At 70.7% G+C, this 113,827-nt stretch carries 110 protein-coding genes, 2 tRNA genes and 1 riboswitch (2 of these 113 only partly in view); of the genes, 47 read left to right on the top strand and 65 right to left on the bottom strand.

All coding sequences use genetic code 11. The annotated features are described in order from the left end of the window. The 3 genes from PVE36_RS01930 to PVE36_RS01920 all read left to right on the top strand — a co-directional run. Window positions 1-1,243 carry the 3' portion of an MFS transporter gene (locus PVE36_RS01930; RefSeq protein ID WP_277454237.1) on the top strand. The gene continues 86 nt to the left of window position 1, outside the view, so only the last 1,243 of its 1,329 coding nucleotides appear in the window; the start codon falls outside the window, past its left edge; it ends in the stop codon at window positions 1,241-1,243. A 49-nt stretch (window positions 1,244-1,292) separates the two neighbouring features. Beyond that, window positions 1,293-2,216, top strand: coding sequence for a hypothetical protein (locus PVE36_RS01925; protein WP_277454236.1), 924 nt, complete (start codon window positions 1,293-1,295; stop codon window positions 2,214-2,216). Window positions 2,217-2,482: 266 nt separating this feature from the next. Then, on the top strand, window positions 2,483-3,490 hold the full coding sequence (locus PVE36_RS01920; protein WP_277455732.1) for a helicase-associated domain-containing protein: 1,008 nt from the start codon (window positions 2,483-2,485) through the stop codon (window positions 3,488-3,490). A gap of 13 nt (window positions 3,491-3,503) precedes the next feature. Here PVE36_RS01920 and PVE36_RS01915 read toward each other — a convergent pair whose 3' ends face one another. Next, window positions 3,504-4,445, bottom strand: a complete 942-nt coding sequence (locus PVE36_RS01915; protein WP_277454235.1) for a hydroxymethylglutaryl-CoA lyase — start codon at window positions 4,443-4,445, stop codon at window positions 3,504-3,506. A 35-nt stretch (window positions 4,446-4,480) separates the two neighbouring features. Between PVE36_RS01915 and PVE36_RS01910 the strand changes: the two genes are divergently transcribed. Continuing rightward, window positions 4,481-4,837 (top strand): hypothetical protein, encoded by a 357-nt coding sequence (locus PVE36_RS01910; protein WP_277454234.1) that lies wholly within the window; start codon window positions 4,481-4,483, stop codon window positions 4,835-4,837. After that, window positions 4,837-6,477, top strand: coding sequence for a DNA repair helicase XPB (locus tag PVE36_RS01905; protein WP_277454232.1), 1,641 nt, complete (start codon window positions 4,837-4,839; stop codon window positions 6,475-6,477). The genes PVE36_RS01910 and PVE36_RS01905 overlap by 1 nt, the downstream gene beginning before the upstream one ends. Window positions 6,478-6,667: 190 nt before the next feature. Here PVE36_RS01905 and ehuA read toward each other — a convergent pair whose 3' ends face one another. The 4 genes from ehuA to PVE36_RS01885 are packed head-to-tail and all read right to left on the bottom strand — an operon-like array spanning window position 6,668 to window position 10,031. Then, entirely contained in the window at window positions 6,668-7,480 is an 813-nt protein-coding gene (gene ehuA / locus PVE36_RS01900) for an ectoine/hydroxyectoine ABC transporter ATP-binding protein EhuA (RefSeq protein ID WP_277454231.1), read from the bottom strand. Then, window positions 7,470-8,390 (bottom strand): ABC transporter permease subunit, encoded by a 921-nt coding sequence (locus PVE36_RS01895; RefSeq protein WP_346780610.1) that lies wholly within the window; start codon window positions 8,388-8,390, stop codon window positions 7,470-7,472. The genes ehuA and PVE36_RS01895 overlap by 11 nt, the downstream gene beginning before the upstream one ends. Further along, complete coding sequence (gene ehuC / locus PVE36_RS01890) at window positions 8,387-9,091, bottom strand: ectoine/hydroxyectoine ABC transporter permease subunit EhuC (RefSeq protein WP_277454229.1); 705 nt, start codon at window positions 9,089-9,091, stop codon at window positions 8,387-8,389. Before ehuC ends, PVE36_RS01895 begins: the two co-directional genes overlap by 4 nt. A gap of 4 nt (window positions 9,092-9,095) precedes the next feature. After that, the gene (locus PVE36_RS01885; protein WP_277454227.1) at window positions 9,096-10,031 is read right to left on the bottom strand and encodes a transporter substrate-binding domain-containing protein; all 936 of its coding nucleotides are present in this window, start codon (window positions 10,029-10,031) and stop codon (window positions 9,096-9,098) included. A 298-nt stretch (window positions 10,032-10,329) separates the two neighbouring features. Between PVE36_RS01885 and PVE36_RS01880 the strand changes: the two genes are divergently transcribed. From PVE36_RS01880 to PVE36_RS01860, 5 genes are all read left to right on the top strand, one after another. Beyond that, window positions 10,330-11,046: a response regulator transcription factor gene (locus PVE36_RS01880; protein ID WP_277454226.1), complete on the top strand. Its 717-nt coding sequence runs from the start codon at window positions 10,330-10,332 to the stop codon at window positions 11,044-11,046. 7 nt (window positions 11,047-11,053) lie between these two features. Further along, window positions 11,054-12,508, top strand: coding sequence for a HAMP domain-containing sensor histidine kinase (locus PVE36_RS01875; RefSeq protein ID WP_277454225.1), 1,455 nt, complete (start codon window positions 11,054-11,056; stop codon window positions 12,506-12,508). A 93-nt stretch (window positions 12,509-12,601) separates the two neighbouring features. After that, entirely contained in the window at window positions 12,602-13,813 is a 1,212-nt protein-coding gene (locus PVE36_RS01870; RefSeq protein WP_277454224.1) for a trypsin-like peptidase domain-containing protein, read from the top strand. Between the two features lie 243 nt (window positions 13,814-14,056). Continuing rightward, entirely contained in the window at window positions 14,057-15,967 is a 1,911-nt protein-coding gene (locus PVE36_RS01865) for a DUF2339 domain-containing protein (protein ID WP_277454223.1), read from the top strand. 43 nt (window positions 15,968-16,010) lie between these two features. After that, the gene (locus tag PVE36_RS01860) at window positions 16,011-16,301 is read left to right on the top strand and encodes a WXG100 family type VII secretion target (RefSeq protein ID WP_277454221.1); all 291 of its coding nucleotides are present in this window, start codon (window positions 16,011-16,013) and stop codon (window positions 16,299-16,301) included. 177 nt (window positions 16,302-16,478) lie between these two features. Here the strand turns inward: PVE36_RS01860 and PVE36_RS01855 are convergent, their stop codons facing one another. The 6 genes from PVE36_RS01855 to PVE36_RS01830 all read right to left on the bottom strand — a co-directional run bounded on the left by PVE36_RS01855 (window position 16,479) and on the right by PVE36_RS01830 (window position 24,325). Next, entirely contained in the window at window positions 16,479-19,010 is a 2,532-nt protein-coding gene (locus PVE36_RS01855; protein WP_277454220.1) for an FtsX-like permease family protein, read from the bottom strand. Then, window positions 19,010-19,750, bottom strand: a complete 741-nt coding sequence (locus tag PVE36_RS01850; RefSeq protein ID WP_277454219.1) for an ABC transporter ATP-binding protein — start codon at window positions 19,748-19,750, stop codon at window positions 19,010-19,012. Before PVE36_RS01850 ends, PVE36_RS01855 begins: the two co-directional genes overlap by 1 nt. A 73-nt stretch (window positions 19,751-19,823) precedes the next feature. Beyond that, entirely contained in the window at window positions 19,824-21,551 is a 1,728-nt protein-coding gene (locus PVE36_RS01845) for an alkaline phosphatase D family protein (protein ID WP_277454217.1), read from the bottom strand. Window positions 21,552-21,685: 134 nt separating this feature from the next. After that, window positions 21,686-23,317 carry a chaperonin GroEL gene (gene groL / locus PVE36_RS01840; protein ID WP_277454215.1) on the bottom strand — a complete coding sequence of 544 codons (1,632 nt, stop codon included), beginning with the start codon at window positions 23,315-23,317 and terminating at the stop codon, window positions 21,686-21,688. A gap of 213 nt (window positions 23,318-23,530) precedes the next feature. After that, complete coding sequence (locus PVE36_RS01835; RefSeq protein WP_277454214.1) at window positions 23,531-23,998, bottom strand: GNAT family N-acetyltransferase; 468 nt, start codon at window positions 23,996-23,998, stop codon at window positions 23,531-23,533. Between the two features lie 27 nt (window positions 23,999-24,025). After that, window positions 24,026-24,325: a DUF3263 domain-containing protein gene (locus PVE36_RS01830; protein ID WP_277454211.1), complete on the bottom strand. Its 300-nt coding sequence runs from the start codon at window positions 24,323-24,325 to the stop codon at window positions 24,026-24,028. A 239-nt stretch (window positions 24,326-24,564) separates the two neighbouring features. On the opposite strand from PVE36_RS01830, the gene PVE36_RS01825 reads away from it, so the two are divergent. After that, window positions 24,565-24,876 carry a hypothetical protein gene (locus PVE36_RS01825; RefSeq protein WP_277454210.1) on the top strand — a complete coding sequence of 104 codons (312 nt, stop codon included), beginning with the start codon at window positions 24,565-24,567 and terminating at the stop codon, window positions 24,874-24,876. A 214-nt stretch (window positions 24,877-25,090) separates the two neighbouring features. Here the strand turns inward: PVE36_RS01825 and PVE36_RS01820 are convergent, their stop codons facing one another. Continuing rightward, window positions 25,091-26,449 (bottom strand): pyridoxal-dependent decarboxylase, encoded by a 1,359-nt coding sequence (locus tag PVE36_RS01820; protein ID WP_277454209.1) that lies wholly within the window; start codon window positions 26,447-26,449, stop codon window positions 25,091-25,093. 40 nt (window positions 26,450-26,489) lie between these two features. Here PVE36_RS01820 and PVE36_RS01815 point away from each other — a divergent pair, with 40 nt between their 5' ends. The 6 genes from PVE36_RS01815 to PVE36_RS01790 all read left to right on the top strand — a co-directional run bounded on the left by PVE36_RS01815 (window position 26,490) and on the right by PVE36_RS01790 (window position 31,092). Then, window positions 26,490-27,167, top strand: a complete 678-nt coding sequence (locus PVE36_RS01815) for a uracil-DNA glycosylase (protein ID WP_277454208.1) — start codon at window positions 26,490-26,492, stop codon at window positions 27,165-27,167. Further along, window positions 27,164-27,976 (top strand): SGNH/GDSL hydrolase family protein, encoded by an 813-nt coding sequence (locus PVE36_RS01810; RefSeq protein ID WP_277454207.1) that lies wholly within the window; start codon window positions 27,164-27,166, stop codon window positions 27,974-27,976. Before PVE36_RS01815 ends, PVE36_RS01810 begins: the two co-directional genes overlap by 4 nt. A gap of 125 nt (window positions 27,977-28,101) precedes the next feature. Next, complete coding sequence (locus PVE36_RS01805) at window positions 28,102-28,503, top strand: TOBE domain-containing protein (RefSeq protein WP_277454205.1); 402 nt, start codon at window positions 28,102-28,104, stop codon at window positions 28,501-28,503. Further along, entirely contained in the window at window positions 28,500-29,240 is a 741-nt protein-coding gene (modA, locus tag PVE36_RS01800; RefSeq protein ID WP_277454203.1) for a molybdate ABC transporter substrate-binding protein, read from the top strand. The genes PVE36_RS01805 and modA overlap by 4 nt, the downstream gene beginning before the upstream one ends. After that, on the top strand, window positions 29,237-30,019 hold the full coding sequence (locus PVE36_RS01795) for an ABC transporter permease (RefSeq protein WP_277454201.1): 783 nt from the start codon (window positions 29,237-29,239) through the stop codon (window positions 30,017-30,019). Before modA ends, PVE36_RS01795 begins: the two co-directional genes overlap by 4 nt. Continuing rightward, window positions 30,016-31,092 (top strand): ABC transporter ATP-binding protein, encoded by a 1,077-nt coding sequence (locus tag PVE36_RS01790; protein WP_277454199.1) that lies wholly within the window; start codon window positions 30,016-30,018, stop codon window positions 31,090-31,092. Before PVE36_RS01795 ends, PVE36_RS01790 begins: the two co-directional genes overlap by 4 nt. Here PVE36_RS01790 and PVE36_RS01785 read toward each other — a convergent pair whose 3' ends face one another. Further along, entirely contained in the window at window positions 31,093-32,220 is a 1,128-nt protein-coding gene (locus tag PVE36_RS01785; RefSeq protein WP_277454197.1) for an LCP family protein, read from the bottom strand. Between the two features lie 22 nt (window positions 32,221-32,242). After that, window positions 32,243-32,833, bottom strand: coding sequence for a hypothetical protein (locus tag PVE36_RS01780; RefSeq protein WP_277454195.1), 591 nt, complete (start codon window positions 32,831-32,833; stop codon window positions 32,243-32,245). A 120-nt stretch (window positions 32,834-32,953) separates the two neighbouring features. Between PVE36_RS01780 and PVE36_RS01775 the strand changes: the two genes are divergently transcribed. Then, window positions 32,954-34,114, top strand: coding sequence for an acyl-CoA dehydrogenase family protein (locus PVE36_RS01775; RefSeq protein ID WP_277454194.1), 1,161 nt, complete (start codon window positions 32,954-32,956; stop codon window positions 34,112-34,114). A gap of 33 nt (window positions 34,115-34,147) precedes the next feature. Here the strand turns inward: PVE36_RS01775 and PVE36_RS01770 are convergent, their stop codons facing one another. The 5 genes from PVE36_RS01770 to PVE36_RS01750 all read right to left on the bottom strand — a co-directional run bounded on the left by PVE36_RS01770 (window position 34,148) and on the right by PVE36_RS01750 (window position 39,107). After that, window positions 34,148-35,491 (bottom strand): MFS transporter, encoded by a 1,344-nt coding sequence (locus tag PVE36_RS01770; RefSeq protein WP_277238897.1) that lies wholly within the window; start codon window positions 35,489-35,491, stop codon window positions 34,148-34,150. Between the two features lie 9 nt (window positions 35,492-35,500). After that, on the bottom strand, window positions 35,501-35,629 hold the full coding sequence (locus PVE36_RS01765) for a hypothetical protein (RefSeq protein WP_277454191.1): 129 nt from the start codon (window positions 35,627-35,629) through the stop codon (window positions 35,501-35,503). A gap of 526 nt (window positions 35,630-36,155) precedes the next feature. Next, window positions 36,156-37,016 carry a dihydropteroate synthase gene (folP, locus tag PVE36_RS01760; protein ID WP_277454190.1) on the bottom strand — a complete coding sequence of 287 codons (861 nt, stop codon included), beginning with the start codon at window positions 37,014-37,016 and terminating at the stop codon, window positions 36,156-36,158. Then, window positions 37,013-37,969 carry a glucosyl-3-phosphoglycerate synthase gene (locus tag PVE36_RS01755; RefSeq protein WP_277454189.1) on the bottom strand — a complete coding sequence of 319 codons (957 nt, stop codon included), beginning with the start codon at window positions 37,967-37,969 and terminating at the stop codon, window positions 37,013-37,015. The genes folP and PVE36_RS01755 overlap by 4 nt, the downstream gene beginning before the upstream one ends. 58 nt (window positions 37,970-38,027) lie before the next feature. Further along, window positions 38,028-39,107 (bottom strand): hypothetical protein, encoded by a 1,080-nt coding sequence (locus PVE36_RS01750; RefSeq protein WP_277454188.1) that lies wholly within the window; start codon window positions 39,105-39,107, stop codon window positions 38,028-38,030. 228 nt (window positions 39,108-39,335) lie between these two features. Between PVE36_RS01750 and PVE36_RS01745 the strand changes: the two genes are divergently transcribed. Then, the gene (locus PVE36_RS01745) at window positions 39,336-39,878 is read left to right on the top strand and encodes a DinB family protein (protein ID WP_277454187.1); all 543 of its coding nucleotides are present in this window, start codon (window positions 39,336-39,338) and stop codon (window positions 39,876-39,878) included. A gap of 502 nt (window positions 39,879-40,380) precedes the next feature. Here the strand turns inward: PVE36_RS01745 and PVE36_RS01740 are convergent. The 6 genes from PVE36_RS01740 to PVE36_RS01715 all read right to left on the bottom strand — a co-directional run bounded on the left by PVE36_RS01740 (window position 40,381) and on the right by PVE36_RS01715 (window position 46,427). Continuing rightward, window positions 40,381-40,456 (bottom strand) — tRNA-Thr (locus PVE36_RS01740). Window positions 40,457-40,527: 71 nt separating this feature from the next. Beyond that, window positions 40,528-41,247 (bottom strand): transglycosylase family protein, encoded by a 720-nt coding sequence (locus PVE36_RS01735; RefSeq protein WP_277454186.1) that lies wholly within the window; start codon window positions 41,245-41,247, stop codon window positions 40,528-40,530. A gap of 301 nt (window positions 41,248-41,548) precedes the next feature. Then, window positions 41,549-42,331: a transglycosylase family protein gene (locus tag PVE36_RS01730; protein ID WP_277454185.1), complete on the bottom strand. Its 783-nt coding sequence runs from the start codon at window positions 42,329-42,331 to the stop codon at window positions 41,549-41,551. A gap of 129 nt (window positions 42,332-42,460) precedes the next feature. Then, window positions 42,461-44,197, bottom strand: coding sequence for a threonine/serine exporter family protein (locus tag PVE36_RS01725; protein ID WP_277454183.1), 1,737 nt, complete (start codon window positions 44,195-44,197; stop codon window positions 42,461-42,463). A gap of 874 nt (window positions 44,198-45,071) precedes the next feature. Further along, on the bottom strand, window positions 45,072-45,929 hold the full coding sequence (locus tag PVE36_RS01720; protein WP_277454182.1) for a serine/threonine-protein kinase: 858 nt from the start codon (window positions 45,927-45,929) through the stop codon (window positions 45,072-45,074). Between the two features lie 69 nt (window positions 45,930-45,998). Further along, window positions 45,999-46,427 carry a CBS domain-containing protein gene (locus PVE36_RS01715; protein ID WP_277454181.1) on the bottom strand — a complete coding sequence of 143 codons (429 nt, stop codon included), beginning with the start codon at window positions 46,425-46,427 and terminating at the stop codon, window positions 45,999-46,001. An 82-nt stretch (window positions 46,428-46,509) separates the two neighbouring features. Between PVE36_RS01715 and PVE36_RS01710 the strand changes: the two genes are divergently transcribed. The 3 genes from PVE36_RS01710 to PVE36_RS01700 are packed head-to-tail and all read left to right on the top strand — an operon-like array spanning window position 46,510 to window position 49,969. Then, window positions 46,510-47,955, top strand: a complete 1,446-nt coding sequence (locus tag PVE36_RS01710; protein ID WP_277454179.1) for a trehalose-6-phosphate synthase — start codon at window positions 46,510-46,512, stop codon at window positions 47,953-47,955. Then, window positions 47,956-48,711: a trehalose-phosphatase gene (gene otsB, locus PVE36_RS01705; RefSeq protein ID WP_277454177.1), complete on the top strand. Its 756-nt coding sequence runs from the start codon at window positions 47,956-47,958 to the stop codon at window positions 48,709-48,711. It begins immediately after the preceding gene. A gap of 10 nt (window positions 48,712-48,721) precedes the next feature. Next, complete coding sequence (locus PVE36_RS01700; protein ID WP_277454176.1) at window positions 48,722-49,969, top strand: DUF4032 domain-containing protein; 1,248 nt, start codon at window positions 48,722-48,724, stop codon at window positions 49,967-49,969. Window positions 49,970-50,000: 31 nt separating this feature from the next. Here PVE36_RS01700 and PVE36_RS01695 read toward each other — a convergent pair whose 3' ends face one another. The 5 genes from PVE36_RS01695 to PVE36_RS01675 all read right to left on the bottom strand — a co-directional run bounded on the left by PVE36_RS01695 (window position 50,001) and on the right by PVE36_RS01675 (window position 54,844). After that, on the bottom strand, window positions 50,001-50,558 hold the full coding sequence (locus PVE36_RS01695; protein WP_277454174.1) for a hypothetical protein: 558 nt from the start codon (window positions 50,556-50,558) through the stop codon (window positions 50,001-50,003). 80 nt (window positions 50,559-50,638) lie between these two features. Further along, complete coding sequence (gene rlmB, locus PVE36_RS01690; protein ID WP_277454171.1) at window positions 50,639-51,583, bottom strand: 23S rRNA (guanosine(2251)-2'-O)-methyltransferase RlmB; 945 nt, start codon at window positions 51,581-51,583, stop codon at window positions 50,639-50,641. Next, complete coding sequence (gene cysS / locus PVE36_RS01685) at window positions 51,583-53,013, bottom strand: cysteine--tRNA ligase (protein ID WP_277454170.1); 1,431 nt, start codon at window positions 53,011-53,013, stop codon at window positions 51,583-51,585. The genes rlmB and cysS overlap by 1 nt, the downstream gene beginning before the upstream one ends. A gap of 113 nt (window positions 53,014-53,126) precedes the next feature. After that, window positions 53,127-53,762, bottom strand: a complete 636-nt coding sequence (locus PVE36_RS01680; protein WP_277454169.1) for an MBL fold metallo-hydrolase — start codon at window positions 53,760-53,762, stop codon at window positions 53,127-53,129. Beyond that, window positions 53,759-54,844 (bottom strand): S-(hydroxymethyl)mycothiol dehydrogenase, encoded by a 1,086-nt coding sequence (locus tag PVE36_RS01675; RefSeq protein WP_277454168.1) that lies wholly within the window; start codon window positions 54,842-54,844, stop codon window positions 53,759-53,761. Before PVE36_RS01675 ends, PVE36_RS01680 begins: the two co-directional genes overlap by 4 nt. Window positions 54,845-55,011: 167 nt before the next feature. On the opposite strand from PVE36_RS01675, the gene PVE36_RS01670 reads away from it, so the two are divergent. Next, window positions 55,012-55,350 carry a transcriptional regulator gene (locus PVE36_RS01670; protein WP_277454167.1) on the top strand — a complete coding sequence of 113 codons (339 nt, stop codon included), beginning with the start codon at window positions 55,012-55,014 and terminating at the stop codon, window positions 55,348-55,350. 10 nt (window positions 55,351-55,360) lie between these two features. After that, window positions 55,361-56,065, top strand: a complete 705-nt coding sequence (locus PVE36_RS01665) for a type 1 glutamine amidotransferase (RefSeq protein ID WP_277454166.1) — start codon at window positions 55,361-55,363, stop codon at window positions 56,063-56,065. Window positions 56,066-56,087: 22 nt separating this feature from the next. Here PVE36_RS01665 and PVE36_RS01660 read toward each other — a convergent pair whose 3' ends face one another. The 3 genes from PVE36_RS01660 to ispF form a co-directional block, all read right to left on the bottom strand. After that, a complete protein-coding gene (locus PVE36_RS01660; RefSeq protein ID WP_277454164.1) occupies window positions 56,088-57,200 on the bottom strand; it encodes a VWA domain-containing protein in 1,113 nt (370 codons plus the stop codon). 6 nt (window positions 57,201-57,206) lie between these two features. Next, the gene (locus PVE36_RS01655) at window positions 57,207-58,085 is read right to left on the bottom strand and encodes a MoxR family ATPase (RefSeq protein ID WP_277454163.1); all 879 of its coding nucleotides are present in this window, start codon (window positions 58,083-58,085) and stop codon (window positions 57,207-57,209) included. Between the two features lie 68 nt (window positions 58,086-58,153). Continuing rightward, window positions 58,154-58,648 carry a 2-C-methyl-D-erythritol 2,4-cyclodiphosphate synthase gene (ispF, locus tag PVE36_RS01650; RefSeq protein WP_277454161.1) on the bottom strand — a complete coding sequence of 165 codons (495 nt, stop codon included), beginning with the start codon at window positions 58,646-58,648 and terminating at the stop codon, window positions 58,154-58,156. A 54-nt stretch (window positions 58,649-58,702) separates the two neighbouring features. Here ispF and PVE36_RS01645 point away from each other — a divergent pair, with 54 nt between their 5' ends. Then, window positions 58,703-59,746, top strand: coding sequence for an FAD-dependent oxidoreductase (locus PVE36_RS01645; RefSeq protein WP_277455730.1), 1,044 nt, complete (start codon window positions 58,703-58,705; stop codon window positions 59,744-59,746). Window positions 59,747-59,842: 96 nt separating this feature from the next. Here PVE36_RS01645 and ispD read toward each other — a convergent pair whose 3' ends face one another. Together ispD and PVE36_RS01635 are read right to left on the bottom strand one after the other, a co-directional pair. Then, the gene (gene ispD / locus PVE36_RS01640; protein ID WP_277454159.1) at window positions 59,843-60,511 is read right to left on the bottom strand and encodes a 2-C-methyl-D-erythritol 4-phosphate cytidylyltransferase; all 669 of its coding nucleotides are present in this window, start codon (window positions 60,509-60,511) and stop codon (window positions 59,843-59,845) included. 53 nt (window positions 60,512-60,564) lie between these two features. After that, on the bottom strand, window positions 60,565-61,047 hold the full coding sequence (locus tag PVE36_RS01635; protein WP_277454157.1) for a CarD family transcriptional regulator: 483 nt from the start codon (window positions 61,045-61,047) through the stop codon (window positions 60,565-60,567). 185 nt (window positions 61,048-61,232) lie between these two features. Between PVE36_RS01635 and PVE36_RS01630 the strand changes: the two genes are divergently transcribed. After that, window positions 61,233-61,745: a hypothetical protein gene (locus PVE36_RS01630; RefSeq protein WP_277454156.1), complete on the top strand. Its 513-nt coding sequence runs from the start codon at window positions 61,233-61,235 to the stop codon at window positions 61,743-61,745. A 65-nt stretch (window positions 61,746-61,810) separates the two neighbouring features. Here the strand turns inward: PVE36_RS01630 and PVE36_RS01625 are convergent, their stop codons facing one another. After that, window positions 61,811-62,491, bottom strand: coding sequence for a response regulator transcription factor (locus PVE36_RS01625; protein WP_277454155.1), 681 nt, complete (start codon window positions 62,489-62,491; stop codon window positions 61,811-61,813). After that, complete coding sequence (locus tag PVE36_RS01620; RefSeq protein ID WP_277454154.1) at window positions 62,488-63,666, bottom strand: ATP-binding protein; 1,179 nt, start codon at window positions 63,664-63,666, stop codon at window positions 62,488-62,490. The genes PVE36_RS01625 and PVE36_RS01620 overlap by 4 nt, the downstream gene beginning before the upstream one ends. 152 nt (window positions 63,667-63,818) lie before the next feature. Here PVE36_RS01620 and phoU point away from each other — a divergent pair, with 152 nt between their 5' ends. Beyond that, complete coding sequence (gene phoU / locus PVE36_RS01615) at window positions 63,819-64,499, top strand: phosphate signaling complex protein PhoU (protein ID WP_277454153.1); 681 nt, start codon at window positions 63,819-63,821, stop codon at window positions 64,497-64,499. 12 nt (window positions 64,500-64,511) lie between these two features. Here the strand turns inward: phoU and PVE36_RS01610 are convergent, their stop codons facing one another. From PVE36_RS01610 to mshA, 3 genes are all read right to left on the bottom strand, one after another. Then, window positions 64,512-65,243, bottom strand: coding sequence for a phosphoglyceromutase (locus PVE36_RS01610; protein WP_277454152.1), 732 nt, complete (start codon window positions 65,241-65,243; stop codon window positions 64,512-64,514). A gap of 135 nt (window positions 65,244-65,378) precedes the next feature. Beyond that, window positions 65,379-65,873, bottom strand: a complete 495-nt coding sequence (locus PVE36_RS01605; protein WP_277454151.1) for a YbjN domain-containing protein — start codon at window positions 65,871-65,873, stop codon at window positions 65,379-65,381. Continuing rightward, complete coding sequence (gene mshA, locus PVE36_RS01600) at window positions 65,870-67,141, bottom strand: D-inositol-3-phosphate glycosyltransferase (protein ID WP_277455729.1); 1,272 nt, start codon at window positions 67,139-67,141, stop codon at window positions 65,870-65,872. The genes PVE36_RS01605 and mshA overlap by 4 nt, the downstream gene beginning before the upstream one ends. 70 nt (window positions 67,142-67,211) lie before the next feature. On the opposite strand from mshA, the gene PVE36_RS01595 reads away from it, so the two are divergent. Beyond that, complete coding sequence (locus PVE36_RS01595; protein ID WP_277454150.1) at window positions 67,212-68,042, top strand: class I SAM-dependent methyltransferase; 831 nt, start codon at window positions 67,212-67,214, stop codon at window positions 68,040-68,042. Here PVE36_RS01595 and PVE36_RS01590 read toward each other — a convergent pair. The 8 genes from PVE36_RS01590 to PVE36_RS01555 all read right to left on the bottom strand — a co-directional run bounded on the left by PVE36_RS01590 (window position 68,030) and on the right by PVE36_RS01555 (window position 72,990). Next, window positions 68,030-68,395 carry a phosphomannose isomerase type II C-terminal cupin domain gene (locus PVE36_RS01590; RefSeq protein ID WP_277454149.1) on the bottom strand — a complete coding sequence of 122 codons (366 nt, stop codon included), beginning with the start codon at window positions 68,393-68,395 and terminating at the stop codon, window positions 68,030-68,032. The genes PVE36_RS01595 and PVE36_RS01590 overlap by 13 nt on opposite strands. Window positions 68,396-68,439: 44 nt before the next feature. Continuing rightward, a complete protein-coding gene (locus PVE36_RS01585) occupies window positions 68,440-68,736 on the bottom strand; it encodes a DUF2516 family protein (protein ID WP_277454148.1) in 297 nt (98 codons plus the stop codon). Window positions 68,737-68,761: 25 nt separating this feature from the next. Next, complete coding sequence (gene dtd / locus PVE36_RS01580) at window positions 68,762-69,190, bottom strand: D-aminoacyl-tRNA deacylase (protein ID WP_277454147.1); 429 nt, start codon at window positions 69,188-69,190, stop codon at window positions 68,762-68,764. Beyond that, the gene (locus PVE36_RS01575; protein WP_277454146.1) at window positions 69,187-70,173 is read right to left on the bottom strand and encodes an asparaginase; all 987 of its coding nucleotides are present in this window, start codon (window positions 70,171-70,173) and stop codon (window positions 69,187-69,189) included. Before PVE36_RS01575 ends, dtd begins: the two co-directional genes overlap by 4 nt. An 84-nt stretch (window positions 70,174-70,257) precedes the next feature. After that, the gene (locus PVE36_RS01570; protein WP_277454145.1) at window positions 70,258-70,872 is read right to left on the bottom strand and encodes a hypothetical protein; all 615 of its coding nucleotides are present in this window, start codon (window positions 70,870-70,872) and stop codon (window positions 70,258-70,260) included. Further along, window positions 70,869-71,459 (bottom strand): helix-turn-helix transcriptional regulator, encoded by a 591-nt coding sequence (locus tag PVE36_RS01565; RefSeq protein ID WP_277454144.1) that lies wholly within the window; start codon window positions 71,457-71,459, stop codon window positions 70,869-70,871. The genes PVE36_RS01570 and PVE36_RS01565 overlap by 4 nt, the downstream gene beginning before the upstream one ends. A 77-nt stretch (window positions 71,460-71,536) precedes the next feature. Then, on the bottom strand, window positions 71,537-72,556 hold the full coding sequence (locus PVE36_RS01560; RefSeq protein ID WP_277454143.1) for a folate-binding protein: 1,020 nt from the start codon (window positions 72,554-72,556) through the stop codon (window positions 71,537-71,539). After that, window positions 72,553-72,990 (bottom strand): Fur family transcriptional regulator, encoded by a 438-nt coding sequence (locus PVE36_RS01555; protein ID WP_277454141.1) that lies wholly within the window; start codon window positions 72,988-72,990, stop codon window positions 72,553-72,555. Before PVE36_RS01555 ends, PVE36_RS01560 begins: the two co-directional genes overlap by 4 nt. Before the next feature lie 123 nt (window positions 72,991-73,113). Here PVE36_RS01555 and PVE36_RS01550 point away from each other — a divergent pair, with 123 nt between their 5' ends. Further along, the gene (locus PVE36_RS01550; RefSeq protein WP_277454139.1) at window positions 73,114-74,127 is read left to right on the top strand and encodes an LCP family protein; all 1,014 of its coding nucleotides are present in this window, start codon (window positions 73,114-73,116) and stop codon (window positions 74,125-74,127) included. A gap of 524 nt (window positions 74,128-74,651) precedes the next feature. On the opposite strand, the gene PVE36_RS01545 is transcribed toward PVE36_RS01550, so the two are convergent. Continuing rightward, complete coding sequence (locus PVE36_RS01545; RefSeq protein ID WP_277454137.1) at window positions 74,652-75,146, bottom strand: FABP family protein; 495 nt, start codon at window positions 75,144-75,146, stop codon at window positions 74,652-74,654. Between the two features lie 30 nt (window positions 75,147-75,176). Further along, complete coding sequence (locus tag PVE36_RS01540; RefSeq protein WP_277454136.1) at window positions 75,177-76,013, bottom strand: hypothetical protein; 837 nt, start codon at window positions 76,011-76,013, stop codon at window positions 75,177-75,179. A 43-nt stretch (window positions 76,014-76,056) separates the two neighbouring features. Here PVE36_RS01540 and PVE36_RS01535 point away from each other — a divergent pair, with 43 nt between their 5' ends. From PVE36_RS01535 to pstB, 8 genes are all read left to right on the top strand, one after another. Continuing rightward, entirely contained in the window at window positions 76,057-76,767 is a 711-nt protein-coding gene (locus PVE36_RS01535; RefSeq protein ID WP_277454134.1) for a response regulator transcription factor, read from the top strand. Continuing rightward, window positions 76,764-77,669: a mycothiol synthase gene (gene mshD / locus PVE36_RS01530; protein WP_277454133.1), complete on the top strand. Its 906-nt coding sequence runs from the start codon at window positions 76,764-76,766 to the stop codon at window positions 77,667-77,669. Before PVE36_RS01535 ends, mshD begins: the two co-directional genes overlap by 4 nt. An 8-nt stretch (window positions 77,670-77,677) precedes the next feature. Further along, window positions 77,678-79,951 (top strand): RNA degradosome polyphosphate kinase, encoded by a 2,274-nt coding sequence (locus PVE36_RS01525; protein WP_277454131.1) that lies wholly within the window; start codon window positions 77,678-77,680, stop codon window positions 79,949-79,951. A gap of 1 nt (window position 79,952) precedes the next feature. Further along, window positions 79,953-80,912 carry an NUDIX hydrolase gene (locus PVE36_RS01520; RefSeq protein ID WP_277454130.1) on the top strand — a complete coding sequence of 320 codons (960 nt, stop codon included), beginning with the start codon at window positions 79,953-79,955 and terminating at the stop codon, window positions 80,910-80,912. A gap of 211 nt (window positions 80,913-81,123) precedes the next feature. Then, window positions 81,124-82,242 (top strand): phosphate ABC transporter substrate-binding protein PstS, encoded by a 1,119-nt coding sequence (gene pstS / locus PVE36_RS01515; RefSeq protein WP_277454128.1) that lies wholly within the window; start codon window positions 81,124-81,126, stop codon window positions 82,240-82,242. A gap of 92 nt (window positions 82,243-82,334) precedes the next feature. Next, window positions 82,335-83,282, top strand: coding sequence for a phosphate ABC transporter permease subunit PstC (pstC, locus tag PVE36_RS01510; protein WP_277454127.1), 948 nt, complete (start codon window positions 82,335-82,337; stop codon window positions 83,280-83,282). Further along, window positions 83,282-84,376, top strand: coding sequence for a phosphate ABC transporter permease PstA (gene pstA / locus PVE36_RS01505; protein WP_277454125.1), 1,095 nt, complete (start codon window positions 83,282-83,284; stop codon window positions 84,374-84,376). Before pstC ends, pstA begins: the two co-directional genes overlap by 1 nt. Before the next feature lie 35 nt (window positions 84,377-84,411). Beyond that, a complete protein-coding gene (gene pstB / locus PVE36_RS01500; RefSeq protein WP_277454124.1) occupies window positions 84,412-85,191 on the top strand; it encodes a phosphate ABC transporter ATP-binding protein PstB in 780 nt (259 codons plus the stop codon). 88 nt (window positions 85,192-85,279) lie between these two features. Here pstB and PVE36_RS01495 read toward each other — a convergent pair whose 3' ends face one another. The 7 genes from PVE36_RS01495 to PVE36_RS01465 form a co-directional block, all read right to left on the bottom strand. Further along, window positions 85,280-86,284, bottom strand: a complete 1,005-nt coding sequence (locus PVE36_RS01495) for an inorganic phosphate transporter (RefSeq protein WP_277454122.1) — start codon at window positions 86,282-86,284, stop codon at window positions 85,280-85,282. Between the two features lie 5 nt (window positions 86,285-86,289). Continuing rightward, the gene (locus tag PVE36_RS01490; protein WP_277454121.1) at window positions 86,290-86,916 is read right to left on the bottom strand and encodes a DUF47 family protein; all 627 of its coding nucleotides are present in this window, start codon (window positions 86,914-86,916) and stop codon (window positions 86,290-86,292) included. Window positions 86,917-87,388: 472 nt separating this feature from the next. Beyond that, window positions 87,389-87,991, bottom strand: a complete 603-nt coding sequence (locus tag PVE36_RS01485) for a hypothetical protein (RefSeq protein WP_277454120.1) — start codon at window positions 87,989-87,991, stop codon at window positions 87,389-87,391. A gap of 3 nt (window positions 87,992-87,994) precedes the next feature. Then, on the bottom strand, window positions 87,995-88,720 hold the full coding sequence (locus PVE36_RS01480) for an enoyl-CoA hydratase/isomerase family protein (RefSeq protein ID WP_277454119.1): 726 nt from the start codon (window positions 88,718-88,720) through the stop codon (window positions 87,995-87,997). 48 nt (window positions 88,721-88,768) lie between these two features. Then, complete coding sequence (locus tag PVE36_RS01475) at window positions 88,769-89,836, bottom strand: ABC transporter substrate-binding protein (RefSeq protein WP_277454118.1); 1,068 nt, start codon at window positions 89,834-89,836, stop codon at window positions 88,769-88,771. After that, on the bottom strand, window positions 89,833-90,645 hold the full coding sequence (locus PVE36_RS01470) for an ABC transporter ATP-binding protein (protein ID WP_277454117.1): 813 nt from the start codon (window positions 90,643-90,645) through the stop codon (window positions 89,833-89,835). Before PVE36_RS01470 ends, PVE36_RS01475 begins: the two co-directional genes overlap by 4 nt. After that, window positions 90,642-91,700, bottom strand: coding sequence for an iron ABC transporter permease (locus tag PVE36_RS01465; RefSeq protein WP_277454116.1), 1,059 nt, complete (start codon window positions 91,698-91,700; stop codon window positions 90,642-90,644). The genes PVE36_RS01470 and PVE36_RS01465 overlap by 4 nt, the downstream gene beginning before the upstream one ends. A gap of 42 nt (window positions 91,701-91,742) precedes the next feature. Next, window positions 91,743-91,919: riboswitch (cobalamin riboswitch) on the bottom strand. A 75-nt stretch (window positions 91,920-91,994) separates the two neighbouring features. Here PVE36_RS01465 and PVE36_RS01460 point away from each other — a divergent pair. Beyond that, window positions 91,995-93,716 carry a S8 family serine peptidase gene (locus PVE36_RS01460; protein WP_277454114.1) on the top strand — a complete coding sequence of 574 codons (1,722 nt, stop codon included), beginning with the start codon at window positions 91,995-91,997 and terminating at the stop codon, window positions 93,714-93,716. Window positions 93,717-93,735: 19 nt separating this feature from the next. Here PVE36_RS01460 and PVE36_RS01455 read toward each other — a convergent pair whose 3' ends face one another. Beyond that, window positions 93,736-94,410 (bottom strand): histidine phosphatase family protein, encoded by a 675-nt coding sequence (locus PVE36_RS01455; protein ID WP_277454113.1) that lies wholly within the window; start codon window positions 94,408-94,410, stop codon window positions 93,736-93,738. Window positions 94,411-94,480: 70 nt separating this feature from the next. Here PVE36_RS01455 and PVE36_RS01450 point away from each other — a divergent pair, with 70 nt between their 5' ends. Continuing rightward, entirely contained in the window at window positions 94,481-95,776 is a 1,296-nt protein-coding gene (locus PVE36_RS01450; protein ID WP_277454112.1) for a hypothetical protein, read from the top strand. On the opposite strand, the gene PVE36_RS01445 is transcribed toward PVE36_RS01450, so the two are convergent. Next, window positions 95,773-96,975, bottom strand: a complete 1,203-nt coding sequence (locus tag PVE36_RS01445; RefSeq protein WP_277454111.1) for a MarP family serine protease — start codon at window positions 96,973-96,975, stop codon at window positions 95,773-95,775. The genes PVE36_RS01450 and PVE36_RS01445 overlap by 4 nt on opposite strands. A gap of 286 nt (window positions 96,976-97,261) precedes the next feature. On the opposite strand from PVE36_RS01445, the gene PVE36_RS01440 reads away from it, so the two are divergent. Further along, window positions 97,262-97,525, top strand: coding sequence for a hypothetical protein (locus tag PVE36_RS01440; RefSeq protein ID WP_277454110.1), 264 nt, complete (start codon window positions 97,262-97,264; stop codon window positions 97,523-97,525). After that, window positions 97,492-97,713 (top strand): hypothetical protein, encoded by a 222-nt coding sequence (locus tag PVE36_RS01435; RefSeq protein ID WP_277454109.1) that lies wholly within the window; start codon window positions 97,492-97,494, stop codon window positions 97,711-97,713. Before PVE36_RS01440 ends, PVE36_RS01435 begins: the two co-directional genes overlap by 34 nt. 153 nt (window positions 97,714-97,866) lie before the next feature. Here the strand turns inward: PVE36_RS01435 and PVE36_RS01430 are convergent. Next, window positions 97,867-97,939, bottom strand: a tRNA-Lys gene (locus PVE36_RS01430). Window positions 97,940-98,282: 343 nt separating this feature from the next. Between PVE36_RS01430 and PVE36_RS01425 the strand changes: the two genes are divergently transcribed. The 4 genes from PVE36_RS01425 to PVE36_RS01410 all read left to right on the top strand — a co-directional run bounded on the left by PVE36_RS01425 (window position 98,283) and on the right by PVE36_RS01410 (window position 105,858). Further along, on the top strand, window positions 98,283-100,256 hold the full coding sequence (locus tag PVE36_RS01425) for a class I SAM-dependent DNA methyltransferase (protein ID WP_277454107.1): 1,974 nt from the start codon (window positions 98,283-98,285) through the stop codon (window positions 100,254-100,256). After that, on the top strand, window positions 100,253-101,428 hold the full coding sequence (locus PVE36_RS01420) for a restriction endonuclease subunit S (protein ID WP_277454106.1): 1,176 nt from the start codon (window positions 100,253-100,255) through the stop codon (window positions 101,426-101,428). The genes PVE36_RS01425 and PVE36_RS01420 overlap by 4 nt, the downstream gene beginning before the upstream one ends. Window positions 101,429-101,433: 5 nt before the next feature. After that, on the top strand, window positions 101,434-104,430 hold the full coding sequence (locus tag PVE36_RS01415; protein WP_277454105.1) for a DEAD/DEAH box helicase family protein: 2,997 nt from the start codon (window positions 101,434-101,436) through the stop codon (window positions 104,428-104,430). Between the two features lie 291 nt (window positions 104,431-104,721). Beyond that, a complete protein-coding gene (locus PVE36_RS01410) occupies window positions 104,722-105,858 on the top strand; it encodes a hypothetical protein (RefSeq protein ID WP_277454104.1) in 1,137 nt (378 codons plus the stop codon). A gap of 993 nt (window positions 105,859-106,851) precedes the next feature. Here the strand turns inward: PVE36_RS01410 and PVE36_RS01405 are convergent. Beyond that, complete coding sequence (locus PVE36_RS01405; RefSeq protein WP_277454103.1) at window positions 106,852-108,348, bottom strand: hypothetical protein; 1,497 nt, start codon at window positions 108,346-108,348, stop codon at window positions 106,852-106,854. Further along, window positions 108,345-109,334, bottom strand: a complete 990-nt coding sequence (locus tag PVE36_RS01400; protein WP_277454102.1) for a hypothetical protein — start codon at window positions 109,332-109,334, stop codon at window positions 108,345-108,347. The genes PVE36_RS01405 and PVE36_RS01400 overlap by 4 nt, the downstream gene beginning before the upstream one ends. Window positions 109,335-109,574: 240 nt before the next feature. On the opposite strand from PVE36_RS01400, the gene PVE36_RS01395 reads away from it, so the two are divergent. After that, entirely contained in the window at window positions 109,575-109,931 is a 357-nt protein-coding gene (locus tag PVE36_RS01395) for a hypothetical protein (protein ID WP_277454101.1), read from the top strand. Window positions 109,932-110,126: 195 nt separating this feature from the next. Here the strand turns inward: PVE36_RS01395 and PVE36_RS01390 are convergent, their stop codons facing one another. The 3 genes from PVE36_RS01390 to PVE36_RS01380 form a co-directional block, all read right to left on the bottom strand. Next, window positions 110,127-110,282 carry a hypothetical protein gene (locus PVE36_RS01390; protein ID WP_277454100.1) on the bottom strand — a complete coding sequence of 52 codons (156 nt, stop codon included), beginning with the start codon at window positions 110,280-110,282 and terminating at the stop codon, window positions 110,127-110,129. 5 nt (window positions 110,283-110,287) lie between these two features. Further along, window positions 110,288-110,812, bottom strand: coding sequence for a hypothetical protein (locus PVE36_RS01385; protein ID WP_277454099.1), 525 nt, complete (start codon window positions 110,810-110,812; stop codon window positions 110,288-110,290). Between the two features lie 182 nt (window positions 110,813-110,994). After that, window positions 110,995-111,849: a hypothetical protein gene (locus PVE36_RS01380; RefSeq protein ID WP_277454097.1), complete on the bottom strand. Its 855-nt coding sequence runs from the start codon at window positions 111,847-111,849 to the stop codon at window positions 110,995-110,997. A gap of 387 nt (window positions 111,850-112,236) precedes the next feature. Between PVE36_RS01380 and PVE36_RS01375 the strand changes: the two genes are divergently transcribed. After that, window positions 112,237-113,827 carry the 5' portion of a hypothetical protein gene (locus tag PVE36_RS01375; protein WP_277454096.1) on the top strand. Its footprint extends 125 nt past the window's final position, so 1,591 of the gene's 1,716 nt are visible here — the first part of the coding sequence; the start codon lies at window positions 112,237-112,239; its stop codon lies off the right edge, out of view.

Below are 113,827 nucleotides of genomic sequence, written 5' to 3'. Positions count from 1 at the left end.
GGGGCGCTTCCTGCTGTCCACCGTCGCGGTGCAGCACCTGGGCCGGGGGATGACGCTGCCCTTCACGGTCATCTACCTCAACGAGGTCCGCCAGCTCTCGCTCGAGACCGCCGGCACGGTCATGGCCGTCCTCGCCCTGGCGGCCGCGGTCCTCGCCGGCCCGATGGGCAGCCTGACCGACCTCGTCGGCGCCCGGTGGATGCTCATCCTCGCGGGCGTGAGCCAGAGCATCGGCGCCGTCGTCATGGCCTTCGCCACCAGCGCCGCCCCGGCCTTCGTCGCGGCGGTGCTCATGGGCCTGTCGGCGGGCATCGGCTGGGCCGCGGGCAACACCTTCATCTCCGCGCTCGTGCGCGGTCCGTTGCGGCAGCGCTACTTCGGGGTGAACTTCGCCCTGCTCAACCTCGGCATCGGCGCCGGTGGCCTCGTCGCCGGCATGTTCGTCGACGTCTCCCGACCGGTGACCTTCGAGGTGATCTTCATCGTCGACGCCGTCCTCATCCTCATCCCGGCCGTGTGGCTGCTCGGGCCGCTGAGGCACGTCACCGCCCGCTCCGAGCGGCCGGCCGAGGACACGTCGCCCGCGAGCTACGCGACCGTGCTGCGTCTGCCCGGCATGGGGTGGGTGCTGCTCATCGGCCTCGTCACCAGCTTCGTCGGGTACGGGCAGCTCGAGGCCGGGATCCCCGCCTTCGCGCGCAGCGTCTCGCAGGTGAGCACCGAGGCGGTCGGAGTGGCCTTCGCGGCCAACACGGCGGTCATCGTGCTGCTCCAGTTCTGGGTCCTCCAGCGGATCGAGGGCCACCGGCGCACCCGGGTCGGCCTGGTCATGCTCGGCGTCTGGGTCGTCGCGTGGCTCGTCCTCGGGGCGAGCGGGCTGCTGCGGGGCACGCTCGCCGCGGCCGTGCTCGTCGTCGCCTTCCTCGCCCTCTTCGGGCTCGGCGAGACCCTGCTGCAGCCGACGTTGCCCGCGATCACCAACGACCTCGCGCCCGACCACCTGCGCGGCCGGGTCAACGCCATCCAGTCGGCGGCCTTCATGTCCGGTGGCGTGGTCGGGCCGGTCGTCGCCGGCGTGCTGCTCGGACGCGGGCTCGACGTCGCGTTCATCGGCGTGGTCCTCGGTGGGCTGGCCCTCGTCGCGTGGCTGCTGTTGCGCCTGGAGCGGATCATCTCCCCGGAGGTCAACGGCGTGGCTCCCCACGACGCGCCGCGCCCCCCGGCCGACGCGACCGCCCCCTGACCCGCGGGACCCAGCCGCGACGGGACGCCCGGTGATCTACCGTGGATCGGTGCGCTCCCTCGCCGAGGACATCCGCCACCGCACCGACGAGGAGCTGGTGGCCCTGCTGGAGCTGCGCCCGGACCTGGCCCGGCCGCAGCCGTCCGACCTGACCGCACTCGCCGCCCGCGCCAGCACCCGGGCGAGCACCGCCCGGGCCATCGACCACCTCGACCTGCCGCACCTGACGGCCCTGCAGGCCTGCGTCGTCGCCGGCGTCGACACCGCGGCGGTCGCCGACCTCCTCGGCACGGACGAGGCCCGCGCGACCGCCCTCGTCGACGACCTCTCCCGGGCGGCCCTGCTGTGGGAGTCGGCCACCGGGCGGCAGGTCACCGGCACCGTGGTCGAGGTCCTGGGCCCGCACCCCGCCGGCCTCGGCGCCACCGCCGCCTCCCTCGCGCACACCCTGCCGGACGACGTCCCCGCCGCCATCGAGTCCGTCGGGGCGGAGGCCGAGCACGTCCTGCACCGCATCGCCTGGCACGGCCCCACGGCGGCCCGCCCGTCCGACACCACCGGCCGTACCGGGCGGGCGGTCGAGAGCCTCGTCGACGCGGGCCTCGTCGTCGCCGTGGACGAGGAGCACGTCACCCTCCCCCGGGAGGTCGGCCTGGTGGTGCGCCGCGGACGGCTGCTGGACTCCCCGTCGACGACGAGGGGCCACCGCCTCCGACTCGTGCGATCGAGGACGTCGACCGGGCGGCCACCGCCGCCGCGACCGAGCTGGTCGCCCTCGTCGACGAGCTCCTCGACCGCATCGAGGAGATGCGCCCCCGGGTGCTGCGCAGCGGCGGCCTCGCCGTGCGCGACCTGCGCACCCTCGCCTCCCAGATCGACCTCGACGAGGCGAGCGCGACACTCCTGCTCGAGCTCCTGCTCGGCGCCGGACTCCTCGTCGACGACCGGGCCCTGGAGCCGACGTGGCGGCTGACCACCGAGGTGGAGGCCTGGCGGGCGCTCGACCCCGCCCACCGCTGGGTGGGGCTCGCGCAGCCGTGGCTGACCTCCCTTCGCTCCTCAGCCGTCCCTGCACCCAGGGACGGGAGCCGGGTCAACGCGCTGTCCGAGGGGTTCGTCTGGCCACCGATCCGACCGCTGCGGCGGGAGGTGCTGGCGATCCTCGCGGACCTGCCCGAGGGGTCCGCGCCCGAGCGCGACCAGGTCGTCGACCTGCTGCGCCGACGCCGCCCGCGCCGGATGCCCCGTGACGTCGAGGCGGTCGTCGCCGGCCTGCTGCGCGAGGGCGAGGTCCTCGGCGTCACCGGGCGGCACGCCCTGGGCACCGTGGGACGGGCCCTGCTCGAGGGGTCGGACCGGGCCGCCGGCACCCTCGCCGACCTCGTGCCCGATCCCGTCGACCGGCTCCTGCTCCAGGCCGACCTCACCGCGATCGTGCCCGGCGCACCGGTCCCCGAGCTGGCGGCCCTGCTGCGGCGCAGCGCCGTGCTCGAGTCCCGCGGCGGCGCGGGGGTCCACCGCTTCACCGAGCAGAGCCTGCGCGGGGCGCTGGACTCGGGCTGGACGGCCGACGACCTGCTGGAGTCACTGGCCCGGTTCAGCGCCACGGAGGTGCCCCAGCCGCTGGACTACCTCGTGCGCGACGTCGCCCGCCGGCACGGCCAGCTGCGGTCCGGGTCCGCCGGCAGCTACCTGCGCGGTGACGACCCGACACACTTGGAGGCGCTGCTGGCCCACCGGGACCTGGGTCACCTGCAGCTGCGCCAGATCGCCCCCACCGTGCTCATCTCCCCCGTCGGGCCGGCGGTGCTCGTCGAGGCCCTGCGCGAGGCCGGTCAGTCCCCCGCCCTGGAGAGCTCGGGCGGCGTCGTCTCCACCCTCCCCACGGCCTCGCGGGTCCCGCCTCGTCGGGACCGGCCGGTCACGGAGGTCCAGCCCGACCCGGCACCCATCGTCCTCTCGCGGCTGCGCGAGGGTGAGCACGTCGCCGAGCGCCAACGGGCCCGGCCGGGCGACGGGTCACCGGTGATCCCGGCGCTCGACCCGGCGAGCATCTCGGCCCTGCTGCGCGAGGCCGCTGCGGACGGCCTGCCCGCCTGGATCGGCATCACCGACTCCGTCGGCGCGACCAAGCGGGTCCTCTTCCACCCGGTCGCCGTCGACGGCGGCCGCGTCGTCGGCGAGGTCGACGCCCGACCGCAGGTCTACTCCCTGCACCGGATCACCGGGGTGGTCGTCGACGGCTGAGGCCGTCGCGGCCTCAGGCCCCCGAGAGCGCCTTGACCACGCGGGAGGGCGACGGCTTGCCGAGCTGCTCGGCCATCCACACGCTGGTGGCGACGAGCTTGTCGAGGTCGAGGCCGGTCTCCACGCCGGCGCCGTCGAGCATCCAGACGAGGTCCTCGGTCGCGAGGTTGCCGGTCGCGGACTTCGCGTACGGGCAGCCGCCGAGGCCGCCCGTAGAGGCGTCGACGACGCTGACCCCGGCACGCAGGGCGGTGAGCGTGTTGGACAGTGCCTGCCCGTAGGTGTCGTGGAAGTGCACGCCGATCCGGTCCACCCCGATGTCGCGCTGCTCCAGCGCGGCGAGCAGCGCCTCGACGTGGCCGGGGGTGCCCGTGCCGATGGTGTCGCCGACGGAGAGCTGGTCGCAGCCGAGGTCCATCAGCTCGGCGCACGCATCGGCGACCCGGTCGACGGGGACCGGGCCCTCCCACGGGTCACCGAAGCACATCGACACGTAGGCGCGGACCCACATCCCGGCGTCCTGCGCCCGCTTGACGACGGGCGCGAACATCGCGACCGACTCCTCGCGGGAGCGACCCAGGTTCTTCTGCGCGAAGGTCTCGGTCGCGCTGCCGAAGATCGCCACGGCCTCGACCTCGGCCTCCATCGCGCGGTCCAGCCCGCGCTCGTTGGGCACCAGCACGGGGCGAAGGGGGCCGCGGCCCAGGTCGTCGAGCTCGGCCAGCAGCTCGCTCGCGTCGGCGAGCTGCGGAACCCACTTCGGGTGGACGAAGGAGGTCGTCTCCACCGTCTCCAACCCGGCGTCGACGAGTCGGCGGATGAACTCCGCCTTGACCGCCGTCGGGACCGTGTCCTTCTCGTTCTGCAGACCGTCCCGGGGTCCGACCTCGTACACGGTGACCTTCGACGGCAGTCCCGTCATCGGCTCCGACTGCGGCAGTGCACTGGACGACATGGGTCCATTGTGGCGCATCCCGTACCGTGGGACGCATGACTCAGGATCCCAACCAGCTGCCGGACTACCGGCCCGCCGCAGCCGGTGGACCGGGTCAGATCCCGGGGACCGGGCAGTACGCCAACCCGACGCCGGCGAACACCTCGACCGTCGCGCTGACGATCGTCTCCGGGGTGCTGACCATCTCGGGGATCTGCTGCATCGTCGGCATCGTGCCGCTCGTCCTCGGCGTCATCGCCCTGACGCAGAACTCCAGCGACCCCGCCCAGGCCGCCAAGCTGACCCGGATCGGCTGGATCGTCCTCGTCCTGCTCAGCGTGCTTCTCGTCCTGGCCGTCATCGGCGCCGTCGTCGGGGTGATGTACGGCGCCTCGACCGGGGTCTCGCTGTGATGACCGACGGCGCGCTCATCGTCCAGAGCGACAAGACCCTCCTGCTCGAGGTGGACCACGACAAGGCCGCCGATGCACGGCGGGCGATCGCCCCCTTCGCCGAGCTGGAGCGGGCCCCGGAGCACATCCACACCTACCGGGTCACCCCGCTCGGCCTGTGGAACGCCCGCGCCGCCGGCCACGACGCCGAGCAGGTCGTCGACGCCCTGATCACCCACTCGCGCTACCCCGTCCCGCAGGCGCTGCTCGTCGACATCGCCGACACGATGGACCGTTACGGGCGCCTCGTGCTGGAGAAGGACGGCGACCAGCTGGTCCTGCGCACCACGGACCGCGCGGTGCTCACCGAGGTGTTGCGGCACAAGAAGATCAAGCCGCTCATCGGTGAGCAGCTCTCCCCCGACGAGGTCGTCGTCCACCCCTCCGAGCGCGGCACCCTCAAGCAGGAGCTGCTCAAGGTCGGCTGGCCCGCCGAGGACCGTGCCGGCTACGTCAACGGTGAGGCGCACCCGATCGCCCTCACCGAGGACGGCTGGAGCCTGCGGCCGTACCAGCAGCACGCGGTCGACGGGTTCTGGGACGGCGGGTCCGGTGTCGTCGTCCTCCCCTGCGGCGCCGGCAAGACCCTCGTGGGTGCGGGCGCGATGTCCGCGGCCAAGGCCACCACGCTCATCCTCGTGACCAACACCGTCAGCGCGCGGCAGTGGCGCGAGGAGCTGCTCGCCCGCACGACGCTGACCGAGGACGAGATCGGCGAGTACTCGGGCGCGCGCAAGGAGGTGCGCCCGGTGACGATCGCGACGTACCAGGTGCTCACCCTCAAGCGGAAGGGCGCCTACCCGCACATCGACCTGCTCGATGCCCGCGACTGGGGGCTCATCGTCTACGACGAGGTGCACCTGCTGCCGGCGCCGATCTTCCGGATGACCGCCGACCTGCAGGCGCGGCGGCGTCTCGGGCTGACCGCGACGCTCGTGCGCGAGGACGGCCGCGAGGCGGACGTCTTCTCGCTAATCGGCCCCAAGCGCTTCGACGCTCCGTGGAAGGACATCGAGTCGCAGGGCTACATCGCTCCCGCCGACTGCGTCGAGGTCCGGGTGACGCTCAGCGACGCCGAGCGGATGGCCTACGCGACCGCCGATGCCGAGGACCGGTACCGGCTGGCCTCGTGCTCACCGGCCAAGCCGCGGGTGGTCCGGCAGATCGTCGACCAGCACCAGGGGGAACCGACCCTGGTCATCGGGCAGTACCTCGACCAGCTGCACGAGCTGTCCGAGCAGCTCGACGCGGACCTGATCACCGGGGAGACCCCCGTGAAGGTGCGCCAGGAGCGCTTCGCGGACTTCCGCGAGGGACGCACCAGCCTGCTCGTGGTCTCCAAGGTCGCCAACTTCTCGGTCGACCTGCCCGAGGCGACCGTGGCCATCCAGGTCAGCGGGACCTTCGGCTCGCGCCAGGAGGAGGCGCAGCGCCTCGGTCGATTGTTGCGCCCCAAGGAGGACGGGCGCACCGCGCACTTCTACACCGTCGTCGCCCGCGACACCGTCGACGCGGAGTTCGCCGCCCACCGCCAACGCTTCCTCGCCGAGCAGGGCTACGCCTACCGGATCGTCGACGCCGACGACCTCGCAGGAGCCTAAGCAGTTGCAGCCGTCGCGCGCAGGAGCCTAAGCAGTTTGCGGCTGTCACGCGCAGGAGCCTAAGCAGTTGCGAAGGGGGCCGGTCCCGTGCGCGGACGGGCGACAGATGGGTGCGGCACGACTCAGGGAGCGAGGAACGAGCGACCAAGTGGCGTAGCCATTCGTCACTCGGGCGCGAGGAACGCGGGGGTCAGAGGATCGACTCGAGGAAGCGCTGGGTGCGCTTGTGCTGCGGGTTGCCCAGCAGGTCGTCGGGGGCGCCCTGCTCCACGATCTGGCCACCGTCGAACATCATCACCTTGTGCGAGACGTCGCGGGCGAACTGCATCTCGTGGGTGACGATGAGCATCGAGATGTCGGTCTCGTCGGCGACCTTGCGCAGGACGCCGAGGACCTCGCCGACGAGTTCCGGGTCGAGCGCCGAGGTGACCTCGTCGAGCAGCAGGATCTCGGGGTCCATCGCGAGCGCACGAGCGATCGCCACCCGCTGCTTCTGACCGCCGGAGAGCTGGCTCGGTCGGGCCCCGGACCGGTCACCCAGACCGACCTGCTCGAGCAGCTCGTGCGCCCGGTCCCTGGCCTGCTTCTTGTCCCTGCCCAGCACGTGGATCGGCGCCTCGGTGATGTTCTCCAGCACCGTCATGTTCGGGAAGAGGTTGAAGTGCTGGAAGACCATGCCGATCTTCTTCCGGGTGCGCGCGACCTCCTTGGGACGCAGCTCCACCCGCTGGTCGTTGCGCCGGTCGTGGGTCAGCGGCGCGCCGTTGATCCAGATGTAGCCACCGGTCAGGTGCTCGAGCGTCATGACCAGCCGGAGGATCGTCGTCTTGCCCGAGCCGCTCGGACCGATGAGCGTGACCCGCTCCCCCGGCGCGACGTCGAAGTTGAGGTTCGACAGCACGGTCGTGTCGCCGAACTTCTTCTCCACGTCCTCGAAGCGGATGACGGGGGTGCCACCCGCCGGCGGGGTGGGACGGTCAGTGGTCTCGGACTCAGTAGACAAGTGACTTCTCCAGCTTTCGGACGGCCACGGCCGTGATGAGGCTGGCGACGAGGAAGATCAGGCCAGCCAGGGTGAAGGCTTCGTTGTAGCGGAAGGTGTTCGCTCCGTACTGCTGCGCGCGGGTGACCAGCTCCACCACGCCGATGGCGAAGAGGTAGGGCGTGTCCTTGAACATCGAGATCGCCCAGTTGCCGAGCGACGGGAGCGTGGCCCGCAGCGCCTGCGGGAGCACGACCGCGCGCCACGTCCGCCCCGTGGAGAGGCTCAGCGCCTTGGCCGCCTCCCACTGGCCCGGGTCGACCGAGGCGATGCCGGCGATGTAGGACTCGGCCATGTACATCGCGTAGTGCACGCCGATGACGGCGGTGCCCACCCACAGCAGCGGCCACTCGACCGGCACGAGGTAGTAGACGAAGATCAGCTGGACGATCAGCGGCGTCATCCGGATGACGTCCATCACCCACCGCAACGGGACGGAGAGGAGCCGCGGGACGCTCTCGGTCGTCACCGCCAGCACCAGACCGAGGCTCGCGGCGATCGCCGTGCCCACCACGGTGATGAGCAGCGTCGTCTTGACGAAGGTCTCGAGCAGGATCGGGAAGACCTCGGCGGCCGCGTCCCAGCTCCAGAACTGCGCGAACGACGGCGTCATCGACCACAGCTGGAGCGCGATGAGCACCCCGATGACGGCGAAGGCACTGAATACGTACCAGCCGATGCGGGTCAGCCGCTTGGCTGCCGGGTGGTCCTCGGCGTTCTTGCGCCAGGCGAGGAGCGCCACGACGAGCGCCGGCAGGCCGAGCCCGGCCGCGAGCGTCAGCAGACCGGAGCAGACGAGCAGCGTGATGTGCGATCGGGTCAGCGGCACCGACTCCCGGGTGGTGCCGTCGGTGGTGGTCGCGGTACTCACAGGCTCGCCCCCGCTCCGGTGTGCGCACTGCCCACGGGCATCCCGAGCTTGCGACGTGCCCGCTTCTCGAGCACGCGCACGCCCTGGGAGCCCAGCAGGGCGATCAGGTAGTAGATGAGGAATCCGACGCCGTAGGCGAACAAGGTCGACCCCGTGTCCTTGCGCAGCTCGTCGACCTGGAAGGCCAGGTCCTGCAGGGAGATGAAGAGCGCGACCGCGGTGCCCTTGATGAGCATCACGAGCAGGTTGTTGTAACCGGAGAGCATGAGTGCCCAGGCCTGCGGCCAGATCACCCGGCGCATCCGTGTCAGCGGCGGCATGTTCAGGGCGGTCGCACCCTCCCACTGGCCCTTGTCCACGGAGTTGATCGAGCCGCGCACGATCTCCGCGCCGTAGGCGCCGTAGTTCAGGCCGAGGGCGATGATGCCGGTGAGTACGGCATCCATGCTGACGTCGAAGAGGATGGGGAGCACGTAGTAGAGCCAGAACAGCTGGACGACCAGCGAGGTGCCCCGGAAGAACTCGACGACGACCGTCGAGACCCACCGGACGAACCCGACGGGTGCGATGCTCAGCAGGCCGAGCGTGACGGAGATGATGAAGGCCAGGAGCGCCCCGCCCAGGCTGAGCTGCAGCGTCGTGATGACACCGTCGGTCAGCTCGGGCAGGGCACTCCTGAGAACATCCAGATTGTCAGTCACCGGGTCAGTCCGGGACGGCCTCGGACTGCTCGGCGTCGGGCAGCTCGCCGGCGCAGAGCTGCTCGGTGGTGATCTCGCCCTTGGGGCGCTCGGCGTCGGTGAAGCCGAACTCACCGACGACGTCGGTGAAGGCCTGCTCGTCGCCGACGATCTTGTCGATCTCCTTGTTGTAGGCCTCGCGCAGCGTGTCGTCGTCCTTGCGGAAGACGGTCGCGCCCGCACCGACCTGCTTCTTGCCGTCGACGATGGCGGTGAACGGCTCGGTCACCTCGACGGGTGCGTCCGGGTTGTTCTCCGCCATGGTGCGCAGGGAGATACCGGTGAGCGCGAAGGCGTCGGCCCGCTCCTGCACGACCGCGTCCATGCCGTCCTGCGGGCTGCCCACCTCCATCTTCTCGATCCCGAGCGTGTCGGCGTATCCGGACTCGATCGCACCACTCATGACCGCGAGCTTCATGTCAGCGTCTGCGACGTCGTGCATGTCGTTGACGCCCTCCGGGTTGCCCTCGGGCGTCATCAGGGCCGTCGTATACATGATCTCCGGGTGGCCGAAGTCGGCCTGCTCGCACCGCTCGGGCAGGATCGACATGCCCGCCGAGATGATGTCGAAGCGGCCTGCGTTCAGGCCCGGGATGAGCGAGCCCCACTCGGTCTGCACGCCCTCGACCTCGTCGACGCCAAGCTCGGAGAAGACCTTCTTGTGGATGGCGATCGTCGCGCCGGTCAGCTCACCGTCCTTCTTGAAGGAGTAGGGCTCCTCGCCGGCGATGCCGACGGTGATGACGCCCTCGTCCTGGATCTTGCTGAGGGTGTCGCCGCCGCCCTCGCCGCCGCTGCCCCCGTCACCGGATGATCCCTCGGATCCCCCGTCACCACAGGCCGCCATCGTCAGGGCCAGGGCCGCCGCAGCGGTTCCGGCCAGCATTCGCGTGCTGCGCATGTGTCTCTCCTCCTCCTAGGTGGGCGCGGAGTCGTAACCCCACGCCGACGCAGCTCCCACCACGTCAGCGCGATCCCTGCGCACAAGGCGGGACGCCTTGCCCGAGAACCGCCCCCGATTCGGCATTCTCTTGACTTCAACAGGTCCGACCTCACCCCCACAAGTACCGCGGCCTGCTTCACACCCTTCGTTACGACACCGCAACCTGTTTCGTGGCCGCCGCGAACACCCCCGTGGCGCGGCGTCACCACAGCCTGCTGTCAGCAGACATTCAGGCTTCGGGCGCACACTCGATGGTGTGAGTACCCACGAGACCGACACCGGACCGAGCCCACGACTGCTCGTCGTGGAGGACGAGCCGAACATCCGCGAGCTCCTCGCGACGTCGCTGCGCTTCGCGGGATTCGAGGTCGACGTCGCCGGCGACGGGGCCACCGCGATGGACATCGTCCACCGCGTCGAGCCGGACCTGATCGTCCTCGACGTCATGCTCCCGGACACCGACGGCTTCGAGATCGCCTCGAGCCTGCGGGCCAGCGAGCGCCACCAGCCGATCCTCTTCCTCACCGCCCGCGACTCCCTCGACGACAAGCTCAAGGGGCTGACCGTCGGCGGTGACGACTACGTGACCAAGCCGTTCTCCCTCGAGGAGGTCATCGCCCGCATCCGGGTGATCCTGCGCCGCACCACGGACGTGCCCTCCTCGGAGTCGGTGCTCCGCTTCGCCGACCTCGAGCTGGACGACGACGCGCACGAGGTGCGCCGCGCCGGCGTCTCCATCGACGTCTCCCCGACAGAGTTCAAGCTGCTGCGCTACCTCATGCTCAACCCCAACCGGGTGCTGTCGAAGACCCAGATCCTCGACCACGTGTGGGACTACGACTTCCGCGGTGAGCTCGGCATCGTCGAGTCCTACATCTCCTACCTGCGCCGCAAGATCGACACCGGCGACCTGCCACCACTGATCCACACCAAGCGCGGATTCGGGTACGTCCTTCGCCTCCCCCCGGAGTAAGCACGCCGTGCAGCAGATCAACGAGCTGGTCATCAGCCGTCTGGAGAGGATGCCCCTCACCTGGCGGCTGATCGCGATCCTGCTCGCCATCCTGCTGGCGGCGCTGACGACGACGGCGGCGGCCACGGCCTTCCTGCTCCAGCGCGACCTCGAGCAGAACGTCGACGACCAGCTGCGGGCGGTGGCGATCCCCATCGCCGAGGACAACATCTCCTCCACCCGCGACACCGCCTTCTACGAGCGCAGAGCCAGGGGCGGACCGACGAACTTCTTCCTGCTGCACCAACCCGCGGACGGCTCCTCGTGGGAGTACCAGGGTCCGACCGGGGTGGACGTCCGTCCCGACGTCCCGCCCCTGGCCCCGACCGGCCAGCTCGTGCAGACCGGCGCCCCCTTCACCGTCGACTCGGTCGACGGAAACATGCGGTGGCGGGTCATCGCCGGTCGCTACACCGACAACTCGACCTTCGCCGTGGGGATGTCCCTGGCCGGTGTCAACCAGACGATGAAGCGCTTCACCATCGTCTCGACCGTGGTCAGCCTCTCGGCGGTCGTGGCCGGCGGGGTCCTCGGGTGGTACGCCACCCGACGGGCCTTCCGCCCCCTTCGCCGCATCGAGGACACCGCAGCCGCCATCGCCGCCGGCGACCTCACCCGGCGCGTGCCCGTGCGATCCAGCCACGACGAGGTGGCCAGCCTCAGCGACTCGCTGAACTCGATGCTCGTGCAGATCGAGCGCAGCTTCGGCGTCCAGGAGGCATCGGAGCTGAAGATGCGCCAGTTCGTCGCCGACGCGAGCCACGAGCTGCGCACCCCGCTGGCGACGGTGCGCGGCTATGCCGAGCTCTACCGGCAGGGCGCGGTCCAGGACCCCGAGCACATCGGGCAGGCGATGGACCGCATCGAGGGCGAGGCCCGCCGGATGGGCGGCCTCGTCGACGACCTCCTGCTCCTCGCGCGGCTGGACGACCAGCGCCCGCTGGAGTGGACCGACATCGACCTGGTCGTGTTGTGCGCGGAGACCGTGCACGACGCACGGGTGCGGATGCCCGAACGCTCGATCTCCCTCGTCGGCCTCGACGGCGAGCTGGAGCCGGTCACGCTCCGCGGGGACGACGCCCGCCTGCGCCAGGTCCTCGGCAACCTCCTGGCCAACGCCCTGATGCACACCGAAGAGGGGGTCCCGGTCGAGGTCGCCACCGGCGTCGACGACGGCAAGGCCGTCCTCGAGGTCCGCGACCACGGCGTCGGCATCGACCCGGAGGTGGCCGGCAAGGTCTTCGAGCGCTTCTACCGCGTCGACAAGGCCCGCTCCCGTGCCCGGGGCGGCAGCGGTCTCGGTCTGGCGATCGTGGCGGCGATCGTCGACCAGCACGACGGCACCGTGAGTGCGCACACCACCCCGGGCGGCGGCGCGACCTTCCGAGTCGAGTTCCCCACCGCGGCACGGCGGGCCCTCTGAGGCAACCGCGTCCAGCGACCTGTCAGCCAACGTCAAGGGACATTCGAACTGGGCAAGGCACGCTGGAGAGGCACCCACACCAAGGAGCCCACGATGGACCAGCAGCCGACCGCCCCACCGACGTCGTACCAGCCACAGCCCCCGCCCCCGCGCCGCCGCGGGCGGCGGATCGGTGAGCTGGCGACCGTCTCGCTCCTCTCCGCTGCCCTGGCGGCCGGCGGGACGTGGGGAGTGATCGCGGTGACCGACGAGGGGCCGGACGCCACCGGCGCCACCGGGGCGAGCGCGACCTCGTCCGCGTCCTCCTCCCAGACCGTCCCGGTCAGCTCCGGCGCGGAGGACTCACCGGACTGGAATGCCGTGACCGACGCGGTCACCCCGAGCGTCGTCGCCGTCGGGGTGCGCGGCCAGGGGGGCGGCGGCGAGGGGTCGGGCGTCATCCTCGACGAGCAGGGCCACGTGCTGACCAACAACCACGTCGTCTCCGGCGCCGGGCCGGACCCGCAGATCACCGTCACCCTGTCCGACGGCGCCACCTACGACGCGACCGTCGCGGGCACCGACCCCTCGACGGACCTCGCCGTCCTGACGATCGCCGACCCGCCGAAGGACATCGACCCGATCACCGTCGGATCCTCCAAGGACCTGCAGGTCGGCGACCCGGTCATGGCCGCCGGCAACCCGCTCGGTCTGGCCGGGACGGTCACCACCGGCATCGTCAGCGCCCTCGACCGGCCGGTCTCCACCGCCCGGAGCGAAGGGGGGCAGTCCCCCTCCGCGCAGCAGGGACAGCCGGTGGTGACGGCCGCCATCCAGACCTCGGCCGCGATCAACCCGGGCAACTCGGGCGGCGCCCTCGTCGACGCCTCCGGCCGGCTGGTGGGGATCAACTCCTCGATCGCCACCGTGGGCGCGTCCGGCCAGAGTGGCAACATCGGGATCGGCTTCGCCATCCCGGTCGACGAGGCCACGTGGATCGCCGAGCAGCTCATCGAGGACGGTGAGGCCGAGCACGCCTTCCTCGGCGTGGTGCCGGCCGACGGGACCGCGAAGGAGGGGTCGGCGACCCACAGCGGCGCCGAGATCCGCAGCGTGAGCGACGGGAGCCCGGCCGACGAGGCCGGTCTGGCCGAGGGTGACCTCGTGGTCGCCATCGGCGACTCCCGCGTGACCGGGGCCGAGTCCCTCGTCGGTCTGGTCCGCGCGCGCCAGATCGACTCGCAGGTCCCGCTGACCGTCATCCGCGACGGCGAGAGGATGACGATCGATGTCACGCTCGGGACGGCCCCGGAGCGCGACGCCTGAGCAATCACAGGGGAATCCCAGCCTGGTACCAGCGCCTCCCAAGGACGACGGTGCACAGTGGGACGCAGGAGCACAGAAGAGAGGAAGAGCGGCCGACCTGCTCGTTTCCCTCCCCCCGATGCGGGGGCCGACTTCCTCTCGCTCCTACAGGGGTGCTACCCCCGCCTCCGGGTGTGGCGTCTGGAGGCGGCGCTGAGTAGCCGAACTCATGCCCCCGGTGTGCGGGATCCGCACACTGGGGGCATGAGCATGTCAGGGGATCCCACACTTCAGGCCGTGCGCCAGCTCGAGGACGAGTTCGCCGAGGCCATGTCGCGCATGTACGCCGTCGGCAACGACCTGGCCCGGCTGCGCGCCCGACTCGTCCACGAGACCTCCCCGCACAAGTGGGCCCCGGCCCCCGACGCGGGGGCACCCCCGGTGGCACCGGCGGCGACGGCAGCGCACGCCACACCGCCGGCGCCGGGGACGACCGGGATGGTGACCGCACCGCCGGTGGCCCACGCCCCCTTCGCCGGGGAACGGCCGCCCCACGTGCCGCCGCCGGCCGGACCGTCGCAGCCGTCCACCCCGTGGTGGCAGCGCGATGGCCTGGTCTCCCGCCTGCTGGCCGTCGTGGGCGCCGGGATCACGCTCATCGGTGTGGCCTTCCTGCTGGCGCTGGCGATCCAGCTGGGCTTCTTCGGCCCGTTGGCGCGGGTCATCAGCGCGGGCCTCCTCGCCGCCGGGCTCGTCACCGCCGCGATCGTCGTGCGCCGTCGGCGGGCCGGCACCGCCGGTGCCCTCGGCCTGGCCGCCACCGGGTTCGCCACGGCCTACCTCGACGTCATCGCCGTCACCCGGATCTACGAGTGGGTCCCCGTGGCGGCCGGCCTCGGCATCGCCGGCCTGGTCGCGGTCGGTGGCCTCCTGCTCGCCCGTGCGTGGGACAGCCAGCTGCTCGCCGGCATCGCCGTCCTCGGCGTGGCCGCGCTCGCGCCGACCATCGCGTACGACCACATGCTGCTCGTGGCGCAGTTCCTCCTCGTCCTGACGATCGCCTCGTGGCCGGCCCAGGTCTCACGGCGGTGGCACGTGCTCGAGCTGGTCCGGGTCGTCCCCACCGCGATCGTGATCGCACTGCTCCCGGCCCTCGACGAGCCGGTCGGTGCGGTCATCCTGCTCGCCTGCGTGCTCGCCGGCTTCGTGCTCGCGACCGGCCTCGCGGGCGTCCGGGTCGACCGGACCCCTGCCCAGGCCGGGATCGCGGTCCCGGTCGTCGCCGTGCCGGTCCTCTCCGCCGCGCTGGCGGCGGAGCGGGCGACCGGCACCACCCTGATGATCGGGCTGACCCTCGCGCTCGTCCTCGTCGCCGCCCTCACCGCGGGGCGCCTGCCAACGGGCAGCCGCGGGGACACGCTGTTGGCCACCGGGAGCTGTCTGTACACGGCGGGGATCACCTCGCTGGTGGCCGCGGCGCTCGTCGCCGACGGCACCGACTGGTCGCTTCCGGCGCTGCTCACGGTCGGCGTGCTGTGGGCCGGGGCCTCGCTCGCGCTGCGCGACCGCACCGTCCTGCGCGCGACCCTGGTGACGTCGCTCCTGCCGTTGGTCCTCACGGTGACTCTCGTGCCGTACGCGATCGACCGCGGCACGGCGACGCAGGTCGAGCCCGCGCACCTCGTCGCGGCATCGCTCACGGTCGTGCTCCTGCTCGCCCTCGCCCAAACGGTCAGCGAGGCCCACCCCCGCACCATGATCGCGGTCCGGGCGCTGCTCGCGGGCGCGCTCCTCGCGGCGGGCGGCACCGTCATCATCGCCGGCGCCCTCCTGGGCGACCTCGCCGACGACGCGCGGGGTGGCTTCACCGCCGGCCAGACCGGTGCAACCGTGCTGTGGCTGGCGACGGCTGCACTGCTCCTGCTGAGGGGACTGCGTGGCTCGGCCTTCGCCGTCCCGGCGGGGCTGGCCATCACGGCGCTGAGTGTCGGCAAGCTGCTGTTCTTCGACCTGGCCTTCCTCGACGGGATCCCCCGGGTGCTCAGCTTCATCGTCGGAGGTCTCATCGTGCTCGGGATGGGCACCGGTTATGCACAAGCACTCGAGCGGTCGCGCCGGGAGCCGGGACCTGTGGACAAGTCCGGGGACGGGCCGCGCGCTCCCCATACGGTCTGAGGGACGGCCGGATCGTCCGGTCGGAACGACCGAAGGGGACACCATGAGCAGCTTCACCGTCAACACCGAGCGCATCGCCGGTAGCGCCTCCGACATCTCGCAGATCTCCGAGGAGGTCGAGAGCTCCGTCGCGGCGATGATGACCCGCCTGACCCAGCTGCAGAGCGACTGGACCGGCGCGGCCTCGGGCTCCTTCCAGGAGCTGGTCAGCGACTGGCGAGCCACGCAGCGCACGGTCAAGGAGAGCCTCGACGACATCTCGCGCGTGCTCGCCGAGGCGGGCCAGACCTACGCGAGCACGGAGGACGGGGTCAAGGCGTCGATGGGGCGCTGACGGCTCCCTCCCGTAACGGCTCCCTCCCGTACCGAGCGGACGCAGGGGCGGGCGGCCCTTGGGACGAAGTCCGGACACCGCAGGTGCACCGCGCACCGTGAGCTCGAAGTCCGGACTTCGCCCTGAGTCGGGCCACCCACGCCCTGCATCAGCTCGGGGGTGCCGCTGACCTGTTGGTTACTCCGTGGCGATGGCCTCGAGCACGTCCATCCGCGACGCGCGCCAGGCGGGGACCATGGCGGCCAGGATGCCGACGATGCCCGCCAGGCCGACGAAGAGCGCCAGCTGCGCCCACGGGATCGCCAGCTCGGTGATGCCGTCCTCGGCGAGCGCCCGCTGGATCGCGATGCCGGAGACGACGCCGAGGGCGATGCCCAGCAGCGCACCCAGGAGGGCGATGGCGATCGACTCCAGCCAGATCATCCCCTGCAGCTGTCGCCGGGACAGCCCGACGGCGCGCAGCAGCCCGACCTCACGGGTGCGCTCGAGGACGGACAACCCCAGGGTGTTCACGATGCCCAGGACGGCGATGACGATCGCCAGCCCGAGCAGGGCGTAGATGAGGTAGAGCAGCTGGTTGATGAAGCCGCGCTGCTCGTCGGCGAAGGCGTCCTGGTCCTTCAGGGTCACCAAGGGCTGGGCCGAGATCAGCTGCTCGATGTCCTGCGAGACGGCCTCCCTGTCGGCACCGTCCTCGATGAAGACGAAGGCCATGTTGTCGGCCCCCTGCCCGCCCATCGCGTCCACGGTGTCGACGCTCAGGATCACGTCGGGAGTGCCGAAGGTCTCCGGGTCCTCGAAGAACCCGGCGACCTCCAGCTGGCGGGTCTCCTCGCCGATGGTCACCGTCGTCGTGTCGCCGACCTCCCGACCGGTCTGGTGCCTCGTCGAGAGCAGGACCGAGTCCTCGCCGATGTCGGCGGATCCGGCGGCCATATCGAGCTCCTCGACCTCGTCGAAGGTCCGCGGATCGATCGCGACGGAGAACAGCTCACCCCCGTCGACGGTGGACTGGACGTAACGGATCGGGGAGACCGCGCGGACCCCGTCGACCCGGGTGGCCTCGGCGGTGATCTGCGACGAGTACGGCTGGCCGATCGCATTGCTCAGCACGTAGTCCGCCCGGAAGCTCTCGTCGATCTGCTTGTCGATGCTCGCGTTCGCGCTGGAGGCGATCACGCCCATGAGTGCGACGAGGGTCATGCCGATCATCAGCGCCGAGGCGGTGGCGGCCGTCCGGCCGGGGCTGCGCACGGTGTTCTGCTCGGCCATCCGGCCGACGCTGCCGAAGAGACGGCGGTAGACCCATCCCAGACCCGAGATCACCGGGCGCCCGACGAAGGGGGCGAGGAAGGCCGTGCCGAGGACGAGGCCGGCGATGCCGCCACCGATCCACCACAGCTCCCTCGACCCGGCGATGAAGAGCCCGTAGAGGAAGGCGAGCAGGCCGGCCACCAGCACCATGACCTCCACCGCGCTGCGGATCGGGTGGCTCCTCGCCGTCTCGACGGTGTCGCGCATGGCGGCGACCGGCGGGACCCTCCCGGCCCGGTGGGCCGGCAGCCACGCCGCGAGCATGGTCACGACGATGCCCACGACGTAGGTCGCGATGATCGTCCGCGGCTTGAAGACCAGCCCGGTCCCGCTGATGTCCAGGCCGAAGGTGGCGAAGAGCGTCCGGATCCCCATCGCGAGCAGCACGCCCAGGGCCAGGCCCAGCGTCGCGCCGATGAGGCCGATGATGAATGCCTCGACGAGGACCGAGCGGGTCACCTGTCGTCGGCTGGCCCCGATGGCGCGCAGGAGCGCGAGCTCGCGCCCGCGCTGGGCGACGAGGATCCCGAAGGTGTTGACGATGAGGAAGGACCCGACGAACAGGGCGACACCGGCGAAGACGAGCAGGAAGGTCGTGATGAACCCCAGCGCCTCCTCGAGCGAGTTCTCGTTGCGGTCGGACAGCTCCGCGCCGGTGAGGGTCTCGTAGGCCTCCGGGGTGAGCGGCTCGGCCTGCTCCACCAGCTCCGCGTTCTCGACCCCGTCCTTCGCGGTGACCCAGGCGGTGGAGTACTCGTCCTTGCCGTCCATGAAGTACGCCTGCATCGTCTCCGTGTCGAAGACGCTGATGGAGGCGCCGGCCACCCCCCCTTCGCCGAAGGTCAGCGCGCCGACGACCGTGGCCGAGATCTTCGGGCGGTCACCGGCCGTGACGAGGGTGATGTCGTCGCCGACCTCGTGCCCGGACTGCTCGAGGGTGAGCTCGTCGACCGCGACCTCGCCCTCGCTCGTCGGTGCGCGGCCCTCGGTGAGCGTGATCGGCGCCTCGCCGAACTGGTTGGGCGCGTCGTTGTAGTTGAAGGCCATCGCGGGGGCGCCCTGGCCACCGACGACGTTGCCGTTCTCACCGACGACGAAGACGCCCATGGCCTCGACGTTGCCGTCGGCGCGCGCGGCACCGGGCAGGTCGGCCAGGGCGGCGACCTCCTCGGCGGTCAGCGAGGCACCCGTGGAGCCACCGAACTCGTCGACCTGCTCGGGCTGGACGACGACGTCACCGACGGTGCCGGCGAAGATGCCGTCGAAGGTCCGCTCGAGGGTGTCGGTGAAGACGAGCGACCCGGCGACGAAGGCCGCCCCGAGGATGATCGCCATCGCCGACATGAGCAGGCGCGCCTTGCGCGCCAGCAGACTCTTCATGCTCGCCTTGAGCATCAGTGGACCCCGTTGCTGAGCGCGAGCATGCGCTCGAGGACGAGCTCACGGTCCGGCTCCCACAGCTCGTCGACGATCCGGCCGTCCGCGAGGAAGAGCACCCGGTCGGTGTGTGCCGCCGCGACGGCGTCGTGGGTGACCATGACGATCGTCTGGTCGAACTCGTCGACGCAGCGCCGCAGGAAGCCCAGCACCTCGGCACCGGACGTGGAGTCGAGGTTGCCGGTCGGCTCGTCGGCGAAGATGATCGCGGGCTTGGACACCAGGGCACGGGCGCAGGCGACGCGCTGCTGCTGCCCGCCGGAGAGCTCGCTCGGGCGGTGGGAGAGCCGGTCCTCGAGGCCGACGGTGCGGATGACCAGGTCGAACCAGTCCTCGTCGGGCCGGCGGCCGGCGATCGCGAGCGGCAGGAGGATGTTCTCCTTCGCCGTGAGCGTCGGGATGAGGTTGAAGGCCTGGAAGACGAAGCCGACGCGGTCGCGCCGCAGCCGGGTCAGGGCCCTCTCCTTCAGCCGCGTCAGGTCGGTGCCGCCGATGTCCACGCGCCCCTCGGTGACCTCGTCCAGCCCGGCGAGGCAGTGCATCAAGGTCGACTTGCCCGAGCCGGACGGGCCCATGATGGCCGTGAACTGGCCGGCGCCGATGTCGAGGTCGATCCCGTCGACCGCGACGACCGCGGCCTCGCCCCTGCCGTAGACCTTGCGTAGTGCGTGCGTGCTCGCAGCGACCTGCGTGCTCATGGCGTTACTCCCCTGATGGTGTCCGTGTGTCGCGCCCAAATCTATGGGTCGGGTGCGCACGCGGTCACTGGGGTCAGCCCCCGGACGCCTCCTGCGGGTGACGGGAGCCGGCGGGTCGGGCCACCCCGTCCACCCGGACCGAGGAGACCATGCGCAGGACGGGGTCGCGACCCTCGACGAGGTCACCGGTGAACCAGCTCAGCTGCAGCCCCTGCCCGTCGTCGTCGACCTCCGCCAGGGCGAGGTTGTTGTCGAACCACGGCCCGGCGGTCAGCTCCCACCGGTGGGGTGGGCTCTCGACGCCCGAGGTGCGGCGCGCCAACCACCGCATCGGCCGCACCAGGCTCTTGGCCATCTGCGACATGAGCATGCGCACGCCACGGGGCATGGGGTTGCGGATCGGGCTGCACACGGCCTGGATGATCCGGCTGTGGACGCCGTCGGCCGCGGCGCCGGGGTCGACGACCTCGGCGATGTAGGAGTGGTGCACGTCCCCGGAGAGGAAGGTGATCGTCCTGGGGGCGGTGCCACGCTCCCCCTTCGCCACCGACAGCACGAGGTCGAAAACCTCCTGGAAGCCGGACTGGAAGGCGGCCCAGTGCTCCAGGTCGACGACCTGGCGCACCGCCTCGGCGCTCCGCCGCACGAACGCACTCCGCTCCGGCCGCGCGAAGGACTCGCTGATCGCCTCGGTGTCGTGCAGGCCGGGCGGCAGCAGGTAGGGCACCGACGTCCCGATGAAGAGGTGCTCCACGCCACCGGTCAGCTGCTCGTCGAACCAGGCCAGCTCGTCGTCGTCGAGCATGGAGCGACGGTTGGGCTCGAGGACCCGGGCGGCACGCGAGTCGAGGACGATCAGGCGCGAGTCGCCCAAGGCCCGGGTGTAGCTCCACCGGTAGGTCATCGGGTCGTCGTCGACCCGGGCGGCGAGCAGGCGCAGCTCCTCGGTGATGTCGACATCGCCCGGGGCCGCGTCCGTCCTGTCCCCGACGAGCCGCCAGACCTCGTCCTGCGCCAGCTCCTCCGGCGCGAGGTTGCCGATGTGCTGGTAGACCCAGTAGGAGGCCAGGCCGGCCACGAGGCGCTCGTGCCACCACGAGGTCCGGTTCATCTGCTGGTGCCACGACCACGAGGTGTTCCAGTCGTCGCGGATGTCGTGGTCGTCGAAGATCATCGCGCTGGGCAGGATCGACAGCACCCACCGGATCGCCGGCTCGCTCCACGCCAGGCGGTAGAGGTGCGCGTACTCGGCGTAGTCCTTGATCTCCTCGTAGGGCGCCTGGTCGATGTCGCGCCGCGAGGAGATGAAGTCGAGCATCGCGGGACTGGTCTCGTCTGCGTAGACCTGGTCGCCGAGCAGGGCGAGGGCGTCCGGGCGGGTCGCCTCCCCCTTCGCCAGGGCCAGCGCGACGGTCCGCAGCGCGTCGACGCCGTGGCTGCGGTGGTACTCCTCGTCGTGGGGGACGCTCGTGCGGCAGGAGCCGAAGGCCAGCCGGGTGGGGCGGTGGTGCTGCAGCGTCGCGATGCTCGACGGCGGGAAGGGGGAGTCGGCCAGCGGCCACACCGGCTCGGCATCGACGGTGACCCGGTACTCGTACACCTGCCCGGGCTCGAGGTCGGTGATCATGACGAGCGCGTAGTGGTGGTCCTCGACGACGAAGGTCGCCGCCGACCACGAGCGCTCGCCGATGTGCACCTCGACGCGGGCGGCGTGGGTCGTCTCGACCCAGATCGTCGCCTTGTGCTCACCGACGAAGCGCAGCAGGGGGCCCAGGAGCAGGGGGGAGTTGTCGTCAGGCATCGCGTCCATCATGGTCCACATTCCTGTGAGGTGGCTTCGAGGGCGCTGGGCGACTTCGAGTGTCCACCGGGGTCGACGAAGGGCGGTCCCCCCGTGGGGAACCGCCCTTCGTCGTCACGCGTGGAGACCTGGGATCAGAAGCCCATGCCGCCCATGCCCATGTCGTCGCCACCGGGCATGGCCGGCGCCGACTTCTCGGGCTTGTCGGCGATGACCGCCTCGGTGGTGAGGAAGAGCGCCGCGATGGACGAGGCGTTCTGCAGCGCGCTGCGGGTCACCTTGGCGGGGTCGATGATGCCCAGGGCGATCATGTCGACGTACTCGCCGGTGGCCGCGTTCAGGCCCTCGCCGGCCGGCAGGCTGCCGACCTTCTCCGCGACGACGCCGCCGTTGAGACCGGCGTTGACCGCGATCTGCTTCAGCGGGGCCTCGGCCGCGACGCGCAGGATGTTCGCGCCGGTGGCCTCGTCACCCTCGAGCTGCAGCTTCTCGAAGGCAACCCTGGTCGCCTGCAGGAGCGCGACGCCACCACCGGCGACGATGCCCTCCTCGACGGCGGCCTTGGCGTTGCGCACCGCGTCCTCGATGCGGTGCTTGCGCTCCTTGAGCTCGACCTCGGTGGCCGCGCCCGCACGGATGACGGCGACGCCGCCGGCGAGCTTGGCGAGGCGCTCCTGGAGCTTCTCGCGGTCGTAGTCCGAGTCGGAGTTCTCGATCTCGGCCTTGATCTGGTTGACGCGGCCGTTGATCTGCTCCTGGTCGCCGGCGCCCTCGACGATGGTCGTCTCGTCCTTGGTGACGACCACCTTGCGGGCGCGACCGAGCAGGTCGAGCTCGGCGGTCTCGAGGGAGAGGCCGACCTCCTCGGAGATGACCTGGCCACCGGTGAGGATGGCGATGTCGGCGAGCATGGCCTTGCGACGGTCACCGAAGCCCGGGGCCTTGACGGCGACGGACTTGAAGGTGCCCTTGAGCTTGTTGACCACGAGGGTGGACAGCGCCTCGCCCTCGAGGTCCTCGGCGATGATCATCAGCGGCTTGCCCGACTGCATGACCTTCTCGAGGATCGGCAGGAGCTCCTTGACGTTGCCGATCTTGGAGTTGGCGATGAGGACATAGGGGTCCTCGAGCACCGTCTCCATGCGCTCGGTGTCGGTGACGAAGTAGCCGGAGATGTAGCCCTTGTCGAAGCGCATGCCCTCGGTGAGCTCGAGCTCGAGCCCGAAGGTGTTGCTCTCCTCGACGGTGATGACGCCTTCCTTGCCGACCTTGTCCATGGCCTCGGCGATCTTGGCGCCGATCTCCTGGTCGGCGGCGGAGATGGAGGCCGTGGCAGCGATCTGCTCCTTGGTCTCGATCTCCTTGGCCATCACGAGCAGCTCCTCCGAGACGGCCGAGGTGGCCTTCTCGATGCCGCGCTTGAGGGCCATCGGGTTGGCGCCCGCGGCGACGTTGCGCAGGCCCTCCTTGACGAGGGCCTGGGCGAGGACGGTGGCCGTCGTCGTGCCGTCACCGGCGACGTCGTCGGTCTTCTTGGCAACTTCCTTGACGAGCTCGGCGCCGATCTTCTCGTACGGGTCGTCGAGCTCGATTTCCTTGGCGATGGACACGCCGTCGTTGGTGATCGTGGGGGCTCCCCACTTCTTCTCCAGCACGACATTGCGGCCCTTGGGACCGAGGGTGACCTTGACGGCATCGGCGAGGGTGTTCATTCCCCGCTCGAGGCCGCGACGGGCCTCCTCGTCGAAAGCAATGAGCTTTGCCATTCGGGTGGTTCCTCCACGCGAATCGAAGGGTGCGACCGGGGGTGCCCGCGACGGACGGGACACTCCCACCCGGCTCACGTCACCGTGTGGTCGCGCCCCTCACCTGACCGGTCAGGACTGTCACTCTCACGGGGAGAGTGCTAAGGCCCATTATTGGCACTCTCCACCCGAGAGTGCAAACGCCCGGCGCCCGCGCACCGGCCCGTCCACCGGTCAGGGCGAAGGGGGGCGCAGCCGCTTCTGGCGGACGTCGGCCGCGGGGGCGTAGTCGACTGCGTCGTAGAACCCCTCGGCGCCGAGGTCGCACCGCAGCCGGATGACGCCGACCCCGGCCCCCTTCGCCCAGCTCTCGCAGGCGCCGAGCAGCGCGGCGCCGACCCCGCGGCGGCGCTGGTCGGCCGCGACGTACAGCGCGTGGACCCACAGGCGACCGCGGGTCCCGATCGGCTGCCCCGGCCAGGTCGACTCGGGCGGGAGGGTCGCCTGCAGGTAGCCCGCGTGGCCGCCCTCGAGCTCGGCGATCCACGTCGGCAGCTGCCCGCGGTGGCGCAGCCAGTGCCCGGCGGCCCGGTCGAGGTAGCCGTCCTCGCGCGACCCGTCGACCGCGATCGCGAACTGCAGCGACAGCGCGGCGACGATGAAGGCGTCCTCGGGCCCCGCCCGGACGATTCGCAGGCTCACGCCCTCATCGTGGCAGACCCCGAGGGCTCAGACCTCGAACCCCAGGCGGCGCGCGCTGCGGGTGCGCTGACGCTGGTCGCGCAGGCGACGCAGCCGCTTGATGAGCATCGGGTCCTCGGAGAGGGCGGCCGGGTTGTTGATCAGGCCGTTGAGCACCTGGTAGTACCGCGTGGAGCTCATGTCGAACAGCTCCTTGATCGCCTGCTCCTTGGAGCCGGCGTACTTCCACCACTGACGCTCGAAGGCCAGGATCTCGCGGTCACGGTCCGTGAGCGGGACCGACGTGGTCGGCTGGCTGGACTGATTGGCCTGGTTGGCGGGGTTCACGGAGTGCAGCGTACCGACCGAATCACAGGCCTGTCATTACCTCGGCGTGTCGGCTGGACACCCCACCCCACGAGGCCACTCGCCCCTCGTGGGCCCCACCCGTCACACCGCGTGACCGTTCGGCGCAAAGTCGCGCCGCGAGGGTAAGGAAAGAGTAAATTCCTCTCAACGGCGCGCTCACGCCGTGCGCTTCGGGGGGAACCGGGGGGAGCGCTTGTGGGGGAAAAAGGGGACAACTCATGAAGAAGCTCATCCTCGGCGGCGTGGCCAGCGTCGCCCTGCTCTTCGCCGGCACCGGCGCAGCATCCGCCGGTGAGTACACCGGCAACGGCGGGTCCACGCCCGTCCCCGAGCGCGCGGGGTCGATCTGCGCGTTCTCCGGCCAGGACATCCCGGACGACATCGAGAACAACCCGGCACCGGAGCTCGACGACGACTGGCTCGGCCGCGGTGTGCAGAGCTACGGCCAGTACGTCTCGAACGGTCTCAAGGACGCTCTCGGTGAGGAGCGCCCCGGCAACTCCTGCCGCGGGTACGCCTCCATGCGGTGACGTGCCCGCGTCCCCTGCTGTGACGCGAAGATCCCCGATGCGGTGAGGCGCTGCCCGGCGGCGGGCCGCCTCGATGCGGTGAGGCGCTGACTGCGCCGACCCACTCCGATCCGCCGTGCCCCGGGCCCACCACCCCCCTCGGTCCGGGGCACGGCCTTGCCCGCACGGGCACACGGGGGCACAGGACGCGGCTCCGCACCCGGGCTCGCGGCCCTCAGGTCATCGAGTCGAGGATGGCGGTGATGTCCTCGGGGGTCGTCTGCGGGTTGACGATCGCGAAGCGCGCGAGCGTCTCGCCGGCGTGCGTCGTCGGGACGACGAAGGCGAACTCCTCGTCGAGGATCCGGTCCGACCATGCCTGGTAGTCGGCGGCCGACCAGCCCAGCCGGCGGAAGACGACGACGGACAGGTGGCGCTCGCCGACGAGCTCGAGGTCATCCCGGCGGGCGATCTCCTCCTCGGCGAAGGCCGCGACGGCCAGGGTCCGCTCCACCGCACTCGTGTAGGCCCGCGTGCCGTGCGTCGCCAGGGAGAACCAGAAGGGCAACCCCCGCGCGCGCCGGGTCAGGCCGACGGAGTAGTCGGTGGGGTTCCAGTCCGAGGTGTCGGTGAGGACGTCGAGGTAGCCGGCCTTCTGGGTGTGGGCGGCCCGGGCATAGCCCGGCTCGCGGTAGACCAGCGCACAGCAGTCGAAGGGGGCGAACAGCCACTTGTGCGGGTCCACGATGAAGGAGTCGCAGTGCTCGATGCCCTCGTAGAGGTGACGCACCGAGGGCGCGGCCAGGCCGGCGCCGCCGTAGGCGCCGTCGACGTGGAACCAGATGCCGAACTCGCGGCAGACCTCGGCCACCGAGGCGAGGTCGTCGACGATGCCGAAGTTCGTCGTGCCCGCCGTGGCGACGACGGCGAAGTAGCTCTCCGGGCCGTGCGCGAGCAGGACCTCCCGCAACCGGGGCCCGGTCAGCCGACCGTGCTCGTCCGGCTCGACGGGCGTCAGCTCGGCATCCATGACCTCGCAGGCGGACGCGATCGAGCTGTGCGCCCCGCTCGTCGTCGCGACGCGGAAGGGCCGCACCCCCTTCGCCGCCTCGTGCCGTGCCCGGCCGCGCGCGGTGACGAGCGCGGAGAGGTTGCCGATCGTGCCGCCGGGGACGAAGACGCCGCCGGCGCCCTCGGGCAGGCCGACCAGGTCGCAGATCCACCGCAGCGCCTGGTTCTCGGCGTAGACGGCACCGGATCCCTCGAGCCACGAGCCGCCGTAGATGGAGCTCGCCCCGACGACGAGGTCGAACATCGCCGCGGCCTCGGTGGGCGCGCACGGGATGAAGGACAGGTAGCGAGGGTGGTCCACGGACAGGCAGGCCGGGGCGAGGACGTCGGCGAAGAGGCCCATCGCGGCCCGGCCGCCGAGCCCCTCCTCGGTGATCGTCGAGCCGGCGGCCTCCCGGAGCTGCTCCGGCGTCAGCGTGCGGTCGAGCGGCGGTGGGTCGTAGCGCAGTCGCTCTGCCGAGTAGTCGAGGATCAGGCGCTCGAGCTCGTCCAGCGAGGTGTCGTCGTCGGAGAATCCATGCACGCGGAGCACTCTATGGGCAGGGCGTGGGTAGGTTGACCCGGTGAGCACGCGCGACCTGTCCGACCTGATCCACCCCTCCTGGGCGAGCGCCCTCGAGCCGGTCGCGGGGACGATCACCGCGATGGGCGACTTCCTGCGCGGCGAGGTCCGTGAGGGCCGCGGCTACCTGCCGGACGGGGAGAACATTCTGCGCGCCTTCACCATCCCGGTCGACGAGGTGCGCGTCCTCGTCGTTGGGCAGGACCCCTACCCCACACCGGGCCACGCGATCGGGCTGTCCTTCGCCGTGGCCCCGCACGTGCACCCGCTGCCGAAGTCGCTGGTCAACATCCACCGGGAGCTCGTCGACGACGTCGGCGTCCCGCCGCCGAGCAACGGCGACCTCACCCCGTGGGCCGAACAGGGGGTCATGCTCCTCAACCGCTCACTCACGGTCACCCCGGGCAGCCCCAGCAGCCACCGCGGCAAGGGGTGGGAGGCCGTGACCGACCGCGCCATCGAGGTGCTCGCCCGCCGCGACGGGCCGCTCGTGGCGATCCTCTGGGGTGCCGATGCCCGCCGGCTGGCCCCTGCACTCGGCCGGGAGCGGTGCATCGAGAGCGTGCACCCCTCCCCCCTGTCGGCGTACCGGGGCTTCTTCGGCTCGCGCCCCTTCAGCCGCACCAACGACCTGCTCGTCCGGCAGGGCGCCGCACCCATCGATTGGAGACTTCCGTGACCGAGCACCCCGCACACCCCTGGCGCCGTTACGTCGCGATCGGCGACTCCTTCAGCGAGGGGATGTCGGACCTCGACCCCCATGACGAAGGGAGGTTCGTCGGCTGGGCGGACCGCCTCGCCGCGGAGCTGTCCACCCGCACCGGGGACGGCGACTTCCGCTACGCCAACCTGGCCGTGCGGGGCCGCAAGCTCGACGATGTCGTCGGCCCGCAGCTCCAGGACGCCCTGGCGATGGAGCCGGACCTGGTCTCGATGGTCGGCGGCGGCAACGACATCCTGCGACCGCGCGTCGACCTCGACGAGGTCGCCGACCGCCTCGAGCAGGCGGTGGCCCGCATCCGCGCGACCGGCGCCGACGTCCTCATGGCCACGCCCGCCGACCCGGCCGACGCCGGGCTGCTGTCGACGCTGCGGGCCCGCCACGGGGTGCACACCGCCAACATCTTCACCATCGCCCAGCGCCAGGGTGCGCACGTGATCAACCTGTGGGGCATCCGCTCGCTGCGCGACTGGCGCATGTGGGCCACCGATCGCATCCACCTGAGCACCGAGGGGCACCGCCGGGTCGCGCAAGCGGCGCTGGTCGCGTTGCGCCAGCCGGTCAGCGACGCGCACTGGAACCAGCCGCTCCCGCCGGCGCCCGCCGTCCCGCGCCGGGAGCAGCTCGCGGGCACCGCGCAGTGGACCCGCACCCACGCCGCCCCCTGGGTGCGTCGTCGCCTCACCGGCCGCTCCTCCGGCGACGGGCGACCGGCGAAGATCGGGCAGCTGACCCCCTTCGGCCCGGCTGACCTGCCCGACGCCTGACCCGCAACTGCTTAGGCTCCTGCGACCCTCCGCCCGCAACTGCTTAGGCTCCTGCGACCCTCCGCCCGCAACTGCTTAGGCAGTTGCGAATGTGGTCACGCAGATGCGGCTGATATCGTCCGATCATGACGCAGATGCGGGTTTCCGAGGCGGCCGAGCTCCTCGCGGTCTCACCGGACACGGTCCGGCGGTGGATCGAGGGCGGCCGTCTCACCGCGACGAAGGGGGAGGGCGCCACCCTCGTCGACGGGGCCGGCCTCGCCCGGCTGGCCCAGGAGGTCGCCGCACCGCCGTCGGTCGGCCCGGTCCACGACGAGTCCGCCCGCAACCGGATGCGCGGCATCGTCACCGAGGTCAAGCGCGACGGGGTGATGGCCCAGGTGAGCCTGCAGGCCGGTCCCTTCCGCATCGTCTCGCTCATGTCCCGCGAGGCCGCCGACGAGCTGGGCCTGGAGCCGGGCAGCGTCGCGGTGGCCTCGATCAAGTCGACCAACGTCATCATCGGCACCTCAGGAGGGTCTGCATGAGGTCCGGGGTGACCGCCGCCCTGGTCGTCACCGCCCTCGTCCTGACCGCCTGCAGCTCCGGACCCGACCCCGAGCAGACCCTCCGGGTCGGCGCCGCCGCGTCGTTGCAGGAGCCCTTCGAGGAGATCGCCGAGAACTACGAGGCGGAGCACCGCCACGTGGGCGTCGAGCTGCAGTTCGCCGGGTCCTCCGACCTCGCCGCGCAGATCAGCAACGGCGCCGAGATCGACGTCTTCGCCTCCGCCGACGAGGAGACCATGGAGCGGGTCTCGGCGGACGTCGCCGGCGAGCCGACGGTCTTCGCCACCAACACGCTGACGATCGTCACCGAGCCGGGCAACCCCAGGGGCATCTCCGGCCTGGGCGACCTCGAGGACGACACGCTCGACGTGGTCACGTGCGCCCCCCAGGTGCCGTGTGGGCGCGCGGCCGAGGACCTCGCCCGGGCGCGCGGCGTGACGCTGACCCCGGTGAGCGAGGAGTCCAGGGTCACCGACGTGCTGGCCAAGGTCACCTCCGGCGAGGCCGATGCCGGGCTGGTCTACGTCACCGACGCGGCCGGCGCCGGCCAGGACGTCGCGACCGTCCCGATCAGGGGCGCCGACGCGCAGCCCAACCGCTACCCCATCGCGGCGCTCACCAGCGCCCCGAGCGACGAGGCGCAGGCCTTCGTCGACGCCGTCACCGACGCCCGGGGGCAGCGGATCCTCGACGACCACGGCTTCGGGCTGCCGTGAGGCCACCGGGCTGGCTGTGGGTGCCCGCGGCGGGAGCGGTGCTCCTCGTCGTGGTCCCGCTGCTGGGTCTCGTCGCCGAGGTCGAGCCCGGCCGGCTCCCGGAGCTGCTGACCACGCAGGCCTCGATCGACGCGCTGCTGCTCTCGCTGCGGACCGCGAGCGCCGCCACCGTCGTGTCCCTGCTGCTCGGGACGCCGCTCGCGCTCCTGCTCGCCCGCGGTCGCTGGCCCGGCCAGTCGCTCCTGCGCGCCCTCGTCCTCGTGCCGCTCGTGCTGCCGCCGGTCGTCGGCGGCCTCGCGCTGCTCCTCACCTTCGGCCGACGCGGCCTGCTCGGCCAGCACCTCGAGGCGGCCGGGCTGTCGATCTCCTTCAGCACCACGGCCGTCGTCCTCGCGCAGAGCTTCGTCGCGCTGCCCTTCCTCGTGCTCTCCCTCGAGGGGGCCGTGCGCGGTCTGGGTCGTCGCCACGAGGAGGTCGCGGCCACCCTGGGGGCCGGTCCGTGGCGGCGGCTGACCCGGGTCACCCTGCCGCTCGTCGCGCCGGGACTGATCTCGGGGTGCGTCCTCGCCTTCGCGCGGGCGCTCGGGGAGTTCGGGGCGACGCTCACCTTCGCCGGGTCCGCCCAGGGCCGCACCCGCACCCTGCCCCTGGAGATCTACCTCCAGCGCGAGAGCGACCCCGACGCCGCCGTCGCGCTCGCCCTCGTGCTCGTCGTCCTCGCGACCGGCATCGTCGGCACGGTCTACGCGCGCACCATCCGGCCGGAGCCGACGGCATGAGCCTGCAGGTCCGCGCCGAGTGGGCGCAGCGGGGACTGTCCGTCGACCTCGACCTGCCTCCCGGTCGGCACGCGGTCACCGGCCCCAATGGCAGCGGCAAGTCCTCGCTGCTCTCCGTCGTCGCCGGCTTGTCCCGACCGGACTCCGCCCACGTCGTGCTCGACGGCCGCGTCCTCGACAGCGTCCCCCCGCACCGCCGGCGGGTCGGGCTGATGAGCCAGGCACCGGCGCTCTTCCCGCACCTGGACGTGCGCGACAACGTCGCCTTCGGCCCGCGCAGCGCCGGTCGGGGACGAAGGGGGGCCCGCGCCACCGCGGACCACTGGCTGGAGGTGGTCGGCATGGGTGCCTTCGCCGACCGTCGACCGGCGCAGCTGTCCGGGGGCCAGGCCGCGCGGGTGGCCCTGGCCCGGGCGCTCGCCGCGGAGCCGGACGCGCTCCTGCTCGACGAGCCCCTCGCCGCGCTCGACGTCGAGGCGACGCCGGCCATGCGAGCCGTCCTCGCCGACGTCACGCACGCGCGCGAGGACCTCGTCGTCGTGCTCGTCACCCACGACGTGCTCGACGTGCTCACGGTCGCCGACGGGCCCGCGGACACGATGACCGTCCTCGGGGAGCGCGTGGAGCACGGGCCGGTGCGGCACGTGCTGGAGCACCCGCGCAGTGCCTTCACCGCCGGCCTGGCCGGGCTGAACCTCGTCCACGCCGAGGCACTCCCGGGCAGCGGGGCGCTCGCGTCCCCCCACGGCTCGACGCTGGAGATCGCGACCGGTCCGCACGACGTCACCGGCGCGTGCTGGGTGACCTTCACCCCTGACGCGGTCTCGCTGCACCGCGAGCACCCCGAGGGGTCCCCGCGCAACGTGTGGCACGGCCGGGTCTCCCGCATCGAGGCGCACGCCGGCCGGGCCCGGGTGTGGTTGTCGACACCGGTGCCGATGAGCGCAGAGGTGACCCCTGCGGCGCTGGCGGCACTCCCCCTTCGCCCGGGTGACGGGGTGTGGGCCTCGGTCAAGGCGAGCCAGGTGCGGGTGCACGCGGCCCACGCCGTGCCGCCCGACGCCGCGGACTAGCTACAGCCGGCCGTCGCGGAAGCTGCGCAGGTCCTTCCTCGACTCCGCGCCCAGGCGCACGATCGACTGGCCGGACTGCATGCCGGTCGGGCCGACGGCGACCTCGTGGCCGACCTTCATCGGGTTGACCTTGTAGAAGCTCGCCGCGAAGCGCAGCATCTGCGTCGCGGTGAGGTCACTGCTCGCGTGCTCGTCGATGACGGTCAGCGCCCGCGGCAGCGTGTCCGGCCCCTGGACCCGCGCCTGGATCGCGGCGGCGAGGATCAGCAGACCCTGGTGGCGGGAGCGGTCGAAGTCGCCGCGCGGCAGGGTCTTGCGCTCCCGGGAGTAGGCGAGCGCCTCGTTCGGGCCCAGCTTGGTCTTGCCCTCGGGGATCTGGCCGCCGGGCAGGTGCGAGTCGAGCCCGTCCGGGGAGTCGAAGCTCAGCGGCCCCAGCTCCTCGACGATCGCCTTGAACCCCCCGAAGCCGGTGACGAGGTAGCCGTCGACGTCGATGCCGCTGAGGCTCGAGACCGCGCCGACCTCGGCCTCGGGGCCGCCGTAGACCATCGCGGCGTTGAGCTTGCCGTGGCCGTGCCCGGGGATGGGCACCCACAGGTCGCGCGCGAAGCCCATGACGCCCGCGCCGCCGGACCCGTCGACGCCGAGCAGCTGGATCGCGTCCGCGCGGGAGCGCTCGACCGTCTGGCCGGGTCGCGCGTCGCTGCCGAGCAGGAGGACGTGGCGCGGGCCCGTGCCGAGGTCGGCCTTCTCGTCCATGGAGGGCCACCACCCGCCGACGACGCGCCACTGCTCGCCCTTGGGGCGCACGGCCAGGGTGACGTCGTCCTCGGAGGTGACGACGGCGACCTTCGCACCCCGCCACGTGCCCGTCGTCGCCGCGCCGGTGATCGACTGCGAGCCGTACTTCTTCGCCACGGCCTCGGTCAGTCCCTGCGAGGCGCCGTCGATGGCGACGGTGGGCGTCGAGGTGGTCGACGAAGAGGACGTGGTCTCGGACGACGAGGACGAGGTGGTGGTGGTCGACGAGCTGGTGTCACCCCCTTCGTCCGGGGAGCCGGTGCAGGCGATCAGGGTCAGCGCCGCCACGGTGGTGACCGCCGTGGCGCGGGCGGAGGGAGGTCTCACCCCTCCACGGTAGGTGGAGGGGTCACTTCTCGACGGTCGCCGTGCCGTCGGTGACGTCGACGAGGACCTGGTGGTCGTCGTCCTCCTCCTCGGTCGCCGCGGTGTCGACCGTGACCTTCCAGTAGTGCTGGCCGTCGATCTCGATCAGGCGGGTCTCGTCGAAGCTGCCGTCGACCTCGGACATCGCCGTCTCGACGGCCGAGCCGAGACCGATCTCCGCCTGGTCCAGGCCCTCGCGTGCCTCCGGATGGAGGCCGAACTCCTCGTGCTCGGTGACGTCGTGGTTCGGCTTCACCTCGAGCGCGACGCCGTGCACCCCCTCGGCGACTTCCACCTCCCAGATGCCGTCGTCGTCGCTCTCCTCGATCTCGTAGGCCGTCCCGCCGGCCTCGGCCTCGGCGGCCTCGATCGCAGCGAGGACCCTCTCGAGGTCACCGACCTCCCCGGACGGACCGGAGGGGTCGCTCTCGGATCCGCTCGCCGGCGAGGCCTGGGAGCTGCTCGTCGCGCTCGAGGTCGTCGTATCCTCGGAGGTGCCGTCCGAGCCGCACGCGGCAACCGCGAGCACCGAGGCCGTGGTGAGGGTGGTGAGGGCGATCCGCGATCTGGTCATGTCTCCACCATGGACCCGAGTGGACGGAAGACCAAGGGCGGCGTCGGAGGAGCAACCGAGGGGCCCCCGTCCGGAGGGACTCTCGCCACGCCCTCCCCCATCCCTCATACAGTGGGTCGCATGCCAGCAACCAGGCTCATGCCCACAGAGATCGGCGACGACCTGATCGAGCTCACCCGCTCGATCTGCGACAAGTCGCTGCGCCCCCAGGTCGACGACGTCGAGGCCCGTGCGGCCACCGAGGAGGTCTTCCCCCGGGAGGTCTTCCGCACCCTGGGGCGGGCGGGTCTGCTCTCCCTCCCCTACCCGGAGGAGCTCGGCGGCGGTGGGCAGCCGTACGAGGTCTACCTGCAGGTCGTCGAGGAGATCGCCTCGGCGTGGGCGTCCGTCGCCGTCGGCGTTTCGGTGCACTCGCTCACGACCTATGCGGTGCACACCTTCGGCAGCCGGGAGCAGCAGGAGGCCCTGCTGCCCGACATGCTCTCCGGGGAGACGCTCGGCGCCTACGCGCTCTCCGAGCCGCTCGCCGGGTCCGACATCGCGGCGATGACCACCCGAGCGACCCCCGACGGTGACGACTGGCGCATCCGTGGACGCAAGGCGTGGATCTCCCACGGCGGCCACGCCGACTACTACACGACCTTCGCCCGCACGAGCGACGACGGCGGACGCGGCGTCAGCTGCTTCGTCGTGCCCGGCGACGCGGAGGGCATCACCTTCGGCGCCCCGGAGAAGAAGATGGGCCTGCACGGCGACACGGTGCGCGAGGTGATCTTCGACGACGTGCCCGTGGCGGGCGAGCGTCTCGTCGGGGACCTCGGGCGCGGGGTGCCGATGGCCCTCGCGGGGCTCGACGCGGGACGGCTTGGCATCGCGGCCGTCGCGACCGGTCTGGCCCAGTCGGCGCTCGACGTCGCGGCGAAGTACGCCACCGAGCGCGAGCAGTTCGGGCGGTCCATCGCGAGCAACCAGGGCCTGGCCTTCCTCCTGGCGGACATGGAGGCCGCGGTCACCAGTGCCCGCGCGACCTACCTGCACGCCGCGCGGCTGCGTGATGCCGGGCGCGCCTTCGGCAAGGAGGCCGCCGTCGCCAAGCTCGTCGCGACCGATGCGTCGATGCGGGTGACGACGGACGCGATCCAGGTCCTCGGCGGCGCGGGGTTCACCGAGGACTTCCCGGTCGAGCGGTACTTCCGCGAGGCGAAGGTGACCCAGATCTTCGAGGGCACCAACCAGATCCAGCGCCTGGTCATCTCCCGACAGCTGCTCGCCTCGCTCTGACGCCTCCGATACGTACTGCTGCTGGCTCCCGGCTCAGTCGTCGTCCGGGTCGCGCGAGATCCCCGGCAGGAGGGTCGAGCCACCGCGCAGCGCCTCGAACGCGCCGGGCACGCGTGCCACCCGACGCAGGCTGTGCCGCCGGTAGCGCCAGATCATCCACGCACCGAAGCCCCACAGCAGGAACTGTGAGCTCATCGCGATCCGGAAGTCGTCGAGCGTGTACGTCTCCGGACCGCCCGGCGCGATCTGGTCGAGGATGACCCCCACGAGAGCCATCGTCGTCAGCGAGGCGATGAAGCCGCCCATGTTGACCATCCCGGAGGCCCGCCCGTAGCGCTCGCTGCGGTGGAAGCTGCGGGCCAGGTCGAAGGCGATCATCGACCCGGGGCCGCCGACCGCGGTGACCGAGACGAGGACGATCAGCAGCCAGAAGGGCGACCGGTCCGGCAGGGCGAGCACGATCGCCCAGACCAGGGAGATGGCGCCGACGACCACCAGGGCCATCAGGGAGCGGTAGTAGGGGTGGCGCCCGGTCCAGCGGCCGATCGTCGGCCCGGCGAAGAGCGCGACGAAGGTCATCCACGTCAGCAGCGCCGAGGCCTGCCCCGGCGTCAGGCCCTGCCCGGCGACGAGGAACGGAAAGCCCCACAGCAGCGCGAAGACGGTCGGGGCGAACTGCGTGGTGAAGTGCACGGAGAACCCCAGCCGCGTCCCCGGGTCACGCCACACCTGCCCGAGGCTGTCGCGCAGGGCGCGAATCTTGATCTTCTCGACGGCGCCGCGCTCGTAGGGCGAGTCCTTGACGACGAGGAAGATGCCGAGAATGCCCACGACGCCGAGGAAGCCGGCCGTCGCATAGGTCATCGTCCAGCCCCACGCGTGCAGTGCGGCGCTGAGCGGGATGGCCGCGGCGACCGCCCCCATCTGACCGATCATCCCGGTGAGCTGGGTGATCACCGGCGCCTGCCGCACGAGGAACCACAGCGCGATCAGCCGCAGCACGGAGGTGAAGACCATCGCGTCGCCGGCACCGATGAGGGCCCGCGCGCCCAGACCCATCGCGAAGCTGTCGGCCGTGGCGAACCAGAGCTGTCCCGCGGTCATCGCCACGAGTCCGCTGATGATCAGTGCCTTGGACCCGAAGCGGTCGAGCAGCACGCCGACCGGGATCTGCATCCCCGCGTAGACCGCGAGCTGCAGAACGGTGAAGGTCGCCAGCTGGCTGCCGCTGATGTCGAAGCGCTCCGCCGCGAGGAGCCCGGCGACGCCGAGGGAGGTGCGGTGGAAGACGGCGAGCACGTAGACGGCGAGCGCGGTCGCCCAGATGAGGTAGGCGCGGCGCCGTCCGATGTTGTGCAGCTGTCGGGTCCCGGTCACGCGCTCATGCTATTTCCCGCTCCAGCGGGCGAGGAGGTACTGCACGCCGAAGGGGGACTCCTCCGCGAGCACTTCGCCGTGCACCCGCTCACCGGTGAAGGCGCCGGCCAGAACCTGCAGCGCAGGGCGCCCGCGCATCCACAGCCGGTCGCAGGTGGTCGGGTCGAGGTCGGCGAGCGCGGTCGTGTCGGCTGCCGCGAGTGCCCGGCCCAGCGCATCGGCGAAGGGGGCCGCGTCCGGTTGCAGGTGGCCCGGCGCCTTCTCGGTGAGGGTGGCCGGCCCGTCGGCGACGACGAGGAGGAGCGTTTCCTCGTCGGCGAGCGAGCGGCCCAGCTCGAGACAGTCGGCCGGGTGGGCGTCGGCGGCGATCGACTGCAGGACCGGTTCGCCCCCTGCGGAGGGGCGAACCGGCGGCCGATCTCGAGGGCCGTGGGCAGCGCGCCCTCGGGGAGGCGGCCGGTGGTGAACCGGGCTGCGCCGGAGGGCGCATCGCTCGGCCAGGTCGTGGTGGACCGGGCCGAGCCGATCACGACGAGGCGAGTGACCCCCTTCGTCATGGTGTCGGCGACGAGGGCGCGAGCCCGCTCCCGCAAGTCGGCGAGCGGGTCGGCGGCGCCGCCGATGCCCGGCAGCAGCGCCGGCGCGGCAGGGACGACGACGGCCCTCATGCCAGGCCCCGCATGGTGCGGGCGGGGGGCCGCTCGCCGCGCAGGGTCGCGACCATGTCGAGGACCTGACGGGTCTCAGCGACCTCGTGCACGCGGTAGATCCGCGCGCCCAGCCACGCGGAGACGGCCGTGGTGGCGAGGGTGCCGACGAGGCGCTCGTCGACGGGCCGGTCGAGGGTCTCGCCGACGAAGTCCTTGTTGGACAACGACACCAGCACCGGCCAGCCGGTCTCGACCATCTCGTCGAGGCGGCGGGTGATCTCGAGGGTGTGGTGTGTGTTCTTGCCGAAGTCGTGCGCGGGGTCGATGACGACGGACTCCCGGGCGACACCGGCGGCGACCGCGCGCTCGGCGTACCCGAGGACCCCGTCGAGGACCTCGGTCATGATGTCCCGCTCGTAGCTCGTGCGGTACGGCCGGGTGCGGGGCGTGACGCCCCCGGTGTGGGTGCAGATGATCGCGGCGTCGTGGCGGGCGGCGACGTCGACGAGTGCGGGGTCGGCCCCGCCCCAGGCGTCGTTGAGCACGTCGGCCCCTGCGCGGCAGACCTCCTCGGCGACCTCGGCGCGCCAGGTGTCGACCGAGATCACGAGGTCGGGGTGGGCGGTGCGGACGCGGGCGACGAGCCCGGCGACGCGGTCGATCTCCTCGGCGGCGTCGACGTCACCGCCGGGGGCGGCCTTGACCCCACCGATGTCGACGATCTCGGCGCCCTGCTCGACGACGAGGTCAACCCGCTCCATCGCCTTGTCCTCGGCGAAGGTGGCGCCCTTGTCGTAGAACGAGTCGGGTGTGCGGTTGACGATCGCCATGATGAGCATCGCGTCGTCGGCGAAGGTGTGGCGCCCGAGTCTCATCGTCGACCTCCCGGGTAGCCGGTCTGCTCTCGTGCCGGCGGTCGTTGGGCGAACGGGACCGGCCGGGGGCGCCAGCCGCCGTCCCGCGTGAACTGCTGCAGCTCCTGCGCTGCGACGTCGATCGACCCGGTCGTGCCGTGGCACCGCGCGTGCACGACGGCGAGGAGCTCGGCGGCCATGACGGCGAGGTCGTGGTCCTTCTGGTGGCGGTGGGCGCGGGCGCCGAGGTCGACCTGGGCGATCGCCTCGAGGCCGTGGCGGGCGTGCGTGTCGATGAGGGTGGCGATCTCGACGCCGTACCCGGTGGGGACCGTGATCGACTCCATCAGGGAGCGGCGCACCGCCCACTCCCCCGCGAGCGGTTGGACGACTCCCGCCAGCTCCGGCCACCACAGGTCGAGGACCGGGCGGGCGACGAGCTCGGTGACCCGGCCCCCTTCGGTGCTCGGCTCCTGGCCGTCGACGTCGAGGACGCGGTCGTACCACCCCTTGACGAGCTGCGTGGCCGGGTCCACGGTCAGCGCACCCACGAGCCCGGTGACGAAGTGGGGTCCCCACGACGTGAGGTCGGCGTCGACGAAGACGAGGTGGTCGCCGGTGGTGACGAAGAGTGACTTCCACAGCGCCTCGCCCTTGCCCGGGTGGCTGCCCAAGTGTGGGGCGATCTCCGCGGAGCGGTGCACGGTGGCACCGGCGTCGGCCGCCACCCGGGCGCTCGCGTCGGTGGAGTCGGAGTCGATGACGACGAGCTCGGTGACGAGTGGGGTGTCCTCGACGAGCTCGCGCCGCAGGACGGAGACGACGTCCCCGACGGTTTCGGCCTCGTTGCGGGCGGGGATGACCACGCTGACGGTCTCCCCCTTCGCCGTCAGACGCTCGACCAGGTCAGCGGCGGCGAAGTCCTCGTGGTGGTGGCTGTGGGCATCCAGCCACTCGAGCGTGACGTCCTCCATCAGTGGGCCCGTCGTCGCTCGATCACGATTCCGAGGGTAGACGTACAGTCCGCGAAGGTCAGAGGCAGTTGTCGATGTTCTCCTGCGTCATCATCCAGTGCCACTCGCCATCCTCGAGGACCATGTGCGAATCCACAGGGACCTTAACGCCCTCCATGGACACCTGCGCGCTCACCTGGGTGGATGGGACCTGAACGTCCGTGCCGGGGATTGCCGTCTCCCCAGCATCCTTCACCGCGAGGACCTTCTCCCACGTGAACTTCGGCGGCGCGTCCTCAGAGCGGCACGTGGCGTACTGGTCCTCCGAGATCACCGCCTGCTGCGCGCTCACCAGCGTCGCGTAGTGCGCCTCCCAATCCTTGGCGTTGAACTGCTCCAACCACCTCTTCAACGCCACCCCCGGAGAACCCGCCGCATCTGCCGGCGACTCGGACGAGTCAGGCGCCTCACTGTCGAGCCCCTCGCCATCCCAATCGATCGGCGGACCGGTGAAGACATCGCAGCCGGCAGGGGTACCCGTGACCAGAAGGTGAGCGTCCACCTTCGCCTTGCCTGACGCGGGGACGAGTGCCGGATAGGTCGTGCCACCCCCGACGATGTCGTCCGACCCGTTCCTGCACACAACGGCTATGCGCGGCGACTTCATCGCGACGCTGAGCGGGTTCGTCACCTCGAACGAGGCTTCACTGGCTCCATACTTCTCACTCACGGCCACCTTGCCGATGGGCACCTCAGGGAAGGGCGTGTCGCTGAAGACGCCCCTCGCCTCGACGTCCAGCGTCGCCTCCACCGTCGCAGCCATCTGACCCGGCTCAAGGTCGACCTGTGCGCCGAGGGCGTGGTCGGCATCAGGGCGGTGGAAGGGCTCGACCGCTGACTCGGACCCGAGGATCTCACCCTCGCTGTTCAAGACGTTGAACTGGACTGTCACGGTCTGCCCCACGTACTTGCTGTTGTTGTGGACTACGGCCGTGGCCCAGACGTACTCACCGTTCTGACCGAACCCGCTCTCCTTGATCGTGCCGAGCTCCGCCGGGGCGGATTCGGATGGCGACGCATTGGCCGCAGTGGCCGTCGCGGTTGCGCTCTCGGTGCCGTCGGTACCTCCGCAGGCCGACAGAGCAAGAACCGCGGCCATGCAGCCAATGGAAACCAAACGCATGGTGGACCCCCCCAGGAAACGGTGTTCGTGAACGAAGCGGACGGTAGCCCCGTCCACTGACAACCGAGGCCGGCGTCCGCCAGCCGATTCTCAACTGTTGCGGTAGTTACCCCTGACTTCGACGAGGGCCCGGGTCCGCTTCTCGGGAACGAGTCCTCGGAAATCCCCTGCGTAGGGATGTTGTGCGCCTCTAGGCTCATCAGCATGGCCATTGCGTTCGACGAACACGACCGACCTGAGCCTCCGCTGCACGGCTCGGAGTGGGAGACGCTGACCGGCTTCCTCGACTACCAGCGGGCGACCCTCGCTTGGAAGACCCGCGGCTTGGGCGCCGAGCAGCTGGGCCGCACCCTCGCGGCCTCCACCATGACGCTCGGTGGCCTGCTGAAGCACATGGCCTACGTCGAGGACCACTGGTTTGGTCGGTGGCTGTGGGACGTGCCGAACCGAGAACCCTGGGCCTCGGTGGACTGGGATGCCGATGAGGACTGGGACTGGAACTCGGCCGCCGCCGACTCACCCGAGCAGCTCCGAGCCCTGTGGTCGAGCACCGTCGAGCGGGCGCGGGACTCCGCAGAGCGGGCCGTGGCCGACGGCGGTCTGGCACGAGAAGCAGCACATCGTTGGCCCGACGGCCGCGGGCCGAGCCTGCGTTGGATCCTCACGCACATGATCGAAGAGTACGCCCGGCACAACGGTCACGCCGATCTGTTCCGGGAAGCGATCGACGGCGCCACCGGCGAGTAGTCGTCACTAGGAGAACTCGCGGAACCAGTCCTGCAACGCTTCCGAATCTGCGCCGGCAGGGAGCTGGCGGGGGGACTCGAACCCCCCAACCACCTGCTTGCCCTTGGGCCTTCTCTGATGGCTCCTGCTGACATGCCACCCGCCCGTCATCCCGGGCTTTTTGTTGACATCGGGCGGCCTGACTCGGACTTCTTCGGCAAGGCTGCGTGCGGAAGTGGAGGGCTGACCGGTTCTAGCCGCCGACCCTGGAAACACGAATGCCCCCTTCGTCTGGGGGAGGGAAGGGGGCAACGCGGATCGCGCCGCGCGAAGGCGGACGATCTTCCCCCGGGGGGCGGGGGTCATCGAGCACCCTAGGAGCAGCCCGTGTTGTTGTCACGGTGACATGCGGTGAGGTGCTCCTGCTTTTCGCAGGTGGCCAGGTGTGTGCCGTCCTAGCCGCCGAGCCCGGCTTCGAGGCTTCGGCCGTGAACGGCCTCGCACCTCAGCCACCGTCGATGGGTGGAGCTGGCGGGGGGACTCGAACCCCCAACCACCTGTTTACAAGACAGGTGCGCTGCCAATTGCGCCACGCCAGCGTGCCCGGGGACGAAAAACCGGGACCGCGGCATCGTAGCCCGCGGTCCCGGCTCTCATCGAGTCACCGTCCTCAGAGGACGTACTTGTTGAGGAAGCTCTGCAGGCGCGTGGTCGTCTGCGGCCCCCAGACGCCGTCGACGTCGGCGCCGACCTTGCGCTGCAGAGCGCTGGTCGTGATCGGGCCGACGATGCCGTCGCGGTTCACCCCGAGCTTGGCCTGGAGGGCGGCGCGGTCGTGCCAGCCGAGATTGCCGTCCTGGGACTGACCGACCCACTTCTCGATGGCGGCGTTGGTCTTCGGTCCACGGATACCGTCGACGGCGAGCTCACCGGCGGAGACCGCGGTGCGCTCGGAGTCGCGCGAGGCGCGCTCCTGACCGCTGTACGGGTCCACCGCGAGGCCGTTGGCGACCGTCAGGCCCGCTCGCACGGAGCAGACCGGCCAGGCGCCCGGGCCCTGCACCTTGAGGACCTCCTGGGCGATCTCGATCTGCTGGCCCTTGGTGGCGCGGTCGGCGGTGTAGGCGTACTTCTGGCCACCGAAGCCCTTCCACGTCTGGAAGGAGAACTGCAGGCCGCCGTAGTAGCCGTTGCCGGTGCTGATGCTCCAGTTGCCCGACGACTCGCAGTCGGCCAAGCGGTCCCAGACGGTGCCGGAGGCGCCGGCGCCGGTCGCGACGACGACCCCGCCCGCCGCGAGCGCGCCCATGGTGATGGTGGCGCCGGCAACCTTGAACCGACGGCCGCGACGCGACGTCGGCTGATCGGGGAAGTCGTTGGTGCTGAACATGTTTGAGGTCCTTTCGGCTGAGTGCGGGCAGAGGGCCCCGCACGTCCGAGAGCGACGCTAAGGACTCATGAGTCCCACAAACAACACTCGTCACATAAATACAGACTTGTAACTTTTGGCCCTTTGGTTCCGTGATCGTGGTCTCGAGGGTCGCCCGCTGCGCGGACTCCCACCTCGACCAGCGGAAGGGCAGGGCGCCCGCCGGGGGCGGAATCCCACCTCGACCGGCGCGGCCGGACATGACGAAGGGGGCGTCGCACCCGTGGGTGCGACGCCCCCTTCGAGGGCGAAGAACTCAGTCTCAGCCGTTGAGGTGCTGCTGCAGCGCGGCGGTGGTCTTCGGACCCCAGATGCCGTCCTGCGTCGCGCCGACGTGCGCCTGGAGCGCACTGGTCGTGATCGGGCCGACGATGCCGTCCTGGGTCACGCCGAGCGCACCCTGCAGGGCCTTGATGTCGTCGGAGCTCAGGTTGCTGTCGACGCTGCCGCCGACCCACTTCTCGACGGCGGCCTTGCTGTTCGGGCCGAAGATGCCGTCGACGGCGAGGCCGGCACCGCTGCGCTCGGCGCTGCGGGAGGCGCCCTGGTCAGCGGAGCGCTCCTGCGCCTGCTGCGGGGCGGGCTCCGGGGCCGGGGCCGGGGCCGGCTCCGGGGCGGGCTCGGGGGCCGGGGCGGAGGAGCCGCCGGTCATGCCGTTGGCCGTGGTCAGGCCGGCCTCGACGGAGCACACGGGCCACGCGCCGGGACCCTGCACCTGCAGCGTCTTCTGGGCGACCTCGATCTGCTGGGCCTTGGTGGCCTGGTGCGCGTTCGGGGCGTACTGGCCGCCACCGAAGGCCTGCCAGGTGGAGGTGGTGAACTGCAGGCCGCCGTAGAAACCGTTGCCGGTGTTGATCGACCAGTTGCCGCCGCTCTCGCACTGGGCGACGCGGTCCCAGACGCCGCTGGACGTCGAGGCGTTCGCGCTGGAGGCGGTGGCGATGGAGCCGACGGCTGCGGTGGCACCTGCAACCGCGACACCGGCGATCCGCCGGCGGGTCGGGGAGGCGGCAACGGCCGTGGCGTGCTTGGGGGAGTAGAACATGCGGTGGGATTTCCTTCCACGGAGTTCAGGGGGCTTCGTGGTGAAGCTGCCAGAAGGTCTGGCCATCTGCGGACGGGGGAACGTTACCGTCCTGTGATCAAACGGGTCAAACCCTGTGACCAAGTGTTGCTAGACGATCTCCCAGCCATCGTCCGTGCGCCGGTCGCTCTCGGCCTCCACGGCCTGCTTCCGCCGCTGGGCGACGGGTGCGTCGAGTGGCGTAGCGAGCCTGTCCCCCAACGTCGCTCCCGTCGCGATCGCCATGATCACGCCGAGCGAGGAGAAGACCGAGACCAGACCCCCTTCGAGGTTGTACCCACCCGCTGAGCTCGTCAGGTGGTACAGCCCGATGAAGATCCCCAGACCGGGATACAGGCCGAAGGACGCGGGCACGAAGAGGGTGATGGGCGGGGAGTCCATGCGCAGGGCGATCAGTCGCGCGAAGAAGCCGATGACCACGGCCGCGATCCCGGTGGACGTCACGCGGCCCAGGCCGGCATCCGTGGAGGCCAGCGCGACGGTCACCCCGAGCGCGCACAGGATGGCGGCGGGCGGGAGCATCCGTGGATTGTTCTGCAGGGTGAGGGCACCGGCGAAGCCGATGAAGACCGCCCCCACGATGACGACCGGGACGGGGGCCGAGGCCCACGCGAGCTTGTCGATCCCGGGGGGCTCGAAGCCGAGCTCGAGCGCGACGGCCAGCTGGAGGCTGATCCCCAGGCCGCTGGCGACACCGATGATCAGACCGAGGGTGTGGAACATCACGGCGAACAACCGTGCCGTCCCCGTCACGGGGAAACCCGAGAGGAGGTCCTCCGTGGCCGATGTCAGGGTGCGTGAGGGCAGTAGGGCGACGATCCCACCCGCGACGACGAAGGCGAAGTCGGCGCCGTTGATCGGTCCGTACACGTACGCGAGGAAGGCGATCACCGTGGCCAGCGCCCCACCCAGCGCACCCAGGTAGAAGTCCGGGAGGTCGATCCGCGCGACCCACCCGGCGAGCATGATGATGAGCACGCCCGAGAGCATCGCCAGGAGCACACCGAAGACGGTGGCACCGAGGATGAGCGCGATACCGCCGGCGACGCTTCCCTCGCCGAGCGCGACCACCCAGCGCGACCAGGTGCGACGCGTGGTGTTGATCTCCTTGATCTTCGCGTCGGCCTGCTCGACGTCGATGTCCCCGGAGATCAGGTCGTCGACGAGGGCGTGCACCATCGCCAGACGGGCGAAGTCCTGCCGGGGCTGGCGCACCACCCGCAGCCGCGAGATCGTCTGCCCCGACGGCGTCCGGCACTGCATGTGCAGGGACTGCATCGTCAGGTCGACGTCGAGGTCCTCCAGACCCGCGGCGACACCGACGGCGATCGCGGCCGTCTCGACACCGCTGGAGCTGGAGCCGGAGCGCAACATCAGCTCGGCGACGCGCAGCGCGAGGTCAAGGGCGGTCGTCGCGGCCTGCTCCTCCGCGACCGCGCGCGTGACACGCGGGTCACGGTAGGGGGTGCCGCGCAGGGAGCCTCGCAGCGGGATCGTCTGCGTCGGCTCCTCCCCGCGCAGCAGCGGGCGCAAGCGGGGGCGGTGCTCCCGCCGCGGCGTGGGCGCCGACTTCTCCCGCTTCGGCTTGGCCGCCGGCCGGGGCACCGGCTTGTCCCGGTGGGGCTTCTTCGTGCGCTCCTCGGGCTTGGGCTCCTGGCGTGGCCGGGGCACCGACTGCGTCTTCTCCGCAGGGCGGAAGCGCGAGTCGCGGCGCCGCTTCGTCACCGGCACGGCCACCGCCGTCTGCTCCGACGCCGACGACTCCCGAGCGGAGTCACGAGCGGCACGCTGCTGGGGGGTCAGGTCGTCGGTGATGGGGTCCTGCACCGCCCGGGACCCCTGGGGGTCCCGGCGCGGTCGCGGGGGTGGAGGCGGTGTCGTCATCGGGTGGGCAGCTGCTCCGGTCCGGGTAGGGGCGAGAGAGTGCCGGGCCACCACGTGATGTCGAGCGCACCGGCCAGGAGGGCGCCGAGCACCCCGACGGCGATGACGACGAGCACGGCGATGACCACGAGGCGCACGACCGGAATGCCGGTGACGCTGCGCGCGAGGCTGCGGCTACCGCGACGCAGGCCCGGACCGCCCGGGCCCCACCACCCGACGAGCAGCGCGAGCAGCGCGCCCGCGGCCAGCGGGAGCGGCGACTCCAGCCGCACGCCGAGCCCGTCGAGCGCGCTCTGCCCAAGCGCCGTCACGAGGACGCCGGCGGCACCGACGGCGAGGGGCAGCAGCGCCGACACCAGCGCCTGGAGCGCCCCGGTGAGCAGGTGCCACGGGCTCGCCAACGCGGCCACGACCCCGTCGCTGCGGCGCCGCCCGGAGCGGTGACGCCGCCGCACGGTGCTCGTCATCGACAGGTCGACGGTGCGGGCCAGCCACGACCACACGAGGGCCAGGGCCAGGCCCACCCACGGGGCAGCGGCGAAGACCGCGACGAGGACGGCCAGCAGCGCGGCGAGGACGTCGGAGCGCCGGGGACGACCGATCCGCGGGTCGCCCGGGCGGTCCGGGTCGCCCGGGGCCATGCCGGGCCACTGCTGGTTCGCCTGCGGTGGCGCGCTCACCGGCGCGGGACGGGGGTTCGGGTCGCGCCAGTCGCCCTGCCCCCACGGGGAGGGCGGCTCGACCGGCGCCGGCGCGGGTGTCATGACGTGCGTCGCGCCCTGCTCGAGCGTGCGGGTGCGCTGCGGCAGGACCTCGGTCACGGGACGGCCGTTGGCCCAGGCGTCGAGAGCCGTGAGCACCTCATCGGCATCCGGACGCCGTGACGGGTCCGGGTCGAAGCAGGCGTACAGCAGCGGGGCCAGCTCGGGGTCGACGTCGCGCAGGTCCGCCTCACCGCGGGCGACCCGGGCGAGGACGGCCTCCATGCCACCGCGGCCGAAGGGGGTCGTCCCGTCGCCGCGAACACGAGGGTCGCGGCCCACCCCCACCAGTCCGTGGCCGCGGTGACGTCACCGCCCTCGACCAGCTCGGGCGAGAGGTAGCCGGGGGTGCCCATGACCAGGCCGGTCATGGTCATCCGCGAGCTCTCGGCCACGTGGGCGATGCCGAAGTCGATGACGACGGGGGCTCCGTCGAGCATGAGGACGTTGCCGGGCTTGAGGTCGCGGTGGATCACGCCGACGCGGTGGATGGCGCGCAGGGCGTCGACGAGCCCGCGCGCCAGAGAGAGCAGGGCCTGCGGGTCGAGCGGCCCCTCGTCGCGCACGAGCTGGTCGAGGCTCGGCCCGGGCACGTAGCGGGTGACGATGTAGGGACGATCGCCCTCGAGGTCCGCGTCGAAGACCGGGGCGATCCGGTCCGAGCGCACCCTCGCGAGCGTGTCGACCTCGCGGGCCAACCGCGAACGGGCGTCCTCGTCGTGGGCCACGTGCGGTCGCAGCACCTTGACGGCGACGGCGCGCCCGCGCTCGTCGAGGGCCAGGTGGACGATGCCCATGCCGCCCTGCCCGAGCTCCTGCAGCACGCGATAGCGCCCGATCGTCTCGAAGTGCGACACCGTGGCCTCACCACGCTCCTCCGGGGACGGTTCCTCCCCGAGCACCTGTGTCGTCATGCCACCAGCCTAGAAGGCCGTCGTTGGGTGATCACGGAGAAATGCCTGTGTGGCGGCTGTGACCTGGCGTCACTGGGTGATGTAGGCCTCCAGCTGGTCCCGCTCGGCGGCGAGGTCGCGGATGCGGTGCTTGACGACGTCACCGATGCTGACGATGGCCACCAGCGTGTCGTCCTCGACGACCGGGACGTGGCGGATGCGCCGCTCGGTCATCCGGGCCGCGAGGTCGCGCACGTCGTCGTGGGTGCTGCAGGTGTGCACCTCGGCGGTCATGATCGCGCTGACCGGCTGGTCGAGGACGGCGGCACCGAGGCTGTGCAGGTGCCGGACGATGTCCCGCTCGGAGACGATGCCGTCGACCGCGCCGTCACCACGGGAGACGACGACGGCACCGATGCGGTGCTCGGCGAGGAGGCCCAGGAGGGTGGCCACCGTGTCGTCCGGGGCGATCGTGACGACATCAGAGCCCTTGCTGCGCAGAACGTCCGAGATCTTCATGTATCGACATTAGTGCTCCGGACGCCCCGGCGGAAGGCCATCGCCATATGGTGGGAGGGCCATCATCCAGGAGGTACGTCCCATGACTGCCCAGCGCGTGTTCGATCTGGTCATCGCCGCCAACCGGCTCCCCGTCGACCGTGTCGTCGCCGACGACGGTTCCTCGGAGTGGCACCGCTCCCCCGGGGGGCTGGTGACCGCGATGGACTCGGTGATGCGGCACCGCGAGGGCGCGTGGGTCGGGTGGGCCGGCGAGACGGGTGAGGCTCCGGAGCCCTTCGAGGAGGCCGGGATGTGGCTGCACCCCGTCCCCCTGTCGGAGGAGGAGCGCGAGAGCTACTACGAGGGCTTCAGCAACGACACGCTCTGGCCGATCTACCACGACGTCATCGTCCAGGCCCACTTCCACCGCGAGTGGTGGCGCTGCTACGAGATCGTCAACGAGCGTTTCGCCGAGGCGGTGTGCGAGGTGGCGGCCGAGGGCGCCAAGGTGTGGATCCACGACTACCAGCTCCAGCTCGTACCCGCGATGGTGCGCGAGCGCCGCCCCGACGTGCGGATCGGCTGGTTCAACCACATCCCCTTCCCGCCCGTGGAGCTCTTCGCCCAGCTCCCGTGGCGCTCCCGCATCCTCGAGGGCCTCCTCGGTGCCGACTACCTCGGCTTCCAGCGCGCCCCCGACGCGCAGAACTTCCTGCGCGCCTGCCGCCAGCTCGACGGGCGCACGACGAAGGGAGAGGTCGTCACCACCCAGGACCCGGACGGCACGAGTCGCCGGGTCCGCGCCTCCGCCGTCCCGATCAGCGTCGACTACCAAGGTCTTGAGGAGCTGGCGCGCACCGAGGCCGTCCAGGAGCGGGCCAGGGAGATCCGTGCCTCGCTCGGGGACCCGGAGGTGGTGATGCTCGGTGTCGACCGCCTCGACTACACCAAGGGCATCCGGCACCGTCTCAAGGCCTACGAGGAGCTGCTCGCCGACGGCGCCATCTCCACGCCGGACGTCACCTTCGTCCAGGTGGCCACCCCCAGCCGCGAGCGGGTCGCGGCCTACCAGCAGCTGCGCACCGAGGTCGAGACGACGGCCGGCCACATCAACGGCGCCTACTCCACCATCGGCGCGCCGGCCGTGAACTACCTGCACCAGAGCTACCCGCGCGAGGAGATGGCCGCGCTCTTCCAGGCGGCCGACATCATGCTCGTCACCCCCCTCCGCGACGGGATGAACCTCGTGGCCAAGGAGTACGTCACCTGCCGCCACGACGACGGCGGCGCGCTCATCCTCAGCGAGTTCACCGGCGCGTGGCACGAGATGAAACAGGCCTTCCGGTGCAACCCGCACGACATCGAGGGCCTGAAGCGGGTGATGCTGCGCGTGATGACCATGCCAGAGAAGGACAAGCGCCGGTCGATGAGGGCACTGCGTCGGCGCGTCGCCGACAACGACGTGCAGAAGTGGGCGGACACCTTCCTCGCCAACCTCGAGACGGCACCGGACCGCCCGTCCCGGACGACGACGAAGGGGGCCTGAGTGCGCCCCGAGGTCAGGGACGGCGTCGCGGCGGTCGCCGCGCGGCCCCGGCTGCTCGTGGCGACGGACTTCGACGGGGTCCTCGCCCCCTTCGTCCTCGACCCGCTGGACGCCCGACCGCAGGCCGGCACGATCGAGGCGATCACCACGCTGACGGCCGCCCCGGACACGTGGACAGCCGTCGTCTCCGGGCGCGACCTGGCCACCCTCGCCGAGCTCAGCGGTCTCGGTGGCTCGGGCACGACGCTCATCGGCAGCCACGGCGCCGAGACCAACCGCGCCCGGCAGGGCCCCACCGATCAGGCGGCCGAGGCCCGACTGACCGCGCTGCGCGCCTGGGTCGAGCCCGCCGTCGCCACCCGTGACCCGCGGATCCGCCTGGAGCACAAGCCGACCGCGCTCGTGCTGCACACCCGGGGGCTGCCCGAGGACGCCGTCGGCACCGCCACCGACATCGCCGCCGAGGCCGCTCGGATGTCAGGGGTCAGCCTCCTCTCCGGCAAGGGCGTCCACGAGCTGAGCGTCGTCGCCGCGGACAAGGGCACCGCCGTGCAGGCCCTCGCCGGGGACCTGCGCGTCGACGCGGTCGTCTACCTCGGCGACGACGTCACCGACGAGCACGTATTCACGGTGCTCGGTCCGCGGGACCTGACCATCAAGGTCGGGCCCGGCGAGACCGCCGCCCGCACCCGCCTGGACGACTGCACCGAGGTCCCCGCGGTCCTTGACGCCCTCGCCGCCGCCCGGACCGCCTGAGGAGGCAGCCGTGCCGTTGGACATCTCCGCCGCCCGGCCCGACCCCGCACTGCTCGACCTGCCCTGGTCGGTCCCGCTCGAGGACTGGCCCCCCGAGATCCTCGCTGCCCTCCCCCGCGGCATCTCCCGGCACGTCGTGCGCTTCGCGCATCTCTCCGGCGGGATCATCGCCGTCAAGGAGATCTCGGCCGACCTCGCCCGGGGGGAGTACCAGCTGCTGCGGGCGCTGCGCCGCCTCGACCTGCCGTGCGTCGAGCCCCTCGCCGTGGTCTCCGGACGCACCGACGCCGACGGCAACCCGCTCGACGCGTGCCTGGTCACCCGGCACCTGCAGTTCTCGCTGCCCTACCGGGCGCTCTTCAGCCAGCACCTGCGCGCGGACACGACGACCCGACTGGCCGACGCCCTCGCGGTCCTGCTGGCCCGACTGCACCTCGCCGGGTTCTTCTGGGGGGACGTCTCCCTGTCCAACACGCTCTTCCGCCGCGACGCCGGCGCCTTCTCGGCCTACCTCGTCGACGCGGAGACGGGCGAGCTGCACGACACGCTGAGCACCGGGCAGCGCGAGCACGACCTCGACCTGGCCGAGGTCAACATCGCCGGCGAGATGATGGACCTGGCCGCCGGGGGGTACCTGCCCGAGGGCCTGGACCCGATCGAGGTCTCCCACGAGATCATCGAGCGCTACCGCGGGCTGTGGCAGGAGCTGACCGGTGACGAGTGGTTCGAGGCCGGCGAGCGGTGGCGGGTCGACGAGCGGATCCGGCGGCTGAACGCCCTGGGCTTCGACGTCGACGAGCTGGCGATCGCCACCGACCTCGACGGAACCCACGTGCGCATCGAGCCCAAGGTCGTCGACGCCGGGCACCACAGCCGCCGGCTGCTGCGCCTCACCGGTCTCGACGTCGAGGAGAACCAGGCCCGTCGCCTGCTCAACGACCTCGACTCCTACCGCGCGGCGACCGACCGCCAGGGCGACGAGGAGTCCCTCGTCGCCCACGACTGGCTCTCCCGCATCTACGAGCCGACGACCCGCGCGGTGCCGCGCGAGATGCGCGGCAAGCTCGAGCCGGCCGAGCTCTTCCACGAGATCCTCGAGCACCGGTGGTACCTGGCCGAGCGCACCGGCCACGACATCCCCATCGAGGACGCGCTCGCGGACTACCTGCACGAGGTGCTGCCCGGCAAGCCCGACGAGCGCGAGATCCTGGGGACGGACACCGCCGAGCTCCCCGTGGTCGACGAGGAGGGTGGCTGAGCCGGCCGGCGCGCCCCCTTCGTCCGTGGGCTCAGACGCCCTTGTGCGCCCGGAACCAGGCGGTGGAGTCCTTCTGCCAGAGGAAGAAGATCGCCGCGGCACCGGCCAGGAGCACCAGGGTGTTGACGATCATCGTCACCGCGGTGGCCTGCGCGAAGCTGAAGAGGAAGCTGATGACGAAGAGCGCGAAGAGCACCGTCGCCACGATGCGCGCCCATCCCTTGCCCTTGCCGTTGAGCCAGGCCATGAGCAGCCACAGGACGACGCCGATGACACCCATGCCGACGCTGATGGCCATCCCCACGGCCAGGGCCGCGTCGATGGTGCCGTCCGTGAAGGCGACCCCCTGCTCGGTCAGCGCCTCCTCGAGCTGGGCGCGCATGTCGTCCATGCCGAGGAAGGAGGTGAAGACCGTGATCAGGTGGAGCACGGCACCGGCCCACATCGCGTACTTGGCCCGGACGATCGACGGTGGCGCCGTCGTCATCACCGGGCCGCCGGGGTGACCACCCGGGGACGAGTACGCGGGTGCCGGCTGGTAGCCGGACTGGTCACCGCCGGGAGGCGGGGGTGGGGGCATTGCGGACATCGGGTTCCCTCCTGCACTGGCGAGGACCCCTGCGACCCCCGCTCAGCCCCAACCCCATCATGCGCGGTGCGCCCGGGCAATCACCCCTCGGCGTGGCGCAGGCGGGCGATCTCGTACAGGGCCACGCTGGTCGCGATGCCCGCGTTGAGGGACTCGACGGCACTGCTCATCGGCACCGAGACGATCTGGTCGCAGGTCTCGCGCACGAGACGCGAGAGGCCCTTGCCCTCGGAGCCGACGACGACCACGAGCGGCGAGGTCGCCAGCTCCAGCCCGGGCAGCTCGACGTCACCGTCCATGTCGAGCCCGACGACGAAGAAGCCGGCCTTGCGGTAGTCCTCGAGGGCACGGGTGAGGTTCGCGGCCTGCGCGACCGGCAGACGCGCGGCGGCACCGGCGGAGGTCTTCCACGCCGACGCGGTCATGCCGGCGCTGCGCCGCTGCGGGACGACGACGCCGTGGCCACCGAAGGCGGCGGTGGAGCGCACGATCGCCCCGAGGTTGCGCGGGTCGGTGATCGAGTCGAGTGCGACGACGAGCGGGACGCCCGGCAGCGAGGAGTCGATGAAGTCCTTCGGGTGCGCGTACTGGTACGGCGGCACCTGGATCGCGATGCCCTGGTGCACGGCGCCGTCGGTGAGCCGGTCCAGCTCCTGCCGGGACGCCTCGAGGATCGGCGTGCCGGCGGCGACGGCCACCTGCAGCGCCTCCTTGACCCGGTCGTCGCTGTCGATGCGGTGGGCGACGTACATCGTCGTCACCGGCAGCTGCGAGCGCAGCGCCTCCAGCACCGAGTTGCGCCCGGCGACGACCTCGGTCGAGGAGGTCTTCTTGCGCTGCGGCTTCGCGGGGCGCTTCTGCTCCGACTGGGGCTTGTAGGCCTTGTGGTTGGGACGCTCGCTCGCCTTGGGCGTCGGGCCCTTGCCCTCGAGGCTCTTGCGACGCTGGCCGCCCGTGCCGACCTGCATCCCCTTCTTGGACCCGGACCGGCGCACGGCCCCGCGTCGTTGGCTGTTGCCGGCCATCAGTGTTCCTTCCTCAGGCTCCACCGGGCGCCGCCCGGCGTGTCCTCGACGGTGATCCCGGCCTCGACGAGGCCGTCCCGGATCCGGTCGGCTGTCTCGAAGTCGCGCGCGGCGCGGGCCTCCGCGCGCGCGTCGACCTGCATCCGCACGAGCACGTCGAGCACCTCGTGCAACTCCTCCTCACGGCTGCCGCCCGCGCCACCCCAGGCGGCGGACAGCGGGTTGATCCCGAGGACGTCGGTCATCGCCAGGACCGTGGCGGCGATCTCCGCGGCCTCGGCCCGACCCCCTTCGTCCAGCGCGGTGTTGCCCCTGCGGACGGTCTCGTGGATCACGGCCAGGGCGCCGGCGACCCCGAGGTCGTCGTCCATCGACTCGGTGAACTCCGCGGGGATCTCCACCTGCGGGTCCGCCTCGACGACCGGCTGACCCGGCAGCGCCCGACGCAGGAAGCCCGCGATGCGCTCCACGGCCGAGCCCGCCTCGTCCAGCGAGCCGGGGTGGTACTCGATCATCGAGCGGTAGTGCGCGGCGGTGAGGAAGTAGCGCACGGTCAGCGGGTCGTGGTCACGCACGAGCTGCTGGACCTCGAGGGCGTTGCCGAGGGACTTGCCCATCTTCTCGCCCTTGACCGTCACCCAGCCGTTGTGCAGCCAGTAGTTCGCGAAGCCGAGGCCCGCGGCCCGCGACTGCGCCTGCTCGTTCTCGTGGTGGGGGAAGCGCAGGTCGATGCCGCCGCCGTGGATGTCGAAGGTGTCCCCGAGGTACTTGCGGGACATGGCCGAGCACTCGAGGTGCCACCCGGGACGACCCTCTCCGTAGGGCGTCGGCCAGTTGGCGCTGCCCGGCTCGCCCGCCTTGCGTCCCTTCCACAGGGCGAAGTCGCGCGGGTCGCGCTTGCCCCGCGGGTCCGCGTCGTCGGCCGCCACCATGTCGTTGAGCCCCTGGTTGCTCAGCTCGCCGTAGGAGGGCCAGCTCTTGACGTCGAAGTAGACGTCACCGCTGCCGTCCTCGGCCGGGTAGGCGTGGCCCCGCTCCACGAGGGTCTCGATGAGCGTGACCATCTCGGTGATGTGCCCGGTGGCGCGCGGCTCGTAGGTCGCGGGGAGCACGCCGAGCAGGTCGAGGGCCTCGGCGGTGTAGCGCTCGTTGCGGTAGCTGAGGGCGAACCAGTCCTCGCCCGTCTCCTCGGCCTTGCGCAGGATCTTGTCGTCGATGTCGGTGACGTTGCGCACGAGGGAGACCTCGTAGCCGTGCCCGCGCACGAGCCACCGCCGCAGGATGTCGAAGGCCACGGCGAAGCGCAGGTGACCGATGTGCGGCGCGCCCTGCGTCGTCAGCCCACAGATGTACATCCCCACCCGACCCGGGGTGACGGGGACGAAGTCGCGCTGGGTGCGTGTGGCGGAGTCGAAGAGCTGCAGGGTCACAGGCCCAAGGCTAACGGCGCGCACGCACGTGGCGGACATCCGACCGGTCGAGGAGGGCGGGGCGAAGGGGGCCGCGCGGGCAGCCCCGTTCGCCGTCCGTCGGTGCGAACCGGCTAGGCGCCCTCGGGACGCTCCCACTCCGGCTCGCGCGCGACCTCGGCCCCGATCGTGGTGTCCGGCCCGTGCCCGGTGTGCACGACGGTGTTCGGGGGGAGCCCGAGCAGCTTCTCCCGGATCGAGGTGACGATCCGGTCGTAGTCGCTGTACGAGCGGCCCCCCGTGGCCCCGGGCCCACCGTCGAAGAGGGTGTCGCCGGAGAAGACGACGCCCAGCTCCGGCGCGTGCAGGCAGCAGGCGCCGGGCGCGTGGCCCGGGGTGTGCAGCACGTGCAGGTCGGTGCCCGCGACGGTGATGACCTGCCCGTGGGCGAGCGCGCCGTCGGGCGCGCGGTCGGGGTAGGTCATCCGCCACAGCGGAGCCTCGTCCGGGTGCACCCAGATCGGCGCCTGCGTGGCGTCGGCGACATCGGCCGCGGCGTTGACGTGGTCGTTGTGCGCGTGCGTGCACACGACCGCGACGAGGGACCGGTCCCCGATCGCCTCGAGGATCGGGGCGGCCTCGTGACCGGCGTCCAGGACGATGCACTCGCTGTCGTCGCCGACGATCCAGACGTTGTTGTCGACCTCCCACGAGCCGCCGTCGAGCTCGAAGGTGCCGGACGTGACGACCTTGTCGATGCGGGCGGTCACAGGATCACCACCGAGCGGAGGACGTCACCGGCGTGCATCTTCGCGAAGGCGGACTCGACGTCCCCCAGGCCGATGCGCTCGGTGACGAAGGCGTCGAGGTCGAGGCGTCCCTGCTGGTAGAGGTCGACGAGCACCGGGAAGTCGCGGCTGGGCAGGCAGTCGCCGTACCAGCTGGACTTGAGGGCGCCGCCGCGACCGAAGATCTCGATCATCGGGAGGGTGACCTCCTTCTCCGGCGTCGGGACGCCGACGAGCACGACGGTGCCGGCGAGGTCGCGGGCGTAGAAGGCCTGCTCGTACGTCTGCGGCAGGCCCACCGCCTCGACGACGACGTCCGCACCGAAGCCGCCGGTGAGCTCACGGATGCGCTCGACGGTGTCCTCGCTGCTCGCGTCGACCGTGTGCGTGGCGCCGAAGCCCTTGGCGATCTCGAGCTTCCGCGAGTCGGTGTCGACGGCGACGATCGTCGTCGCCCCGGCGATGTGGGCGCCCGCGACGGCCGCGTCGCCGACACCGCCGCACCCGATGACGGCGACCGAGTCACCGCGGGTGACGCCACCGGTGTTGACCGCGGCGCCGTACCCGGCCATGACACCGCAGCCGAGCAGGCCCACGGCGGCCGCGTCGGCGGACGGGTCGACCTTGGTGCACTGGCCGGCGGCGACGAGCGTCTTCTCCGCGAAGGCACCGATGCCCAGCGCGGGCGTCAGCTCCGTGCCGTCGGTCAGGGTCATCGCCTGCGTCGCGTTGTGGGTGTCGAAGCAGTACTGCGGCTCGCCCTTGGCGCAGGCGCGGCACTGGCCGCACACGGCACGCCAGTTGAGGACGACGAAGTCACCGGGGGCGACCTCCGTGACACCCTCGCCCACGGCCTCGACGGTGCCGGCGGCCTCGTGCCCGAGGAGGAAGGGGAACTCGTCGTTGATCCCGCCCTCGCGGTAGTGCAGGTCGGTGTGGCAGACCCCGCAGGACTGCACATTGACGACGGCCTCACCCGGCCCGGGGTCGGGGACGACGATGTCGACGAGCTCGACGTCCGCCCCCTTCGAGCGGGCGATGACGGCCTTGACGGTCTGGGACACGACGCGACTCCTTTCGCTGGGTCGGGGGCAGAGCCCCTGTGCTGTGGCTCCCATCCTCGCCCACGGAAGACGCCGGGTCGCCCGGGCCCTCGAGGAGACCCCCAGCAACCCGCGCCGTCGGCGGGAGACCGCCATTTCCACCGCGGCAAGTCACCTACTCTGGGGGCATGCCGCGCCCGATCTTCGACCCGGTGGTGCACCAGCGCCACCGGCTGCAGATCTGCGCCGTCCTCGCGCCGACCCGAGGACTGCCCTTCGCGAGCATCCGCGACGACGTCGACCTGTCGGACTCGGCACTGAGCAAGCACCTGAGCAGCCTCGAGGCAGCGGGGTACGTCACGACCTCGCGCGAGGTCAGCCACGGACGACGGCTGACGCTGGTGTCGCTCACCACGCAGGGCCGGGAGGCCCTGTGCGGGCACGTCTCGGAGCTGCAGCGACTGGCCCGGGTCGCCTCCCTGCGGGTCCCCGATCGCGGGGGAAACGCATCCCCGTCCGCGGGTTAGCCTGCCGCCCATGGCCCTCCTCGTCGTCCAGCACCAGCAGACCTGCCCTCCGGGACGCGTGGGCACCTGGCTCACCGCGGCCGGGGTCGCGCTCGACGTGCGCCGCCCGTTTGCCGGGGACGACCTGCCGCAGGACCTCAGCGGCCACGACGGTCTCCTCGTCCTCGGGGGGCAGATGGGTCACGCGGACGACGAGGTGGCCCCCTGGCTGCCCGCCACGCGCGAGCTCATCCGCACCGCGGCGAAGGGGGCGGTGCCGGTCCTCGGCATCTGCCTCGGTCACCAGCTGGCCGCCTCGGCGCTCGGCGGGAGGGTCGGGCGCAACCCGGCGGGACGCACCCTGGGAGTCCTCTCGGTCCTGGCCTCCGCGGGGCTGGCCACCGACCCCGTCCTCGCCGCTGCCGATGCCGCTCCCGTGGTGCAGTGGAACGACGACATCGTCACCGAGCTCCCTCCGGGCGCGACGCCACTGGCGACGAACGACCGCGGCGACCTGCTGCTCGCCCGTCTCGCGCCCACGGTGTGGGGCGTGCAGGGGCATCCGGAGGCGGACCGCGAGATCGTCTCGGACTGGGCGAGCAAGGACGTGGGCACCCGCGAGCTCGCCGACGTCGACGTCCCTGCGGTCCTGGCCGAGATCGAGGCGACCGGACCCGCCGTCGAGGACGCGTGGCGCCCGGTCGCGGCCGCCTTCGCCGCCGTACTCCGAGACTGACCGGTGCCGCGACCGGCGCCCCTCAGGCGTCGCGGACGACCTCCAGCAGCTCTGCGAAGGCTGCCAGGGAGTGCCCGTCGACCATCCCGTCCAGGTGGGGCAGGGCGGCGACGATCCCGCCCTGGACCGGTGCGTAGCCCGGCTTGCCCCGGTGCGGGTTCGCCCAGACCACCGCGTGCGCCAGCCGACGCAGCCGGGCCATCTGCTCGCCGAGCAGCTCCGCTCCACCCCGCTCCCAGCCGTCGCTGGCGACGACGACGACCGCGCCGCGGACGACCCCGCGCTGGCCCCAGCGGTCCACGAAGGCCCGCAGCACCTCGCCCAGCCGGGTCCCGCCCGACCAGTCCGGCACCATCGACCCGGCCTCGGCCAGCACGAGGTCGGGATCGTGGTGGCGCATGGCCGGCGTGACCCGGGTCAGTCGCGTCCCGAGCGTGAAGACCTCCGTCGTGCGGGGGGCCGCGACCACCGCTCGGTGGGCCAGCCGGAGCAGGCTGTCCGCGTACGGCTCCATCGATCCGGACACGTCGATGAGCAGGACCACCCGGCGGGGACGGTCGCGCCGCGTGCGTCGGCGCAGCGGACCCGGCTCACCGCCCCGACGCAGCTGCTCGCGGACCGTGCGGGGGATGTCGATCTCCCCGCGCGCCGAGGCGTAGCGCCGTCGCGATCGGCGCACCGGGCCGCGGGCGTCCAGCCCTGCGAGCAGGGAGTTGAGGCGCTGTCGTTCGTCCGGGGCGAGCTCGGCGACATCGCGGTGCCGCAGCTGCTCGATCGTCGAGGCGACGGCGGTGACCACGTCACCGTCACCCTCCTGCTGGCCCTCGCCGGGGTCGTCGACGTCGAGCGGCGCCACGCTGATCTGCTGGGCGCTCGTCGTCCGCGCGCGGGGGTCGTCACCCCGCTCGGGGACGAACCACCGCGCGAAGACACGGTCGTAGACGGGGATGTCGTCCGGCTCGTCGCACAACGTGGCCCGGCCGGCCCAGTAGACGTCCTCACGCCTGCCGACGTCGAGGTGACCGACGGCCTGGACGAAGTCCTTGGCCCGGTCCGCCCGGACGCCCGCGGCCCGCAACGCACCCGTGAAGCCGACGAGCCCGGCGACCGGGTCGGCGGAGGTCCCCGGGGCCACGTCGACTCACCCGCCGACGAGCTCGGGCAGGAGTGCACGCACCCGGTCGGTGTCCTCGCGGTACTTGCACAGGGCCCCGATGGTGGCCGAGGCCGACTCCAGGTCGATGTCCGTGCGGCCGAGCTCGTGCAGGGCCCGGACCCAGTCCAGGGTCTCGGCGACCCCCGGCGGCTTCATCAGCACGCCCTCGGGGCGCAGGCGTTGCGTGATGGCCACGACCCGCTCGGTCAGCGCGGCGCTCACCTGCGGCAGGCGGGCGCGCACGATCGCGGTCTCGCGCTCGGGGCCGGGGTGCTCGAGCCAGTGGTAGAGGCAGCGTCGCCGCAGGGCGTCGTGCAGGTCCCGTGTCCGGTTGGAGGTCAGGACGACGATGGGCGGCTGCTCGGCGCGGACCGTCCCGAGCTCGGGGATCGAGACCTGGTACGTCGAGAGCACCTCGAGGAGGAATGCCTCGAACTCGTCGTCGGCGCGGTCGATCTCGTCGACCAGGAGCACCGCCGGACTCTCCCGCAGGGCGCGCAGGATCGGTCGGGCCATGAGGAAGCGCTCGTCGAAGAGGGACTGCTCGACGACGCTCGTGTCCACCGCCTCGCCCGTGGCCTCCAGTGCACGCAGGTGGAGGATCTGGCGGGTGAAGTCCCAGTCGTAGAGCGCCTGGCTGGCGTCGATGCCCTCGTAGCACTGCAGGCGGATCAGCGGCAGGTCGAAGGACTCGGCCAGTGCCTCGGCGAGGGCGGTCTTGCCGGTGCCGGGTTCACCCTCGAGCAGCAGCGGCCGCTGCATCGCCATGGCGAGGTGGGCGACGGTCGCCAGGCCGTCGTCGGCCAGGTACCCGACCTCCCCGAGGCGGGACCGAAGATCAACGACGCTGCTGGGACCGATCATGACACCCACACGCTACGACACCGCGCTAGGTCGCAACTGCTTAGGCAGTTGCGAAGTGGTGCGGGGGCTCAGGCCCCCCGGGCGGGGACGACGAGTGCGGTGGCGAGCCCGGCCGCGCCCTCCCCGCGGCCGGTGAGGCCCAGGGCGTCGGAGGTCGTGCCGCTCAGGCTGACCGGAGCGCCGCACGCCTGAGACATGGCCGTCTGGGCCTCGTCGCGGCGGGTGCCGACCTTGGGCCGGTTGCCGACGACCTGCACCGCGACGTTGCCGATCACGAAGCCCGCCTCGCCGACGAGTCGCGCCGCCTCGGCCAGGAGGGTCAGTCCGGAGGCCCCGGCGAGCTCCGGCCTGCCGGTCCCGAAGTGCGCCCCGAGGTCACCGATCCCCGCGGCCGAGAAGAGCGCGTCGCAGGCCGCGTGGCAGGCGACGTCGGCGTCGGAGTGCCCCTCGAGGCCCACCTCGCCCGGCCACAGCAGTCCCCCGACCCACAGCTCGCGCCCGGAGCCGGGCTCGGCGAAGGCATGGACGTCGACACCGATCCCGGTGCGGGGCAGGGCTGTCATGGCGCCAGTCTCGCAGCACCGGCCCCGCACGCGAGGACGTCTAGCGTGGACTCCGTGCAGATCCACGAGTCGGTGGTCATCGGTGCGGGCCAGGGAGGTCTGTCCGCGTCCTTCCACCTGCGCCGCCTCGGCGTGGAGCACGTGGTCCTCGACGCGAACACCCGCCCGGGTGGGGCGTGGCAGCACCGCTGGGACTCGCTGTCGATGGACGACGTCCACGGTGTCGCCGACCTGCCGGACGCGCCCGCTCCGGGTGGTTCGGGGGACCGGGCCAACGAGGTCATCGCCGAGTGGTTCGACGAGTACGAGGTCACCCACGAGCTGCCGGTGCTGCGGCCGGTCCTCGTCGACCGGGTGCGAGACGAGGACGGGCTGCTCGTGGTCCGCGCCGGGGAGCGGTCCTGGACCACGCGCACGCTGGTCAACGCCACGGGGACGTGGACGCGCCCGTTCGTCCCGGCCTACCCCGGCCAGCGGGACTTCGCCGGGGAGCAGTGGCACACCGTCGCCTACCCGGGGGCGGAGCACTTCCGCGGCAAGCGCGTGCTCGTCGTCGGTGGTGGCGCGTCCGCCGTGCAGTTCATCGGCGAGATCGCCATGATCGCGCACGTCATCTGGGTGACCCGGCGCGAGCCGGTGTGGAACGACGGGGAGTTCTCCGGCCGCGAGGCCATCGAGCTCGTCCAGGACCGGGTGCGCACGGGCCGTCCTCCGGCCAGCGTCGTCTCGGTGACCGGGCTGGCGCTGCGACCCCAGGAGATGCCCGCGGCCCGCACCGGTGTCTACGACCGACGGCGTCCGATGTTCGAGCGGATCGAGCGGGACGGGGTGCGGTGGGCGGACGGGAGCTTCGAGCGGGTCGGCGCGATCCTGTGGGCGACCGGTTTCCGTCCCGCGGTGCGCCACCTGGCGCCGCTGGGCCTGCGCAGCCCCGAGGGCGGCATCGCGCTGCTGCCCGGCAGCACGGACGTGCAGACCTCGGTGACGAGCGCCGTCGACCCGCGGGTGCAGCTCGTCGGCTACGGGCCGTCTGCGAGCACCATCGGGGGCAACCGGGCCGGTCGCGCCGCCGCCCTGGCCGTGCGCCGCCACCTCTGACGACCCTCTGCAACTGCTTAGGCAGTTGCAGAGGGTGGGCCGCAACTGCCTAAGCGGTTGCGTACAGGGATCGCAACTGCCTAAGCAGTTGCGGCCTCAAGCGCGCAGCAGGCGCTCGGCGTGCGCGAGGTCCTCGGGGGTCGTGATCTTCAGCGAGCGGTGGTCCCCCTCGACGACGAGGACCCGGTGACCGAGTGCCTCGACGAGCGCGGCGTCGTCAGTCGCGGACACCCCCGAGGCGTGGGCCTCCTCGAGCACGTCCCGCCGAAACCCCTGCGGCGTCTGCACCGCACGCAGCGAGTCACGCGAGGGGGTTCCCGTGATGAACCCGTCGGGGTCGACGGTCTTGATCGTGTCCACGACGGGGACCCCCGGGATCGCCCCCTTCGCCCCCCGCTCGAGCGCCGCGAGCACGCGATCGAAGACGGCCGCGGGGGTCAGGCACCGGGCCGCGTCGTGCACGAGCACGAGGTGCACCCGCTCGGAGAGGACCGACAGCCCCGCCGCGACCGAGTCGGTGCGCTCGGCCCCTCCGGCAACGACGGTCATCGTCGGCCCCGTGGGTGCGCCGAGGGGTGCCGCGACCGCCTCCGCCTGCGTGACCAGGTCGAGCGGGACGACCACCGCCACCTCGTCGACGCCCGCGGCGACCACGCCACGCAGCGCGTGCTCGAGGAGCGTCACCCCCGCGAGCTCGACGAAGGCCTTGGGCCGGTCGGCACCCAGCCGCCTGCCGGACCCGGCTGCCACGACGACGACGCCCACACCGGAGTCGGTGTGGGCGTCGTCGCGCTGCCCGTGGTTCAGGACTGTGTCCTTCAGGAAGCCAGGACCTCGTCGAGGATGGTCTCGGCCTTGTCCTCGTCCGTCTTCTCCGCCAGTGCGAGCTCGGAGACGAGGATCTGGCGCGCCTTGGCCAGCATCCGCTTCTCGCCCGCGGACAGGCCTCGGTCCTTCTCGCGGCGCCAGAGGTCGCGCACGACCTCGGAGACCTTGATGACGTCACCGGAGGCCAGCTTCTCGAGGTTGGCCTTGTAGCGACGCGACCAGTTCGTGGGCTCCTCGGCGTGCGGCGTGCGCAGCACCTCGAAGACCCGGTCCAGTCCTTCCTTGCCGACGACGTCGCGGACACCCACGAGGTCGCAGTTCTCGGCGGGAACCTCGATGGTCAGGTCGCCCTGTGCCACCTTCAACTTGAGGTACTGCTTGTCCTCGCCCTTGATCTTTCGGAACTTGATCTCTTCGATCAAAGCAGCCCCGTGGTGGGGATACACGACCGTCTCGCCGACCTTGAAATCCATGTGGAGATTGCCCCTTTCGCGACCTCCAGTTTAACACGGCGTGTCGTGGGTCGCACAGGTGACCGGGAGCGACAGAATGCCCCGCGCGGGCGGGGGGACGGCCGACGGCAAGGGGCCGCGGTGGGTCGATCATCCAGGGCACACCCCGATCCACCGGCCGGCGCGGTCCCGGTACGATGTGCCCCGTGACGCACAATCTCCGCACCCGTGGCCGCGCCCTCGCGCTGACCGTCGTCCTGGCCGTCGGCACCGCCGGCTGCTCCGTGTTCTCCCCGTTCCAGACGGCAGAGACGCAGTCGATCGGCGACGGCGTGGCCGTCAAGGGCCTGCCCGACGTCCAGATCGAGAACCTCGCCCTGGTCACCGGCCTGGAGGGCGGCGACGCCGTCGTCACCGGCACCGTGGAGAACACGGGCTCCGACGAGGTCGAGTTCACCATCTCGGCCGGCGGGAGCGAGGCCTCGACCACCGTCGAGCCGAACTCGCTGGTCGTGCTCGGCGACGACGCCGACCTGACGCTCAGCGGTCTGGAGGAGGGAGCCGGCGCGATGGTCGACGTCGAGGTCAGCGCCGTCGACAAGACGGTGCCGCTCCTGGTCCCGGCCGTCGACCCGAGCGGCTACTACCGGCCCTACGCCCCCGAGGGCTGGACCCCGGAGCCGTCCCCGAGCAGCACCGCGGAGTCCGAGGAGCACTGACCCACCCGACCCATGACGAAGGGGGGGCCGACCGGTTGATCCGGTCGGCCCCCCCCTTCGCGTGGTCAGGCCTCGAACTTGTAGCCGAGCCCGCGGACGGTGACGATGTGCACCGGCTTGGCGGGGTCGGGCTCGACCTTGGCGCGCAGCCGCTTGACGTGCACGTCCAGCGTCTTGGTGTCACCCACGTAGTCGCTGCCCCAGACCCGGTCGATCAGCTGGACGCGGGTGAGCACCCGGCCGGCGTTGCGCAGCAGCATCTCGAGCAGCTCGAACTCCTTGAGCGGGAGCTGGATCTGCTCGCCGTCGACGGCCACGACGTGCCGGTCGACGTCCATGCGCACGGGACCGCCCTCGATCGTCGACGGCACCAGCTCCTCCGGCTCGGCACGGCGGCGCAGGACGGCCTTGATCCGGGCCAGCAGCTCGCGCGAGCTGTAGGGCTTGGTGACGTAGTCGTCCGCCCCGATCTCCAGCCCGACGACCTTGTCGATCTCGCCGTCCTTGGCCGTCAGCATGATGACCGGCACGTTGGAGCGCTGCCGGATCGTGCGGCAGACGTCGATGCCGGACAGCCCGGGCAGCATGAGGTCGAGCAGGACGAGGTCGGCGCCGTCGGCCTCGAAGGCGGACACGGCGTCGGGACCGTTCTCCGCGACCTCGACCTCGTACCCCTCCTTCTCCAGCAGGTAGGACAACGGGTCGGAGAAGGACACCTCGTCCTCGACCACGAGGATTCGGGTCATCGGCGGAACTCCTTTGTGGGGGTTGGTGGTTCACGGTTCTGGTCGAACGACTCGAGCGTCTCAGAGGCGACGGGCAGCCGGATCGTGAAGGTCGAGCCGTGCTGGCCGTCGCTCCAGACGCGCACGTCGCCACCGTGGTTGGCGCAGATGTGCTTGACGATCGACAGGCCCAGGCCGGTGCCGCCGGTGGCGCGGGAGCGGGCCATGTCCATCCGGTAGAAGCGCTCGAAGATCCGGGCCTGCTCGGCCTCGGGGACACCGGCGCCCTGGTCGGTCACGGCGATCTCGACCGTGTCGTCCACCAGTCGGGCACCCACGCCGACCGCGGTGTCGGCATCCGAGTAGGCGATGGCGTTGCCGACGAGGTTGCGCACCGCGGTGATGAGCATGTCCCGGTCGCCGCGCACGTAGAGCTCGTCGGCGACCTTGTCGGTGAGGGTGATCCGCTTGGCCTCCGCCTCGATGCGCACGTGCTCCAGCGCCAGCTGGACGACCTCCTCGATCTCGACCAGCTCCGGGTCCTGCAGGACCGGGGTGCCCTGCAGGCGGGAGAGCTCCACGATCTCCTTGATCAGGCTGGACAGCCGGGTGGCCTCGCCCTGCATCCGGCGGGCGAAGCGGTCGACGGCCTCGGGGTCGTCCTTGGCGTCCATTACCGCCTCGGCGAGCAGTGAGATGCCCCCGACCGGTGTCTTCAGCTCGTGGCTGACGTTCGCGACGAAGTCCCGGCGGGTCTCCTCCACGCGTCGTCCCTGCGTCTGGTCGTCGACGAGCAGGAGCAGGTGGCGGGCACCGAGCGGCGCCACCCGCGCCGAGACGTACACCGAGGAGCTCAACCCCTGCCGGCTGAGCTCGAGCTGGGCCTCGCGGATCACACCGTCGCGGGCGACCTTGTCGGCGATCTCACGGATCTCGGGGTGGGCCAGCCGGCCGGCGCGCACCAGTCCGTACGTGACCGCTGCCGGCGAGGTGGTGACGACCCCGCCGTCCAGGTCGAGGACCACGCCGGACGAGCGCAGCACGGCGAGCACGTCCCCGACACCGCGAGGCACCTCCGGCTCCGGTGCCGGCTCGATGGCCCGCTCCCGGTCGGTCATGGTGATCGCGGCCCAGACGAGGAATCCGATGAGCAGGCCGGCCAGCCCACCCAGAATTGCCGCGGTCGTTGGCTCCACGACATCGAGAGTACTTCTCGGATCAGGCATGCTGGCACCAGGACGCCGCATCCAGCGGTGCATCTCATGATGTTCATCTTCAGGCTGGAATTCGTTCACGCAGGCAGCGTTGAATCCGACCCAGTACCAAGCCCCGACACGAAAGGCGACCCATGCGCCAGGTGTTCCACGAGGAGCTCGAGCAGGTGTCGAACGACCTCGTCGAGCTCGCCCACCTCGTCGGCTCGGCGATCCGCCGCTCCACGTCCGCGCTGCTCGATGCCGACGTCCAGCTCGCCGAGCAGGTCATCGAGGCCGACCAGGAGATCGACGAGCGCCGCAACATGCTCGACTCGAAGGCCATCGACCTGCTGGCTCGGCAGGCCCCCGTCGCGAGCGACCTGCGGGCGGTCGTCACCTCCATGCGCATGTCCAGTGACCTGGAGCGGATGGGCGACCTCGCCCGTCACGTGGCCAAGGTCGCCCGGCTGCGGTACCCGGAGAACGCCGTCCCCGCCGACATGCGCGCGTCCTTCCTCCAGATGGGGCACGTCGCCGAGCGCATCGTCGCGCGCGTCGCCGACATCATCGTGACGCAGAGCCTCGAGGGGACCCGCGCGATCGAGGAGATCGACGACGAGCTCGACGAGCTGCACCGCTCGATGTTCGCCCGTCTCGCCGACAGCCGCTGGGAGCACGGCAGCAGCGCGGCCGTCGACGTCGCCCTGCTCAGCCGCTACTACGAGCGCTTCGGCGACCACGCCGTCACCGTCGCCCGCCGCGTGCGCTTCCTCGTCACCGGCGAGGCCGACGGCGTCGACCATGAGGACGTCGACGTCGACGACGGCGCCTGACGTCCGCCCGCCCTACCTGCCCTGGTTGGCGACCTTCGCGGCCTCGGCGTCAGCGGCCTCGGGGTCGAGGTACTCGGCCGGCCGGGTGGGCATGAAGTCCTCGCCGAGGTCGTAGACGAGGGGCATGCCGGTCGGGATGTTCAGGCCGGCGATGTCCTCGTCGCTGATCCCGTCGAGGTGCTTGACGAGCCCGCGCAGGGAGTTGCCGTGCGCGGTGACCAGGACGGTCCGGCCGGCGGCCAGGTCCTCGCGGATCGGGCCCTCCCAGTAGGGCATGAAGCGCTCGATGACGTCCTTGAGGCACTCGGTGCGCGGCACCTCGATGCCGGCGTACCGCGGGTCGTCTGTCTGGGCGTACTCGCTGTCGGTGTCGATCTGCGGCGGCGGGGTGTCGAAGCTGCGGCGCCAGAGCATGAACTGCTCCTCGCCGTACTTCTCCCGCGTGGCTGCCTTGTCCAAGCCCTGCAGGGCACCGTAGTGACGCTCGTTGAGGCGCCAGTCGCGACGGACCGGGATCCAGTGCCGGTCCGCCTCGTCGAGGGCGATGTTGGCGGTGGTGATCGCCCGGCGCAGCACCGACGTGTGCACCACGTCCGGGAGGATCCCCGCCTCCTTCATCAGCTGACCGCCGCGCACGGCCTCCTCGCGGCCCCGGTCGATCAGGTCGACGTCGACCCAGCCGGTGAAGAGGTTCTTCTCGTTCCAGTCAGAGCGCCCGTGGCGCAGCAGGATCAGTGTCGACATGCGGCCCAGCGTAGCGACGCGGCCCCGTCCCACGCGGACGGGTACGCGGCACAGGCCGATGGGCACACGGCCCTTGGTCGTTCGTTCCTCACTCCCTGAGTCGGGCCGCATCCCCATCGACCCGCGCCGCGGGGCTCAGTGTTCGAGCTCCGACCGGAAGGCCTCGAGGTTGCGCAGCGACTCCCCGCGGGAGACGCGCCAGTCCCACTCCTTCTGCATCGAGCTGCGGAAGCCGATGAGCAGCAGCTCGTTGAAGGGCTCGTCCGCGGCCTCGAGGAGGAGACCGAGGACCTGGTCGACCAGCTCGGGAGTCACCGCACGAAGGGGGATCCTCCCCCCGACGTAGACGTCACCGGAGGTGTCGATGGAGTACGCGAGCAGGCGCATGCGCAGGTTGCGGCGCAGCAGGAACTGGTAGAAGCGGCCGTGGTTCTCGTCCGCGTTGCGGATGACGAAGGCGGAGACGGACAGCGCCTGCTCACCGACGACGAGCGACGCAACCGTCTTCAGCTTCTTCTCCCCCGGCAGGGTGACGACGATCTCGCCGTCGCGTGCCCCGGGCTCGCTCTCGACGCCGGCCTCGGCGATGACCGAGCGCACCACGTCGAGGGCCTGCTCCCGATCGTTCATCGCGCCACCTCCTCGAGCATGTTGTGCCGTTCGGCCACGGCCCCAGCGTAGACATCGAGGAGTCGGTCCACCGTCGCCGACCACCCGAACGACTCGGCGTGCGAGCGGGCGCGGCGCCTCAGCCGCTCGGCCTCGGCCGGGTCGTCGATGAGCACCTCCAGCTGCCGGGACCAGGCGTGCGGGTCGTGGCCGGGGACGAGGACGCCGCCGTCACCGACGGCGGTGCGCAGACCGCCGACGTCTGCCGCGACGACGAGCGCCCCGCTGGCCTGCGCCTCGATGGCCACGAGACCGAAGGACTCGGTGTGCGAGGGGACGGCGACGAGGTCCGCGGCGCGGTACCAGTCGGCCAGCTCCGCCCGGCTCACGGGCGGTGCGAGGTGCAGGACGTCGGTGACCCCGAGCTCCTCGCCGAGCTGGTGCAGCCGGTCCGGTGCCACGAGCCCACGGCCCGAGGCGCCCCCGAGGACGGCGACGACGAGGCGGTCGCGCAGCTCCGGGCGCCGCTCGAGCAGCTCGGCCGCGGCCCGCACGAGGACGTCCGGGCCCTTGAGCGGTTGGATCCGGCCGACGAAGAGGAGGACGACCGCGTCCTGCGGCAGGCCGACCCGCGAGCGCGCGTCGTCCCTCTCGCCCGGGGCGAAGGTCCCCAGGTCGACGCCGGGCGGCACGACCTCGACCGCGTCCGGGTCGGCGTCGTAGTACTCGATGAGCTCGTCGCCCTCCTGCAGGGTGTTGGCGATGAGCCGGTCGGCGATGTCGACGACCTGGATCTCCCCGATCTCGCGCCCGAGGGGCTCGGGGACGTCGTCCGCGGCGAGCTGACGGTTCTTCACCCGCGCCATCGTGTGCATCGTGTGCACGAGCGGCACCTGCCAGCGCTCGGCGACGAGCCAGCCGACCTGCCCCGAGAGCCAGTAGTGCGAGTGCGCCAGGTCGTAGTGCCCCGGGGGGACGCGGGCGATCTCGCGCATCATCCCCGCGGCGAAGGCACACAGCTGACCCGGCAGGTCCTCCTTGAGCAGGCCCTCGTAGGGTCCGGCGTCGATGTGGCGCACGAGCACCCGCGGCTCCATCTCGACGACGTCCGGCAGGTCGGCCGCGGTGCGCCGGGTGAAGATCTCCACCTCGACGCCACGGGCGGCCAGCTCGCGGGCGGACTCGACGACGTAGACGTTGAGCCCACCGGCGTCACCCGTGCCCGGTTGCTCCAGCGGCGAGGTGTGCACGCTGATCATGGCCACACGGCGGATCGGCTGATCGCTCACCGGACCGCCCTTCACTCGATCGTCCACCCCGACAGCGTAGTTGTGTCCCGGCTCGGCCTACGCTTCCCGGGTGTCCAGCCAGCGTCCCGTCGGCAGCATCACGCGGGGAACGACGAATCCGAACAGGTTGCGCCGGTGCGACCGTTGGCTGGTCTCGACCCATCGCGCCGTCCTGCGCGGCGGGCCTCCCCCTGTCCTCGTCGACCTCGGCCACGGGGCGAGCGGGGTGACGACGGCGGAGTGGGCCCAGCGGGTGCGCGCCGTGCGCCCCGACGCACGGGTGCGCGGCCTGGAGATCGACCCCGAGCGGGTCGTGAGCGCACAGGCCTGGGCCGGCCCGGGCGTGGAGTTCGCCCTCGGTGGCTTCGAGGTGCCCCTGCCCCGTGACCAGCGGGCCCGCGTCATCCGCGCCTTCAACGTGCTGCGGCAGTACGACGAGAGCGAGGTCGAGCGGCCCTGGGCGACGATGCTCGAGCGGCTGGACGAGCACGGCATCCTCGTGGAGGGCACCTGCGACGAGCTCGGCCGCCTCGGCAGCTGGATCACCCTCGGGCCGGAGGGACCACGCACGCTCACCCTCTCGTGGCGGCTGCGCGATCTCGGCCCGCAGCGGGAGCCCTCGGCGGTCGCCGCGCGCCTGCCCAAGGCCCTGATCCACCGCAACGTCCCGGGCGAACCGGTGCACGAGCTGCTCGAGCGACTCGACGACGCGTGGCGGTGGTCGACCCCCTTCGCCCCCTACGGGGCCCGACAGCGGGCGGTGGCCGCCATCGGGGAGGTCGCGAAGGAGGTCCCGGTCATCGGCCGGTCGGATCGGTGGCGGCTGGGCGAGCTGACCGTCCCGTGGTCGCTCGTGGCCCCCCGGTCCGGCCCGCTGGCGCAGGGACCTCAGCGGCGGTAGTCGTCCTCGAGACGCACGATGTCGGCCTCGTCGAAGTCGCCGTACCCGATCTCCAGGACCCGGGCCGGCGCGTCGCCCGAGTTGCCCATCCGGTGCACGGCACCCGGGGGCACCCACACCTTCTCGCCGGGCTGTGCCGCCCACGACTCGTCGTCGACGGTGACGTCGAGCGGCCCGTCGAGGACCTGCCAGAACTCACCCCGGTGCTCGTGGGTCTGCAGCGACAGGCGGTGCCCCGGCTCGACGGTGACGACCTTGACGGTCGTCGGCTCGTTGCTGGTGAACTGCTCGAACCGACCCCACGGGCGCTGCGAGACGAAGATCGAGCGTCGCGGGTCAGGCAGGTTGCTCACGGACTCTCCCCCTGGTGCGGACGGACAAGGCATTGTGCCGCAGCTCAGCGCCGACGACCCATCACGGTGTCGATGGCGGGCCGCACGTCCGCGAGGTAGACGCCGGCGACGACGATGCCGATGATCGCCAGCAGCCCGAGGCCGCTGCCGAGCACGGCGAAGCCCAGGAGCGTGGCGAGGGCCAGGGCCGCGACCCAGAAGGTCTTCGACTTCTTGCCGGCAGCCGTGAAGGCGTCCGGGCGCTGCCGGACGGCGTGGAGGAGGGCGTAGGCCTCCGTGGCCAGGGCGAGGAGCCCCAGACCGAGGATGATCCAGCCCTGGATCTGACCGATGATCTGCACGGGCCCAGCCTACTGGCGGGGCAACCTATGCGGGCACGTCGATGACGAGGGTCACCGGACCGTCACCGTGGATGTCGACGGCCATCTCGGCGCCGAACCGGCCGGTCGCCACCGTCAGGCCGCGCTCGCGCAGCCCCGCGGCGACGGCGTCGACGACGGGTTCGGCGACCGGCCCCGGGGCGGCGGCGTTCCACGAGGGGCGGCGCCCCTTGCGGATGTCGGCGTGCAGGGTGAACTGGCTGACCACGAGCACCGCACCGCCGCTGTCGGTCACGGACGTCTCGCCGGCCATGATGCGCAGCTCGGCGATCTTGCGCACCGTCGTCGCGATCTCCTCGGGCCCGTCGTCGTGGGTCACGCCGACGAGGGCGACGAGGCCGGGCCCGATCTCCCCGACGGTCTCCGTGCCGACGCGCACGCGGGCGGAGGTCACCCGCTGCACGACCGTCCTCATGAGGTCAGCCCGACGACCTCCACGGCGCCCACCGGGCGGCCGTGGCCGAGGACCGGCTGGTCGGCCAGGGCGCGCAGGCCCTCGGTGTCCACGCCGAGCGCGAGCAGCGCGTGGGCGAGCAGGCCGCGGCGCGCGCGGGTCCCGGAGGTGCCGTCGGCGACCTTGATCGCCACCCCACGACCGTCGGACAGGCCTGCGGCGTAGACCGACTCGGCGCCGTCCTTGGCGATGAGGCCGGGCACGGACTCCATGAAGGCCGTGACGTCCCGGTCGGTGCCGCCCACCATGTGCGGTGCGGTGCGCATGGCCGCGGCGACCCTCCCTTCGTCCGAGCCCTCGTCCGCAGCGGCAAGGAGGCCGAAGGCCCCCGCCAGCCCACGTAGTGGCACCGCGAAGAGCGGTGCGCCGCAACCGTCGACCGTCGTGTGGGTCACCGCGCCCACGACCTCCTCGGTGGTCGTGCGGATCGCCTGCTGCAGGGGGTGCGCGGGGTCGAGGTAGTCCTCGATGGGCCAGCCGTTGACCTTGCAGGTGACGAGCATGCCGGCGTGCTTGCCGGAGCAGTCCTGCGCGACCGGCTCGGGGGCGCGTCCGGCGGCGAGCCAGCGGGCGTGCTCGAGCTCGCCGAGGGGCAGGGCGGGGGTGTTCTGCAGTGCGGTCAGGTCGAGCCCCACGCTCGCGAGCGCCTCGGCGACACCCTCGCGGTGGACCTCCTCCGCGGAGTGGCTCGCGCAGACCAGGGCGAGCAGGTGGGGCGGCAGGTCCAGCCCGGCACGGACCATCGCCAGCGCCTGGATCGGCTTGAGCGAGGAGCGCGGCAGGACGGGGTCGTCGACCCGACCGTGGCGAAGGGGGGTCCCCCCGGCGGCGTCGGTCGCGACGAGCGTCGCTCGGTGGGCGGACTCGACGAAGCCCCCGCGGGTCACGTGGACCAGCACGGGGGCTTCGAGGAGGCTGGTGGTGTCTGGGGCCTGTGCGGTCACCCGCCGCAGGCTATCCCTCGAGGCGTCGTCGTCGCGCCTCGGGGATCGTCCGGCTCACCACAGCATCGGTTGTTGCGCTTCTCTTCAGTTGCCGGTCTTCTCGGCGGACGTCGAAGCGGCCTTGGCCGTCTTGGCGGCGGTCTTCTTCGCGCCGGCGCCGGTGGACTTGGTCGCGGTCCGGGTGCGGTTCGCGGCCTTCTTCGCCGTGGTCCGCGTGCCCTTCGCCGCGGCGGTCGTGCGCTTGGCCGAGTCGGAGACGGCCGTCTTGGCCTTCTCGGTGTCCACGTCGACCGAGTCCGCGACGGCCTCGCCGGCCTTGGCGGCCTCGTTGCGGCCGACGGTCAGGGTGGTCTTCGCGGAGCGCTCGACGTCGGAGGCGGCCTTGCGGACCGTGTCGACGAGACCCCGGCCCAGCGCCACGGTGGCCTCGGCCTGGTCGATGAGGTCCTGGGTGGCCTTCTGCTTGCGCAGGCGGGCCACGAGGTCCTCACCGCGCTTGGTGAGGTCGGCGTAGTAGTTCTGGGCGTCGGTCGGGGCGGCCTTGACGCGGGCCTGGACCTTCTTCGGCTCGAGCTCGGAGCGCATGGCAGCGATCTGCGAGGTGTAGCCGCGGAAGGTCTCGACGACGAGGTCGGTCGCGCCGACGGTCGCGTAGGTCTGGTCGGTGACGACCTTCTTGACGGTGGTGGTGACGTTCATGAGTCTCTCCTTGGGGTGGACTTCGAGTGTGTCGAGCCCGACGCCTTCGGCGAGCTCTTCGTGCGGGCCGACGACGTGGTGCCGCCGGTCCTCGTGGTGGCCTTCGTCGCGGCCTTCTTCTTCGTGGCCGTTCGGGTGGCGGTGGTCTTGGTGCCCGAGGTCGCGCCCTTGGTGGGGGTGGGCTTCTTCGGGGCGGTGTCCTTCGTGCGGGACCGGTCGGTGCCGACGAACGACTCGTAGATCTCCAGCAGGGTCTGCCGCTGCCGCGGCGTGAGCGCCGGATCGGAGCGGATCGCCGAGCGGGTGTTGGCCGCGGCCTCGGCCGCGGCGTCCTTGGGGTCGAGCAGACCGGCCTGGACGTAGAGGGTCTCCGCGGAGATCGACAGTCCCTTGGCGATCTGCTGGAGGATGTCCGCGCTCGGCCGCTTCACGCCCCGCTCGATCTGCGACAGGTAGGGGTTGGAGACCCCGGCCAGCGCAGACAACTGCCGCACCGAGAGCTTCGCGAGCTGGCGCTGCTCCCGGAGGTACTCGCCCAGGTTGTTGCCCAGGTTGCCCGGGAGGGCGTCGAGCGGATTCTTGGACATGCTTCCATTGTGCTTGCTGCAGTTAGCGTCTGCAAGCCAGAGGAAGCAGTCGTGACCGAGGTCTCACGCGAAGGGGGTCAGCGGGGGACGATCTCCGTCTGCGCGGCGGCGATGTCCCCGTCGACGAGCAGGTCGGCGCCCGAGTCGGTGTTGCGCTTGAGCACCGCCAGCGCGATCGGCCCGTCCTCGTGGTGGCGGGCGCGGGAGGTGATCCGCCCGACGGCCTTCTCCCCCAACCGGATCTCGGCGCCGACGTCCGGCAGCACGTGCCCCGAGCCGTCGAGGTGCAGGAAGGCGATCCGCCGGGGCGGGCGACCGAGGTTGTGCACCCGCGCGATCGTCTCCTGGCCGCGGTAGCAGCCCTTGTGCAGGTGCACGGCGGTGCGCAGCCAGTCGACCTCGTGGGCGATCGTGCGGTGGTCGGTCTCGGCGCCGAGGCGCGGACGCCAGGCAGCGACCCGCAGGGCCTCCGCCGCCCACGTCCCGGCGAGCTCACGGTCGCCGACCGCGGCGGTCACCTCCTCGACCGGCACGATCACCTCACGCCAGCGCCGCGCACTGCCGGGGTGCTCCTCGGGTGGGGGACCGTACGTCGCGGTGTCCCCGACCACCCGGGGCCACGGGTCCAGCCACGTCGGCGGCTCCCCTTCGCGGCCCTCGCGGTCGACGCTCTCGCCGAGGACCGCGTACCGGTCGCTGACGTCCTCGACCTCCACCCGCAGCATGAAGCGCATCGAGTCCAGCCAGGCGGCGAGGTCGGGCGCCGTGCCCGGCTCGACCGTCAGCCAGGTCCGCTCGCCGTCGTCGACGACATGCAGCGCATGCTCGACCTTGCCCTTGGGGCTGAGGACGAGTGACTCGGCCGAGGTGCGCGGCGGCAGGTCGGTCAGCTGCTGGGAGGTCAGCGAGTGCAGCCAGGACAGGCGGTCCGGCCCGGAGACGGTGACGACCCCGCGGTGGGAGAGGTCGACGACGGCGAGGCCCTCGGAGAGCAGTCGCTGCTCGCGCATCGGGTCGCCGTAGTGGGCGGCGACGCCCGCGTCGAGTCCCTCGCCGACGACGGCGCCGGGTGCCTGGAGCAGTGGTGAGGCAGTCATGCCCCTCCTTCGGTGTCGGTGTCGCCGGCGCAGTCCGCGCAGCGACCGTGGATGGCCATGTGGGTCAGGTCGGCGACGAAGCCGGTGGTGCCGCGCACGACATCGGCGAAGGGGGTCGCCAGGGCCGGGTCAACCTCGGTCACCCGCCCGCAGTCGCGGCAACGCAGGTGCAGGTGGCCGTGTCGACCCGCGCGGTGGTAGGTCGGCGCGCGGTGGTCGAGGTGCGTGTGCTCGACGAGACCGACCTCCTCGAGGGCGTCGAGGGTGCGGTAGATGGTCGACGGGGGCAACTCAGGTCCCCCGTCCGTCGCCACGAGGGCGGCGATGGCGTCGGGAGTCAGGTGCGATCGCCGGGTCAACGCACCCAGCACGCGACGCCGCTGCTCGGTCATGCGCAGACCGTGGCGGCGCAACACCTCACCCGGATCGTCCATACCCCCCAATCTACGGGCTCGGTCCGCACCCGGGCAGACCCCTCGCGCCCTCCGCCGTCCCACCCAGCCGCGACTCGGCGAGGTCTCGGCGTTCTCCCACTGAACGCCCGTACCCTGTGCCCCATGCTCGAAGAATTCGATGACGCCGCGGACTCCTCCGACGCTCCGCGACGCCGGCGTCGCCGCGGGATGAGCCGCGGCCGCCGCGTGCTGGTCTCACTGCTCGCCGTGGTCCTGCTCGTGTGCATCGGCGCCGGCGGGTACGGATGGTTCGTCAGCAGCAAGGTCGACCGTGGTCTCACCCACGAGAACCTCCTCGGCGACAGCCAGGACGAGACGACGACGAGCGAGGGCACCAAGCTCGTCGACGACGCCGGTGACAACTACCTCGTCATCGGCTCCGACGCCCGGCCCGGCGAGACGGACAGCCGGGCCGACGTCATCCAGCTGGTCCACGTCGACGAGGACCACGACAACGTCTGGATCATCCATTTCCCCCGCGACCTCTTCGTGCCGATCCCGGGCCACGGCGAGGACAAGATCAACGCCGCCTACGCCTACGGTCAGTCACCGCTGCTGGTGCAGACCATCCAGGACCTCGTCGGGGTGAAGATCGACCACGTCGCCAAGACGGATTTCGAGGGCTTCAAGCAGCTGACCGACGCCCTCGGCGGGGTCACGGTCGACAACACCCAGCCCGGCCCGGACTACCCCGCGGGCCCGGTGCAGCTCGACGGCGACCAGGCCCTGGACTACGTCCGCGAGCGCAAGCAGCTCGCGGAGGGTGACATCTCGCGCGGCCAGCGCCAGCAGGCCTGGCTCAAGGCGATCATGCGCGAGACCCTGGACCCGTCGGTGCTGCTCAACCCCGGACGGCTGAACGGCGTCATCGAGGCCGGCACCGAGCACACCGTCGTCGACGAGGGCCTCACCGGCAATGTCATCCGTCGCGAGGCGATCCAGCTGCGCTCGGTCCGCGGCGGCGACATCCACTTCCTCACCGCGCCGTTCAGCGGCTACGGCACGACCGCCGAGGGCGCCTCCATCGACATCCTCGACGAGAGGGGCATGGCCGCCCTCAGCGACGCCCTGCGCACCGACGACCTCCAGTCCTACGCCGACTCCACCAGCGGCTGAGCCCGCGCCTGCGCGCTGCTTCGCGCGGGTCGAGGGAGGCGTGGCCTTCGGTTCGCCCCCTCGGACACGCGCCGGGCGGCAGGCTGACGTCGTTGCTGACGGTTGGCCCACGGCAGGACGTGGGCCAACCGCCACTTTCGACGTCACCCCGACCCGACAGTGGTGAGGAGGAGGCGAAGGGAGGGGCTCACCCGCCCCAGACCACAGGCCGCGCCGATGCGCTCGGGGTGGAGCGGGCGAAGGGAGGGGGTCGCCCGGCTCAGACCACAGGCCGCGCCGATGCGCTCGGGGTGGAGCGGGGGAGGGAGGGGGTCGCCCGGCTCAGGCCACAGTCCGCGCCGATCCGCTCGGGTGTGAGACGTACGCACGTCCGCGGACTGTGCGCCAAGGGCGGCCGTCTCCCTTCGCCCGCGTCCCTCCGCCCAAGCCCTTCGCCCGAGTCCTTTCGAGACGCTTGCTGCGCAAGCTCCTCAAGGACCGGGTGTCGAGGACCGGGTGGTTGGTCCCGTCAAGGACCGGAGGCCTCACTCGACGCGCTTGAGCTCCGCGGAGAGGTGGCTGGTCATCGGCTCGCCGGCGGCGGCCATGTCCATGACCCACATGAGGTTGGAGTTGACCAGGCCGTACATGCGCTTCGCCGACGTGTACTCCTTGGCGTGCGGGCTGCGGATGACGCCGTCGGTGGCCATCTCGATCCGGCCGGGCTCGATGGTGCCGAAGTACATCTCGATGATCCCGGTGGGGTGGGTCAGCAGCAGCTCGACCTCGCCCTCGCCGCCGGGGCGCCAGAAGCCGAGCTCGGTGCCCGCGGGGCGGACCTTGTTGCCCTGCTCGTCCAGGATCCACGAGCGGCTCTCCCAGCGCAGGAAGGGGCGCTCGTCGTGGCTGACGATGATTTCCTGCCCGAAGTTGGCCGACTCGATCGTCGGGTAGCCGAGGACACCGGCACCCTCCCAGCGGCCGACGAGCCAGGCGAGAGGGGCGATGTCCGGGTGGATCGTGGGGTCGAGAGTGAACACTCACCCATCCTAGGCAGCCGGGCGGGCGCCTCAACCGATGGGCAGTCGCGAGATCAGGTGCAGCAGCGGACCCACGACGAGCACCGAGGCCACGCCGGTGGCGACACCGCCGAGGACGCCGTCCACGGCCGGCTGCTGCGACAGTGCCCGGCGCAGGGACAGCGCCACGCCCGCACCGAGGACGCCGACGAGCGCGGCCCACGGCTCGATCCCGGAGGTGAGGATCCAGTGCGCGGCCACGGCGGCGACCCCACCGACGAGCATGCCGATGGGCAGCATCCACGCCACCAGCCGGGCGCGCTCGGTCAGCAGGTCGACGAGGGCCGCCACCGCGAGCGCGACCCCCGCGATGACGACCGGGCTCGCCCCGTGGGGCACGGTGCTGGTGAGCACCGCACCGCAGGAGATGACGAGGATGCCGAGCGCCGTCCCGGTCAGCCCGCGCGCGAGATCGGCACGCGCGGACTCCTGGACGAGCGGGTGCAGGCACATCGCGATGATCCCGGCCGCCACGGCTGCCGGGACGTGCTCGAGGAGGGGCTCCGCCCCCTTCGCCAGCAGGGCCGCACCCAGGGCCACGGTGGTGACGGCGAGGACCACCGAGGAGCCCCTGGGCGACGGCGAGCCCGCGAGGCGCGGCCACCCGAGAGCGACGACCAGGGCGGCGAGCACGACCACGCCGATCTCGAGGCCGCGCAGGCCGCTCGCGGCGGACCCGGCCAGCGCGAGCGCGCTGACGACGGCACCGGCGATCACCAGGGGACGCGGCCGGGGCACCGGCACACCACGGTCGGCCACGCGCTCGGCGGCACGCTGGGCGTGTCGCGCGGCCCGCGTCGTCGGCTCGTTCGTTGCGGAGGTGGGCACGAGGCAGAGGGTATCGGGCCGGGGACGGCATAATCTGTGGGCCATGGGCCACCTCCTGCTCCTGACGCACGACCTGGCGCCCAGCGACCGCGTCGTGCCGGCGCTGGGCCTGCTCGGGCACCGGGTGCGCACGCTGCCCCCGGACGCGTCCGCCCTCCTGGACTCCCCCGACGCCGACGTCGTGCTCGTCGACGCCCGCCGGGACCTGGTGCAGGCGCGCGCGCTGTGCCGGGTCATCCGCGCCACGGGCACCTCGCGGCCGGTCATCGCCGTGCTCACCGAGGGCGGTCTGGCCGCGGTCAACGCCGACTGGCACGTCGAGGACGTCCTGCTCGACACCGCCGGTCCGGCCGAGGTCGAGGCCCGGCTGCGCCTGGCGACGACCCGCACGACCGCCCCCGAGGAGGAGGACGGCCGTATCGTCGCAGGGGACCTCATCATCGACGAGGGGAGCTACTCGGCCCGGCTCGGGTCGCAGGTACTCAACCTCACCTACAAGGAGTTCGAGTTGCTCAAGCACCTCGCCATGCACCCCGGTCGGGTCTTCACCCGCGACCAGCTCCTCCACGAGGTGTGGGGCTACGACTACTACGGCGGCAGCCGCACCGTCGACGTCCACGTCCGGCGGCTGCGGGCGAAGCTCGGCAGCGAGCACGAGCAGCTCATCGGCACCGTGCGCAACGTCGGCTACCGCTTCGTCCCCGCCCGCGACGAGGGCGTCGGGTCGACCGAGGGAGCGGGGGTGCCGGCATGACCACCCAGGTCACCCCCTTCGCCCGGCTCGACCCGGAGCACCTCGCGACGGTGCGTGCCGCAGCCGAGGAGACCACCGCCGCCGACGGCGTCGCGCCGCTGAGCGAGGCCTTCCTGCTCGGCCTGCCCCGCGAGGGCGAGCACCTCGTCGCCACCGACGAAGGGGTCTTCGCCGGCTACGCGCAGACCGCGGCCGACGGCGCGGTCGAGGCATTCGTCATCCCGCCCGCCCGGGCGAAGGGGGTCGGTTCCGCCCTCCTGACCGCCGCTCTCGAGCGTCGCCCCGACGCCCGCCCCTGGGCGCACGGCGACCTTCCCGCCTCCCGGGCGCTCGCCGCCTCACTGTGCCTGTCGGTCGTGCGCGAGCTGCTCGTGCTCTCCCGGCCGGTCGCCGACGGCGACGAGGTCGACCCGACGCTGCCCGAGGGCTTCACCCACCGGGCCTTCGAGCCCGGCCGCGACGACGACGCGCTGCTGGCGGTCAACGCCGCCGCCTTCGCCACCCACCCCGAGCAGGGCGACCTCGACGCCGCGGGTCTGGCCGAGCGGATGGAGCAGCCGTGGTTCGAGGCCGAGGGGCTGATCCTGGTGGAGGCGGTGGCGGACGGCGCCACCGCCGGGCACGGCCTCGCGGGATTCCACTGGACCAAGGTCGACCCCCCGGACGGTGACGTCGGTGAGGTCTACGTCGTCGGCGTGCACCCCGACCTGCACGGCCGCGGGCTCGGCGGGCCGCTCACCCGGCTCGGCCTGGCGCACCTGGCGCGACGGGGCGTGCGTGAGGTCGAGCTGTACGTCGAGGGCGACAACCACCCGGCCCTGGCGACGTACCGACGGGTGGGCTTCGAGCGCAAGGCCGTCCACGTCATGTACTCACCCGTGGTTCACGACACCGTGGGATGATGTCGGGCATGTCCGACAGGTCCGCCGTCAAGGCCTCGCGCCAGGACGCCGAGCGCCGGCCCCGATCCGCCGACGTGACGATCTCCTCGGCGTCGCCGGCATCGACGCCGGAGCTGCGCCCGCGCGCGGCCAACGGCCGCTTCGTGCGCACCACCGACGCGCAGGCCGACGGGGCCCACGACCTGCCGGGCGACCGCTTCCTCGACCGTGAGATCAGCTGGCTGCAGTTCAACGAGCGGGTGCTCCAGCTCGCCGCGGACGAGACCGTCCCGCTGCTCGAGCGCGCCCGGTTCCTCGCGATCTTCGCCAGCAACCTCGACGAGTTCTTCATGGTCCGGGTCGCCGGGCTCAAGCGCCGCATCGCCACGGGCATCGCGGTGCGCAGCACCTCCGGGCTCGAGCCCCGTGAGGTGCTGGAGCAGGTCGCCCGCATCGCCCACGACCTCACCGCGATGCAGACGCGGATCTTCGAGGAGAGCGTGCGTCCGGCCCTCGAGGACGAGGGCATCAGCATCGTGCGTTGGGACGCCATCGAGCAATCCGAGAAGGACCGACTCGAGGAGATGTTCCTCAACCAGATCTACCCGGTCCTCACGCCGCTGGCCGTCGACCCGGCCCACCCCTTCCCCTACATCTCGGGGCTCTCGCTCAACCTCGCCGTCATCCTCATCAACCCCAAGACGGACAAGGAGCACTTCGCGCGGATCAAGATGCCGCCCTCGCTCCCGCGCTTCCTGCAGGTGCGGCGGGCGAGCGCCACCGTGACCTCCGACCTCTTCGAGGCCCGCTTCGTCCCGCTCGAGGACGTCATCGCGGCCCACCTCGACCGGCTCTTCCCCGGCATGGAGGTCCACGAGCACTACTCCTTCCGGGTCACCCGCAACGAGGACCTCGAGGTCGAGGAGGACGACGCCGAGAACCTCCTGGCCGCACTGGAGAAGGAGCTGACCCGCCGCCGGTTCGGCCCACCGGTGCGCCTCGAGGTCGAGCACGACCTGGACGACCACGTCATGGAGCTGCTCAGCCGCGAGATCGGCGTGACCCACGAGGAGGTCTACCGGCTCCCCGGACCGCTGGACCTGCGCGGGCTGAACGAGATCGCCGACATCGACCGGACCGACCTGCACTTCGCCCCCTTCGTCGCCGGGACCAACGCCGACCTCGCGCCCGCGGAGTCCTCGAAGGCGGCCGACCTCTTCGGGCGGATCTCGCGGCAGGACGTGCTGCTGCACCACCCCTACGACTCCTTCTCGACGTCCGTGCAGGCCTTCATCGAGCAGGCGGCCGCCGACCCGCACGTGCTGGCGATCAAGCAGACGCTCTACCGCACGTCCGGTGACAGCCCGATCGTCGACGCCCTCATCGACGCCGCCGAGGCGGGCAAGCAGGTCCTCGCGGTCGTCGAGATCAAGGCCCGCTTCGACGAGCAGAACAACATCGAGTGGGCGCGCAAGCTCGAGCACGCCGGCGTCCACGTGGTCTACGGGATCGTCGGGCTGAAGACCCACGGCAAGCTCGCGCTCGTCGTGCGCCAGGAGGCCGACGGGCTCAAGCGCTACTGCCACGTCGGGACGGGCAACTACAACCCCAAGACCGCCCGTCTCTACGAGGACATGGGCCTGCTCACCGCCGACCCCGAGGTCGGCGAGGACCTCACCCGGCTGTTCAACCAGCTCTCCGGGGTGGCCCCGCGCACGAAGTTCAAGCGCCTCCTCGTGGCCCCGCGCACCGCCCGTGAGGGCCTGCTCGACCGCATCGGCAAGCAGGTCGAGCGGCAGGCGCGCTCGGGTGACGGCTATGTCGGCATCAAGGCCAACTCGCTCGTCGACGAGGCGACCATCGACGCCCTCTACCGCGCCAGCACCGCGGGCGTCAGCATCGACATCTGGATCCGCGGGATCTGCACCATCCGCCCGGGCATCGCCGGGCTGAGCGAGAACATCCGCGTGCACTCGGTCCTGGGCCGTTTCCTGGAGCACTCCCGCGTCTTCCTCTTCGGCCGGGGCGCCGACCGCGAGGCGTGGATCGGCAGCGCCGACCTGATGCACCGCAATCTCGACCGCCGCGTCGAGGCCATGGTCAGGATCGTCGACCCGGGCCACGTCGAGCAGCTCTTCGACGTGGTCGAGCGGGCGATGTCCGGCGACTACGCGCACTGGAGCCTCGCCGGCGACGGGCGCTGGACCCGGATCCACCAGGGCGGGGACGGGCAGCCGCTGCCGGACATCCAGGCAGCCTTCATCGCGATGCACGCCAAGCGTCGCCGCAAGGCGCGGCGCTGACGTGGGAGCCTCCGTCCTCGCTGCGGGAACCCTGCCGTGGCGACGTCGTCGCGGCCGCCTCGAGGTCGCCCTCGTCCACCGTCCCCGCTACGACGACTGGTCCTGGGCCAAGGGCAAGCTCGACCCGGGTGAGGCCTTCCCCTCCGCCGCGGCCCGCGAGACCCTCGAGGAGACCGGCCTGCGCGTGCGCCTGGGCCACCCGCTGCCCACGACGACGTACACCACGACCCAGCGCGGTCGCCCCGCGGTAAAGGAGGTGCGGTACTGGGCCGCCGAGGTGACCGGCGGCGACGGCGGGCTCATCCACGAGGTCGACGAGGTGGCCTGGCTCGAGGCCGACGTCGCCGCCGACCGGCTCAGCTACCCCCACGACCGGGCCCAGCTCGGGGCGCTCGCCGCCGCCGACGTGCAGGGGACGCTGTCGACGTGGCCGCTGGCCATCGTGCGCCACGCCAGGGCACGCTCGCGCTCCTCGTGGCGCCACGAGGACGCCCTGCGCCCCCTCGACGACGCGGGACGAGCGCAGGCCGAGGACCTCGTCCCGCTCCTCGGTGCCTACGGCATCAGCCGCCTCGTGACCAGCCCCTCGGCCCGGGCCAGCGACACCCTCGCGCCGTACGCCGCCGCCAGCGGGGTCCGGCTGCGAACCAAGCCGGGCCTGTCCGAGGAGGGCCACGAGCAGGCCCCGGGCAAGGCCCGCCACCACGTCGAGCGGCTCCTCGAGCGTGGCGTCGCCGCCGCGGTCTGCAGCCACGGCCCCGTCCTGCCCGAGCTCGTGGCCTGCCTCCTGGAGCGGGTCGACGCGACCCTCGCGCCGGGGATGGTCGCCCGGTCCGTCCTCGAGGACGTCGTCGAGCGCGGGATGGCGAAGGGGGAGGTGCTGGTCGCGCACATCGTCGGCACCGGCGAGGGCGCCCAGGTCGTGGCCGCGGAGCGGCACCACACCGAGGACCGGACATGACCGGTCGTGGACACACCCTCCTCGTTGTTACCCCGGTCACGCCCGCCGCGCGAGCGCACCATGCAGTGTGCAGGTGCTCTTCACCGACTGTTCACCGTCCGGGGCCCATCCGGTCACCGTGGCTGCCTACCTTCATGGGTGTACGACCACGGCGGTCGCGGCGGACCGCCGTGACACTACGCGCCCATCCCCGTAGAGAGGTCCAACTGACGTGATTCGTTCCACCCGCAGTCGCAAGGCCCTGACCGCAACCGCCGCCCTGGCACTGTCCCTGAGCCTCGCCGCCTGCGGCGCCAGCAACGAGTCCGGCTCGGGCGCCGGTGGCGGCTCCGGCGAGGGCAACGGGGGTGTCTCCGGCACCCTCTCCGGCGCGGGAGCCTCCTCGCAGGCCGCCGCCGTCGACGCGTGGAAGCAGGGCTTCCTCGAGGCCAACCCAGACGCCACGGTCAACTACGACCCGGTCGGCTCCGGCGGTGGCCGCGAGCAGTTCGTCTCCGGGGCCGTGCCGTGGGCCGGCTCGGACGCCTACCTCGACGAGGACGAGCTGACCAAGGCGCAGGAGCGCTGTGGCGGCGAGGGCAACCTCATCGAGATCCCCGCCTACATCTCCCCCATCGCCGTGCCCTACAACGTCAAGGGCGTCGAGGACCTGCAGCTCTCCCCCGAGACCCTGGCCAAGATCTTCGACCAGAAGATCACCTCTTGGGACGACAAGACGATCGCCGAGGACAACCCCGACGCCGACCTGCCGTCGACACCGATCACGGTCGTCAACCGCTCCGACGAGTCGGGCACCACCGAGAACTTCGTCGACTACCTGTCCGTCGCGGCGGGTGACGCCTGGCCGCACGAGGTCTCCGGTGACTGGCCGGTCTCCGGTGGCACCGCCGCCAAGGGCACCACCGGCGTCGTCCAGTCCATCGAGTCGACCGACGGCGCCATCGGCTACTCCGACGTCTCGCAGATCGGCGAGCTCCCCGCCGCGAACGTCAAGGTGGGCGAGGACTGGGTCGGCCCGAGCTCCGAGGCCGCCGCCAAGATCATCGAGGCCTCCACCCAGGTCGAGGGCCGCGGCGAGTTCGACTACGCCACCGAGATCGAGCGCGACACCAAGGAGGCCGGTACCTACCCGATCGTCCTGGCGTCCTACGAGTTGGCCTGCACCCAGTACGACGACGCCGAGACGGCCGACCTCGTCAAGGCCTGGCTCACCCACGTCGTCAGCGAGGAGGGCCAGCAGGCCTCCGCCGAGACGGCCGGCTCCGCTCCCATCAGCGACGCCACGCGGAAGAACGCCACCACGGCCATCGAGGCGATCTCCGCAAAGTGATGCACTAGTGGCCCAAGGCGGTCCATGATCGGTTCAGCCGGTCGTGGGCCGCCGCGGCCGTGTCCGTCCCCCTTCCCACAGGAGTCCCACTCGTGAGCTCAGTCCCCCAAGCTCCCGGCGACACCGGATTCACCAGCGCCAGGAAACGGCGCGGCGACGCGATCTTCGCCGGCCTGTCCCTCTCGGCCGGCGTCACCATCCTCGTCGTGCTCTTCCTCGTTGCCGCCTTCCTGGTGTGGCAGGCGATGCCGGCCATCACCGCCTCGCCCGAGGAGGTGCGCGGTGGGCAGGGCCTCGTCCACTACATCGCTCCCCTGCTCTTCGGCACGGTCGTGGCCGCGGTCATCGCACTGGTCGTCGGTACCCCGTTGGCCATCGGTATCGCGCTCTTCATCTCGCACTACGCCCCCCGGCGCCTCGCGTCGCTGCTCGGGTACATCATCGACCTGCTCGCCGCGGTCCCCTCGGTCATCTTCGGCCTCTGGGGCTTCTACGTCTTCGGGCCGTGGCTCATGCCGACGCAGAAGGGGTTGATCGAGTACCTCGGGTTCATCCCGCTCTTCGGCGGCCCGGCCAGCCCGAAGTCGATGCTCGTCACCGGCCTGGTTCTGGCGATCATGATCCTGCCGATCATGACCGCCGTGAACCGTGAGGTCTTCCTGCAGACCCCGCGACTGCACGAGGAGGCATCCCTCGCCCTCGGTGCCACGCGCTGGGAGATGATCAAGCAGGCCGTCATCCCCTTCGCCAAGTCCGGCATCATCTCCGGCGCGATGCTGGGCCTGGGCCGCGCCCTCGGCGAGACGATGGCCGTCGCCATCATCCTGTCGGCCTCCGCGCGCTTCACCCCGGTGATCACGAGCTCGGCCAACCCGGGCACCATCGCCGGCGACATCGCCCTGCAGTTCCCGGAGTCGAGCGGCATGGACGTCAACACCCTCATCGCGAGCGGCTTGGTGCTCTTCTTCCTCACCCTGCTCGTCAACATGTTCGCCCGCTGGATCGTCTCCCGGCGGTCCGAGTTCTCGGGAGCCAACTGATGACCACGACCAACACCGAGGCTCCGGCCCCGAACCGGGCTCCGGACCGCCAGCTGGGCGGCACCCGCGGCCACAGCACGCTGACCGCACCCGTGCGCTGGGCCGTGCTCGCGGCCTCCGTCGTCCTGGGCATCCTGGTCACGTCCCTGCTGTGGGGATGGAACCTCATCGCCGCCGGTGCCCTTGCTGCCGTCATCTACCTCATCGGGATCTACGCGATCTCCCGCATCGTCGAGGGTCACCGTCACGCCGTGGACCGCATGGTGACCGGCATCGTCACGACGATGTTCCTCATCGCCCTCCTGCCGCTCGTGTCTGTTGTGTGGGAGGTCACCTCGATGGGCCTCGGGCGGTTCGACGCCGAGTTCTTCACGTGGTCGATGCGCGGGGTCATGGGCGAAGGTGGCGGCGCCTACCACGCGATCATGGGCACGCTGATCATCACCGGCCTGACGACGCTGATCTCGGTCCCGATCGGGATCTTCGCCGCGATCTACCTCGTGGAGTACGGCAACAAGAACGCGCTCTCCCGGGGCCTGACCTTCTTCGTCGACGTCATGACGGGGATCCCCTCGATCGTCGCCGGTCTCTTCGCCATCGCGCTGTTCACCCTCTTCTTCGGCCCGGGCGTGCGCATGGGGATCATCGGAGCGGTCGCACTGACCGTCCTGATGATCCCCGTCGTCGTCCGCAGCACCGAGGAGATGCTGCGCCTGGTGCCCAACGAGCTGCGCGAGGCCAGCTATGCGCTCGGTGTGCCGAAGTGGCTGACGGTCGTCAAGGTCGTGCTGCCGACCGCGATCGCCGGCATCGCCACCGGCGTCACGCTGGCGATCGCCCGCGTCATCGGTGAGACGGCACCGCTGCTCGTCACCGTCGGCACGACGGACTCGCTGAACCTCAACCCCTTCGACGGGCGCATGCAGACGCTGCCGATCTTCGCCTACTACAGCTACGCGACCCCCGGGATCCCCCCGGAGCCGTACTTCGCCCGGATGTGGGCGGCCGCCCTGACGCTCATCCTCATCGTGATGACGCTGAACATCGTGGCCCGCCTCATCTCCAAGTTCTTCGCCCCCAAGACCGGTCGCTGACCCGAGCAGACCAGACCAGACAAGGAAAATCTGACGTGTCCAAGCGCATCGACGTCAAGAACCTCGACATCTACTACAGCGACTTCCTCGCCGTGAAGGACGTCTCGGTCACCATCGAGCCCCGCACGGTGACCGCCCTCATCGGCCCCTCCGGCTGCGGCAAGTCCACCTTCCTGCGGGCGCTGAACCGCATGCACGAGGTGATCCCGGGAGCCAAGGTCGACGGCCAGGTGGTCCTCGACGGGGAGGACATGTACGCGAAGGGGGTCGACCCGGTGCTCGTGCGCCGCAAGGTCGGCATGGTCTTCCAGAAGCCCAACCCGTTCCCGACGATGTCCATCCGGGAGAACGTCCTCGCCGGCGTGAAGCTGAACAACCAGCGGATCAAGAAGTCCGATGCCGACGACCTCGTCGAGTCCAGCCTGCGTGGCGCCAACCTGTGGAACGAGGTCAAGGACCGCCTCGACAAGCCGGGCTCCGGTCTCTCCGGTGGTCAGCAGCAGCGACTGTGCATCGCCCGCACGATCGCCGTAGAGCCGGAGGTCGTCCTCATGGACGAGCCGTGCTCGGCCCTGGACCCGATCTCCACGCTCGCGATCGAGGACCTCATCACGGACCTGAAGGAGAACTACACGATCGTGATCGTCACCCACAACATGCAGCAGGCCGCCCGGGTGTCGGACCGCACCGGCTTCTTCAACATCGAGGGCACCGGCAAGCCCGGCCAGCTCGTGGAGTTCGACGACACGTCGAAGATCTTCAACAACCCCGGCCAGAAGGCCACCGAGGACTACATCTCGGGGCGCTTCGGCTGACCAGGCTCCCCCCGGGGGACGGGGGAAGACGATGGCCGGTGGACCCGCAGGGGGTCCACCGGCCGTTCGTCGTTCGGGGCGTGTGGGGTCAGAAGCCGAAGAAGATCGGGGTGAGGATCCACATGAAGATCGCGGCGCTGAGTCCCGCACCGGGGAAGGTGAAGATCCACGCGCCGACGATGTTCTTGGCCACGCCCCACCGGACGGCCTTGAGCGACTTCGTCGCGCCGACGCCCATGATCGCGGAGGTGATCGCGTGGGTCGTCGAGATCGGGGCCCGCAGTGCCGTCGCGACGTACAGGATCGAGGCCGCGGTGACCTCGGCAGCGAATCCCTGCGGCGGGTCGAGGTGGATGATCCCGCGGCCGAGGGTGCGCATGATCCGCCAGCCACCGGCGTACGTGCCCATCGAGATCACCACGGCGGACATCACGAGCACCCACAGCGGGATGCTCTGGTCGCCGCCGTCCTGATGGCCGGCGACGGTCAGGGCGAGGACGACGACGCCGGCCGTCTTCGCGGCGTCCTGCATGCCGTGACCGAAGGCCATCGCGGCGGCCGACGCGGTCTGCGCGTACCGGAAGCCCCGCTTGGTGCGCCCGGGGTGAGCATTGTGGAAAACCTTCAGGATCAGGCGCATCACGAGGAAGCCGACGCCGATCCCGACGATGGGCGAGAGCAGCATCGGGATGATGACCTTCTCGAGGATGCCCATCCACTGCACACCGGCGCCGGCTGCGAGTGCCGCACCACCGAGCCCGCCGATGAGGGCGTGCGAGGAGGAAGAGGGGAGTCCGTACCACCAGGTGAGCATGTTCCACCCGATGGCCCCGATGAGCGCGGCCGCACAGAGCACGAGACCGAGGTGCCCGTCCGGCGCCTCGATGATGCCCTGCCCGACAGTCTTGGCCACCTTGGCGCCGAAGAAGGCGCCGAAGAGGTTCGCGACCGCGGCCATGGCCAACGCCACCCGCGGGGTCAGCGCCCGGGTGGAGACGGACGTCGCAATCGCATTGGCCGCGTCGTGGAAGCCGTTCGTGTAGTTGAAGCCCATCGCCAGCAGGGTGACGAGGGCGACCGGGAGCCATTCCACGATGGTCAGGACTCCTTGATGGCGATGCTCTCGACCCGGTGGGCCACGTTCTCGAAGGCATCGGCCGCCATCTCGAGTCGCTCGATGATGTCCTTGTGCTTGATCACCTCGATGGGGTCGCTCACGGCGCCACCGAAGAGATCGCGAAGCAGGCGCCGGTAGATCGCGTCGCCCTCGTTCTCCAGGCGGTTGATCTCCACCCAGTAGTCCTTGAGCTCCTTCATTGTCGCCAACCGCGGCATGGCATCCGCGGTCAGCTCGGCCATCCGCACGATGACCTCCATCTGGGCGGTGATCTCGGGCATGAGGCCGTCCATCCGGTAGAGGACGACCGTCTGGCCGACGGACTCGATGAAGTCCGTGCAGTCGTCGAGCGCTGCGGCCAGCTCGACGATGTCGCTGTGGTCGAAGGGCGTGACGAAGCTCGAGTTCACCTTGTGGATGATCGCGTGCGTCGCCTCGTCGGCCTGGTGCTCGATGTCCTTGAGCCGGGGCGCCAGGTTCTCGCGCTCCTCGGCGCTGGCCCCCAGCATCTGGGTGAGCATCTCTGCCGCGGCGACGGCCTCGCGGGCGCTGTCGGCGAGGAGCTGGTAAAAGCTGTCATCTCGGGATTTTGCTCGTAGGAAGCCCACTCGTTCGTATCTCCAGGTCCGGGGAGGTCACGCGGTCGGGGGCCAGCCTAGAACCGTCCGGTCACTCCCGTGCCATCGGACGTCCACCTGCGGTGGGAGAGAGAGTGCGCCGGGCCGGGAGCGCCTCACGGCGCACGGCCGCTCGTAGCGGCGTTTTTTGGGACCCGGGGCTACCGCGGCCCGGCGCACTCCCCCACCCTAACGGCGACCGAGGCCACGATGTTCCCCCTTCGCAACTGCCTGGGCTCCTGCGGGCGAGCGGCCGCTGAACCGCGCAACTGCTTAGGCTCCTGCAGACGAACGGCCACTGCTCGACGCAACTGCTTAGGCTCCTGCAGACAAACGGCCACCGACCCCCGCAACTGCTTAGGCTCCTGCAGATGAACGGCCACTGCTCGACGCAACTGCTTAGGCTCCTGCAGACAAACGGCCACCGACCCCCGCAACTGCTGAGGCAGGTGCGGTGGGGTACTCAGGCCAGGTGGCCGCTGCGCCACAGGCGGGCGCCGGCCTCGAGGTCCTCGGCGGTGCCGATCATGGCCGAGGCGGAGGTGACGTCCCCGTCCTCCAGGTGCGCCCGGCCGGTCGCGATCACGCGGCAGAAGGCAGCGGCCCGCTCCAGGGCGATCGCCAGGTCCCCGTCGAAGACCCCGGAGAGGATCCGGTCGGACAGCTGGCGCACCTCGTCGACACCCGGCGGCTCGACGACGCCGGCGATGACGTGGCTCACGGGGGCGACCATCATGCCGGACGCGTACTGCCGCGCGGCCTCCAGTGGTTGGCGCTGCACCCACTCGCGCAGCAGGTACATCCGCCACAGCGCGCCCGGCAGGCTGCGCGCCGGCCGGTCGGACCACAGGTGGGCGAGCGTGTCGATGCCCAGCTCGTCGACCAGCCGGACGAGCCGGTCGGTCGTGGCCGGGTCGGCGTCGGAGCGTCCGGCCTCGACGACGGTCACCGCGGCGGCATGCGCGGCCTCGGCCGCCTCGGCAGGATCGGGGAGCGTGCCGCCATGGGCCTCCATGGCGTCGGGGCCGAAGTGGAGGGGGCGTCGGGGTCGACCGGCGTCGGCCACGGCTCAGCGCCGCCGCTGCCGGTTGAGCAGCGCCCGCACGAGCGTGACCGCCTCGGACTGGGACAGCTCGGTGCGGGAGGTCTCCCACGAGGCGTGGAGCAGGCGACGCATCTCGGAGTTGGCCCAGAGGTGCTTGCCGCCGAGGTTCTCGGCGGCGTCCCGCAGCGCTGCCGGGACGTCCCCGTCGGGCGCGAGCTCGGCGATGCCCCAGCTGTCGGCCGTCGCCGCGTCGAGCGTGCGGCCACCGAGACCGAAGGAGAGCGCGCGCTGCTGGCCGATCGCGCGGGGCAGCAGCCAGGCCAGCCCCGGGTCCGGGGCGCCGGTTCCCCCCTTCGGCGGGACGCGGAAGCAGGAGTCGCCGGAGCAGAAGGCGAGGTCCCCGGCGAGGACGAGACCGAGGCCGGAGCCGGCCGCGAGGCCCTGGACGCCGACGAGGACGATCTTGGCGGAGGAGTTGAGGAGGGCGAAGAGCTCCTCGAGGGCAGCGGCGAGCTCGAAGACGGCGGTCGTCGGGTCCTCGGACTGCTCGGCCTTGCTCGTGTCCGAGCCGACGCAGAAGTCGGTGCCGTTGCCGGTCAGCGTCAGGATGTCCACGTACGGGTCCGCGAGGGCACGCTGGACCTGCTCGCGCAGCTCGCGGGCCATGTCGAGGTCGAGCGCGTTGCCCGCCTCGGGCCGGTCGAGGACGATTCGGGCCAAGCGGTCGGATGCTTCGTACGTGACTCCCACACCTGCACCATAGTCACCCCACACACGGATGCCGACCCCTTCTCGCGATCACGGTCGCAGGTCGTGCCGGGGCTCGATGGCGCTCTCGGGGACCAGGCCGTGACGCTCGAGGGTGACCCGCAGCTGCTCGGCGGCGTCGATGTTCAACGGCCCGCTCGTCCACGCCGCGATCGGGAGGTTGACGTAGCGCTCCTCCTCCACGGCCGGCAGGTCCTTCGTCGCCGGGTTGGTCTCGAGGACCTCCACCTTCTGCTCGAAGGTCTGGCCCGGGTAGTCGACGAAGGCGATGGCGTCCGGCTGGGAGGTCACGAGCCGCTCCCACGAGACCTCGGTCCACGTGTCCGCGACATCACCGGTCGCGTTCCGCGCGCCGGCCGTCTCGATGATCGCCTGCGGTCCGCCGTACGACCCGGAGGTGAAGATCTCCTTCGTCCCCGAGTCGAAGAGGAAGACCGTCGGGGGCTCCTGCGCCTGCGGAGCCTGCTCCAGGGCCCGGCGGCGCTCCTCGATGTCCTCCACCACCGCGTCCGCGCGACCCGGGTGCCCGGTGATCCTGCCGAGGTTGGCCAGGTCGGCGTAGAGCGCCTCCCACGGCGGCATCGTCCCGCGGGCGCCGCCCTCCTGCCGGCAGCTCTCCGAGAGGACGTAGGCACCGATGCCGTGCTCCGCGAGCCCTCCCGGGGTGAAGTTCTGCTCGTCGGAGAAGCCGTAGCTCCACCCGGAGACCACGACGTCCGGCTCGTGCGCGATGGCGTTCTCCAGCGTCGGGCGGTCGGGGGAGGCGACCGGCAGACCCTCCACGACGTCCTGCCCGTAGACGGTGGACAGGGCCTCCCTGCCGTCGTCGAGTCCGGTCACCCCGGCGACCTGCTCCTCGGCGCCCAGGGCGAGGACCAGCGAGAGCAGGTTGCCGTCGCCGGTGACGTACATCCGCTCCGCGGGCGAAGGGAGGGCCACCTCCCGGTCGCAGTTGGTCACCGTCGCCCCGCCCGGCTCCGCCGCGGCGGAGCCGGCGCCGTGACCGGTACCACCGGAGCCCCCGGTGCCGCACCCGGCGAGGACGGCTGCGACGAGAGCGAGGGCGGCGGTGGTGCGCACGGTGCGACGGCGGGTCATGCGAGGGCCTTCCGGGTGGCGACTGCGGCGGCCGTGGGGAGTGCTCCCGGGCCGAGGGAGAGGTGGACCCGGCCGGTGGCCGGGTCGGTGAGACGGACGGCGTCGACGGCGAAGACCTCGCGCAGGGTGTCCGCGGAGAGGACCTCGGTGGGCTCCCCGAACGCGTGCAACCGCCCCTCGTGCAGCACGGCCACCCGGTCGAAGTGCGCGGCGGCCAGCGACAGGTCGTGCACGGCCGCCAGGACCGTGCGGCCGAGGCCGCGGACGGTCTCCAGCAGCTGGATCTGGTGGTGGACGTCGAGGTGGTTGGTCGGCTCGTCGAGGACGAGCAGGTCGGTGCCCTGGGCGAGGCCGCGCGCGAGCATCGCCCGCCGTCGCTCACCGCCCGACAGGTGCTGGCAGGGCCGGTCGACCTGCTCGGCCAGCCCGACCGCGGCGAGGGCGTCGAGGACGAGGCGCTCCTCCCCCTTCGTCCCGGCGGACCACGGTCGCCGGTGCGGGATGCGCCCCATGGCGACCATCTCGCCGACGAGCAGGTCCTCGGGCGGGCCCTCCTCCTGGCCGACGTGGGCGAGGTGACCGGCGCGCCGGCGGGGCGAGAGAGCGGTGAGGTCGGTGCCGTCGACGTGCACCGACCCGGCGGCCGGCGGCCGCAGGCCGGTCAGCGTGCGGATGAGCGTGGACTTGCCGCTGCCGTTGCGGCCGACGAGCGCGACCATCTCGCCGCGCCCGATGTCGAGGTCGACGTCGGAGAGGATCGTGCGCTCGCCGACGGCGCAGGTGAGCCCGCGGCAGGAGAGGTGGGTCATTCGCCGCCCCCCGAGTAGGTGTAGTGACGCCGACCGAGGAGCAGCAGGAAGATCGGGGCACCGACGAGGCCGGTGACGACGCTCAGCGGGATCTCCTGGGGTCGCACGACGACGCGGGCGGCGACGTCGACCCAGAGCAGGAAGAGGGCCCCGCCCACCGCGGCGACCGGCAGCACGCTGCGGTGCAGTGCCCCGACGAGGATGCGGGCGAGGTGCGGCACGACGAGGCCGACGAAGCCGATGCCGCCGGAGACGGCCACGAGCACACCGACGAGCACCGAGGTGATGACGAAGAGACCGATGCGCAGGGTCCTCACCGGCACGCCGAGCCCGGCGGCGACGTCCGCCCCGGCCGCCAGCGCATCGAGCCACGAGTGCAGGGCCATGAGCACCACCATCGCGAGGGCCACGACGACCGCCGAGGGCAGGACGCGGTCCCACACCGACCCGGAGAGGCTCCCGAGGAGCCAGAAGAGCACCGACTGGGTCGCCCGCGGATCGGCGCTGACGAAGACGAGGAAGCTCGAGACGGACGAGAAGGCGGCGGACATCACGACACCCGTCAGCACGAGGCGAAGGGGGGTGATGCCGCCCTGCCACATCGAGATGCCGAAGACGAGGGCCGTCGCCGCGAGGGCACCAGCGAGGGCACCGAGCGACAGCGCCCACACGCCGAGGCCGCCGAGGACGCCGAGCACGATGACGAGGGTCGCCCCCACACCGGCGCCCGAGGAGACCCCCAGGAGGTAGGGGTCGGCCAGCGGGTTGCGCACGAGGGTCTGCATGCAGGCTCCGGCCATCGCCAGACCGGCCCCGACGACCATGCCCGTGACGACCCGCGGGGCCCGCAGGTCCCAGACGATCGTGTCGAGGGTCGGGTCCAGACCGGGCGTGCCGGCGAGACGGGCGCGGAGCACGTCGAGCACCCCGGAGACCGCGAGCGGCTCCGAGCCGAGCGCGAGGGAGAGCACCGCGCTGCCGATGGTCAGCGCGAGGAGGAGGACGAGGAGAGGGCGGACGGGCACACGGCGCCCGCCGGGTCGGTCGTGGGACATGCGAGACTCCACCTGCATCAGGGGCCCAGATCGCGAGGCCCGTACGGATGACGGCGAGACAGCAGGTTTTCGGACTCGGGGTCGTCCCGACGGGGTCCCTTCCCGGGCTGGCGGCCCAGTGGTTCACACCCCGTCAGTCACCCTCACCGCTGCGCGACAGTTCCGGATTCGCACCGGATTCCCTTGCACTGGTGTGCGTCTGACTCGTGACGGACCCTAGCAGCGACTCCGATGTCGGTGCGCCCGTCCGTAGACTGCGCGGGAGACCGGCACGGACGAAGGGGGAGACACCAGATGCGTGGACGAGCGACCGGGGCGGCACTGGGGCTCGTGCTCGCCGTCGTGCTCGCCGGGTGCTCCCTGCCCGGCGGGGACCCCCCTTCGTCATCGGAGTCGGCGTCGTCGGGGTCGTCGTCCACCTCCTCGAGTGCGGCGGAGGCGGAGCTCGTCGAGACCTTCGAGCAGCCGGCGAAGGGCCGCGACTGGGTGGTCCTCGTCGAGGACCCGCAGGAGACCGACCGCGTCGCCGACGACCTCGAGCAGGCCGGCCTCGCGCTGACCTCGGTCAACAGGGGCATCGGCATGGTGACTCTGCGCAGCACCCGGGAGGACGTGCGGGCGAGCGCCGAGGACGTCGACGGGGTGGTGCAGGCCGTGACCGACCAGGGCGTCGGCTGGTCGCCCGACGAGGAGCCCACCTCCTCCCCCGAGGACACCGAGCCGGCGGACAGCACGCTGCAGCCCCCGGCTCCGCCGGAGGGTGGCGACCCCTTCGACGGGTGGCTGTGGGGCATGGCGGAGATCAACGCGGCCGAGGCCCGGTCGGTCACCACCGGCAGCCCCGACGTCCGCGTCGGCGTCATCGACACCGGCGTCGACTCGAGCCACCCCGACCTCGTCGAGCGCGTGGACGCGGAGCGCTCGCGGTCCTTCGTCACCGACATCCCCGGTCTCGACGGAGCGTGCGAGCACGACGGGTGCGTCGACCCCGTCGGCAGCGACGACAACGGGCACGGCACCCACGTCGCGGGCACGATCGCCGCCTCGGCCAACGGGCTGGGCGTGCAGGGCCTCGCCCCCGAGGTCGGCATCGTCGACCTGCGCGCCGGCCAGGACGCCGGCTACTTCTTCCTCGGCCCCGTCGCCAACGCGATCACCGCCGGCGCCGGGCAGGAGCTCGACGTGCTCAACATGAGCTTCTACGTCGACCCCTGGCTCTACTCCTGCCCCGGCGGTGCTCCGGAGGACTCCCCCGCCCAGGCCGCCGCGCAGGACGTGACCATCGAGCTGATGCGTCGGTCCCTCGAGCTCGCCCACGAGCAGGGCGTCACGCTCGTCACGGCCGCCGGCAACAACTCCCGCGACCTCGCGGACCCGGGCACCGACAACACGAGCCCCAACTTCGGTGGCAGCACGCACGAGCGCACGCTGAACCGGGACTGCCGGCAGCTGCCCCTCGACGGACCGCACGTCATCGGCGTCTCCTCGATCGACGAGGACCTCACCCGCAGCGGCTTCTCCAACTACACGTCCGACCCCGGTTCGGACGACGTCGCGCTCGCGGCGCCGGGCGGCACGGGCGACGACAACGGCCTGCCCATCCTCTCCACGGCATCGCGCGACGAGCTGCTCGCCACTGGAGACGTCGACGACCGGGGGCGGGTGACCGTCTCCGGGGCCCAGAAAGGGATCGTGCGCGGCTGCCCCGAGGGCATCGGCCGGGGCGAGCCGGACCCCGACGCGCAGTGCGGCCTGTACACGTGGCTGATGGGCACGTCGATGGCCGCCCCGCACGTCAGCGGGGCCGCCGCACTCGTCATCAGCGAGAACGACGGCCCGATGGCTCCCGACGAGGTCGTGCAGACCCTGCGCCGCAGCGCCCGCGACCACGGGTGCACCGCGCCCGGCAGCGATGAGGACGGTGGCGGCGGCACCAGCGCCGTGTGCACCGGCACCACGGAGCGCAACGGCTTCTTCGGCGACGGGATCCTCGACGCGGCCGCGGCCGTGCGCTGACGCACGGGCGTCCCCCTCGTCAGTCGTCCAGGACCTCCTCGGCGCTCTCGCCGGTGACGTCCTGCGCCTCGGGGTCCTCGAGGTCGAGGCCCCCGAGCGGCTCGCTGGACCAGCCGGCCAGGCGCCATCCCGACCGCGGGTCGCCCTCGAGGACGCCCATGCCGGTGTTCATGATGCTCAGGTCCGCGGCCCGGGCCGCGGTCAGGCGCGCGGCCGCCGTCGCGAAGACGCGGATGGCCGCACCGTGGCTGAAGAGCGCGACCGTCTCCCCGTCGGAGTGCTCGGCGGCGATCGCCTCCACCGCCGAGGTGTACCGGGCCAGGAAGCCGCGACCGCTCTCCCCACCACCGAGCACGTAGTCGAGGTCGCCGCCCATCCACCGCACGAGGGCGGCGATGTAGGCCTCGCGGGACCCCTCGTCCGAGCGCAGCTCCAGCTCACCGGCGGAGATCTCCTCGAGGCCCTTGCGCACCCGGATGTCGACGCCGCGCGCGAGCGCGAGCGGCTCGGCCGTCAGCTGGGTCCGCACGAGGGGTGAGGCGTAGACGCCGGAGACGGCCTCCGTCAGCACGTCGGGGACGGCGCGGGCCTGCACGTGCCCCAGACCGGTCAGGCCGGCTCCGGGGAAGGCGGTGTCGAGCGCCCCCGTGACGTTGTGGGGCGTCTGGCCGTGACGGATGAGGAGGAGTCGCACGCACCGATCGTGCCATCCACGTCCGGGACGGGACCGTCACACCCTGCACGCGACTACTACCCTGACGCTCATGCTGGAATCCGTGGCACCGACTCCTCCGCGGTCCCGGCTGCTCCACATCGGTGCGATGAAGTCCGGCACCACGGCGGTGCAACGCGCTGCGTCCCAGCGGCGCACGACGCTCCTCAGGAGTGGGGTGCGCTACCCGGGGACAGGATTGAACCACTTCACGCCGATCGCAGCCTTCATGGGCGTCCGACGCGAAGGGGAGTACCCCGACCTGTCGACATGGCACGAGCTGATGGAGGAAGTCGAGGCGGACGAGACCAACCGCATCTTCATCAGCCACGAATGGGCGTGCGAGGCCGATGACGCGATGGCCCAACGCTTCGTCGACGCACTCGGAGAGCGCGCCCACGTCGCGATCACCCTCCGCCCGCTGGCCGGGATGCTGGGCTCGTACTGGCAGGAGATCGTCAAGAACGGCCGGGTCACGCCTCCGTTCGAGACGTGGCTGCGCGACGCGCTGGCGACCCCACCCGGACTCCGACACGACGAGCAGTGGGACCGGCAGAGCGACCAGGCCGGGATGGTCGAGCGTTGGGAGCGTCTCCTCGGCCCGGACCGCGTCACGGTGATCATCGCTGACAAGGCGGACCCCGCCCGGGTGCCTGCCTCGCTCGAACGCCTGCTCGATCTGCCGCCCGGCATGCTCACGAACGCCGATGCGGACGGCGGCGCGGCGAACCGGTCGCTGTCCCCGGCAGAGGCCGAGTTCTTCCGCCGGCAGAACGAGGCGTTCAGGCGCAGAGGCGTTCCCATCCGCGAGTACGCCCTGGCCTATCGCCGCCAGGCAGTGGCCCGCATGCTGCGCACCGAACCAGACGTGCGGGGTGAGCCGCGCCGGATCGTGCTCCCACAGTGGGCAGCCGAGCGAGCCACGACCTACGGTCGGGAGATCGCGGATCGGATCGCCGACAGCCGGGTGCGCGTCCTCGGTGACCTCACCTCGCTCCACGAGCCCGTCGGAACCACCGAGCCGGGTGAGGTCCCGGTCCCCGACACCCTGCCCATCGACACCGCGGTCGAAGCGGTCGTGGCGTCGGTCCTGGTCGGGACGGGTCGAGCAGGACGCGCACAGCCGGCCGCACGGCCCCGGGCCACGCCCGTCGAGTCCGCCAAGGAGCGCGTGCGCGACCTGCCCGGCGGGCCAACGGTCCTTCGTGGAGCCCGGACCATCCTCAACCATGGACACGCGGCGACACGCCGTCTACATACTCTCCGGGCGACCGCCCGTCGATCCCGTGGGGCCGACCGCGCACGCACCGGCCCGGTTGCACGCCAAGAAGCCGCACACGACACCTAGGCCGCGCAGGACCCCGTGGACACCGGTTCGGTGGCCCGGGCCGCGCGGTCGAGAACGGGCCGGGTCTCCTCGAGGGTGAGTGCGTACCCGGTGTCCCGGTTCGCCTGGGACTTCGCGAAGATCGTGCCGACGACCTGACCGGTCGGTGACAGCAGGGGCCCGCCGGAGTTGCCCTGCTCCACCCGGGTGTTGACCGCGTAGACCTGCCGGTTGACACCCGGCGTGCCGTCGATGCCGGCTCCCCGTGCGGTGATGAGCTCACGGACTCGGCCCGCCTTGAGGTCATAGGGCCCCCCGAGGGGGAAGCCGGCGACCACCACCTCGTCACCGTGCGACTGCGGCTCCCCCGTGGGCAGCGACGGGGCCGTCAGGTCGGGTACGGCGAGGACGGCGACGTCCCGTCGCGGGTCGAAGGCGACCGTCGTCGCCGGGTAGGTCTGCCCGCTCCCGGCGACCTGGACCGAGGGCTGGTCCACGCCGGCGACGACGTGCGCGTTCGTCACGACCCGGTGGGGCGCCGCCACCCACCCACTGCCGGTCTGACCGCGCCCGCAGCCGGCCGCCAGGCCACTCACCTTGACCACGGAGTTGGCCGCCTGGTCGATGCCCGGGCCCGCGGCCACCCCCGACGGGGGTGGCTCGACCGGTCGGATCGCTTCCGGCCGGACACCGGTGAAGACGCGCGGGAAGTCGTTGGCACCCAGGGCCCGGTAGACACCGCCGAGCACCGTGTCCGCGGGCGCCGGCATCGCACGGTCGATGGTCTGGATGACCTTGGATCCGGCCACGGGCTGCGCGGCGCCCGGGAAGGCTCCGACGACGGCCGAGGCCGCCAACCACGCGACGGCGGCGCCGACGAGGAGGGCTGCGACACCGCCGAGGAGCGAGTCGAGCGCCCGGGCCGGCCGGAAGCGCACCCACGAGCGCAGGCGGAGGCCGATCATCGCGCCGAACGACTGGCCGAGCGCCGCAGCGATGAGGACGCCGACGACGAGCAGGACACCGCTGCGAAGGGGGTCCCCGCCGGCCAGGTCCGAGCGGGCGAGGACGCCGGGCAGCACCCACAGCGCGAGCAGGCCGCCACCGAGGAAGCCGACGAGGGAGAAGGCGCCGGCGACGAGGCCGGTGCGGTACATGCCGCTCACGTAGGCGGCGAGCGCGAGGAGCAGGACGATGTCCAGGACGAGTGCTCCGGTCATGGTCGCTCCTCGGGCGTGGTGGTGGGTGGGCCGTGAACGCCCCTCGCCCATCCCAGCACGTCCGTCTGGGAGCACGGTGCGAGATCCCTGGAGACCCGGGGCTCGGACCGACAGCCTACGGTCCGGGCGAACGCGGCACGAGCGGCAGGTCCGTGCCGGCAGCGGCGCCAATCCCCTGGCGGACGTGACCGACGAAACGGCTCGGATCACTCCATCGGGGAGGATACTGGAGGTCCCGATCCGTAGGGCGTCCATGGGTGCGAGAAGGTGAGCGGAGGTGACTGGCATGAGCAGCCCTGCCGTGCTCCTCAAGTACTCGGCGGTTGTGCTGATGACCCTCACCGGGGTGCTCGGCGGGGTCCTCGCTGCGCGGTCCGCGTCCTCTGATGTCGAGACCACGCAGGCGGTCGGCAGCACCGCACCCTGGCTGGTGCTGGCGATCGCGCTCAGTGCGTTCGCGTTCTGGTCTCGCCGGATCGCGCCCTGGGCCTTCATCGTGCTCACCGCGTTCACCGTGTGCGCGGCTCCGTCGAGTCCGCGCAGGGGCTGACGGACCGGGACGACCCGTTCGCGGCCATCTGGGTGCTGGTTCTCGGGGTGGCGCTGGGCTATCTCGCACTGCATCACACCCGACTGGCCGGGGGTCTGCTGGTCGCGCTCGGGGTGGATGCCTTCGACCGCCGTGGCCACCGGTCACCGCACCGAGGCCTGCGCCAGCGCGCTCACTCGGACATCTGAAACAGGCGGACGAAGGGGGGCGCTGGCCCGGTGACCGGTCACCGGTGGCCCAATGAGCCATCACAGCGTGGACGGGCAGCACACATACCGCAAGACCGTCGCGACGCTGCTCGACCAGAGCGGCGCGAGTGCTCGTACAACCCCGCACGTTCGTGGGCCCCGTGGGACTCGAACCCACAACCTACGGATTAAAAGTCCGCAGCTCTGCCAATTGAGCTAGAGGCCCGGCGGATGGGGACTTTAGTTGGAACTTTCCTGCGGAAAACCCTGGGAAGAACCAACCAAGAAAACCCCAGGCGAGAGATTACAGGTAGGACTGTCCTCATCATGCAGGGTTCGGAGATGTAGGGCACGAGGCTCGACGGGGCGCGGGGGCGTGGGGCGGGTCTCAGACTTCATACCCTTCACGGTTCGAGGTTCGAAACGTCGCGCAATCGGCGCTTCGCCTCGTGACGAAACCGTTACAAGCGACTGAAGTCGGTGCCGCGCTACAGCCTCCGCTGCACCCAGCAGCCCAAGTCTGTTGACCCGTATGGTGACCATCACACGCTCTAATGCAAGGGAGAAAGATGGCGCCGGTGGGGTTCGCGGACAAGGTCGCGTTCGTGTGGAAGGTCGCCGACAAGCTGCGGGGGACGTTCAAGCAGCACGAGTACGGGTCGGTGATGCTACCCCTGCTGGTGCTGCGGCGCATGGATGCGGTGCTCGCACCGACCAAGGAGGCCGTGCTCGACCAGGCCGTACAGCTCGGCGCCCTGCAGGCTGACCGCAAGTCCACCGGTAAGGCCGTGGATGAGGGCATGGACTACGTGCTCAAGCACGTCGCGGGGCAACGCTTCTACAGTCTGTCGCCGTTGACGTTCACGAGCATGCTGCAGAGCGACAAGGAGCTCGCGGAGCAGCTGGCCAGCTACATCCGCCGCTTGTCGGCGGATGCCTACGGCGTGATCGAGGCCTACAACTTCGACGCGAAGATCGCGCGAATGGACCGGGCAGGGATCCTCTACCCGGTGCTAGCCGATTTCGCCGACCTCGATCTGCGCCCGGCCGCGGTGAGCAACGAGGCGATGGGTTACATCTTCGAGGAACTGCTGCGGAAGTTCTCCGAGATGTCCAACGAGACCGCGGGTGAGCACTACACCCCGCGGGAAGTCATCGACCTCATGGTCCACCTGCTTCTCCACGGCAAGACCTCGCAGGAGCTCTCCGCCAACCCCAAGCCGGTGCGCACGGCCTACGACCCCGCCGCAGGCACAGCCGGGATGCTCATGGGCGCCGCGCACGGCATCACCCAGGCCAACCCAGCGGCGCGGGTACAGGTGTACGGACAGGAGCTGAACCCGGAGACATGGGCGATCGCGCAGTCGGACCTGATGATGCAGGACACCGACCCCGGCCAGATGGCCTTCGGCAACTCCCTGACCCAAGATGCCTTCCCCGGCGAGCGGTTCGACTTCATCCTGGCCAACCCGCCGTACGGGGTGGACTGGAAGTCCTACGCCAAGCCGATCAAGGACGAGCACGACAACCAGGGCTTCCACGGGCGCTTCGGCGCTGGCCTGCCCCGGGTCTCGGACGGGTCACTGCTCTTCCTGCAGCACATGCTCGCCAAGATGAAGCCGTCCGGCTCCCGCGTCGGGATCGTGCTGTCAGGTTCTCCGCTCTTCTCCGGGGCGGCCGGCTCGGGCGAGTCGGAAATCCGCCGATGGATCCTCGAGCAGGACTACCTCGAAGGCATCGTCGCCCTACCAGACTCAATGTTCTACAACACCGGCATCTCCACCTACGTGTGGATCCTGACCAACGACAAGGACGAAGGGGACCGTGGCCTGGTCCGCCTGGTTGACGGTCGGGAGATGGGCACCAAGATGCGCAAGTCGCTGGGAGACAAGCGCAAGGAGCTCACCCCGGACGCGATCGCCGAGCTCACCCGGTTGTATGGCGGCGCGCGGGATGAGTTCGCCGACGACGCGCGGGTGCGGGTGTTGGCGCGGGAGGAGTTCGGCTTCCAGCGCGTCACTGTCGAGCGACCGCTACGGCGAAGGTGGGAAGTCACCCCCGAAGCCGTCGCCAGTGAGCCCTTCGCGCGATTTGCGGATTTGGTGGGGCGCCGGTTCGAAACCGAGAAGGCCCTGCTGGCCGAGGTGACCGAGTTATCGACGAAGGACAAGAAGGCCTTCGCCAAAGCCTGCGCGATCGCTGACCCGGACGCGCCCGTCATCGAGAAGAAGGGCAAGCCCGAGCCAGACCCTGACCTCCGAGACCAGGAGAACGTACCCCTGCCCGAGGGCTTCTTCGACCTCGACGAAGCCAGCCGCCTGGCCGTCATGGAGAAGGAGGCCGAGCGCCACCTCACCGACGAGATCCACCTGTACGTCCCCGATGCGTGGATCGACCACACCAAGACCAAGGTCGGCGTCGAGATCCCCTTCACCCGACAGTTCTACCTCTACCAGCCGCCACGGCCCGTCAAGGAGATCGCAGCCGAGATCAAGGAGTTGGAGACGCAGATCCAGAGCTGGATGAAGGGCCTTGGGCTGTGAGGACCGTCCCGCTGCGCCATCTAGCTGATCTGAACCCGAGCACGCCAGAGTTTGATCGCATCCCGGCTGGCGAGCCGGTGACATTTCTGCCGCTCGAAACGGTTTGGAGTGACTCCCGGGCAGACCACGATCGATTGGTGCCAAAGTCGGACGTGGCGACCGGCTACACGCGCTTCCGAATTGGGGACGTTGTGTGCCCCAAGGTAACGCCCACCTTCCAGGCTGGCCGTTCGATGGTGACCCGATCGGTTGGTGCAGGAACGACAGAGCTTCACATCCTGCGTCCACGCGAAGGTGTCGATGCTCGGTGGCTCTGCTACGCCGTGCGCAGCAAGCACTTCCTCGACGAGGGTGTGACCGCATTCCAAGGGGTTGCTGGCCTTCAGCGTGTGCCCCCAGAGTTCGTCAATAGCTTTCGAGTTGCCGACTACGCACCCGAGGAGCAGCGGCGGATCGCGGACTTCCTCGACGACCAGGTCTCCCGGATCGATCGAATCATCGCCGCCCGCCGCGAGCAGATGGACATAGCAGCAGACGTCTTGAAGGCGAAGGTGTCAGCGGCTTGCGCCGAAGGGGATCTCGTGCCAATGCGTCGACTGGTAAGCAATGTCCAAACAGGTGGGACCCCGGGCGAGGAGGCAGACTCTGCCGAGGGGCTTCCTTGGTACTCGCCTGCGTCCTTCGAGGGAGACCTCCAAATCGGTGCACCAGTGCGCCGTATACGTTCAAGTATGGGCGTGCGATTTGAAGCGGAAAGCGTGCTGCTCGTTGCTATTGGTGCTACCGCCGGCAAAGTCGCTTGGCTCGACCATGAGGCCTCTGGCAATCAGCAACTCACCTACATCAAGACTCGTCCAGAACTGATGAAGGGCCGGTTCCTCCTACATCAGTTGAATGCCCGCAGCGACGAGTTGCGTCAGTCTGCTCCCGCCTCCACGTTGCCGATCCTCAATAACGAGTCCGTACGTTCCTTCGCCGCTTGGGCGCCAGAGATGGACACGCAGGTCCAACTTGTTGCCGAATGGGATCACCTGTTGAGCCACGGTACTGCTGGTTCCATACATCTGGGCGCCTCGATTGATCTGCTGAGCGAGTACAAGTCGTCATTGATCACGGCAGCGGTTTCGGGTGAGTTGGACGCGTCGACTGCTGGATCGAACATCCCGGGGTGAGTTGAGTGAGCAACACGACCGAAGCGGCCTTCGAGGGCAACATCGAGACCCACCTAACGACGAATGGGTGGGGGACGATTCCCCCTTCGTTATATGACCGGGATCTGGGGCTGTTCCCGGACGAGGTCATCGCCTTCGTCCAGGAGTCCCAACCGAAGGCGTGGAACATGCTCGTAACCCGCCACGGCGGGGAATCGACGGCGCGCCAACGGCTCGTCAAGGTCGTCGCGGACGCAATAAACCACCGGGGCACGATCAGCGTGCTTCGTGGGAAGGTCAAGGACTCGGGCGTCACACTGCGAATGTGCTGGTTCAGGCCGGCCAACACCCTGACCCCCGAACTTCAACAGCAGTACGAGGCGAACCGGTGCACGGTGGTGAGGCAGCTACACCATTCGGAGTCCCACCCGGCGGACTCGTTGGATCTGGTGCTGGTGGTCAACGGGGTGCCGGTGGCCACGGCGGAGCTGAAGAACCCGCTGACCGGGCAAGGGCTGGCGCAAGCGATGCACCAATACCGCACCGACCGGAACCCGCATGATCGGATCTTCGCCAAGCGCACGCTGGTGCACTTCGCGGTCGACCCGCACCAGGTCGCGATGACCACCAAGCTCGCGGGCGAAGCAACACGCTTCCTGCCGTTCAACCAAGGCACCGCCGGTCCGGGCCTTCCCGGTGCAGCGGGCAACCCACCGAGCGAGGGCTACCAGTCCGCCTACCTGTGGGAGCAGGTCTGGGACAAGGACGCGTGGCTGGAGCTGCTGCAGCTCTTCATCCACGCCGAGAACGGACGAGTGCTCTTCCCCCGGTTCCACCAGTGGCACGCGGTCCGCTCGATCCTGGCCGCGACGTACGCGGACGGTCCTGGCGTGGACCGGCTGATCCAGCACTCGGCAGGGTCGGGCAAGTCCAACACCATCGCTTGGACCGCGCACTCCCTCTCCCGGCTGCACGACCCCGGAGACCAGCCGATCTTCGACAAGGTCATCGTCATCACCGACCGCCGCGTCCTCGACCGGCAACTGCAGGACACCATCGCGGGCTTGGATCACACACCGGGCACGATCGTGCGCATAGACCAGAAATCCGACCAGCTCAAGGACGCCCTGTCCGGGCACGGGGCGCGCATCATCATCACGACGCTGCAGAAGTTCCCCGTCGTCGCGAAGCTTGCCGCCGAGGAGGCCGCTGAGGGTGAAGCCAAGGGCATCGCGGGACGACGCTTCGCGGTCATCGTCGACGAGGCCCACTCCTCCACCACTGGCGACTCGATGAAGAAGCTGAAGAATGTGCTCGCCACCGGGGACGACGCCTTGGCTGAAGCCGAAGCCGCTGAGGCGGAGGTCGAGGCCGGGGAGGCGCCAGATGATGCGTTGCTGGAGTCGGCGCGCAACCGGGGGAAGCAGTCGAACCTGTCCTACTTCGCCTTCACCGCTACGCCGAAACCGAAGACCCTGGAGACCTTCGGGCAGACCAACGCCGATGGGGTGAAGGTCCCGTTCCACACGTACTCGATGCGGCAGGCGATCGATGAGGGGTTCATCCTCGACGTGCTGGAGAACTACACGACCTACTCGACGTACTACAAGCTCGCGACGGCCACGCCGCGGGAGGACCCGGAAATCGACTCGGCCAAGGGCCGGGCGGCGTTGGCGCGGTTCGCCTCGCTGCACCCATACATGATGGAGGCCAAGGCCGAGGTAATCGTCGAGCACTTCCGGCAAAAGGCCGCGCACAAGATCGACGGCCAGGCCCGGGCCATGGTCGTCACCCGCTCCCGGCTGCACGCGGTGCGCACCAAGGAAGCCATCGACAAGTACATCCAGGGCAAGGGTTACGACACGGGCGCTCACCCCCTTCGCGCCCTGGTCGCCTTTAGCGGGACGGTCACCGACCCGGACGCTCCAGAGGTCGCCTACACCGAGGCGATGCTCAACGGGTTCCCCGAGACTCAGCTGCCCAAGCGCTTCGAAGAGGACTACCAAGTCCTCGTCGTCGCGGAGAAGTACCAGACCGGCTTCGACCAGCCGCTGCTGCACACGATGTACGTGGACAAGAAGCTCGCCGGGGTCAAGGCAGTGCAGACCCTCTCCAGGCTCAACCGCACGCACCCGGGCAAGGAGGACACCTTCGTCCTGGACTTCGCCAACACCGCCGAGGAGATCCAAGAGGCCTTCGAGCCGTTCTACGAGCAGTCCCTGGCCCAGCCGACAGACCCGAACCTCCTCTACGCGATGGAGCACGATCTGATGTCCGCGGGCGTGTTGTCGCTGGACGAGATGGACGCGGCCACCACCGCGCTGCTGTCGGACGAACCGAAGCAGCAGCCGACCATCTACAGCAATGTCAGCACCGCGGTCGGACGGTTCATCAGTCTTGATGAGGACGCGCAGGAGTCCTTCCGGGGGACGTTGACGCGCTTCGTGCGGGCGTACGCCTTCGTCGCGCAGGTCATGCCGTGGGCAGATGCATCGCTGGAGCGGCTCTTCCTCTACGGCAAGCTGCTGCTCACTGAGCTGCCTGCTGCTGAGTCGGACCCGATGCCGCAGCTGAGCAAGAGCGTCCAGCTGACCCACCTGCGCTTGTCGGTGACCAGCGAAGAAGAAGCCATAGCCCTCGAGGGCGCCGACGAGGCAGGCGTGGCATTGCCAGGCGAGGGCAAGGGCTCGGCGACTGAGCCGATGCTCGACAAGCTCTCCGCGCTCATCGCCGTGATGAACGAGAAGTACGGCGCCGACCTCGGCGAGGCCGACAAGATCTGGTTCGACCAGCAGTGGACCGTCGTCATGGAAGACGACGAGATGCAGGCCGTCGCCCTATACAACGACCGCTCCCAGTTCGAACTCGTCCTCGAGGAGAAGATCAAGGGTCTCCTGCTACAACGCCACGACAAGAACGGCGACCTGCTGTTCAACCAGTTCTTCGCCAACCTTGACTTCAAGCAGATGCTGCTCGGGTATCTCGGGGGCACCTACGACGAGTTCAGAGGACGGGCCGGCTGAAGGGTGACCAGCGGACAGATGGCTGCCGATAGATGATCAGAATGCGCCAGTGGCGCCAGCAAACCCCGCGGCTCTCTGGCGCCGGCGCCGACTTTCGACGGTGCGCGATCCCGACATGAAGCAGCTCCACGCCCCCGAACTAAACGGGCTGTAGGGTGTCTACGAGGTGAGCGTCAAGTTCCTCAAACGACACGCAAACCTCATGTCGATAATCCGGCTCTCTCGTCAGTCTCTTCCGGGGGAAGGATCCTCCGAGAGCCGGTCCCGTAACCCAATTTTGGGAGATCTTCCTTGGTTGAGAGCATCGACTCCGAGGTCATGCAGTTTGCGGCTACCACCAATATGCTCCTGTGGGAGGGAATTCCTTGGGGCGGCGCTACGACTCTGGTTCTGGAACGTTTCGCTCTGGACGACTTCTTAGCTGTCGTTCGCTCGGTTTCCCCTCCTATCCTTTATCTCGACCCTGATGGATCAGCCACAGCCTTCGCCGCTAATGGAGTAGTCCATATATTTGCCACCCCCGCTAAAAGGAAACGGATCGTTAGAGACATGCTGGGTGACATTATCCCCGCCATGAGTCAGGACACAGTGGATGACTCGTCTGCAGCACCGGCATCCGTTGGCGATTCACTTTCGGTGCATAACTTCAGCGATCCCTATTTCGATGTGCGTAGCTTTCGTCCCGTTGCGGGCAAAGTTCGTGAGGCGGTCGATGCCGTGGTCGCAGACGAGCGCTTTGATGGCCATCGAACCAGATACGTCGTAGACGAGCACGTGCGCCATTTGGGCCCAGATGACGCGGACACGGTTCTTCGAGTCGCCATAAAAGTCTTCACCGAAACGGTCGGAAAGAAGCTCGACCACCAAGCCGGTCGGTTCGTCGACGAGCTCGTCAAGGATCCTGCATACGACCCCCTCGCAGGGAACGCGGAGCAAGAAGAGTTCATCGCTGCTCGAGTAGACATAGACGACCCTCGACTGCTGCGCCATATCACAGCCGCTCTTCACAGGCGCAGCGTCGAAACCGATATGGGCCTCAAGCTGGAGCGCAAGCTGACCAAGTATGCAGCCAAAATCGTGCGGGACATGCCTCAACTCGAGCGGGACCGCTTGGGATTCGCGTCGAAAAGCGCTCCGCGGCTTGTGATCTTAGAGCGCTACGTAAACGGCTACACCCCCGCGCAAACTGATTTCTTGGTGCGCCAGGCAGCCCGCTCAGAGGAGGAGGAGTACGGCACCTTACGCGAACGACGCTACGCCACTGCTGCACGCGCACTTCAGGCCGCTGGTCTGAACCGGTCAAAGGTATCGCGAATTCTGGGTATATCTACATCCAAACTGGACCGAATAGTGACCGCGCATCGTGAGGACGTCGAACTGACAAACGACGACCCGATCGTTACGGCTCTTGCTCCTGAATGGTTTTAGCTCGCACCTTGCTTAGGAGGCACGCAGGAGGTCCCTTGCCAAGCTCCTTCGCCGCCTCCCCCTCGTACCGGGTTCTTACGCTCTATCTCGTGCGAAGAAAAGCTGTAGTGCGACAAGAGCCCAATCAAGGCGACGACACGTTCAGCTACATTTGACACGAGTCCGTGACACCCGTGCTCGTACCAAGCGACCTCACTCCAGAGGTGCCAGCGCTTGTTGGCGCGGGACACCGTGAAGGAGCCGGTGCGGCAGCGGGAGGAGGGCCTGAACCCAGTTCTTACGCATGGGAGAGCGGTCACCCGGGCACGATGCCGAACTACCGGCAGCAGAGCGCGGAATGTCGCCACCGCTCTGCATGCCCTTCGCCCCGGTGAGAACACGAGCCATTGGTCGGTCGCTGCCTGTGAGCCTGCACGGGCGGGTGGAATCGCTGACCTCGCGCACGAGCGGTCCCTCTCCAGCGCGATGGGACCGTACGGTGCGTTAGAGCGCGATCCAGTTCCACCCGACCCGCGAGGTTCGCCGTCGAGCACCGCTCCGCGTCGTCGACCTCGGACGCTGACGGAGCAGAAGCGGGCGGCGTGGTGCTCATCGGTGACCCGTGACACGGCGGTCTCGCGTGACCTGTCAACCTGTGCGCCCTCATGCCGATCGCCGGGTTGCGGCTCAATGAGGTCGTCGGGGCGCCTGATCGGAGATCAGACCCTGAGGCCTGACTTGCACAGGTTTGAGGCTTTGGCGGAGTCGGTAGGAATGACTCATGTCCTCATCCGCCGACTTGCGTACTGCTGTGGGCAGAGGAGTGCTCCGATCGGTGCCGCGTCTGGTTATCACCTCCGTTCGGTGACGCGGCGGGCTCTGCTGTGGGTGATTGAGCTTTCGTGACGCTGTGGAGTTGTCGAGCAGCGAGCGTTCGTCCACGGGTTTGTCGTGGAAGACGTGGATGATCTGTGCGGCGCTGGTCAGTTGGCGCAATCCCCATGGCGGACCCCTTCAGGCGGCGTCCGTCAACGGCGCGGCGAGCCTCAGCTGTGGGCGGACGCTGCTGGCGGCTCGGGCGGCGTTGACGGCGTTGTGCAGGAGGGCGTAGCAGAGGACGTCGAGGAGTTGTCGGCGTGCTCCGAGGCTCATGGCGCGGTCGACCAGGAGGGTTCTCTTGAGTTCGGAGTTGAAGGATTCGGCGTCGTTGCGCAGTCCGTAGAGGCGGTCGAAGTCGGGTTCGCCTTCGGCGATGACTCTGATGGCGTCGGTGCGGGCGTGGTTGGTTTCGCCGGCGAGGGAGTGTGGGGTGATCCAGGCGGTGAAGGAGCCGTGTGGGCAGGGGACTTCGTAGGCGACGTTGAAGTGGTATCTGCCTGAGGCGCGTCGGGGTCGTTTGATCTGTCGTCGTTCCAGGCGGGCGATGATCACGGGTTTGCCTTCTTCGTTGAGGCCGATCTCGCTGATGGCGCCGTCGACGGCGCCGATCTGGTGGGTGCAGCAGTTCGCGTCAGGTCCGGTGTCGGGGGTGTCGTGTTCCCAGGTGCCCAGGGGGTAGAAGCGTGGGGTGGAGTGGTTGCGGCCTTTGCGGGTGGCGGTCTTGGCTGATCCGTGGACCTTGTTGATGACGACTACGCCCAGGTTCGTCATGAGGTCGTCGATGTGGGCGCCGCGCATGGCGCCGTCGTAGACGATGGCTTGGATGCCGTTGCCGGCGACTTGGTGCAGGGACTTGATCGATTGCACGGCGGTCTCGGCTTCGCGGCCGGGCTTGTCCACGCGGGCGACGCTCAGGACGACGCGGTGGCCGGGGTCGTCGCCGCGGGCGTAGAGCGCGACGAAGTTCTGTCCGTGCACGGGCCCGGCGTGGCCGTGGTAGTCGGCCGCGTCGGGGTCGAACCGGTGTCGTGGCGCGTCGATGGCGTCACCGGTTGCGTCCAGGTAGGTGATGACGGTCTCGCCCTTGCGGTTGGTGGTGCGCTTGGCGGTGGGTGGCCGGTAGAGGGGGCGCACGACGGTCCCGTCGCCGTAGACGACGCGGGTTCGGTCGGGGTGGGACAGCGAGCCGGGGCCGTTGGGGTTGAGGAGTCCGAACTCTCGGGCGCGGTCGACCGCGCATTCGGTGAACACCTCGAGCAGTTCGGGCAGGACGTCCTCGGAGGTCAGGTGGGCGTCTCGGGCGTAGCGGAAGGCGTCGCGGCTGGGCGGTCGCGGGCCGGGCAGGCGGGGCACGAGGTCGGGGTCGGTGGCCTGCATCTGGGCGACGGTCTGGCAGATCAGGTTCCAGGTGTTGGGGTCGGACAATTCGGTCTCGACGCGCACGGCCGATCGGAAGAGGCGCGCCAGGACGCCGTACCCGAGCAGGAGGTAGCCGGGGTGGTGGGAGCGGCGACCGACCGGTTGCCGTTCGGGGATGAGCGCCCCGAGCTCGTAGAGGGTCGGGTCGGAGAAGACGGCGGTGATCTTCTGGTTGGTGGTCATCGCCGCGGGGCGGCGTCTGCGGCGGCTCATCGGTTCCTCGTTCCCGTGGTGTGGGGCTGGCGCCAGTCCAAGTGGATGTTCTGCGCGGCGGTGTCCAGCGAGCCGGTGCCCAGCAGCAGCGCGACGTCCTGGATGCTCGCTCCGCGTTCGTAGGCGGTTTTGCCGGCCCAGTGCCGCAGGGAGGCCGGGCGCAGGTCCTGCTCGGCGTCCAGTCCGGTGCGTCGCAGCACCTCGCGGATGACGTTGCAGGCGCTGGCTTGTGCGGTGGCCCCTCCCGGGGTGGCGTCTCCGCTGTAGGCCAGGCGCGTGTCGGGGGTGGCGCCCGCGGCCAGCAGGCGGGTGGCGTGGGCGGTCAGGATCTGGCGTCCCCAGTCGGTCAGCGGGCCGACTCGCGCGGCGTGCCGGTAGGTGCCCGGCAGTTGCACCCGGGTCGGTGCGGTGGGTTCGTCCAGGTCGCGCAGGCGCACCACGCTCATCTCGCTGGAGATGGCGCTGGCCTCCCCCAGCGCCCACATCACCGACCGCAGGCTCGCCCGGGTGCCGTGGGACAGGCCGGCGGTGATCCGGCACAGTGCCACTTCGTCGTCGGTCAGGGGACGCGCCGGGCGGGCCCCCTTCGGGGGCAGGTGCAGGTCCAGCGTCGGGTCCCCGACGTGGTGCCCGAGCACCCGCAGGGTGCGGTAGAGCAGCCGCAGCGCGGTGCGGCGCGCCTGCCGCGTGGCGATGACCGGCTGGGTCCCTTCGCGCGTGGGGGCCAGGACGAAGGCCCGCGCCTGCTGCGCGGTGACGTCACCGAAGGAGTCGAGGCCGTTGGCGTCCACCCAGGCGGTGTAGCGACTGACGGTCTCCTCCACGCGCACCCGGGTCTGCACTGTCATCGCCGAGGACGCGTCCCACCGGTGGCGTACCGCGTCCAGCTCACCGGCCAGCGATGACGCGCTCCTGTCGAGCAGGTCGTCGGCAACCACGGTGAGATGGTGACCGCGGTCGTGGCCGGCAGGTAGTCGTCGTGCCATGGGAGTCTCCCTCCGGCGCCGGGACTCGCACGTTCCCGAGCGCACAGGGCAGCGTGCTCAGGGACGCCAGCTGCGGCAGTGCCGCACGACCGTGGATTTCGGAATGCATTTCCTCGGCGGGAGGTCACCCACTTGGGTGATGCGCGCTCGCGCCAACCGGTCTGTTTCGAGCGTTCCTTTCGCTCCGCGTCACCGGCCCGCATCGGGCGGGTCGGACGCCAAGGCTCACAAGGAGCCAGCATGATCACAAACAAGGTCACCCCCACCGCTCTGGCGCAGCCCGTCGAGCTGGATGCCGTCCGTCGACGGGCCCGCTTGGAGGGCCTGCTGGACATCAGGGACCGCCTGTCCACGCTGAGTGTGGAGCGACGTTCCCACGGGCTCGAGGACGCCATGCAGACCTTCGGTCAGCAGATGGCCGTCGAGGCCGCCATCGACCAGGAGTTTCCCGAGGTCTTCGCCGAGCGCTTCGGCGCCTGGGTCGCGGCCGAGGTCCAGCTCGAGCACGACACCTACCGGATGCACCCCGAGTGCGGCATCTGCCAAGCCATCGCACAACGGGCCGGGATCAACATCGACCCACCCGAGGCAGCCTGACACCCACCGCCTGCACAGCGAGACCTCGCGGGCCTGATGACCCGTGATCACACCCCAGGAGGGGCGGAGCCGATCGGCTCCGCCCCTCCTTCCCTGCCCCGCCGCGAACGGACCGGCAGGGCGTGCAGCTACTGGTTTGCCCACCAACGCTTCCCGCCCTTAGGCGGTCATCCCGGCGGTGGGCGCACGCCCGGTTCAGGCCCGGCGACGGGCGAGCTCGGTGACCAGCGCACGCATCAGGGGCGTGCCTTGCAGCCACGCGGTCGGCGTGAGGTCACCGACTGCGGGGGCGCCGGCTGCCTCGGCGATGAGGTCGATGTTGGGGCGCCCGGTCAGGACGTCGCAGGCCATGTCGATCAGGCGGCGTCTGCACTGCCTTGGTGGAAGTGGTCGACGTGTTCATGCAGGTGGGTGATGACGTTGGTCAGGTACTGCGGGCTCATCTCGGTGAGCCTGTGCGGTCGCTGCGTGACGTCGACCCACCAGATGCCCTGGTCGAAGACCCGCAGATCGATGGCCCCTTCGGCGCACTGGCCCCACGCGGTGAAGGGCGGTTCTCCCGGCCACAGATCGGCATCGGAAGGCGCGGGACTCGGCTCGTACTCGCGGTGTGTGCTCACTCGAGGCAGGGTGCGCACCGGCTGGCGTATGGCAGTGCCGACAGCGCACGAATCGTCGGCAACCTTTTCGGCGACCGCGAGGTCGTTCTGGCGCCTAAGGGCACGTACACCAAGGAGGCAGAGCAGGCCGTCAAGCGGGCGTTCCACGAACAGGCGGGCGAGGGCGACCAGAACGTCAAGATCTCGGTTATCCCCTTCTGAAGTCATCGGAACGGTGTCTCCAACACCGTGACTCGACGATGGGTGCGTCTTCTCCCCCATCGATGTCAGCGAAGCCGGACCGCCCTACACGAGACCCGCTGGAGTGGCGTCACCACGGTAGGACACCGAGCAACTGAGGACCATTCACCAGCGGCGCAGGGCCGGGCGCATCACGCGCCCGGCCTCCGCTCGTGCGCGGTCACTCTCTCTCACGACGATTCCTCTCGGTAAGAGTCCTTCACTCACGCGGAGGTGAATTGCCGGCCATCCTCGATCACCACATCGATCGTCAAGGACTTCAGCAGGTCGAGAACATCGTCAGAGGGCCGGGTCGGGAGCAGGACCGCCAAGCGCGCACGTTTGTCGAGGTGGCGCCGATAGTCGAAGAGCTGCCCAATCGCCGTACGGACGTCCTGACGACTTGCAGAGCTCTTGGCCTCGACGAGCGTGTTCGTTATCGCGTCGTAGGCATCGCAGACCAACCGCTCACCGGTGGGCAGTCGAATGGATCGGCACGTCAGCGGCCGACCGAGGGACTTCTCGTATCGCTTGACGAGCCGGGCCTCCCGGAAGGATCGGCGCTGTTCCTGTGCCTTTGTCGGGACGGTGATGTCCTCGGGTACTTCACCAAGAGGTCTGGCCGTGACGACTGGCATGGTCCGTTTGGGGCGGGCGCCCTGTCCACGCCGACCGATGCTCTGCGTGATGGCGTTCCACTCTGCCGGCTCGAGGGGTATGGGGTTCGCTCCGCCCGGCATCCGCAGGATCAGCGCGCTGGCGAAGTCGGGGTCCTGGCGCAGGAGGTCCTTGAGGATCGGGGTGTCGAAAAGGTACTTCGTGGGCCGCAGATCGATGCCCCAGACGTCGTGCTTGGGTGGCTCGATCCAGTAGCCGCCACTCGGTCGTAGGGGCCCAGTCGGTGAGCTGTCGATGTGGCCGACTGCGTAGACGCCGGCCTTGGCGCCACTGATCCATAGAGCGAAGTTGTCGCCGGCCCGAACGTCATCGATGTGCCGCGCGATTGTCCACGAGTCCAGATCGTCGGTCTCGTCCTCCCACCACGACCACACATCCCACACGTCCGGGTTGGCCTGCAAGATCCATGCTCTCGACACGGTCGTCCTCCTGGTCGTCCACGGCACATCGCAACAAGGGGCGGAGCACTCCGACTCGGCCCCCTGCGGGAGCCGCTGGGGTGGTCGATCACATCTTGCGCTTCCCAGCTCGCGACGTCACGCCCCAGGACGGGGCTACCAACGTTCTACACGCGCCGGACCGTCCCTGGCTGCAGACAGCACATAGTTCTCGCGGGGAGGGATCGAGGGCCCTTCCCGCTGTGGAGCAGGCCGTCGACGGCGGTCTCGGGGCAAGGACCGCACGAGCCCGCAGCAGGGACATGGGGTCGCACCCAAGGGATTGCGGCAAGGCACTGGAGGCCGCACGGGTCGTGGTGTCACAACCCATCGTCACCGGAGGAAAGCACCATGCCCTACGCACCTGAAACCCGCCGAAAGAGCCTGACGGGCACGAGCAAGGCCAGCAAGACCCAGGAAATCGTCGACCTGTTCGGGTTCGCCGGCCTGCATCAGTTGGGCATGGCTTTGGACGACCTCATGGCACGACCAGGGCAACGCGGGCAGCACTCGAGCTACCCCGCGACGGCCCTGCTGGCGGCCACTGCTGCGGCGCGGGCGGCCCACTCCCGCGCCGGGGCGTTGAAGATCCTCAGTCACCGCGAGACATGGGAACGCTGCAGGGCCAACTACGCCAAGTACAGCAACGGGGTGCGCCTGCCGCACCGGGCACCCACCTATGACCAGATCGACTACTTTCGTGGTCTGCTGACTGAGGACCCGCAGGTCATGGCCCGGTTGCAGCACCAGTTCCAGCGCGTCTCGCTCGGCCAGGCCCGCAAGCTGGGCAACCTGGTGCCGCGCGCCGCGGACGGCTGCCACCCCGATGAGCGCAACAGCATCTACACCGACGGCACGGTCATCGCTCCCTACAGCGACGTCGCCCTGGACGTGCACCCGCTGACCGGTGAGCTCTTCACTGTCGGCTCCCGCGCGAAGCACCCAGCCAACGCGCGCGTCCAGCACTGCTTGAGCGACATGAGTCTCGACGGCAAGTGCGACCGCGGCCTGAACATGGTGGGCGTGTACACATGGACCCGCGCCGGACGAGTCGTGCTGGCCACGGGCACCGCCATGGGCGCCGAGCAGTGGACCGTCCTGGACCTCATCGACAGCCTGCACACGATCCTCTCGCGTCTGGACACAGCACACGAGCTGACCGGCGGGGCGATTCACACCTTGATCAACGACCGTGCCATCACTGGCTGGTCGGTGGACTACCTCATGGGCGCCCTCGGCATCCAAGTGCTGGGTAAGGCCGTCGGCCGCAGCGCTGGGGAGAGCAATGTCGACATGGCCATCTCCGAGATGGTCATGTCGAGTCGAGTACTACGGCGTGCCGCCGAATTCGGAGTGCAGCCCAGCGCCAACGGACTCCGCGCCATGCGCCATGACGAACTCAGCGACATGGGCCGCTCCTACCGAAAGCTCCCTCTGGGAGTGAGCCTGTACCCCACCACCAACAAGTTCGACCTCGTTCACAGCAAGTTCATCCCGCTGCCTCCGGCCACCCACGACGTCAACGGAACGGTGTGCGAACACCCGCTCGCGGTCGATGACGGGGCCTTGTTCCTCGTCGAAGTGGACGAGGAAGAGGGCGACGTGGTCAAGAGCGCCTTGCTGCCATGTCAGTCCAGCACCCGCGTGCGCGAAACAACAGGTCGATGGGGTACCCGCAACCACTACACGATCCCCTGCGCCGACGGCGCCTTCACCTACGAGCGCACCTGGCAACCTCGTGGAACACGTTTCACCGCTGACAGCACCGAGACCGACCGCGCGCCCAAGGACCACGTGGGCTGGCAGTTGCGGCCCCTCAACCGCGCGGACGACGTCGAAAAGTGGATCAATCACGACGTCGACATGAGCGCCATCGAAGCCTGCGACAAACGATTCAGCCGCTCATTCTCCCGCCGCAACGACGCCGAGGCGTACAACGCGT

The organism is Janibacter sp. DB-40 (assembly GCF_029510815.1).
GTDB lineage: Bacteria > Actinomycetota > Actinomycetes > Actinomycetales > Dermatophilaceae > Janibacter.
This window is presented reverse-complemented; position numbering and strand designations above follow the sequence as displayed.

Coding starts and splice junctions, on each gene's coding strand:
- PVE36_RS01605 (WP_277454151.1), bottom strand. CDS start 65,873: ATGAACGATCGGGAGCAGGCCCTCGACGTGGTGCGCTCGGTCATCGCC.
- PVE36_RS01475 (WP_277454118.1), bottom strand. CDS start 89,836: ATGACCCGCCGTCGCACCGTGCGCACCACCGCCGCCCTCGCTCTCGTC.
- PVE36_RS01405 (WP_277454103.1), bottom strand. CDS start 108,348: ATGAGCCGCCGCAGACGCCGCCCCGCGGCGATGACCACCAACCAGAAG.
- PVE36_RS01825 (WP_277454210.1), top strand. CDS start 24,565: ATGAAGAAGCTCATCCTCGGCGGCGTGGCCAGCGTCGCCCTGCTCTTC.
- modA (WP_277454203.1), top strand. CDS start 28,500: ATGAGGTCCGGGGTGACCGCCGCCCTGGTCGTCACCGCCCTCGTCCTG.
- PVE36_RS01775 (WP_277454194.1), top strand. CDS start 32,954: ATGCCAGCAACCAGGCTCATGCCCACAGAGATCGGCGACGACCTGATC.
- PVE36_RS01555 (WP_277454141.1), bottom strand. CDS start 72,990: ATGGACGATCCGGGTGAGGTGTTGCGCCGCCACGGTCTGCGCATGACC.
- PVE36_RS01570 (WP_277454145.1), bottom strand. CDS start 70,872: ATGAACGTCACCACCACCGTCAAGAAGGTCGTCACCGACCAGACCTAC.
- PVE36_RS01425 (WP_277454107.1), top strand. CDS start 98,283: ATGGCGCCGGTGGGGTTCGCGGACAAGGTCGCGTTCGTGTGGAAGGTC.
- PVE36_RS01920 (WP_277455732.1), top strand. CDS start 2,483: ATGCCCCGTGACGTCGAGGCGGTCGTCGCCGGCCTGCTGCGCGAGGGC.
- PVE36_RS01390 (WP_277454100.1), bottom strand. CDS start 110,282: ATGGCCTGCGACGTCCTGACCGGGCGCCCCAACATCGACCTCATCGCC.
- PVE36_RS01610 (WP_277454152.1), bottom strand. CDS start 65,243: ATGTCGACACTGATCCTGCTGCGCCACGGGCGCTCTGACTGGAACGAG.
- PVE36_RS01910 (WP_277454234.1), top strand. CDS start 4,481: ATGACTCAGGATCCCAACCAGCTGCCGGACTACCGGCCCGCCGCAGCC.
- PVE36_RS01765 (WP_277454191.1), bottom strand. CDS start 35,629: ATGCGCGGGCGCCCTGCGCTGCAGGTTCTGGCCGGCGCCTTCACCGGT.
- PVE36_RS01695 (WP_277454174.1), bottom strand. CDS start 50,558: ATGTCCGCAATGCCCCCACCCCCGCCTCCCGGCGGTGACCAGTCCGGC.
- PVE36_RS01550 (WP_277454139.1), top strand. CDS start 73,114: ATGCTCGAAGAATTCGATGACGCCGCGGACTCCTCCGACGCTCCGCGA.
- PVE36_RS01440 (WP_277454110.1), top strand. CDS start 97,262: ATGAGCAGCCCTGCCGTGCTCCTCAAGTACTCGGCGGTTGTGCTGATG.
- PVE36_RS01865 (WP_277454223.1), top strand. CDS start 14,057: ATGAGCATGTCAGGGGATCCCACACTTCAGGCCGTGCGCCAGCTCGAG.
- PVE36_RS01750 (WP_277454188.1), bottom strand. CDS start 39,107: ATGGCCGCGGTTCTTGCTCTGTCGGCCTGCGGAGGTACCGACGGCACC.
- groL (WP_277454215.1), bottom strand. CDS start 23,317: ATGGCAAAGCTCATTGCTTTCGACGAGGAGGCCCGTCGCGGCCTCGAG.
- PVE36_RS01470 (WP_277454117.1), bottom strand. CDS start 90,645: ATGACCCACCTCTCCTGCCGCGGGCTCACCTGCGCCGTCGGCGAGCGC.
- PVE36_RS01655 (WP_277454163.1), bottom strand. CDS start 58,085: ATGATCGGTCCCAGCAGCGTCGTTGATCTTCGGTCCCGCCTCGGGGAG.
- PVE36_RS01755 (WP_277454189.1), bottom strand. CDS start 37,969: ATGGAGGACGTCACGCTCGAGTGGCTGGATGCCCACAGCCACCACCAC.
- PVE36_RS01870 (WP_277454224.1), top strand. CDS start 12,602: ATGGACCAGCAGCCGACCGCCCCACCGACGTCGTACCAGCCACAGCCC.
- PVE36_RS01745 (WP_277454187.1), top strand. CDS start 39,336: ATGGCCATTGCGTTCGACGAACACGACCGACCTGAGCCTCCGCTGCAC.
- PVE36_RS01850 (WP_277454219.1), bottom strand. CDS start 19,750: ATGAGCACGCAGGTCGCTGCGAGCACGCACGCACTACGCAAGGTCTAC.
- mshD (WP_277454133.1), top strand. CDS start 76,764: ATGACCACCCAGGTCACCCCCTTCGCCCGGCTCGACCCGGAGCACCTC.
- folP (WP_277454190.1), bottom strand. CDS start 37,016: ATGAGACTCGGGCGCCACACCTTCGCCGACGACGCGATGCTCATCATG.
- PVE36_RS01465 (WP_277454116.1), bottom strand. CDS start 91,700: ATGTCCCACGACCGACCCGGCGGGCGCCGTGTGCCCGTCCGCCCTCTC.
- PVE36_RS01635 (WP_277454157.1), bottom strand. CDS start 61,047: ATGGATTTCAAGGTCGGCGAGACGGTCGTGTATCCCCACCACGGGGCT.
- PVE36_RS01855 (WP_277454220.1), bottom strand. CDS start 19,010: ATGCTCAAGGCGAGCATGAAGAGTCTGCTGGCGCGCAAGGCGCGCCTG.
- PVE36_RS01790 (WP_277454199.1), top strand. CDS start 30,016: ATGAGCCTGCAGGTCCGCGCCGAGTGGGCGCAGCGGGGACTGTCCGTC.
- PVE36_RS01625 (WP_277454155.1), bottom strand. CDS start 62,491: ATGACCCGAATCCTCGTGGTCGAGGACGAGGTGTCCTTCTCCGACCCG.
- PVE36_RS01720 (WP_277454182.1), bottom strand. CDS start 45,929: ATGACGACACAGGTGCTCGGGGAGGAACCGTCCCCGGAGGAGCGTGGT.
- PVE36_RS01385 (WP_277454099.1), bottom strand. CDS start 110,812: ATGGGGGAGAAGACGCACCCATCGTCGAGTCACGGTGTTGGAGACACC.
- PVE36_RS01400 (WP_277454102.1), bottom strand. CDS start 109,334: ATGGCACGACGACTACCTGCCGGCCACGACCGCGGTCACCATCTCACC.
- dtd (WP_277454147.1), bottom strand. CDS start 69,190: ATGAGGACGGTCGTGCAGCGGGTGACCTCCGCCCGCGTGCGCGTCGGC.
- rlmB (WP_277454171.1), bottom strand. CDS start 51,583: ATGGCCGGCAACAGCCAACGACGCGGGGCCGTGCGCCGGTCCGGGTCC.
- PVE36_RS01735 (WP_277454186.1), bottom strand. CDS start 41,247: ATGTTCAGCACCAACGACTTCCCCGATCAGCCGACGTCGCGTCGCGGC.
- PVE36_RS01535 (WP_277454134.1), top strand. CDS start 76,057: ATGGGCCACCTCCTGCTCCTGACGCACGACCTGGCGCCCAGCGACCGC.
- PVE36_RS01395 (WP_277454101.1), top strand. CDS start 109,575: ATGATCACAAACAAGGTCACCCCCACCGCTCTGGCGCAGCCCGTCGAG.
- PVE36_RS01780 (WP_277454195.1), bottom strand. CDS start 32,833: ATGACCAGATCGCGGATCGCCCTCACCACCCTCACCACGGCCTCGGTG.
- PVE36_RS01670 (WP_277454167.1), top strand. CDS start 55,012: ATGCCGCGCCCGATCTTCGACCCGGTGGTGCACCAGCGCCACCGGCTG.
- ispF (WP_277454161.1), bottom strand. CDS start 58,648: ATGACAGCCCTGCCCCGCACCGGGATCGGTGTCGACGTCCATGCCTTC.
- PVE36_RS01715 (WP_277454181.1), bottom strand. CDS start 46,427: ATGAAGATCTCGGACGTTCTGCGCAGCAAGGGCTCTGATGTCGTCACG.
- PVE36_RS01445 (WP_277454111.1), bottom strand. CDS start 96,975: ATGACCGGAGCACTCGTCCTGGACATCGTCCTGCTCCTCGCGCTCGCC.
- PVE36_RS01805 (WP_277454205.1), top strand. CDS start 28,102: ATGACGCAGATGCGGGTTTCCGAGGCGGCCGAGCTCCTCGCGGTCTCA.
- PVE36_RS01525 (WP_277454131.1), top strand. CDS start 77,678: ATGTCCGACAGGTCCGCCGTCAAGGCCTCGCGCCAGGACGCCGAGCGC.
- PVE36_RS01845 (WP_277454217.1), bottom strand. CDS start 21,551: ATGCCTGACGACAACTCCCCCCTGCTCCTGGGCCCCCTGCTGCGCTTC.
- PVE36_RS01565 (WP_277454144.1), bottom strand. CDS start 71,459: ATGTCCAAGAATCCGCTCGACGCCCTCCCGGGCAACCTGGGCAACAAC.
- PVE36_RS01560 (WP_277454143.1), bottom strand. CDS start 72,556: ATGACTGCCTCACCACTGCTCCAGGCACCCGGCGCCGTCGTCGGCGAG.
- PVE36_RS01710 (WP_277454179.1), top strand. CDS start 46,510: ATGACTGCCCAGCGCGTGTTCGATCTGGTCATCGCCGCCAACCGGCTC.
- PVE36_RS01730 (WP_277454185.1), bottom strand. CDS start 42,331: ATGTTCTACTCCCCCAAGCACGCCACGGCCGTTGCCGCCTCCCCGACC.
- PVE36_RS01860 (WP_277454221.1), top strand. CDS start 16,011: ATGAGCAGCTTCACCGTCAACACCGAGCGCATCGCCGGTAGCGCCTCC.
- PVE36_RS01885 (WP_277454227.1), bottom strand. CDS start 10,031: ATGCGCAGCACGCGAATGCTGGCCGGAACCGCTGCGGCGGCCCTGGCC.
- PVE36_RS01665 (WP_277454166.1), top strand. CDS start 55,361: ATGGCCCTCCTCGTCGTCCAGCACCAGCAGACCTGCCCTCCGGGACGC.
- phoU (WP_277454153.1), top strand. CDS start 63,819: ATGCGCCAGGTGTTCCACGAGGAGCTCGAGCAGGTGTCGAACGACCTC.
- PVE36_RS01460 (WP_277454114.1), top strand. CDS start 91,995: ATGCGTGGACGAGCGACCGGGGCGGCACTGGGGCTCGTGCTCGCCGTC.
- pstA (WP_277454125.1), top strand. CDS start 83,282: ATGACCACGACCAACACCGAGGCTCCGGCCCCGAACCGGGCTCCGGAC.
- PVE36_RS01450 (WP_277454112.1), top strand. CDS start 94,481: ATGCTGGAATCCGTGGCACCGACTCCTCCGCGGTCCCGGCTGCTCCAC.
- PVE36_RS01915 (WP_277454235.1), bottom strand. CDS start 4,445: ATGTCGTCCAGTGCACTGCCGCAGTCGGAGCCGATGACGGGACTGCCG.
- PVE36_RS01905 (WP_277454232.1), top strand. CDS start 4,837: ATGACCGACGGCGCGCTCATCGTCCAGAGCGACAAGACCCTCCTGCTC.